This is a genomic window from uncultured Sphingomonas sp. (assembly GCF_913776855.1).
GTDB lineage: Bacteria > Pseudomonadota > Alphaproteobacteria > Sphingomonadales > Sphingomonadaceae > Sphingomonas.
Genome location: NZ_CAJYQD010000033.1, coordinates 1 through 115,343 on the forward strand (window position 1 = coordinate 1; position 115,343 = coordinate 115,343).

General features: G+C 66.2%; 100 protein-coding genes, 1 tRNA gene and 1 pseudogene (1 of these 102 running past the window's edge). 49 read left to right on the forward strand and 53 right to left on the reverse strand.

Annotated features, from left to right (window positions below; genetic code table 11):
- The coding region (gene purN, locus QZ755_RS09230) for a phosphoribosylglycinamide formyltransferase (RefSeq protein ID WP_294322316.1) at positions 1-497 on the reverse strand (497 nt) is incomplete at its 3' end.
- A gap of 40 nt (positions 498-537) precedes the next feature.
- Positions 538-1,644: a phosphoribosylformylglycinamidine cyclo-ligase gene (gene purM / locus QZ755_RS09235; RefSeq protein ID WP_294322133.1), complete on the reverse strand. Its 1,107-nt coding sequence runs from the start codon at positions 1,642-1,644 to the stop codon at positions 538-540.
- Positions 1,645-1,703: 59 nt separating this feature from the next.
- Between purM and QZ755_RS09240 the strand changes: the two genes are divergently transcribed.
- Genes QZ755_RS09240 through QZ755_RS09255 form a run of 4 tightly spaced genes read left to right on the forward strand, consistent with a single transcriptional unit; the run spans position 1,704 to position 7,241 of the window.
- Positions 1,704-2,942, forward strand: a complete 1,239-nt coding sequence (locus QZ755_RS09240; RefSeq protein WP_294322135.1) for a heavy-metal-associated domain-containing protein — start codon at positions 1,704-1,706, stop codon at positions 2,940-2,942.
- Positions 2,939-3,577: a chromosomal replication initiator DnaA gene (locus QZ755_RS09245; RefSeq protein WP_294322137.1), complete on the forward strand. Its 639-nt coding sequence runs from the start codon at positions 2,939-2,941 to the stop codon at positions 3,575-3,577. Before QZ755_RS09240 ends, QZ755_RS09245 begins: the two co-directional genes overlap by 4 nt.
- Positions 3,574-5,748: an RNA degradosome polyphosphate kinase gene (locus QZ755_RS09250; RefSeq protein WP_294322139.1), complete on the forward strand. Its 2,175-nt coding sequence runs from the start codon at positions 3,574-3,576 to the stop codon at positions 5,746-5,748. The genes QZ755_RS09245 and QZ755_RS09250 overlap by 4 nt, the downstream gene beginning before the upstream one ends.
- The gene (locus tag QZ755_RS09255; protein ID WP_294322318.1) at positions 5,745-7,241 is read left to right on the forward strand and encodes a Ppx/GppA family phosphatase; all 1,497 of its coding nucleotides are present in this window, start codon (positions 5,745-5,747) and stop codon (positions 7,239-7,241) included. Before QZ755_RS09250 ends, QZ755_RS09255 begins: the two co-directional genes overlap by 4 nt.
- Before the next feature lie 192 nt (positions 7,242-7,433).
- Here the strand turns inward: QZ755_RS09255 and QZ755_RS09260 are convergent, their stop codons facing one another.
- Together QZ755_RS09260 and rnd are read right to left on the reverse strand one after the other, a co-directional pair.
- A complete protein-coding gene (locus tag QZ755_RS09260) occupies positions 7,434-7,721 on the reverse strand; it encodes an I78 family peptidase inhibitor (protein ID WP_294322141.1) in 288 nt (95 codons plus the stop codon).
- Positions 7,718-8,893 (reverse strand): ribonuclease D, encoded by a 1,176-nt coding sequence (rnd, locus tag QZ755_RS09265; protein ID WP_294322142.1) that lies wholly within the window; start codon positions 8,891-8,893, stop codon positions 7,718-7,720. The genes QZ755_RS09260 and rnd overlap by 4 nt, the downstream gene beginning before the upstream one ends.
- Before the next feature lie 190 nt (positions 8,894-9,083).
- Between rnd and aspS the strand changes: the two genes are divergently transcribed.
- Positions 9,084-10,880 carry an aspartate--tRNA ligase gene (gene aspS, locus QZ755_RS09270; protein ID WP_294322319.1) on the forward strand — a complete coding sequence of 599 codons (1,797 nt, stop codon included), beginning with the start codon at positions 9,084-9,086 and terminating at the stop codon, positions 10,878-10,880.
- A 41-nt stretch (positions 10,881-10,921) separates the two neighbouring features.
- Here aspS and QZ755_RS09275 read toward each other — a convergent pair whose 3' ends face one another.
- Complete coding sequence (locus QZ755_RS09275; RefSeq protein WP_294322144.1) at positions 10,922-11,548, reverse strand: carbonic anhydrase; 627 nt, start codon at positions 11,546-11,548, stop codon at positions 10,922-10,924.
- Positions 11,549-11,565: 17 nt separating this feature from the next.
- Here QZ755_RS09275 and lipA point away from each other — a divergent pair, with 17 nt between their 5' ends.
- On the forward strand, positions 11,566-12,582 hold the full coding sequence (lipA, locus tag QZ755_RS09280; protein ID WP_366509171.1) for a lipoyl synthase: 1,017 nt from the start codon (positions 11,566-11,568) through the stop codon (positions 12,580-12,582).
- Positions 12,582-13,082 carry a type II toxin-antitoxin system RatA family toxin gene (locus QZ755_RS09285; RefSeq protein WP_294322150.1) on the forward strand — a complete coding sequence of 167 codons (501 nt, stop codon included), beginning with the start codon at positions 12,582-12,584 and terminating at the stop codon, positions 13,080-13,082. Before lipA ends, QZ755_RS09285 begins: the two co-directional genes overlap by 1 nt.
- Here QZ755_RS09285 and QZ755_RS09290 read toward each other — a convergent pair.
- The 3 genes from QZ755_RS09290 to QZ755_RS09300 are packed head-to-tail and all read right to left on the reverse strand — an operon-like array spanning position 13,004 to position 15,202.
- Positions 13,004-13,543, reverse strand: coding sequence for a CinA family protein (locus tag QZ755_RS09290; RefSeq protein ID WP_294322152.1), 540 nt, complete (start codon positions 13,541-13,543; stop codon positions 13,004-13,006). The genes QZ755_RS09285 and QZ755_RS09290 overlap by 79 nt on opposite strands.
- 4 nt (positions 13,544-13,547) lie before the next feature.
- Entirely contained in the window at positions 13,548-14,063 is a 516-nt protein-coding gene (locus tag QZ755_RS09295; protein ID WP_294322154.1) for a hypothetical protein, read from the reverse strand.
- The gene (locus tag QZ755_RS09300) at positions 14,060-15,202 is read right to left on the reverse strand and encodes a bifunctional 2-C-methyl-D-erythritol 4-phosphate cytidylyltransferase/2-C-methyl-D-erythritol 2,4-cyclodiphosphate synthase (protein ID WP_294322157.1); all 1,143 of its coding nucleotides are present in this window, start codon (positions 15,200-15,202) and stop codon (positions 14,060-14,062) included. Before QZ755_RS09300 ends, QZ755_RS09295 begins: the two co-directional genes overlap by 4 nt.
- Positions 15,203-15,293: 91 nt before the next feature.
- Between QZ755_RS09300 and dusB the strand changes: the two genes are divergently transcribed.
- The 7 genes and pseudogenes from dusB (at position 15,294) to hflX (ending at position 24,408) form a co-directional block, all read left to right on the forward strand.
- Positions 15,294-16,289 (forward strand): tRNA dihydrouridine synthase DusB, encoded by a 996-nt coding sequence (dusB, locus tag QZ755_RS09305; protein ID WP_294322159.1) that lies wholly within the window; start codon positions 15,294-15,296, stop codon positions 16,287-16,289.
- Positions 16,265-17,335: an ATP-binding protein gene (locus tag QZ755_RS09310; protein WP_294322161.1), complete on the forward strand. Its 1,071-nt coding sequence runs from the start codon at positions 16,265-16,267 to the stop codon at positions 17,333-17,335. Before dusB ends, QZ755_RS09310 begins: the two co-directional genes overlap by 25 nt.
- Entirely contained in the window at positions 17,332-18,786 is a 1,455-nt protein-coding gene (gene ntrC / locus QZ755_RS09315) for a nitrogen regulation protein NR(I) (protein ID WP_294322163.1), read from the forward strand. Before QZ755_RS09310 ends, ntrC begins: the two co-directional genes overlap by 4 nt.
- Before the next feature lie 68 nt (positions 18,787-18,854).
- Positions 18,855-21,122, forward strand: a complete 2,268-nt coding sequence (locus QZ755_RS09320; protein WP_294322164.1) for an ATP-binding protein — start codon at positions 18,855-18,857, stop codon at positions 21,120-21,122.
- Entirely contained in the window at positions 21,119-22,501 is a 1,383-nt protein-coding gene (locus tag QZ755_RS09325) for a sigma-54 dependent transcriptional regulator (RefSeq protein ID WP_294322165.1), read from the forward strand. The genes QZ755_RS09320 and QZ755_RS09325 overlap by 4 nt, the downstream gene beginning before the upstream one ends.
- Positions 22,502-22,618: 117 nt before the next feature.
- A pseudogene (gene hfq, locus QZ755_RS09330) lies at positions 22,619-23,125 on the forward strand (RNA chaperone Hfq); the annotation flags it as partial.
- On the forward strand, positions 23,122-24,408 hold the full coding sequence (gene hflX / locus QZ755_RS09335) for a GTPase HflX (protein WP_294322167.1): 1,287 nt from the start codon (positions 23,122-23,124) through the stop codon (positions 24,406-24,408). The pseudogene hfq and the gene hflX, both read left to right, overlap by 4 nt.
- Before the next feature lie 182 nt (positions 24,409-24,590).
- Here hflX and mazG read toward each other — a convergent pair whose 3' ends face one another.
- Genes mazG through QZ755_RS09385 form a run of 10 tightly spaced genes read right to left on the reverse strand, consistent with a single transcriptional unit; the run spans position 24,591 to position 33,798 of the window.
- A complete protein-coding gene (gene mazG, locus QZ755_RS09340) occupies positions 24,591-25,514 on the reverse strand; it encodes a nucleoside triphosphate pyrophosphohydrolase (RefSeq protein ID WP_366509172.1) in 924 nt (307 codons plus the stop codon).
- Positions 25,515-25,523: 9 nt separating this feature from the next.
- Complete coding sequence (locus QZ755_RS09345) at positions 25,524-26,129, reverse strand: TIGR02281 family clan AA aspartic protease (RefSeq protein ID WP_294322168.1); 606 nt, start codon at positions 26,127-26,129, stop codon at positions 25,524-25,526.
- Positions 26,126-26,890: an MBL fold metallo-hydrolase gene (locus QZ755_RS09350; RefSeq protein WP_294322170.1), complete on the reverse strand. Its 765-nt coding sequence runs from the start codon at positions 26,888-26,890 to the stop codon at positions 26,126-26,128. The genes QZ755_RS09345 and QZ755_RS09350 overlap by 4 nt, the downstream gene beginning before the upstream one ends.
- Positions 26,887-27,666, reverse strand: a complete 780-nt coding sequence (locus QZ755_RS09355; RefSeq protein WP_294322172.1) for a TatD family hydrolase — start codon at positions 27,664-27,666, stop codon at positions 26,887-26,889. Before QZ755_RS09355 ends, QZ755_RS09350 begins: the two co-directional genes overlap by 4 nt.
- Positions 27,663-29,210, reverse strand: a complete 1,548-nt coding sequence (gene metG, locus QZ755_RS09360; RefSeq protein ID WP_294322173.1) for a methionine--tRNA ligase — start codon at positions 29,208-29,210, stop codon at positions 27,663-27,665. Before metG ends, QZ755_RS09355 begins: the two co-directional genes overlap by 4 nt.
- A gap of 11 nt (positions 29,211-29,221) precedes the next feature.
- Positions 29,222-30,208, reverse strand: coding sequence for a DNA polymerase III subunit delta' (locus QZ755_RS09365; protein ID WP_294322175.1), 987 nt, complete (start codon positions 30,206-30,208; stop codon positions 29,222-29,224).
- On the reverse strand, positions 30,205-30,831 hold the full coding sequence (gene tmk, locus QZ755_RS09370) for a dTMP kinase (protein ID WP_294322177.1): 627 nt from the start codon (positions 30,829-30,831) through the stop codon (positions 30,205-30,207). The genes QZ755_RS09365 and tmk overlap by 4 nt, the downstream gene beginning before the upstream one ends.
- Positions 30,828-31,994: a D-alanyl-D-alanine carboxypeptidase family protein gene (locus QZ755_RS09375; protein WP_294322179.1), complete on the reverse strand. Its 1,167-nt coding sequence runs from the start codon at positions 31,992-31,994 to the stop codon at positions 30,828-30,830. The genes tmk and QZ755_RS09375 overlap by 4 nt, the downstream gene beginning before the upstream one ends.
- Positions 31,995-32,011: 17 nt before the next feature.
- Positions 32,012-32,779 (reverse strand): SPOR domain-containing protein, encoded by a 768-nt coding sequence (locus tag QZ755_RS09380; protein ID WP_294322181.1) that lies wholly within the window; start codon positions 32,777-32,779, stop codon positions 32,012-32,014.
- On the reverse strand, positions 32,776-33,798 hold the full coding sequence (locus tag QZ755_RS09385) for a lytic transglycosylase domain-containing protein (protein ID WP_294322183.1): 1,023 nt from the start codon (positions 33,796-33,798) through the stop codon (positions 32,776-32,778). The genes QZ755_RS09380 and QZ755_RS09385 overlap by 4 nt, the downstream gene beginning before the upstream one ends.
- Positions 33,799-33,913: 115 nt before the next feature.
- Between QZ755_RS09385 and QZ755_RS09390 the strand changes: the two genes are divergently transcribed.
- Positions 33,914-34,003, forward strand: a tRNA-Ser gene (locus QZ755_RS09390).
- Between the two features lie 221 nt (positions 34,004-34,224).
- Here the strand turns inward: QZ755_RS09390 and QZ755_RS09395 are convergent.
- Positions 34,225-35,112, reverse strand: a complete 888-nt coding sequence (locus QZ755_RS09395) for a LysR family transcriptional regulator (RefSeq protein WP_294322185.1) — start codon at positions 35,110-35,112, stop codon at positions 34,225-34,227.
- Positions 35,113-35,207: 95 nt separating this feature from the next.
- On the opposite strand from QZ755_RS09395, the gene QZ755_RS09400 reads away from it, so the two are divergent.
- Positions 35,208-36,311, forward strand: coding sequence for an aldo/keto reductase (locus QZ755_RS09400; RefSeq protein ID WP_294322187.1), 1,104 nt, complete (start codon positions 35,208-35,210; stop codon positions 36,309-36,311).
- Positions 36,312-36,439: 128 nt separating this feature from the next.
- Entirely contained in the window at positions 36,440-37,360 is a 921-nt protein-coding gene (locus QZ755_RS09405; RefSeq protein ID WP_294322189.1) for an FAD-dependent oxidoreductase, read from the forward strand.
- 175 nt (positions 37,361-37,535) lie between these two features.
- Here QZ755_RS09405 and QZ755_RS09410 read toward each other — a convergent pair whose 3' ends face one another.
- The 3 genes from QZ755_RS09410 to QZ755_RS09420 form a co-directional block, all read right to left on the reverse strand.
- Positions 37,536-39,029 carry a serine hydrolase domain-containing protein gene (locus QZ755_RS09410; protein WP_294322190.1) on the reverse strand — a complete coding sequence of 498 codons (1,494 nt, stop codon included), beginning with the start codon at positions 39,027-39,029 and terminating at the stop codon, positions 37,536-37,538.
- 81 nt (positions 39,030-39,110) lie between these two features.
- A complete protein-coding gene (locus tag QZ755_RS09415) occupies positions 39,111-39,746 on the reverse strand; it encodes a hypothetical protein (RefSeq protein ID WP_294322192.1) in 636 nt (211 codons plus the stop codon).
- Complete coding sequence (locus QZ755_RS09420) at positions 39,743-40,015, reverse strand: PadR family transcriptional regulator (protein WP_294322194.1); 273 nt, start codon at positions 40,013-40,015, stop codon at positions 39,743-39,745. The genes QZ755_RS09415 and QZ755_RS09420 overlap by 4 nt, the downstream gene beginning before the upstream one ends.
- A 314-nt stretch (positions 40,016-40,329) precedes the next feature.
- On the opposite strand from QZ755_RS09420, the gene QZ755_RS09425 reads away from it, so the two are divergent.
- From QZ755_RS09425 to QZ755_RS09435, 3 genes are read left to right on the forward strand one after another with little or no spacing between them, the layout of a single operon-like run.
- On the forward strand, positions 40,330-41,079 hold the full coding sequence (locus tag QZ755_RS09425) for a DUF1080 domain-containing protein (protein ID WP_294322196.1): 750 nt from the start codon (positions 40,330-40,332) through the stop codon (positions 41,077-41,079).
- Positions 41,076-42,782 (forward strand): GMC family oxidoreductase, encoded by a 1,707-nt coding sequence (locus QZ755_RS09430; protein WP_294322197.1) that lies wholly within the window; start codon positions 41,076-41,078, stop codon positions 42,780-42,782. Before QZ755_RS09425 ends, QZ755_RS09430 begins: the two co-directional genes overlap by 4 nt.
- Entirely contained in the window at positions 42,779-43,489 is a 711-nt protein-coding gene (locus tag QZ755_RS09435; RefSeq protein WP_294322199.1) for a gluconate 2-dehydrogenase subunit 3 family protein, read from the forward strand. The genes QZ755_RS09430 and QZ755_RS09435 overlap by 4 nt, the downstream gene beginning before the upstream one ends.
- Positions 43,490-43,565: 76 nt before the next feature.
- Here the strand turns inward: QZ755_RS09435 and QZ755_RS09440 are convergent, their stop codons facing one another.
- The 4 genes from QZ755_RS09440 to lldP are packed head-to-tail and all read right to left on the reverse strand — an operon-like array spanning position 43,566 to position 48,664.
- Positions 43,566-45,014, reverse strand: coding sequence for a DcaP family trimeric outer membrane transporter (locus tag QZ755_RS09440; protein WP_294322200.1), 1,449 nt, complete (start codon positions 45,012-45,014; stop codon positions 43,566-43,568).
- Between the two features lie 50 nt (positions 45,015-45,064).
- A complete protein-coding gene (gene lldD / locus QZ755_RS09445; protein WP_294322202.1) occupies positions 45,065-46,198 on the reverse strand; it encodes an FMN-dependent L-lactate dehydrogenase LldD in 1,134 nt (377 codons plus the stop codon).
- A 16-nt stretch (positions 46,199-46,214) separates the two neighbouring features.
- The gene (locus QZ755_RS09450) at positions 46,215-46,994 is read right to left on the reverse strand and encodes an FCD domain-containing protein (protein ID WP_294322204.1); all 780 of its coding nucleotides are present in this window, start codon (positions 46,992-46,994) and stop codon (positions 46,215-46,217) included.
- Entirely contained in the window at positions 46,991-48,664 is a 1,674-nt protein-coding gene (gene lldP, locus QZ755_RS09455; protein WP_294322206.1) for an L-lactate permease, read from the reverse strand. Before lldP ends, QZ755_RS09450 begins: the two co-directional genes overlap by 4 nt.
- A 704-nt stretch (positions 48,665-49,368) precedes the next feature.
- Between lldP and QZ755_RS09460 the strand changes: the two genes are divergently transcribed.
- From QZ755_RS09460 to QZ755_RS09480, 5 genes are all read left to right on the forward strand, one after another.
- Positions 49,369-50,721, forward strand: a complete 1,353-nt coding sequence (locus QZ755_RS09460; RefSeq protein ID WP_294322208.1) for an alpha/beta hydrolase — start codon at positions 49,369-49,371, stop codon at positions 50,719-50,721.
- Positions 50,718-52,259, forward strand: a complete 1,542-nt coding sequence (locus QZ755_RS09465) for a GMC family oxidoreductase (protein WP_294322209.1) — start codon at positions 50,718-50,720, stop codon at positions 52,257-52,259. Before QZ755_RS09460 ends, QZ755_RS09465 begins: the two co-directional genes overlap by 4 nt.
- Before the next feature lie 164 nt (positions 52,260-52,423).
- Positions 52,424-52,969: a hydroxyisourate hydrolase gene (gene uraH, locus QZ755_RS09470; protein ID WP_366509173.1), complete on the forward strand. Its 546-nt coding sequence runs from the start codon at positions 52,424-52,426 to the stop codon at positions 52,967-52,969.
- 2 nt (positions 52,970-52,971) lie between these two features.
- Positions 52,972-53,562 (forward strand): polysaccharide deacetylase family protein, encoded by a 591-nt coding sequence (locus tag QZ755_RS09475; protein WP_294322210.1) that lies wholly within the window; start codon positions 52,972-52,974, stop codon positions 53,560-53,562.
- Between the two features lie 3 nt (positions 53,563-53,565).
- On the forward strand, positions 53,566-53,865 hold the full coding sequence (locus tag QZ755_RS09480) for a hypothetical protein (protein ID WP_294322211.1): 300 nt from the start codon (positions 53,566-53,568) through the stop codon (positions 53,863-53,865).
- Between the two features lie 58 nt (positions 53,866-53,923).
- Here QZ755_RS09480 and QZ755_RS09485 read toward each other — a convergent pair whose 3' ends face one another.
- The 9 genes from QZ755_RS09485 to QZ755_RS09525 form a co-directional block, all read right to left on the reverse strand.
- Positions 53,924-54,580, reverse strand: coding sequence for a response regulator (locus tag QZ755_RS09485; protein ID WP_294322212.1), 657 nt, complete (start codon positions 54,578-54,580; stop codon positions 53,924-53,926).
- Positions 54,577-56,130 (reverse strand): PAS domain S-box protein, encoded by a 1,554-nt coding sequence (locus QZ755_RS09490; protein WP_294322214.1) that lies wholly within the window; start codon positions 56,128-56,130, stop codon positions 54,577-54,579. Before QZ755_RS09490 ends, QZ755_RS09485 begins: the two co-directional genes overlap by 4 nt.
- Positions 56,131-56,341: 211 nt before the next feature.
- On the reverse strand, positions 56,342-56,626 hold the full coding sequence (locus QZ755_RS09495) for a hypothetical protein (RefSeq protein WP_294322216.1): 285 nt from the start codon (positions 56,624-56,626) through the stop codon (positions 56,342-56,344).
- Between the two features lie 59 nt (positions 56,627-56,685).
- Positions 56,686-57,225, reverse strand: coding sequence for a hypothetical protein (locus QZ755_RS09500; protein ID WP_294322218.1), 540 nt, complete (start codon positions 57,223-57,225; stop codon positions 56,686-56,688).
- On the reverse strand, positions 57,222-57,788 hold the full coding sequence (locus QZ755_RS09505; protein ID WP_294322221.1) for a hypothetical protein: 567 nt from the start codon (positions 57,786-57,788) through the stop codon (positions 57,222-57,224). Before QZ755_RS09505 ends, QZ755_RS09500 begins: the two co-directional genes overlap by 4 nt.
- Before the next feature lie 68 nt (positions 57,789-57,856).
- A complete protein-coding gene (locus QZ755_RS09510; protein ID WP_294322223.1) occupies positions 57,857-59,287 on the reverse strand; it encodes a hypothetical protein in 1,431 nt (476 codons plus the stop codon).
- Between the two features lie 294 nt (positions 59,288-59,581).
- A complete protein-coding gene (locus QZ755_RS09515) occupies positions 59,582-60,646 on the reverse strand; it encodes a CsgG/HfaB family protein (protein ID WP_294322225.1) in 1,065 nt (354 codons plus the stop codon).
- 14 nt (positions 60,647-60,660) lie between these two features.
- Positions 60,661-61,086, reverse strand: a complete 426-nt coding sequence (locus tag QZ755_RS09520; RefSeq protein ID WP_294322227.1) for a curli assembly protein CsgF — start codon at positions 61,084-61,086, stop codon at positions 60,661-60,663.
- 283 nt (positions 61,087-61,369) lie between these two features.
- Entirely contained in the window at positions 61,370-62,704 is a 1,335-nt protein-coding gene (locus QZ755_RS09525; protein ID WP_294322229.1) for a chloride channel protein, read from the reverse strand.
- Positions 62,705-62,801: 97 nt separating this feature from the next.
- On the opposite strand from QZ755_RS09525, the gene QZ755_RS09530 reads away from it, so the two are divergent.
- The 9 genes from QZ755_RS09530 (at position 62,802) to QZ755_RS09570 (ending at position 75,615) form a co-directional block, all read left to right on the forward strand.
- Positions 62,802-63,122, forward strand: coding sequence for a hypothetical protein (locus QZ755_RS09530; RefSeq protein WP_294322324.1), 321 nt, complete (start codon positions 62,802-62,804; stop codon positions 63,120-63,122).
- Between the two features lie 57 nt (positions 63,123-63,179).
- The gene (locus QZ755_RS09535) at positions 63,180-64,493 is read left to right on the forward strand and encodes a TolC family protein (protein ID WP_294322231.1); all 1,314 of its coding nucleotides are present in this window, start codon (positions 63,180-63,182) and stop codon (positions 64,491-64,493) included.
- Positions 64,490-65,647: an efflux RND transporter periplasmic adaptor subunit gene (locus QZ755_RS09540; protein WP_294322235.1), complete on the forward strand. Its 1,158-nt coding sequence runs from the start codon at positions 64,490-64,492 to the stop codon at positions 65,645-65,647. Before QZ755_RS09535 ends, QZ755_RS09540 begins: the two co-directional genes overlap by 4 nt.
- A 4-nt stretch (positions 65,648-65,651) precedes the next feature.
- The gene (locus tag QZ755_RS09545; protein WP_294322237.1) at positions 65,652-68,873 is read left to right on the forward strand and encodes a CusA/CzcA family heavy metal efflux RND transporter; all 3,222 of its coding nucleotides are present in this window, start codon (positions 65,652-65,654) and stop codon (positions 68,871-68,873) included.
- Between the two features lie 317 nt (positions 68,874-69,190).
- Entirely contained in the window at positions 69,191-70,219 is a 1,029-nt protein-coding gene (locus tag QZ755_RS09550) for a glycoside hydrolase family 5 protein (RefSeq protein WP_294322240.1), read from the forward strand.
- Between the two features lie 528 nt (positions 70,220-70,747).
- On the forward strand, positions 70,748-71,998 hold the full coding sequence (locus QZ755_RS09555) for an MFS transporter (protein ID WP_294322242.1): 1,251 nt from the start codon (positions 70,748-70,750) through the stop codon (positions 71,996-71,998).
- Entirely contained in the window at positions 71,995-73,122 is a 1,128-nt protein-coding gene (locus tag QZ755_RS09560; protein WP_294322245.1) for a metallophosphoesterase, read from the forward strand. The genes QZ755_RS09555 and QZ755_RS09560 overlap by 4 nt, the downstream gene beginning before the upstream one ends.
- On the forward strand, positions 73,119-74,369 hold the full coding sequence (locus QZ755_RS09565; RefSeq protein ID WP_294322246.1) for an arsenic transporter: 1,251 nt from the start codon (positions 73,119-73,121) through the stop codon (positions 74,367-74,369). Before QZ755_RS09560 ends, QZ755_RS09565 begins: the two co-directional genes overlap by 4 nt.
- A gap of 136 nt (positions 74,370-74,505) precedes the next feature.
- Complete coding sequence (locus tag QZ755_RS09570; protein WP_294322248.1) at positions 74,506-75,615, forward strand: ABC transporter ATP-binding protein; 1,110 nt, start codon at positions 74,506-74,508, stop codon at positions 75,613-75,615.
- Here the strand turns inward: QZ755_RS09570 and QZ755_RS09575 are convergent.
- The 3 genes from QZ755_RS09575 to QZ755_RS09585 are packed head-to-tail and all read right to left on the reverse strand — an operon-like array spanning position 75,576 to position 78,561.
- Complete coding sequence (locus tag QZ755_RS09575; RefSeq protein ID WP_294322250.1) at positions 75,576-76,421, reverse strand: carbohydrate ABC transporter permease; 846 nt, start codon at positions 76,419-76,421, stop codon at positions 75,576-75,578. The two genes, QZ755_RS09570 and QZ755_RS09575, sit on opposite strands and share 40 nt — an antisense overlap.
- Entirely contained in the window at positions 76,418-77,299 is an 882-nt protein-coding gene (locus tag QZ755_RS09580; protein ID WP_294322253.1) for a sugar ABC transporter permease, read from the reverse strand. Before QZ755_RS09580 ends, QZ755_RS09575 begins: the two co-directional genes overlap by 4 nt.
- Complete coding sequence (locus QZ755_RS09585) at positions 77,296-78,561, reverse strand: extracellular solute-binding protein (RefSeq protein WP_294322255.1); 1,266 nt, start codon at positions 78,559-78,561, stop codon at positions 77,296-77,298. Before QZ755_RS09585 ends, QZ755_RS09580 begins: the two co-directional genes overlap by 4 nt.
- A 172-nt stretch (positions 78,562-78,733) precedes the next feature.
- Here QZ755_RS09585 and QZ755_RS09590 point away from each other — a divergent pair, with 172 nt between their 5' ends.
- Both QZ755_RS09590 and QZ755_RS09595 read left to right on the forward strand, forming a co-directional pair.
- Positions 78,734-81,637 carry a TonB-dependent receptor gene (locus QZ755_RS09590; protein WP_294322257.1) on the forward strand — a complete coding sequence of 968 codons (2,904 nt, stop codon included), beginning with the start codon at positions 78,734-78,736 and terminating at the stop codon, positions 81,635-81,637.
- A 38-nt stretch (positions 81,638-81,675) separates the two neighbouring features.
- Positions 81,676-82,419, forward strand: coding sequence for a glycosyltransferase family A protein (locus tag QZ755_RS09595; RefSeq protein WP_294322258.1), 744 nt, complete (start codon positions 81,676-81,678; stop codon positions 82,417-82,419).
- Between the two features lie 63 nt (positions 82,420-82,482).
- Here QZ755_RS09595 and QZ755_RS09600 read toward each other — a convergent pair whose 3' ends face one another.
- The 3 genes from QZ755_RS09600 to QZ755_RS09610 form a co-directional block, all read right to left on the reverse strand.
- Positions 82,483-84,009 carry a DHA2 family efflux MFS transporter permease subunit gene (locus QZ755_RS09600; RefSeq protein WP_294322260.1) on the reverse strand — a complete coding sequence of 509 codons (1,527 nt, stop codon included), beginning with the start codon at positions 84,007-84,009 and terminating at the stop codon, positions 82,483-82,485.
- 147 nt (positions 84,010-84,156) lie between these two features.
- Complete coding sequence (locus tag QZ755_RS09605; protein ID WP_294322261.1) at positions 84,157-85,311, reverse strand: HlyD family efflux transporter periplasmic adaptor subunit; 1,155 nt, start codon at positions 85,309-85,311, stop codon at positions 84,157-84,159.
- A complete protein-coding gene (locus QZ755_RS09610) occupies positions 85,304-86,773 on the reverse strand; it encodes an efflux transporter outer membrane subunit (RefSeq protein WP_294322263.1) in 1,470 nt (489 codons plus the stop codon). Before QZ755_RS09610 ends, QZ755_RS09605 begins: the two co-directional genes overlap by 8 nt.
- 88 nt (positions 86,774-86,861) lie before the next feature.
- On the opposite strand from QZ755_RS09610, the gene QZ755_RS09615 reads away from it, so the two are divergent.
- Complete coding sequence (locus QZ755_RS09615) at positions 86,862-87,554, forward strand: TetR/AcrR family transcriptional regulator (protein ID WP_294322264.1); 693 nt, start codon at positions 86,862-86,864, stop codon at positions 87,552-87,554.
- 156 nt (positions 87,555-87,710) lie between these two features.
- Positions 87,711-88,733 carry a glycoside hydrolase family 5 protein gene (locus QZ755_RS09620; RefSeq protein WP_294322266.1) on the forward strand — a complete coding sequence of 341 codons (1,023 nt, stop codon included), beginning with the start codon at positions 87,711-87,713 and terminating at the stop codon, positions 88,731-88,733.
- A 68-nt stretch (positions 88,734-88,801) separates the two neighbouring features.
- Here the strand turns inward: QZ755_RS09620 and QZ755_RS09625 are convergent, their stop codons facing one another.
- Positions 88,802-89,539: a transporter gene (locus QZ755_RS09625; protein WP_294322325.1), complete on the reverse strand. Its 738-nt coding sequence runs from the start codon at positions 89,537-89,539 to the stop codon at positions 88,802-88,804.
- Positions 89,540-89,894: 355 nt separating this feature from the next.
- Between QZ755_RS09625 and QZ755_RS09630 the strand changes: the two genes are divergently transcribed.
- On the forward strand, positions 89,895-90,542 hold the full coding sequence (locus QZ755_RS09630) for a DUF1826 domain-containing protein (protein ID WP_294322268.1): 648 nt from the start codon (positions 89,895-89,897) through the stop codon (positions 90,540-90,542).
- Between the two features lie 13 nt (positions 90,543-90,555).
- Here the strand turns inward: QZ755_RS09630 and QZ755_RS09635 are convergent, their stop codons facing one another.
- On the reverse strand, positions 90,556-90,999 hold the full coding sequence (locus QZ755_RS09635; protein WP_294322270.1) for a hypothetical protein: 444 nt from the start codon (positions 90,997-90,999) through the stop codon (positions 90,556-90,558).
- Positions 91,000-91,184: 185 nt separating this feature from the next.
- On the opposite strand from QZ755_RS09635, the gene QZ755_RS09640 reads away from it, so the two are divergent.
- On the forward strand, positions 91,185-92,690 hold the full coding sequence (locus tag QZ755_RS09640) for a tryptophan halogenase family protein (RefSeq protein ID WP_294322272.1): 1,506 nt from the start codon (positions 91,185-91,187) through the stop codon (positions 92,688-92,690).
- Complete coding sequence (locus tag QZ755_RS09645; RefSeq protein ID WP_294322273.1) at positions 92,687-93,361, forward strand: DUF6445 family protein; 675 nt, start codon at positions 92,687-92,689, stop codon at positions 93,359-93,361. The genes QZ755_RS09640 and QZ755_RS09645 overlap by 4 nt, the downstream gene beginning before the upstream one ends.
- On the opposite strand, the gene QZ755_RS09650 is transcribed toward QZ755_RS09645, so the two are convergent.
- Both QZ755_RS09650 and QZ755_RS09655 read right to left on the reverse strand, forming a co-directional pair.
- A complete protein-coding gene (locus QZ755_RS09650; RefSeq protein WP_294322275.1) occupies positions 93,336-95,399 on the reverse strand; it encodes a hypothetical protein in 2,064 nt (687 codons plus the stop codon). The two genes, QZ755_RS09645 and QZ755_RS09650, sit on opposite strands and share 26 nt — an antisense overlap.
- 60 nt (positions 95,400-95,459) lie before the next feature.
- Positions 95,460-97,997 (reverse strand): TonB-dependent receptor, encoded by a 2,538-nt coding sequence (locus QZ755_RS09655; RefSeq protein ID WP_294322277.1) that lies wholly within the window; start codon positions 97,995-97,997, stop codon positions 95,460-95,462.
- Between the two features lie 251 nt (positions 97,998-98,248).
- Here QZ755_RS09655 and QZ755_RS09660 point away from each other — a divergent pair, with 251 nt between their 5' ends.
- Positions 98,249-100,408: a glycoside hydrolase family 3 N-terminal domain-containing protein gene (locus QZ755_RS09660; RefSeq protein ID WP_294322279.1), complete on the forward strand. Its 2,160-nt coding sequence runs from the start codon at positions 98,249-98,251 to the stop codon at positions 100,406-100,408.
- 78 nt (positions 100,409-100,486) lie between these two features.
- Here QZ755_RS09660 and uxuA read toward each other — a convergent pair whose 3' ends face one another.
- Positions 100,487-101,695: a mannonate dehydratase gene (uxuA, locus tag QZ755_RS09665; RefSeq protein ID WP_294322281.1), complete on the reverse strand. Its 1,209-nt coding sequence runs from the start codon at positions 101,693-101,695 to the stop codon at positions 100,487-100,489.
- A gap of 202 nt (positions 101,696-101,897) precedes the next feature.
- Here uxuA and QZ755_RS09670 point away from each other — a divergent pair, with 202 nt between their 5' ends.
- From QZ755_RS09670 to QZ755_RS09685, 4 genes are all read left to right on the forward strand, one after another.
- The gene (locus QZ755_RS09670) at positions 101,898-102,404 is read left to right on the forward strand and encodes a 2Fe-2S iron-sulfur cluster-binding protein (RefSeq protein ID WP_294322283.1); all 507 of its coding nucleotides are present in this window, start codon (positions 101,898-101,900) and stop codon (positions 102,402-102,404) included.
- Positions 102,401-103,390 carry a xanthine dehydrogenase family protein subunit M gene (locus tag QZ755_RS09675; protein WP_294322285.1) on the forward strand — a complete coding sequence of 330 codons (990 nt, stop codon included), beginning with the start codon at positions 102,401-102,403 and terminating at the stop codon, positions 103,388-103,390. Before QZ755_RS09670 ends, QZ755_RS09675 begins: the two co-directional genes overlap by 4 nt.
- A complete protein-coding gene (locus tag QZ755_RS09680) occupies positions 103,387-105,729 on the forward strand; it encodes a xanthine dehydrogenase family protein molybdopterin-binding subunit (protein WP_294322286.1) in 2,343 nt (780 codons plus the stop codon). Before QZ755_RS09675 ends, QZ755_RS09680 begins: the two co-directional genes overlap by 4 nt.
- Before the next feature lie 188 nt (positions 105,730-105,917).
- A complete protein-coding gene (locus tag QZ755_RS09685) occupies positions 105,918-107,105 on the forward strand; it encodes a DUF2252 family protein (RefSeq protein WP_294322288.1) in 1,188 nt (395 codons plus the stop codon).
- On the opposite strand, the gene QZ755_RS09690 is transcribed toward QZ755_RS09685, so the two are convergent.
- Positions 107,087-108,547, reverse strand: a complete 1,461-nt coding sequence (locus QZ755_RS09690) for a deoxyribodipyrimidine photo-lyase (RefSeq protein ID WP_294322291.1) — start codon at positions 108,545-108,547, stop codon at positions 107,087-107,089. The genes QZ755_RS09685 and QZ755_RS09690 overlap by 19 nt on opposite strands.
- Positions 108,548-108,731: 184 nt before the next feature.
- On the opposite strand from QZ755_RS09690, the gene QZ755_RS09695 reads away from it, so the two are divergent.
- Complete coding sequence (locus tag QZ755_RS09695) at positions 108,732-109,094, forward strand: hypothetical protein (protein ID WP_294322293.1); 363 nt, start codon at positions 108,732-108,734, stop codon at positions 109,092-109,094.
- Between the two features lie 35 nt (positions 109,095-109,129).
- Positions 109,130-109,468: a hypothetical protein gene (locus tag QZ755_RS09700; RefSeq protein WP_294322294.1), complete on the forward strand. Its 339-nt coding sequence runs from the start codon at positions 109,130-109,132 to the stop codon at positions 109,466-109,468.
- Positions 109,469-109,487: 19 nt separating this feature from the next.
- Here QZ755_RS09700 and QZ755_RS09705 read toward each other — a convergent pair whose 3' ends face one another.
- The 3 genes from QZ755_RS09705 to QZ755_RS09715 form a co-directional block, all read right to left on the reverse strand.
- Complete coding sequence (locus tag QZ755_RS09705) at positions 109,488-109,808, reverse strand: hypothetical protein (RefSeq protein WP_294322297.1); 321 nt, start codon at positions 109,806-109,808, stop codon at positions 109,488-109,490.
- A 58-nt stretch (positions 109,809-109,866) separates the two neighbouring features.
- Complete coding sequence (locus tag QZ755_RS09710; RefSeq protein WP_294322298.1) at positions 109,867-112,563, reverse strand: TonB-dependent receptor; 2,697 nt, start codon at positions 112,561-112,563, stop codon at positions 109,867-109,869.
- A gap of 219 nt (positions 112,564-112,782) precedes the next feature.
- Complete coding sequence (locus tag QZ755_RS09715; RefSeq protein WP_294322300.1) at positions 112,783-113,235, reverse strand: ASCH domain-containing protein; 453 nt, start codon at positions 113,233-113,235, stop codon at positions 112,783-112,785.
- 119 nt (positions 113,236-113,354) lie between these two features.
- On the opposite strand from QZ755_RS09715, the gene QZ755_RS09720 reads away from it, so the two are divergent.
- Positions 113,355-113,693 carry a putative quinol monooxygenase gene (locus tag QZ755_RS09720; RefSeq protein ID WP_294322302.1) on the forward strand — a complete coding sequence of 113 codons (339 nt, stop codon included), beginning with the start codon at positions 113,355-113,357 and terminating at the stop codon, positions 113,691-113,693.
- A 43-nt stretch (positions 113,694-113,736) separates the two neighbouring features.
- Here the strand turns inward: QZ755_RS09720 and QZ755_RS09725 are convergent, their stop codons facing one another.
- The 3 genes from QZ755_RS09725 to QZ755_RS09735 all read right to left on the reverse strand — a co-directional run.
- Complete coding sequence (locus QZ755_RS09725) at positions 113,737-113,922, reverse strand: hypothetical protein (RefSeq protein WP_294322304.1); 186 nt, start codon at positions 113,920-113,922, stop codon at positions 113,737-113,739.
- A gap of 152 nt (positions 113,923-114,074) precedes the next feature.
- Positions 114,075-115,151 carry a sn-glycerol-3-phosphate ABC transporter ATP-binding protein UgpC gene (ugpC, locus tag QZ755_RS09730; RefSeq protein ID WP_294322306.1) on the reverse strand — a complete coding sequence of 359 codons (1,077 nt, stop codon included), beginning with the start codon at positions 115,149-115,151 and terminating at the stop codon, positions 114,075-114,077.
- Positions 115,148-115,343 carry the final stretch of a LacI family DNA-binding transcriptional regulator gene (locus QZ755_RS09735; protein ID WP_294322308.1) on the reverse strand. 881 nt of this gene lie beyond the right edge of the window, so the window shows 196 of its 1,077 coding nt (coding positions 882-1,077); its start codon lies off the right edge, out of view; the stop codon is at positions 115,148-115,150. The genes ugpC and QZ755_RS09735 overlap by 4 nt, the downstream gene beginning before the upstream one ends.

The window sequence follows — 115,343 nt, forward strand, 5'->3', positions numbered from 1 at the left end:
GTTTGCGGGTAGAGGCGATGTTCCTCCACCAGCACCCGCGCCGCCAGGGTATCGGCGGTATCGTCGGGCAGGATCGGAACGCGCGCCTGGGCCAATACGCTCCCGGCATCCAGTTCCTCGGTGACGACATGCACCGAACAGCCGGCCTCCCGGTCGCCCGCCGCAATCGCGCGCGCATGGGTGTCGAGGCCCTTGTACGCCGGCAGCAGCGACGGGTGGATGTTGATGATCCGGTCGCGCCACTTCGCCACGAAGTCGCCCGACAGCAACCGCATATAGCCCGCCAGCGCGATCGTCTCGACGCCCGCCTCGCGCAGGGCGGCGTCGATCGCCGCCTCATATTCCGCCTTCGCTATGCCCTTGGGCGAATGCGCGAAGGTCGCGATACCCTGCCCGGCCGCGTGGGTCAGGCCGGCGGCGTCGGGTTTGTCCGACGCCACCAGAACGACCTCATAGGGACAGTCGGGCGCTTGTGCCGCCGCGACCAGCGCCGCCATGTTCGATCCCCGCCCCGAAATCAGGACGCCGACACGGTGCCTAGCCAAGATGCGTCGCGCTCCAGTCGGCCCGCGCGCTCCACGTGCCGGCGCTGCCCTTGACGGTGCAGCCCTTGTCGCCCGCTTCGACAGTACCGATCCGCACCACCGTTTCGCCGGCTTCCGTCAAGGCGGCGGTGACCGCCTCCGCATCGTCCGCGGCAACCAGCACCGCCATGCCGATGCCGCAGTTGAAGGTCCGCGCCATCTCTTCCGGTTCGATATTGCCCTGCGCCTGTAGGAACGCCATCAATCGCGGCTGTTCCCACGCATCGGCATCGACCTGTGCATGGGCGCCCTCGGGCAGGATACGCGGGATGTTCTCCAGCAGCCCGCCGCCGGTAATATGCGCCAGTCCGTGGATACGGCCTTCACGCAACAGCGGCAGCAACGACTTCACGTAAATCCTGGTCGGCGCCATCAGCGCATCGATCAGCAGCACGTCCTGATCGAACAGCGCAGGGCGGTCGAGCTTCCAGCCCTTGTCCGCTGCCAGGCGCCGGACCAGCGAGAAGCCGTTCGAATGCACCCCCGACGACGCAAGGCCGAGGATCACGTCGCCGACCGCAACCTTGTCACCGGTCAGCAGCTGCTCACGCTCCACCGCGCCGACACAGAAGCCGGCGAGATCGTAATCCTCACCCTCATACATGCCCGGCATTTCGGCGGTTTCGCCACCGATCAGCGCGCAGCCGGCCTGGCGGCACCCCTCCGCGATCGATCCCACGACCCGCTCGGCGGTCTCGGCGACCAGCTTGCCCGTGGCATAGTAGTCGAGGAAGAACAGCGGCTCGGCACCCTGCACGATCAGGTCGTTGGCGCACATCGCCACCAGGTCGATGCCCACGCCGTCGTGGGCGTTGTGTTCGATCGCCAGTTTCAGCTTGGTGCCCACGCCATCGTTCGCCGCGACCAGCAACGGGTCCTTGAACCCCGCCGCCTTGGGATCGAACACCCCGCCGAACCCGCCAAGTTCCGCGTCGGCGCCGGAACGCCGCGTCGATTTCGCCAAAGGCCCGATGGCACGGACCAGGGCATTGCCCGCCGCGATCGATACGCCTGCCTGTGCGTAGGTATAGCCGCCGCCGCGGTCCGCTTCGTTGCTCATGTCGCCCGGTTAGCTACATCGCGCTTGGATTTCCACGCCTGCTTCGTCAAAAGGCAGCCATGACTTCGTATCAGCCCCGCCGCATCCTTGCCGCCGTCGCCCTGGGCGTCGTCGCCACCGGCGCGGTCGTGGCGCAACAGGGCGGTGTCGCCGCCGTCGACAGTTCGGGCAGTTTCGAGGTGAACGGGGTGCGCGTCGACGTCGCCGGCCCCTCCGCCGACGCTGCGCGCACGGCGGGCTGGCGCATTGCCCAGCGTAAGGGGTGGCAGATGCTGTCGCAGCGGCTGACGGGTCAGGCACGCACGCTGCCCGACGGCACGCTCGATTCGCTGGTCAGCGGGATCGTCGTGGAAAGCGAACAGATCGGCCCGAAACGCTACATCGCGCGACTGGGCGTCCTGTTCAATCGCGGGCGCGCCGCCTCGATCCTCGGCATTGCCGGCGTATCGGAACGTAGTCCGGCGATGCTGGTCGTGCCGCTGATCTGGGATGGTGGCACCGGCACGGTGTTCGAACGCGCAACTCCGTGGCAGGCGGCATGGGCACGCTTTCGCACCGGGGGCAGCGTCATGGACTATGTTCGTCCCAGCGGCACCGGTGCCGACGGCTTGCTGCTGAACGCCGGCCAGGTGACCCGGCGCGGGCGCGGTTGGTGGCGTACCGTCCTCAACCAATATGGTGCGTCCGACGTACTGATCCCGCAGATCCGCCTGTATCGCCAATGGCCCGGCGGCCCGGTGATCGGTACCTTCACCGCCGGCTACGGCCCCGACAATCGCCTGCTCGGCAGCTTTTCGTTGCGGGTCGAACAGGGCGACGCGATCCCTGCGCTCCTCGACGAAGGGGTCCGCCGGATCGATGCGATGTATCAGCAGGCGTTGCAGGCCGGGACCTTACGCCCCGATGTCGTCCTCGCCGCACCGCCGCCCGGCACGCCGGTCGCCCCGGTCGAGGAAGAGGCGGTCGACCCAACCCTGACCGGCCCGGATGCCACCCCGACACCGGCGCCCGCCGCCGAAGCGATCACCCTGTCGATCCAGGTCGACACCCCCAATGCCGCCGCCGTCGAATCGACCGAAGCGGCATTGCGCGCGGTTCCCGGCGTCCGCTCGGCCGCGACGTCCAGCCTGGCGCTGGGTGGCGTATCGGTGCTGCGTGTCACGTTCGACGGCGACGCCGCGATCCTGACCGCCGCCCTTGAGGCGCGCGGATGGCAGGTGCAGCCGGGCGAGGGTGCGTTGCGCATCCGCCGCCGCGCCGCAGCCGCTCCCCCCGCGCCGAGTACGCCGCAGGGATGACTCAGTCGCGTACCGGATCGGCACAGCTTTCCTTCTCTCTCGAACTGCCCGCCGGCGCCCGGCAGGACCTGTTCCTGATCGGGCCTTCGAACGAAGCTGCCGTCAACCATCTCGACCATTGGCAAACGTGGCCGGTCAAGGCAGCGCTGCTGGTCGGCCCGCGCAAATCGGGGCGGACGCTGCTCGCCCGATCGTTCGTCGCGCGCAGCGGCGGCAACATCGCCGACGATGCGGAACGCTGGAACGAGACCGAACTGTTCCATGCGTGGAACCGGGCACAAAGCGAAGGCCAGCCGCTGCTGATCGTCGCCGACGCCCCGCCGCCGATCTGGCGGATCGGCCTGCCCGACCTGCGGTCGCGCATGGGGGCGACGCCGGTGCTGCGGCTGGAGGCGCCGGACGAACTGCTGATCGAAACACTGCTGCAATATCTGTTCGACAGGAAGGAGCTTGTCGCCGCGCCGGATGTCGTGCGCTGGCTTGCCCGCCGCGTCGAACGGAGCCACCTTGCGGTGCTTCGGATCGTCGAGGCTTTGGAGGAAGATGCGATGTTGCGCTCCACGCGCCGTTTGACGATCCCGACCGCGCGTGCCGCGCTGTCCGACAGCCCCCTGTTGCTCGACCGCCTGCTGTGAACGATCCGGTCCCCTCCGCCCGCACCACGGTCGCCGCCGCGCCGGAAGCCCGCTATTTCAACCGCGAACTGTCGTGGCTGGCGTTCAACCGCCGTGTGCTGGACGAGGCCTGCAACCCCGACCACCCGTTGCTCGAACGGCTGCGGTTCCTGTCGATCTCCGCGACCAACATCGACGAATTCTTCATGGTCCGCGTGGCGGGGCTGAAGGGGCAGCAGAACCAGGGCGTCGGGCATGAATCGGTTGATGGCCTCACGCCCTCGCAGCAACTCGCCGCGATCACCGTCGATGCCGCCGGGCTGGTCGACAGCCAGCAGCGCATCTGGCGCGACATTGCCGCCGCGCTGGCGGAGGCCGATATCCATGTGCTGGGTGCCGATGCGATCCACGGCGACACCGAAGTCTGGCTCGAACGCCATTTCCGCGAACAGGTCTTTCCCGTCCTGACCCCGCAGGCGCTGGACCCGGCGCATCCGTTCCCGTTCATCCCGAACCTCGGCTCGGCGATGCTGTTCGATTTAATCCGCCGATCGGATGATGTGGAGGTGCGCGAAGTCGTCCTCTTGCCGCCGGCCATGCCACGCTTCGTGCGCCTGCCCGGAAAGGCAGCGCGCTATGTCGCGATCGAAACGATCCTGCGCCATTTCTCCGGCCTGTTCTTCCCCGGCTACACCGTGCGCGCCTCGGCCGCCTTCCGCGTGATCCGCGACAGCGACATCGAACTGGAGGAAGAGGCGGAGGACCTCGTTCTCTACTTCCGCACCGCCATCAAGCGCCGCCGCCGTGGCCGGATCATCCGCCTCGAAATTGAATCGGGCATTTCGGACGAACTGGTCCAGCTGCTGCGCGACGAAATGGGCGGCAGCGACGCGCTCATCACCGAAACCGGCGGGTTCCTCGGCATCGGCGACCTGTCGATGCTGGTGGCGGAGGACCGCCCCGACCTGAAATTCCCGCCCTTCAGCCCACGCTTCCCCGAACGCATCCGCGAATATGGCGGTGACTGTTTCGCGGCGATCCGGGCGAAGGATATCGTCGTCCACCATCCGTACGAAACCTTCGACGTGGTGCTGGCCTTTCTCAAGCAGGCCGCCGCCGACCCCGATGTCGTCGCCATCAAGCAGACGCTGTACCGCGCCGGCAAGCAGTCCGCCGTTGTCGCCGCGCTGGTCGCCGCCGCCGAAGCCGGTAAGTCGGTGACCGCAGTGGTCGAGTTGAAGGCCCGCTTCGACGAAGAGCAGAACCTGAATCTCGCCTCGGTCCTCGAACGTGCCGGGGTGCAGGTGGTCTATGGCTTTATCGAGTGGAAGACCCACGCGAAGATTTCGATGGTCGTCCGGCGTGAGGAGCAGGGCTATCGCACCTATTGCCACTTCGGTACCGGCAATTATCACCCGATCACCGCGCGCATCTATACCGACCTCAGCTTCTTCACCGCCGATCCGGTGATCGGGCGCGATGCGGCGCAGGTGTTCAACTACATCACCGGCTATGTCGAACCACAGGCGCTGCAACAGCTCGCCATTTCGCCACGCGACCTGCGCAATCGGCTGGAGGCGCTGATCGAGGGCGAAATCCAGACCGCACGCTCGGGCGGCGAAGGCTCGATCTGGCTGAAGATGAACTCGCTGGTCGACCCCGCGCTGATCGACAAGCTCTATGAAGCCTCGGCGGCGGGTGTGCAGATCGACCTGATCGTGCGCGGCATCTGCTGCCTGCGGCCGGGGGTGCCGGGCATGTCCGACAATATCCGTGTCAAGTCGGTCGTCGGCCGCTTCCTCGAACACAGCCGTATCTACTGCTTCGGCAACGGGCAGGCGCTGCCCAACGACGATGCGCTGGTCTATGTGTCCTCGGCCGACTGGATGCCGCGCAACTTCGACCGGCGCGTCGAATATCTGCTGCCGATCAACAACCCGACCGTCCATGACCAGGTGCTGGATCAGGTGATGGTCGCCAACCTGCTCGACACCGAACAGACCTGGGAACTGGGTCCCGATGGCAGTTATCGACGCGTGGCGAAGGGCGATCGTCCGTTCAACCTCCACCGCTATTTCATGACCAACCCGTCGCTCTCCGGCCGCGGTGCCGCGATCGAGGGCGGGTCGGCGACCGTGCCGCAGAAATTATCGCTGCGCGCGTGGCGGGCGGCACGGGACGGCGCGGCTTGATCCGCCTGCCGTGGATCAGCCGCCCGGTCAGCGCGGCACATAGTGCGATCATCGACATCGGATCGAACTCGATCCGGCTGGTCGTCTATGGCGGGCCGGATCGCATTCCGGCCACGTTGTTCAATGAAAAGGTGCTGGCCGGGCTGGGGCGATCGCTTGCCGAAACCGGCCGGATCGAACCGGAAGCAATGGCGCTGGCCGGCACCGCGCTGCGCCGTTTTGCCTGGCTGACCCGCGAAATGCAGGTTGAGGTCGTCCGCACCGTCGCCACCGCAGCCGTCCGCGACGCGGCTAACGGGCACGAGCTGGTGGCACTGGCCGATTCGCTTGGTCTCTCGGTCGAGACGCTGACCGGGGAGGAAGAGGCGCAGGCCGCGGGCAACGGCGTGCTGTCCGCAATCCCCGACGCCGACGGGATCGTCGGCGACCTGGGCGGGGGCAGCCTCGAACTGGTCCGGATCAGGAACGGCAAGATCGGCGACCGCGTATCCTTCCCGCTCGGCGTCCTGCGGATTGGGGCGATCCGGGAACGGCGGGCGGGCGAACTCGATCGCGTGGTGCAACGGCTGGTCGCTGATGCCGGCTGGACCGGGCGGGGGAAGGGGCTGCCCTTCTATCTGGTCGGCGGATCGTGGCGTGCGCTGGCGCGCTTCGACATGCACCTTACCGATTATCCGCTGCCGATCGCACACGGTTACACCATGACGCTCGCTCGCGTGGCTCAGCTGGAGCGGATCATCGCCGAAACCCCGCGCGCCGACCTGAAGGCCGTGCCAAACCTGTCGGGCGGGCGCGTGCCGACGCTGGACAACGCCACCGCCGTGCTGGCGGCGATGGCACGACAGCTGGGCAGTACGACGACGATGATCTCCGCCTATGGCTTGCGCGAAGGGCTGCTCTACGCCGCGCTGCCCCCGGCGGTCCGCAAGCAGGACCCGCTGATCGTCGCCGCCCATGACGAAGGCGCCCGGCAGGGCCGCTTCGTCGAACATGGCGACCTGCTTCATAAATGGATCGCGCCGCTGTTTCCCGACGACGCGCCCGCTGCCGTCCGCCTGCGCCACGCCGCCTGCCTGTTGGCGGATGTGGGCTGGCACGCGAACCCGGAGTTTCGCGCTGAACGCGGCGTGGAGATCGCGCTGCATGGCAATTGGGTGGCGATCGATGCCGCCGGCCGGGCGATCGTCGCACAGGCGCTGCACAGTTGCCTGGGCGGGGGCAGTGCCGATGGCCCACCCCAACCACTCGGCCGGCTTGCCCCCATCGCCGCGCTGGAAGCGGCGCATCGCTGGGGCCTCGCCATGCGGCTGGGCCAACGGTTGAGCGGCGGCGTCGCGACGCCGCTCCAGCGCACCGATGTCCGCCGCAAGCGCGGGCAGGTGGAATTGATCGTGCCGACCGCCGATGCGCCGCTCTATGGGGAAGCGGTCCAGAAGCGCCACCGTGCGCTGGCGGCGGCGCTCGGCATGGATGCGGCACTGGTCACGCGCTGATGCTTTCCTACGCCATCGAACGCCGATAGGCTCCGCGACACAACCATCATCCCGGCGAAGGCCGGGATCGCCTGGTTGCGGGCCACAGCAGGAGCCGCATGAGGCCCCAACCTTCGGTGGAGCGTCAAATGCGGGAAGGAAACGACGAAACGCGAAACGGCGCGCAAGTGTGAACTTTGTGAACTTTGGACGTCAGCCGCAGCGAAATCCGGTCACGACGCCCTTTTCATCAAGGTCGATGTTCAGCCGACCGGGCTGGAAATCCATCGTCACTGCCATGCCCGGCCGGATCACACGGACGTTAGTCAGCCCCGACTGCTTCTTCGCCTCGGCCTCGACCGCGGCCGAAAACGGCTTGCCGACCATCCCGGCCAGGATGCTGGTATCGCACGAATCGGCCAGCGCCGGAGGGCTGTCGCTCGGTTTCGTCGTCATGCAGGCGCCCAGCGCCAATGCTGCGATCAGGATGGCCGGCTTCATTCCACTACCTCCGCTCTGGTCATCTTCAGCTTTCCACCCAGCACGGTGAACCCAAGCTGACCTTCGACCAGCGCCAGCGCATCGCGGCCAAATTGTTCGAACCGCCAGCCGTTCAGGATCGACAGCCCCTCGCGCTGTCCGGCGGCCAGCGCCTCCAGGTCGTCCGACCGTGCCAACAGCCGCGACGCGACCTTGATCTCGTTCGCGCGGATCTTCAGCAGCAGCTTCAGCAGGTCGGCGACCAGCGCGCCCTCCTTACCCAGCGCAGGCTTGCGTTCGTCGCGACCGGGCATCTGGTCGGCCGGTAGCGGCCCGGCATTCGCCAGAGCCTCCATCATCCGCCCGCCAATGTCGTTATGCGCCCACGCCGCTGACAGCCCGCGCACCTTGGCAAGATCGCTTTGCCGGCGCGGCGGGTTACCCGCCAGGTCGGCGATCGTCTCGTCCTTGACGATGCGGCCGCGCGGCAGGTTCTTGCCCTGCGCCTCCAGCTCGCGCCACTTGCCCAGCGCCTTCAGCCGGCCCAGCACCTCGGGCTTGCGGCTGTTGACGCGGATGCGCTGCCACACCTGTTCCGGGTCGTTGAAATAGTTGGAGGGATCGGCGATCCGCTCCATCTCTTCATCCAGCCACAACCCGCGCCCGGTCTTGCGCAGCTTGTTCAGCATCTTGGGGAAGATCACCGACAGATGCGTCACGTCGGCGATGGCATAGTCGATTTGCCGGTCGTCCAGCGGCCGGCGCGACCAGTCGGTGAACCGCGCCCCCTTGTCGACCGTGATGCCCAGATAGGCATCGACCAGGTTCGAATAGCCGACCTGTTCGCCCTGGCCGAGCGCCATCGCCGCCACCTGCGTATCAAACAGCGGGAAGGGGGTCTTGCCGGTCAGGTTATAGACGATCTCGATATCCTGCCCACCGGCATGGAAGACCTTCAGCACGTCCTCGTTGTCGGTCAGCAGGTTGAGGAGCGGGGTCAGGTCGATCCCCGGCGCCATCGGGTCGATCGCGGCGGCTTCCTCGGTATTGGCGATCTGGATCAGGCAGAGTTCGGGCCAATAGCTGTTCTCACGCATGAACTCGGTGTCGACGGCAACGAAGTCGGACTGGGCGAGGCGGGTACAGAGGGCGGCGAGGGTCGCGCTGTCCTCGATCAACGGATGGATGTGCATCGGCTCCGCATAGCAAGGGTTCCGCGCCTTGACAAAAGGGGGTGGGGGAGGGAAGCGGCCAACCAGCAATTCCACCGTCATCCCCGCGGAGGCGGGGATCCATACGCGCAGGTCCGCGTGAAAGCCGGTACGCCGGCGTCTATGGATTCCCGCCTTCGCGGGAATGACGACCAAGCAGGGTTATTTCTCAATGCACGCCTATCGCACTCACAACTGCGGCCAACTGACCGACGCGAACGACGGCGAAACCGTCCGCCTGTCGGGCTGGGTGCATCGCAAGCGCGACCATGGCGGCGTGCTGTTCATCGACCTGCGCGACCATTACGGCATTACCCAGATCGTCGCGGACAGCGACTCGCCCGCGCTCGCGCTGCTCGAATCGGCGCGGACCGAATCGGTGCTGACCATCGACGGCAATGTGAAGCTGCGCAGCGAGGCGACCAAGAACCCCAACCTCGCCACCGGCGCGATCGAAATCTACGCACGCTCGGCAATGCTCCAGTCGGCCGCGCAGGAACTGCCGATGCCGGTCGCCGGTGAGGCGGAATATCCCGAAGACATTCGCCTGCGCTATCGCTTCCTCGACCTGCGTCGCGAGCGCCTGCACGCGAACATCCTGCTGCGCTCGAACGTCATCGCGTCGCTGCGCCGCCGGATGATCGATCAGGGCTTTACCGAATTCCAGACGCCGATCCTGACCGCATCGTCGCCCGAGGGCGCGCGCGACTATCTGGTCCCCAGCCGCGTCCATCCGGGTAAATTCTATGCGCTGCCGCAGGCACCGCAGATGTTCAAGCAGCTGCTGATGGTCGCCGGCTTCGATCGCTATTTCCAGATCGCGCCCTGCTTCCGTGACGAAGACGCCCGCGCCGATCGCTCGCCGGGTGAATTCTACCAGCTCGATTTCGAAATGAGCTTCGTGACGCAGGAAGACGTGTTCGCCGCGATCGAGCCCGTCCTGCACGGCGTGTTCGAGGAATATGCCAACTGGCAGGGCAAGGGCCGCACTGTCTCGCCGCTGCCGTTCCAGCGCATTCCCTACCGCGAGTCGATGCTGAAATACGGCAACGACAAGCCCGACCTGCGCAACCCGCTCATCATCACCGACGTGTCCGATCTGTTCATCGGATCGGGCTTCGGCCGGTTCGCCTCGATCGTGGAGGCTGGTGATGTCGTCCGCGCGGTGCCGGCGCCCAAGACCGCCGACAAGAGCCGCAAGTTCTTCGACGACATGAACGCGTGGGCACAGTCCGAAGGGTTCGCGGGCCTCGGCTATGCCACCCGCAAGGGCGGCGAGTGGGGCGGCCCGATCGCCAAGAACCATGGTGAAGAGGGCATGGCGAAGATCGCCGAAGCGCTCGACCTCGGCCCCGACGACGGCGTGTTCTTCGCGGCGGGCAAGGAAGCACAGGCGGCCAAGCTCGCCGGCCTGGCGCGCACCCGCGTTGCCGAGACGCTGGGCCTGATCGACGACAAGCGCTTCGAATTCTGCTGGATCGTCGACTTTCCGATGTTCGAATATGACGAGGATGCGAAGAAGGTCGACTTCAGCCACAACCCGTTCTCGATGCCGCAGGGCGAGATGGAAGCGCTGGAGACGATGAACCCGCTCGACATCCTGGCGTATCAGTACGACATCGTGTGCAACGGCGTGGAGCTGTCGTCGGGCGCAATCCGGAACCACCGTCCGGAGATCATGTACAAGGCGTTCGAAATCGCCGGCTATACCCAGGAAGATGTCGACACGAACTTCGCCGGCATGATCAACGCCTTCAAGTTCGGCGCCCCGCCGCACGGTGGCTCGGCGCCGGGCGTCGATCGCATCGTCATGCTGCTGGCCGACGAGCCTAACATCCGGGAAGTCATCACCTTCCCGATGACACAGAAGGCAGAAGACCTGATGATGGGTGCGCCGAACTATGCGACGCCGAAACAGCTGCGGGAACTGAATATCCGGGTGACAGCGGACGGTCCGAAGGAAGGATAAGCGTTTCGCGGGGCGGGGATCAAACCCCGCCCCGCATTGCATCAGGCGTTCTCGAACGTATCGCCTTCCAGCACGCGCAACCGCCCATCGTCGATTGCAAACACCGCGCCGTGTAGCTTAAGCGTGCCGGCCTCGACCCGTTGCTTGACGAACGGAAAGGTCATCAGGTTCTTGAGCGAGACCTTCACGCCTTCCTGCTCCAGCGCCTTCTGCCCTTCGGGACCGGTGCCGTGTTCCGCCACGACCTTCTCGCGCGCCTCGTCGAGCAGGTCGATCCAGTGCGCGACGAAGCCGCCTTCGCCCGGCTTGGTATTGGCGAGCGCCTGCGTCAGGCACGCATTCACGCCGCCGCACGCACCATGGCCGAGGACGAGGACCTCTTCTACTTCCAGCTTGGTGACGGCAAATTCCAGCGCCGCCGACACGCCGTGGCGACCGCCATCATCTTCGAACGGCGGGACCAGGTTGGCGACATTGCGCACCACGAAAATCTCGCCCGGCCGCGTGCCGAAGATCGTCGCCGGATCGACGCGGCTGTCGGAACAGGCAATGACCATCACCTTGGGGCTCTGCCCGGTGGCGAGTTCGCTCCAGCGTTCGCGCTCCTGCTGCCATTCGGTGCCGCGGAAACGGTAATACCCTTCCTTGAGGTCGCTGAAGTGCATCAAAGAATCTCCATCATAAGTTGTGCTCTTCCCTCGCGCGCTACGACGCACGGGGGCCGGGAATGTTGCAGGCGGTTGTCCGTTTGCCCGCGCATCGCTATCTGACGCACATGAACGAGATGACGCCGCTTCCCCGCCCGCAGCGCGAACGCAAGCCCGACTGGATTCGCGTAAAGGCACCGACCGGAAAAGTCGTGGCCGAAACCCGTGCGCTGATGCGGTCGAAGAGCCTGACGACCGTGTGCGAGGAAGCCGCCTGTCCCAATATCGGCGAATGCTGGTCGAAGAAGCACGCGACCGTCATGATCCTGGGCGACACCTGCACCCGCGCCTGCGCCTTCTGCAACGTGAAGACCGGGATGCCGCGCGCCGTCGACCCGATGGAGCCGCAGCATGTCGCCGAAGCGGCAGCGGCGATGGGCCTCAACCACATCGTCATCACCTCGGTCGACCGCGACGACCTGCCCGATGGCGGTGCCAAGCAGTTCGTGAAGGTGATCGAGGCGATCCGCGCCGCAAACCCGACGACGACGATCGAGATCCTGACCCCGGATTTCCGCAACAAGCACGAAGCGGCGGTCGAGATGATCGTGGCGGCACGCCCAGACGTCTACAACCACAATCTCGAAACCGTGCCGCGGCTCTATCCGACGATCCGTCCGGGCGCGCGCTATTATGCCTCGCTGCGTCTGTTGGAGAGCGTCAAGAAGCTCGACCCGTCGATCTTCACCAAATCGGGCATCATGCTGGGCTTGGGCGAAGAGCGGCTGGAGGTGCATCAGGTGATGGACGACATGCGGTCGGCCGACATCGATTTCCTGACCATGGGTCAGTATCTGCAGCCGACGCCCCGCCACGCCAAGGTCATCGACTTCGTGACCCCCAAGGCATTCGATGGGTTCGCCGCGATCGCCCGCGCCAAGGGATTCCTGCTGGTCGCATCGTCGCCGCTTACCCGGTCGAGCTACCATGCCGGCGACGATTTCGAACGGATGCGCGCCAATCGCGATGCCAAGCTGGGCGTTATCCGCGCGTAATGCCCAAGCATAGCGAAACCCGGCATCTGCCCTATACGCCGGAGCAGATGTTCGACCTGGTCGCTGATGTCGGCCGCTATGGCGAGTTCCTGCCGTGGGTCAGCGCGATCCGGGTACGGTCAGACAGCGCGACGGAAATGGTCGCCGACATGATTGTCGGTTTCAAGGGCCTGCGGGAGAGCTTCACGTCGAAGGTGCAGAAGGAACGGCCCGGCCATCTGCGGGTCGATTATCTCGACGGGCCGCTTAAATATCTGAAAAACGACTGGCGGTTCAAACCGGACGGGCAGGGCGGCACGATCGTCGAGTTCTGCGTCGACTTCCAGTTCAAGAACCGCGTGTTCGAGATGCTGGCGGGGCAGGTGTTCGATCGGGCGCTGCGCAAGATGATCGGCGCGTTCGAAGATCGCGCAGCCGCGCTTTACGGCGATTCGGCGACGGGTTCCTCGGGCGCCACCTCTGGCGGCAGCAACAGTTCGAGCGCACACAACGCCGCCTGAAGCCGGATCGCTCCCCGGCCCTGGTCGCCGAATTGACGCAGGTCGGCGACGACCTTAGCCGGATCGCCGCCCTTTTCCGCGCGCGCGAAGACGACGGTGCCGACCGGCTTCTTCTCGCTGCCCCCGCCTGGGCCTGCGACCCCGGTGATCGCCACCGCGACATCGGCCTGCGTCACTTCCAGTGCGCCCTGCGCCATGCTCCATGCCGTCGCGATCGACACCGCGCCGAATGTCTCGATCACGTCGGAGCTGACCTTGACCAGCTCGATCTTCGCCTCGTTCGAATAGGTCACGAACCCCGCCTCGAACACTTCCGAACAGCCGGGAATTTCGGTGATAGCCGCGGCAACCAGCCCGCCGGTGCAGCTTTCCGCCAGTGCGACGCGGCGACCGGCCGCGCGGTTTTCCTCGACCACGCGGCGGGCGGCCTCGACCAGTTGGGGTGGGAGTATGCTATCCATCACATCAATTCCGGGCGGCCGACCGACATAGCGGCAGGCGCATTTGGGGGTTGGGGCGGTCGGCGTCGACCTGTGCGAACAGGACGATCAGCCCGGCGACGTTGCGCGGCGGCAGCGCCTGCACCAGATTGGCGGCACGTTCAATGCGGGGACAGTCGGCCGCGTCGATATTGCCGACGACCATTGGCGCGATCAGCGACGCGACGATCGGCGCGGCGAAGGCTGAATCGAGCAACTGGATCGCCTGTGGTGCGGTCAGGCGAGACAGCGCCGCCTTCGCCTGCGGCCATGCGGCGTCGGTTTCGGCTTCATAGCGCGACAGGAACGGCCCACCGCTCCGCCGCAACAGCGCGTTCGGCGGCAGGGCGTTGGCACAGCGTGCGCCAGCCTGTCGGATCAGTTCGGGCGCGACGAACAGGACGAGCGCTTCGGCCTCTGCCGGGGTAACGCACGCTGGCGTGCCCTGCGCCGGTGCATTGGCACAAGCGGCCAGCGCCAGCAGCGCGGCGAGCCGCTTCATGCCGGCACCCGCACGGTGCAGATCGCCTGCGCAGCAATCCCTTCCTGCCGACCGGTAAAGCCCAGCCGTTCGCTGGTCGTTGCCTTGATGCTGACCTGCCGCTCGGTCAGGTCGAGCAGCGCGGCGACCCGCGCCCGCATCGCCGTGCGATGCGGCCCGATCTTGGGTGCCTCGCAGATCAGTGTCAGGTCGACGAAATCGATGATCCCGCCTTCTGCTCGGACCAGCGACGCGGCGTGCTGCAGGAACTGGCCCGATTCCGCGCCACGCCACTGCGGATCGCTCGGAGGAAAGTGCGTCCCAATGTCGCCCGCGCCGATCGTGCCGAGCAGCGCATCGGTGACGGCATGGAGCGCGACATCGGCGTCGCTATGCCCCGACAGACCGCGATCGTGCGGGATCAGCACCCCGCCCAGCCACAACTCCTCACCTGCCTCCAGCCGGTGGACATCGTAGCCGGAGGCGCTGCGCGATACGAGCGTGGACGGGGCGCGGGCTTCGGCGGCGGCGAAATCGGCCGGATAGGTAATCTTGTCGAGCATGATGTCCCCTTCGACCATCGCCACGTTCATGCCGATAGCGCGCAGTATCTGCGCGTCGTCGGTCGCTTCGGCGCTAACATTCCATGCCGCATGGGCGTCACGGATGGCAGTAATCGCAAAGGCCTGCGGCGTCTGCACGCGGACCAGCTGATCGCGCGGTACGACGTCGCCAAGCCCCTCGCCACCTAGTGCCAGCGTATCAGCAACCGGCAGCACGGGCACCGCGCCCGGTGCGTGGTCCAGCGCCGCAAGCAGGCGATCGACGACCACCGCCGGCACGAACGGCCGTGCTGCGTCATGGATCAGCACCCTGCCGGCATCACCGATCACGGCCAGCCCAGCGGCGACACTCTCACGCCGCGTGGCCCCGCCGATGACGAAATCGACCTCGCCGATTGCCGCGTGCAGCAACGCTTCCTGGCCTGCGCCGATCACGACCAGCACCCGGTCGATACCGGGATGACCCACCAACGCGGCATAAGCATGGGCGATCAGCGCTCGCCCCGCGACAGGGGCAAATTGCTTGGGCAGGCTGCTGCCCGATCGGACGCCGGTTCCGGCGGCGACGATCAGGGCGACTGTGGGACCGGTCTGCATGGCGCTCGACTAGCGCAAGCCGCACGCGCCCGCCAGCCTTGCCCTCGAAGCGCGGATCGGGTAGGGCGTGCCCAATTTTCAGGCATAATCCATGACCCTAGCACCCATCCGCATCGGCGATGTCGTCATCGATACGCCGGTGATCCTTGCGCCGATGACCGGTGTCACCGACCTGCCGTTCCGTAAGATGGTGCGGCGGCACGGGTCGGGGCTGAACGTCACCGAGATGATCGCCAGTCAGGCGGCGATCCGTGAGACGCGCCAGTCGATCCAGAAGGCGATGTGGGACCCGGCCGAGGAGCCGGTGTCGCTGCAGCTAGTCGGCTGCACGCCCCTCGAAATGGGGGAGGCTGCCAAGCTCGCCGAGGACAAGGGCGCCGCGATCATCGACATCAACATGGGCTGCCCGGTGCGCAAGGTGACGAACGGCGATGCCGGTTCGGCGCTGATGCGCGACCTGCCGCTCGCCGCCGACCTGATCGCCGCGGTGGTCAAGGCGGTCGACGTGCCGGTTACCGTCAAGATGCGGATGGGCTGGGACCATAGCAGCCTCAATGCGCCCGAACTGGCGCATATCGCCGAGGATCTGGGCGCGCGGATGGTGACGGTCCATGGGCGTACCCGCAACCAGATGTATCGCGACCATGCCGACTGGGCATTCGTCCGCCAGGTGAAGGATGCGGTGAAGGTGCCGGTGATCGTCAACGGCGACATCTGCTCGGTCGACGATGCGCGCACCGCGCTCGACCAGTCGGGTGCAGACGGCGTGATGATCGGGCGTGGCGCCTATGGCCGCCCCTGGCTGCTGGCGCAGGTTATGGCCGCGCTGTCGGGCGGCACGGCGCCTGCCGACCCGTCGGTCGAGGAACAATATCGCCTGATCGTCGAGCATTATCAGATGATGCTCGACCATTATGGCGAGGAAACCGGCGTCAACATGATGCGCAAGCATATCGGTTGGTACACCAAGGGGCTGCACGGATCGGCCGAGTTCCGCAACAAGGTGAACCAGCAGCCCGATTCCCGCACCGTGCTGGGGATGCTCGCCGATTTCTATGCGCCATGGTGTACGCGCGCGGCGGCATGAGCGCGGTCGAGGGGATGCCCTCGTTCGCCGAACTGTTTGCCGGCCTGCCGGCGGCGGCGCTGGTGCTGGACGATGCGGGGTGTATCGCCCATGCCAATGGCGCGGCGGAAATGCTGCTCAACCAGTCCGACCGGGCGATGCGCGGCCTGTCGCTCGAACAGGTCGTGTCGGTCCCGCCCGGCTATGGCGACCCGCGCGATGGACGTGCCTTTGTCAGCTACGACTGCGAATTGCAGCTGCGGCGCGGCGGGCGGCTTCGGGTCGACTTTCACGACACGCCCGCCACCCATGGATCGGCGTGGCGGGTCGTTATGCTCTACGGTATCCGCGACGGGCATAGCGGGTCGCGCGCTGCTGGCTCCCGTGCCGCGATCGGTGCCGCGGCGATGCTGGGGCATGAGATCAAGAACCCCCTGTCGGGTATTCGCGGCGCGGCGCAATTGTTGGCGAGTGAGGTGGATGACCGCAGCGTGCTGACGGACCTGATCATCGCGGAGGTCGATCGCATCGCCGCGCTGATCGACCGGATGCAGGACTTCACCGATGATCGCCCGCGCGAGCTGCACGCGCAGAACATCTATCCGGTCCTTGCCCACGCGGTGCAACTGGCCTCTGCCGGCTTCGCGCGCGGGGTCGTGATCGAGGAGCGCTTCGATCCCTCGCTGCCGCCCGTACGGATCGATCGCGATGCCTTTGTCCAGGTGCTGGTCAACCTGTTGAAGAATGCTGCCGAGGCGCTGGAACAGGTCGAGCAGCCGCGCATCATCCTCGGCACCGCCTATCGCCACGGCATGTCACACGGCATTGGTGGCGGCGCGCGTCGGGCCGTGCCCATCGAACTGACCGTGACCGACAACGGCCCCGGCGCACCGGCCGATATCGCCGGCCACCTGTTCGAACCGTTCGTGTCGGGCAAGCGGGAGGGGCGGGGTTTCGGCCTGCCGATGGTCGAGAAACTGGTCGGGGAAATGAATGGCTTCGTCCGCTATGCCCGTGAAGGATACCCGCCGATGACCGTGTTCCGCATCCACCTGCCGCGCGCATGACCGCTTCGTCACGCATCCTGCTGGTCGATGACGACGCCGCGATCCGGACGGTCGTGGCGCAGGCGTTGCGGCGCGAAGGCCATGAGGTGCAGAGCGTCGGGACCCTTGGGCAGTTGCGGGCGGAACTGCGGGCCGGGCTGCCGGGGGTGCTGGTCACCGACGTCGTGCTGCCAGATGGCGACGGGCTGGAAATGGCAGCGAAACTGACCGCCGAATTTCCCGACCTGCCGATCATCGTGCTGTCGGCCCGCAACACGCTGACCACCGCCGTGCGTGCGACGGAGGCGGGCGCGTTCGACTATCTGCCCAAGCCGTTCGACCTCGATACGCTGGCGCTGGCCGTGCGCGGGGCATTGGCCCGCCGGTCCCGTGGTGCCGAGGAACAGCCGGTCGAGGCGATCGATTCCTCGCTGCCGCTGATCGGGCGATCGCCGGCGATGCAGGACGTGTACCGGGTAATCGCACGGGTCGTCGCGACCGACCTGACCGTGCTGGTGACGGGCGAATCCGGTACCGGCAAGGAACTGGTCGCTCGCGCGATCCATGATCTGGGCCGACGCAGCCGTGCGCCGTTCATCGCGCTCAACATGGCGGCGATCCCGCGCGAGCTGATCGAGGCGGAGCTGTTCGGCCATGAACGCGGCGCCTTCACCGGCGCGGCGCAGCGCTCGGCCGGCAAGTTCGAACAGGCTGCGGGCGGCACGCTGTTCCTCGACGAGATCGGCGACATGCCGATGGAGGCGCAGACCCGGCTGCTGCGCGTCCTGCAATCCGGCGAGTTCACCAGCGTCGGCGGCGCGCGCGTCATCCGCGCCGACGTACGCATCGTCGCCGCCACCAACAAGACGCTGGCGGCACAGGTCCAATCCGGCCAGTTTCGCGAAGACCTGTTCTACCGGCTGAACGTCGTGCCGATCGCCCTGCCTCCCTTGCGTGAACGGCGGCAGGATGTGGCGCTGCTCGCCCGACATTTCCTCGACCAGGCGGCACGCGACGGACTGCCGCGCAAGACGCTGACGATCGATGCGCAGGAACTGCTGGAGGCGCACGACTGGCCGGGCAACGTCCGCGAACTCGAAAACCTGATGCGCCGTGTCGCCGTCCTCGGCCGCGACACCGCGATCGAGGCGAGCGAGCTGCGCAGTGCGCTGGGGGATAGCGGCGGTCGGCCTGCGGCCCAGCCCGATGCCGATCTGGACGATGCCGTCCGCGCCTGGATCCGCCGCATCGCGCGCGAAGAACCGGCGACGCTGGAGAACGGGACGCTCTACGACCGGCTCATTTCCGATGTCGAACGACCGCTGATCGAAGCGATGCTCGATCGCCACGGTAACAACCAGCTGCGTGCTGCAAAGGCGATGGGACTGAACCGCAACACGCTGCGCAAACGGCTCGACGACCTTGGCATCGATCCGGCAGTCCGCGCCTATCATGCGGAGAAGGAACGCTAATCTCGCCAAGTTGCGATAATGTTGCGATTTGACGTGCGTTGGGCTGCGAATGTTGTAAAACGGCAACTATGGTTGCAGCGTTAACGGAACCGAGGCGCGCCACATCGATCCCGGCGCGGTGGTTCCCGGCGATCGAGGTCGCCGTATTGCTGGCGGTGATCGCCGTCGGCGTCGGCAGCTACCTGCTGTTCGACGGGTCGCAAAGCGCGCGGGGGCGGCTGCCGACCCCGTCGCTGATGGCGCTGGTGCTCATCGCCAACCTGATCCCGGCCATGGCACTGCTCGTACTGGTCGGGCGGCGGATCGCGATGCGCCGCGCCGCGCGGTCGCAGATCGGGGGGACGGGCACGCTGCACGTCCGCCTGGTCGCGCTGTTTTCGATCCTGGCCAGCGTGCCGATGCTGCTGGTCACGATCGTCGCGTCGTTCCTGTTCCAATACGGCGTCGAGTTCTGGTCCTCGCAGCGCGCGCGCGGCATCTTCGAAAATGCGCAGGTGCTGGCGCAGTCGTCCTACAACGAGTTCCTTGATGCGGTCGACGGGCAGAATGTCGCCGTCGCGTCCGACATCCGCCGGATGCTGCTCAACAATCGCTATTCGATCGACAGCGACGAATTCCGGTTGCTGTACCAGAACAGCATCGTGTTCCGGTCGCTTAGCGATTCGGTGGTGTTCGAAATTCCCGCCGATGGCCGTCCGCGCTCGCTTGCCTCGGCATCGATCTACGAAGGACCGCTGCGCTGGAGCATCGACCCCAAATCGATCGCGGCGCTTCGTTCGGGCAAGCCAAGTTATGTCAGCGTCCGCAACCGGCAGGTCCAGTCGGTGACGCGGGTAATGGACACGCCTTACTTCGTCTATTCCGCGCGCGACATTGATCTTGCGACCTATACCGAACGCCTCAGCCGCACCCGCGCGATCCTGTCCGATTACGATGCGCTGCTTGCGCGCTCCCGCAGCGTACAGCTCCAGCTGAACATCGCGCTGTTCATCGTGTCGCTCATCATCGTCGGCCTGGCGGTGTTCGTCGCGCTGGCGGTGGCCGATCGCCTCGTCCGCCCGGTCGGGGCGCTGGTGGGCGCCGCGCGCCGTGTGGCGGGGGGCGACCTGTCGGCCCGCGTGCCCGAACCGAACGGAACGCGGACGAAGGACGAGATCGGTACGCTGGCCAGCGCGTTCAACAGCATGACCGAACGGTTGCAGGAACAGACCGGCGAGCTGGTCGCGGCCAATGCCCAGATCGACAGCCGCCGTGCCCTGATCGAGGCGGTGATGTCGGGCGTCAGTGCCGGCGTCCTCTCGGTCGGTCGCGACCGGACCATCCGCCTGGCCAACAGTTCGGCGACCGCTCTGCTGAAGACCGGCCCAAGCTCGCTCGTCGGCCGCCCGTTGGCGGAAGTCGCTCCCGAACTCGACGATCTGCTGGGCGGCGAGACGCAGGACGCGATCATTCAGCTCGCCGCCGGGGGCGAGGCCAAGACGCTGGCGGTGCGTATTACCCGCGACGATGGGCAGCATATCCTGACCTTCGACGACATCACCCAGCAGCTGCTCGATCAGCGCCGTGCCGCATGGTCCGACGTCGCCCGCCGGATCGCGCATGAGATCAAGAACCCGCTGACCCCGATCCAGCTGGCCGCCGAACGGCTTCAGCGCCGCTACGGCACGAAATTGGTCGAGGACGACGGCACCTTCGCCCGCCTGACTGAAACGATCGTCCGGCAGGTCGGCGACCTGCGCCGCATGGTCGACGAGTTTTCGTCGTTCGCGCGGATGCCCAAGCCGGTATTCCGCCACGAATCGCTGGCCGAACTGGCACGCCAGAGCCTGTTCCTGCACGAGGTCGCACACCCCGACATCGACTTTACGCTCGATTCAGCCGGTGCCGCACCGCTGGTCTGCGACCGCCGCCAACTGGGCCAGGCGCTTACCAACATCGTCAAGAACGCGACCGAAGCCGTCGCCGCCCGACCCGAAGGTACCCCGCGTGGGCGGATCGAGATCGACGTCCGCTATGACGCGCAGGGGCGGATGCATATCGATACCAGCGACAACGGCATCGGCCTGCCGATCGAACGCGACCGCATCGCCGAGCCCTATATGACGACGCGCAAGGGCGGCACCGGCCTCGGCCTCGCGATCGTTCGCAAGATCGTCGAGGAACATTTCGGAACCATATCGTTCGCCGACCGTCCCGGTGGAGGAACGATCGTATCGATCATCTTCGATCCCGCGATCCTGGCCGCGCTGGCGGGAACGGGCACGTCCGAAGATGACGATTCACAGGAGGTTACAACGCGCCACCCCATGCTTACCCGGACCGGAACGCCCGTATGAAGCTCGACATCCTCGTCGTCGACGATGAAACCGACATCCGTGAACTTGTCGCCGGCGTGCTGGAGGACGAAGGCTATGAAACGCGCGGTGCCGCCGACAGCGATGCCGCGCTGGAGGCGGTGGCGACGCGCCGGCCGTCGCTGGTGCTGCTCGACGTCTGGCTGCAGGGATCGCGGCTCGACGGGCTGGAACTGCTCGACGAGCTGAAGGCACGCGATCCTTCGCTGCCGGTGCTGGTCATTTCTGGGCACGGCAATATCGATACCGCCGTCGCCGCGATCCGGCGCGGTGCGGTCGACTTCATCGAAAAGCCGTTCGAGGCGGAACGGCTGCTGTTCCTGGTCCAGCGCGCGACCGAAACCGAACGCCTGCGACAGGAAGTGGCGTCGCTGCGCGCCTCTGCCGGACGTGAAGACGACCTGACGGGCAGTTCCACCGCGATCAACAGCGTTCGCGCGACGCTGAAGCGAGTTGCCGGTACCGGCAGCCGTGTTCTCATCACCGGCGGGGCAGGGGTCGGCAAGGAGGTCGCGGCCCGCCTGCTCCATGGCTGGAGCCAGCGGGCGCAGGCACCCTTCGTCATCGTCAGCGCCGCGCGGATGACCCCGGAACGGGTCGATGAAGAGCTGTTCGGCGTGGAGGAAGGGGGCAACCTCGTCCGCCCCGGCCTGCTCGAACAGGCGCATGGCGGCACGCTGTTCCTCGACGAGATCGCCGATATGCCGATCGCGACGCAGGCGCGTATCCTGCGGGTGCTGACCGATCAGAGCTTCACCCGCGTTGGTGGCACGCGGGTGGTGAAGGTCGATGTCCGCGTCGTCTCTGCGACCGGGCGCGATCTTCAGCAGGAAATCATCGACGGCAATTTTCGCGAAGACCTGTATTACCGGCTGAACGTAGTGCCGGTGCAGATTCCGTCGCTTGCCGAACGGCGCGAGGATATTCCGCCGCTGGTCGAGCATTTCGTGGCGCATTACGCCAACGAACGCCGGGTGCAGACGCCGGAGGTCGCCCCCGATGCGATGATCGCACTGCAAAGCTACGAGTGGCCGGGCAATGTCCGCCAGTTGCGCAACGTCGTTGAGCGTACCGTCATCCTGGCGCCGGGCAACCGGATCGCGCGGATCGACATCGACCTGCTTCCTCCTGAAGTATTGGGATCGGGAGGTGACGGAGGAGGAGGCGCAACCGCCAGCGCGATCATGGGGTCGCCGCTGCGCGAGGCGCGCGAGTCGTTCGAGCGCGAGTATCTGCGCGTGCAGATCCGACGTTTCTCCGGCAATATCTCGCGCACCGCGACGTTCATCGGCATGGAACGCTCCGCGTTGCACCGCAAACTAAAGCTGCTTGGCATCACCGAGACGCGCGGCGACGAATAGCCGCGTTCGAACCATTGCGGCAGCGCGGCGTCCGACCTAGATTGACGGCTCCGCACCACAGGGGCGCGGCAACCGGGTGACGGTTAAAGACACTCAGCGGGAAATTCCCGCCAAGAACAAGGGCAAGCCATGGCCGAACGGCAGGGGTCGCTTCAGGACCTGTTTCTCAACTCGCTACGCCGGTCGAAGACGCCGGTCACGATGTTCCTGGTAAAGGGCGTGAAGCTCCAGGGGATCGTGACGTGGTTCGACAATTTTTCGGTGTTGCTGCGCCGCGACGGTCAGTCGCAGCTGATCTACAAGCACGCGATCTCGACAATCATGCCCGCCGGTCCCACCGACCTCTCGTCGGTCATCGAGGCTGCGTCGGAAAACACATCGAAGCACGCGCCGCTGCAGGAAATCTTCCTGAACGCCGTACGCAAGGCGCAGGAAAACGTCACCATGTTCCTGGTCAACGGCGTCATGCTGCAGGGTCAGATCGCCGCGTTCGACCTGTTCTGCATGTTGCTCCAGCGCGAAGGCATGTCCCAATTGGTGTACAAGCACGCCGTGTCGACCATTCAGCCGGCCAACCCGCTAAACCTTGCCGAGGAACAGGCGTCGGGAGCGGACGAGGCTTGAGTACCGGTTTCGACCGCGACGCGCAGGAATTCACGCGTGGCGCATCGGCGATCGTCGTCCTGCCCGACATGGGCGGGTCGGCCCGCGATGCGGAGTCCCGGCTCGAGGAAACCGCCGGTCTCGCGCTCGCGATCGGTGTCGATGTGCGGCATCGGGTGCCATTCCGCGTGCGGGCGCCAAAGCCCGCGACGCTGATTGGCAGCGGGCAGGTGGACCAGCTTGCGCAGATGGTGCGTGACGGGGACGTGCAACTGGCAGTCTTCGACGCGGCACTGACGCCGGTCCAGCAGCGTAACCTGGAAACCGGGCTAGGGTGCAAGGTTATCGACCGCACCGGGCTGATCCTCGAAATCTTCGGCGAGCGCGCCCGTACCGCCGAAGGTCGACTGCAGGTCGAACTGGCCCACCTCGATTATCAGGCCGGTCGCTTGGTCCGTAGCTGGACCCATCTTGAGCGGCAACGCGGCGGCTTCGGCTTTCTCGGTGGTCCGGGTGAAACCCAGATCGAGGCGGATCGCCGCCTGATCCGGGACCGCATGGCGCGGTTGCGGCGGGAACTCGACGGCGTATCGCGCACCCGCACGCTGCATCGCGACCGGCGCCAGCGTGCGCCCTGGCCGGTGGTAGCACTGGTCGGCTATACCAACGCCGGCAAGTCGACGTTGTTCAACCGCCTGACCGGCGCGGATGTCATGGCAGAAAACCTGTTGTTCGCGACGCTCGACCCGACGCTGCGCCAAGTGTCGTTGCCCGGCATCGACAAGGCGATCCTGTCGGACACGGTGGGTTTCGTGTCCGACCTGCCGACGCAACTGGTCGCGGCGTTCAAGGCGACGCTGGAAGAGGTGGTGTCCGCCGACCTGCTGATCCATGTCCGCGACGTGGCGCATCCCGATACCGCGGCGCAGGCGGCGGATGTGGAAGCGGTGCTGAAGGAGATCGGTGTCGACGAAACGACTCCGCGGATCGAAGCGTGGAACAAGCTCGACCTGTTGAGCGAAGACGATCGGATCGAGATGCTGGGGGAGGCGGCACACCGTGAAGACATCGTCGCCTTGTCCGCGCTGACCGGGGAGGGGGTGGATCGCCTCGTCCGCACCGTTGGCGATCGGCTGACCGAAGGACATCGGCGCTACCGCATCGCACTGGCACCTGAGGACGGTGCAAGTGCGGCGTGGCTGTACGCGCATGGTGAGGTCACCGACCACTGGATCGACGAGGATCGCGCGCTGTACGACGTGCGCATGGCGCCGGCCGATTACGAGCGGTTCCTGACCCGATAATCCGTCGACCCGCCGGGCAGGGGGCGCGTTTCGCGCGTCCCGATCTGACGGGCGGGAAGGGCAGGAGTCTGCCAGCGTCCCAAAAACGCCGCCCAGGACTCGTCGGGCCGACGCTCTATGCTAGCTACCTGTGCGACTCCCGACGACTCTACGGCCTGTTTTACGAAAACTATCGAAAATCGTCAGGGAAGGGGGCCGATCTTCGCCCGAACCCATGCGATTTCCTTTTCGGCCAGCGATCGCTCGGCAAACTGGGCATCTTCGGCTTCCATCACGGCGAAGCGATGCTCGAACTTGGCATTGGCGGCGCGCAACGCCGCTTCGGGATCGACGCCCAGATGCCTTGCCCAGTTGACGACCGAAAATAGCAGGTCGCCGACCTCCTCCTCACGTTCCGCTGCGCTTGCCGCCTCGACCTCGGCCAGTTCCTCGTCGATCTTGGCCCTCGGCCCTGTCGCATCCGGCCAGTCAAAGCCGACCCGCGCCGCCCGCTTCTGCAATTTTTCCGCTCGCGCCAGTGCCGGCAGACCCAAAGCCACGCCGGCCAGTGCCCCGTTTTGGCCGGCTTTTTCAAAGCGTTCAGCCGCCTTGACCTGTTCCCACAGGTAATGACCACCGACTTCAGCGTCGCCAAAAATGTGCGGATGGCGCCGCTCCATCTTGTCGCTGATCGCATTCACAACGTCGCGCAGGTCGAACAACGCAGCTTCCTCGGCGATCCGGCTGTGGAACACGACCTGCAGCAACAGGTCGCCCAGTTCGTCCTTCAGGTCCGCCATGTCGCCACGCGCAATAGCGTCCGCGACCTCGTACGCTTCCTCGATCGTGTAGGGGGCGATCGTGGCGAAGGTCTGCACGCGGTCCCATTCGCAGCCACGTTCCGGATCACGCAGTCGCGCCATTATGGCAACGATACGGCCGACAACATCGTCCGAGGAAGCGACGGCGCCGGACGAGCCGTCCAGCACCGACTGCTCGCTAACGGCCATACTGGATGTCATTCGATCATGCGTTGCCAAATCACTCGACCCGTCGGTAGAGCCTAACGATCGGCCGACATTCCCAGCATCCTCCGCGACCATATTTTCAATTCCGATAATAAACATTATGTAAAATTAAGCTGGTTTGTCCGCTTCCAGGATCAACGTTCCGCGGGCCACCCGCCAACTTCCCAACCGTGACAGGAAGTTCATTCCCACTACGTCCATTTCGCCGAACGCTGGCGAAATCACCACTGGCAGGTCCCGTGTTTCCAGCGAGCCAATCCGTACCGTTTCAATCCGTCCTCGGGCTGCCTCGATCGTGCCGTTCGCGGTCGTCAGCAGCACCGGCGGCAGCCGGCGCGGCGTGACGCCGATCGCCTTGGCGGTCGCTTCGGAAATGGCGGTCGACGTAGCACCGCTGTCGATCAGCATCCGACGTTCGATGCCGTTCAACCGCGCGACCGCCCAGAAATGGCCATCGACCGACTGCCGGATGTGAACCGTGTCGCCATCGACGCTCTGCTCCGCAACGCCCAGTCGTTCCCCGATTGTTCCCGTGAGTTCTAGAATCCTATCGCGGTAGCTGAATATCGCATAGAGTACGGCGACGACGACTGCCCAGCCAATCAAAGCCCGGACGACACTGCCAACCGATGGCCTTCGTGCCAGAAGCGCTGATAGCGGCAGAATGAGCATCATCAGACCGAGCAGGACATAGACGGTCCGGTCATCGCTCACAGCGTCAGTTCCATCCCGTCATAGCCGGGTTCGATACCGGCCGGCAGCCGTTCGCGCAAAGATGCATAGTCCATCGAATGATCCATATGGATCAGGACGGTTCGCCCCGCCCCGCAGTTCCGCGAAAACGCGATCGCTTCGGCCAGCGACGGATGGGTCGGATGTGGCGCGACCCGCAGCGCATCGACGATGAGAATGTCGACGTCGCGATACAGATCCAACATCGCCGGCGTCACCGCACTGAAATCAGTGGCATAGCCGATCGACCCGCGATCGGTATCGAACCGCAGCCCGGCGGACTCGATCGATCCATGCGGCTGATCGGTGCAGCGGATCGATATGTCGCCGATCGCCATCCGGTCTGGCAGGAGCGCGCCGGTCACCGTCGCCCGATACCCTGCCCGCCCGGCAAAAACATAGTCGAACCGTGCCTGCAGGCTGTGTAACGTGGCCGCCCGCGCATAGCCGGCGACCGGCTTGCGGGCGTTATGGAACAGCTGACGCAGGTCATCGATACCGTGGCAGTGGTCGGCATGATCGTGTGTCCACAACACGGTGTCGACCGTCGCGACATCGGCGGCCAGCAACTGCTCGCGCATGTCCGGACCGGTGTCGATCAAAATTCGCGTGTCGGCATAGTCGACCAGCGCCGATACCCGCGTGCGGCGGTTGCGCGGCTCCAGCGGATCGCACGCGCCCCAGTCGTTACCGATTCGCGGTACCCCGGACGATGTGCCCGATCCGAGGATGCGGATTTTCATGCCAGTGTCTTGGCGAACAGGCGATGGAAGTTCAACCGCGTCGCATCCGCCATCGCGTCAGCATCCTCCCCCCGGAGGTGCGCGAGGAAGCGGCAGGTGTCGGCGACGAACGCCGGTTCGCCCTGCTTGCCCCGATGCGGTACGGGTGCCAGGAACGGTGCGTCGGTTTCAATCAGCAAGCGGTCGAGCGGCAAGTCGCGTGCCACCGCCTGCAGGTCCTGCGCGCTCTTGAAGGTCACGATCCCCGATATCGAGATGTAGAAGCCCAGGTCGATCGCGGTCCGCGCCAATTCGGCCGATCCGGTGAAGCAGTGCAGGACGCCTGGGAAAGCCCCCTTCCCCAGTTCGTCCCGCAGGATCGCGGCGGTGTCGCCCTCTGCGTCGCGGGTATGGACCACGATCGGCAGCCCGGTTTCGCGACAGGCGGCCAGATGCGCCCGGAAGCTCCGTTGCTGGGCAGCACGGTCACTATGGTCGTAATAATAGTCGAGGCCGCTCTCTCCGATCCCGACCACCCGCGGATGCGCGGCGGCCGCCACGAGGCGGGCGGTATCGATATGCGGATGCTCGTCCGCCTCATGCGGGTGGATGCCGACCGTCGCCCAGACATCGCGCTCGCGCTCAGCCGTACCGACGACCGCATCCCATTCGCTTTCGCGGGTAGAGATGTTGAGCATCGCCACGACCCCCGTGGCGCGGGCGCGGGCCAGAACCTCACCCGACGCCTCGGCCACGCCCTTGTAGTTCAGGTGGCAGTGACTGTCGGCCAGCTTCATGCGGGTTCGACCTCCGCCAGCGCCAGTCGCGGGAAGATCGGCACCGGCGGCGTCATGCGGAACCCGGCGGCGCGCTGTTCGCCATACCAGCCATGGTCGCCCAGCGCATCATGGCCCCTGCCCGACTGTCCCAGTTGTCCCAGCAACGTGGCAGCAGACGCCGGCACGACCGGTTCGATCGCGATGGCAAGGTCGCGAATGGCGCGGACCAGCGTGCCCAGGACGGCGTGCATCCGGTCCGGATCGGTCTTGCGCAGCGCCCACGGAGCCTGAACATCGATATACTGGTTGCAGGCAAAGACGCCGCGCATCCACGCCTCCAGCGCTTGCCCGAGCGCCAGGTCGGCGAAGGCGCTGCGATAGCCATCGATCGCTTCGCCGACCGACGCGAGCAACGCATCGTCCGCCGGATCGCCGCACCCATCATCGGGAAGCGCGCCCTCCAAATTCTTGGCGATGAACGACAGCGTCCGCTGCGCCAGGTTGCCGAAACTGTTGGCAAGGTCGCTATTGGCGCGCGTCACGATCGCTTCGTCGGAGAACGTCCCGTCCTGTCCGAAGCTGATGTCGCGCAGCAGGAAATAGCGCAGCGCGTCGACGCCGTAGAGTTCGGCCAGCTTGATCGGATCGACCACGTTACCGGTCGATTTCGACATCTTCTCCCCGCGGTTCAGCAGAAAACCGTGGCCAAACACCTTGTGCGGCAGCGACAGATTGGCCGACATCAGGAAGGCGGGCCAATAGACCGCGTGGAACCGCACGATATCCTTGCCGATCAGATGCAATGCCGCCGGCCAATAACGGTTCGGCGCGTCGGGATAGCCGGCGCCGGTGAGATAGTTGGTCAGCGCATCGACCCAGACATACATGACATGGCCGGGGCTGTCGGGCACCGGCACACCCCAATCGAAGCTGGTCCGCGATACCGACAGGTCGGTCAGCCCGCCCTCAACGAAGCGCAGCACTTCGTTACGGCGGCTTTCGGGCTGAATGAAATCCGGGTTGGCGGCGTAAAAATCGAGCAGCGGCTGCTGATATTTCGAGAGGCGGAAGAACCAGGTTTCCTCCGCCGTCCATTCGACCGGCGTGCCCTGCGGCGACAGACGTACCCCGCCCTCGCCCTCGGTCAGTTCCTTTTCCTCATAGAACGCTTCATCGCGGACCGAATACCAGCCTTCGTAGCGGTCGAGATACAGGTCGCCTGCGTCGCGCATCGCGGTCCAGATCGCCTGCGACGCGGCATAATGCTGCGGTTCGACGGTGCGAATGAACCGGTCGCACGAGATGTTGAGAATTCCGGCCATCTCACGGAAATATCCGGACATTTCGTCGGCCAGGTTGCGGACTTCGACGCCCCGGTCGCGCGCGGTCTTGACCATTTTCAGGCCGTGTTCGTCGGTGCCGGTCTGAAAGAAGACGTCGCGTCCGGCCTGCCGATGAAAGCGGGCGATCGCGTCGGCGGCAATCATTTCATAGGCATGGCCGATATGCGGCCGACCGTTGGGATAATGGATCGCGGTGGTGATGTAGAATGGATCGGACATGGCCCGAGCCTCTAGGCGATCCCGCGCGCGGGCGCCAGTCGCGCGACGAGGCCGGCCATCTCGAAAACCGTCGTGTCCGCGACCAGCGACAGCGCCGGCGCCATCGCGGCAAGCGCCCGTGCCTTGTCATAGGCGTCCAGCGCGTCGCGCAGCGCCGGTCCGCTGCGCGAACGGGCGGCGGCGGCGATCAGCGCGGGCGCGCGATCGAGGAACACCGCGTAGCGCGGCTGTGCGGTCTTGCCCGCCAACGCCTTGGCAAGGCGCGACCGGATACGGTTGTCGCCGTCGCCCGTCTCCGCAATGGCCGCCAGATCGCGATCGAGCGCGGCGACCGACAGGCCGGCATAGGCAAGCGCGCGCCCCGGCGAACCATCGGCCGCTGCGACCAGCGCGTCGACCTCCGCTCCTTCGATCTCCGGTACCGTTTCCCGCAATACCCGCGCGACTTCCGCATCCCGCAGCGGATCGAAACGAAGCTGACGGCACCGCGATCGGATGGTCGGCAGCAATCGGCCGGGCGAATGGCTGACCAGCAGGAAGATCGTTCCGACAGGCGGCTCCTCGAGGTTCTTCAGCAGGGCGTTCGCGCCCGGCCGCTCGAGATCGTCGATGGCATCGATCACCACGACCCGCCGCGACGACAATGCGGGCTTGGTCGCGAACATGGGTTGCAACGTACGAACCTGATCGATCTTGATGCTGCGGGCGATGTCCTGATCGGGCTTGTCCGGGTCCTTGGGCAGGCGGACAAGAGCGCGATAGTCGGGATGGGCACCGGCCGCCATCAACTGGGCCACGCGGTGGTCGTCGGCGATGTCCCCGCGCATCCGGCTACGACCGTCGAGCGCGCTCGCCAGCAGGCGCAGTGCCATCTCGCGAGCGAACGCCGCCTTGCCGATCCCCTCCGGTCCGGTCAGGAGCCACGCATGGTGCAACGCCGTGCCGTCCGCCGCCGCGATGAAAGCCTCCCGCGCAACGTCGTTGCCGATCATGGTCACGGGAGCAGGTCGGCGATCGCGTCGATCAGCCGTGCCGTCACCTGTTCCACGGCGCCCGTGGCATCGATGCGCCGCACCCGATCGGGTTCCGCCGCAGCAATCCGGTGAAAGGTCGCGGTGACCGAGCGGTGGAAGTCGTCGTCGCGCGCAGCGAACCGGTCGGCGGCCGCACCGTCGCGTGCCCGCGCCCGCGCGTCCCCCACGCCATCGGGCAGGCTCAGGAGCAACGTCCGATCCGGGAGCAAGCCGCGCGATCCGAAGCCGTGCAGCGCGAGGATCGCGGCATCGTCGATCCCCTGTGCCCCCTGATAAGCGCGGGTGCTATCGATGAAGCGGTCGCAGATCACCCAGCTGCCGGCGTCCACCATCGGCCGGATCAGCTTTTCGACATGGTCCGCGCGGGCGGCGGCGAACAGCAATGCCTCGGCATGGGCGCTCCACCGGCGAACATCTCCCTGCATCAACAGGGCACGGATCGCCTCCGCACCCTCGCTCCCCCCCGGCTCGCGCGTCAGCACCGCGTGGATGCCGCGTGACTCGAGCGCGGCGACGAGGGCGCGGGCCTGGGTCGACTTGCCGACCCCCTCCCCGCCCTCGAGCGTCAGGAATCGGCCGGCGCTCAAGCGAACAGCGACGTCAGGCTTGCCCAGACGCGGCCAAAGAAGCCGGCCTCCGCCACGTCCTTTTCGGCGACCAGCGGCATCCGCTGTTCCCCGGTGTCGGGCGATGCGATCACCAGGTCGGCGATATGCTGGCCCTTGGCGATCGGTGCCTTGATCGGGCCGGTATAGACGACTTTCGCGGTGATCGGGCTGCTGGTGCCAGCTGGCATGGTGACGGTCAGCGCGCGCGGCGCGACCAGTCCGACGGTCGCCGAATCGCCCAGCTGCACCTCAGCGGTTTCAACCCGCTTGCCAGCCGCGACAATCGGGCGCGCGCGCCATGCGCCGAATCCCCAGTTCATGAACTTGACCGATTCGGCGATCCGCTGGTTCGCGCTGGTCAGCCCGGCGACGACCATCACCAGACGGCGACCATCCTGTTCGGCCGACCCGGTGAAGCCATAGCCCGCTTCCTCGGTATGGCCGGTCTTCAGCCCATCGGCACCGCGGACCCGGCCGAGCAACGGGTCGCGGTTCGCCTGCGTGATCGCGGCCCCTTCGCCCAACGTCTTGCCCCAGGTAAAATCGGTCTTTGAATAGAATTTCTTGTACAGCTGGGGATGGTTCTGGATCGTGGCCGTTGCCAGCTTTGCCAGGTCGCGCGCCGTCACATAGGTGCGCCCTTCATCCGGCCAGCCGTTCGACGTGCCGAAATGGCTGTTGGTCAGGCCCAGTTCCTTGGCCCGCTGGTTCATCAGGTTGGTGAACGCTTCCTCCGAACCGGCGATCTTCTCGGCCAGTACGACACAGGCGTCGTTCCCCGACAGGACGATGATCCCGTACAACAGGTTCTCGACGCTGACATTCTCGTTCACCGACAGGAACATGGTCGAACCGGCCTGCGGGCCGTGCCACTTCTTCCATGTTTCCGGCGCGACGATCGCCGTGTCGCTGAGCTTCAGCTCGCCCTTCTTGATCAGGTCGAATGCGACGTAGGCCGTCATCATCTTTGCCATCGAAGCCGGCGGCATCCGGCGATCGGCATCCTTGGCATAGAGCGTCGCGCCCGAAGACAGGTCGGTCATGAAGGCGACCGGTGCCGGCGTATCGAACGGCGGCGCGGCGGAGATGCCGGGGGTGGCAATGGCGATGGCGGCGATGCTCGAAAGGGCGATCTTACGCATGGGGCACGAGTTTCCGTTCAGTCCTGGGCGATGATCCGGGCGTCGCCGAACCCGCGACGGGCGATCGACGCACGGGCGGTTTCGGCAGCGGCTCGGGTGGCGAATGGGCCTGCCTGCACCCGGTACAGCCTGCCCGCCGAACGCACAACGCCATCGACCGATTTTGCGAGCGCGGCGGCGCGGGCAGCGTCGGACAGGGTGGCGACCTGTACGAACCAGCGTCCACGCGCGGCGACCGGTGTGGGCTTGGCGGGAACGGGCTTCGGAGTTGGCGATGGTCTGGCGGGGGCGGTCGGCACCGGCTTCGCCGTCGGGGCAGGTATCGGTGTCGGTTGCGAAACAGGTGCGGGCGTAGGCAGCCTGCGCCGCAGCGCCGCCAGCAACCGCGCCGGCGCATCGAGGCGAGCGACCGTGGTGCCGCTACGGACTGCGGCCTGCTCCGCCGGCGACGGGACGGCAGGGCGGATACGCACATTCGCAGTGCCACCCTGGCCCAATCCCAGCGCGCGAGCGGCACCTGCCGACAGCCGGCCGACGTCGTTACCGCCCGGCGACGCATCGGCTTCGACCAGGGCGATGATCGTGCGCCCACTGGCCAGATCGGTGACCTCCGCAAAGCTGCCGGTGGGCAGGCCGCGATGCGACACGGTCAGCTTCGAGGGTTCGGGACCGATCGATACCGCGCCGACATCATCCAGCCGCTGCTCATGGATGACGGGCGGCGGTGCCTCTGCTCCGACCTGTCCGATCCCCATCAGCAACAGGGCGACCGCGCCGACGCTCATTGGGCCACGGCATCCGCCAGCAGGCCGACCGACAGCGCGTAATAGTTGGAACAATTATAATCGAGGATCACCCGGTAGTTGCCGGTGAGCAGATAGGCCGTCTGCCCCGGACCATCGGGTTCGATCAGCGTGGCCTGGATGGTCGGGTCCAGCCGTCGGCCATCGCTGGCTATGACGCCCAGCGCCTGCCATTCGGACAGCGACCGCCACTGGCTGTGCCGCTCGAACACGCGCGGACAACGCGGCGACAGCGACTTGGGCGTCAGGATCGACCGGTCGAACCCGGCCGGCAACTGGACGGCGAAACCCCAGGGCTGTCCCGGCCGCCAGCCGGCATCGACAAAATAATTGGCGATCGATGCCAGCGTATCCGCCTCGTTCGACCAGATGTTCGCCACCCCGTCGCCGTCGCCGTCGCGCGCCAGTCGCAGATAGATGGACGGCAGGAACTGCGGGTATCCGAACGCGCCGGCCCAGCTCCCCTTCAACCGATCCCGTGGGACGCCGCGGTCGATCATCTTCAACGTGGCGATGAACTCTGGCTCGAACAGCGCCCGGCGGCGCCCTTCATAGGCCAGCGTCGCCAGGCTGCGCGGCAGGTCGAAATCGCCGGTATAGCTGCCATAGTTGGTTTCATGGCCCCAGATGGCGATCATGATCTCTTCGGGAACGCCGGTCGTCCGCTCGATCGACGCCAGCCGCGAACGCTGCGCGGCATAGGCGGTGCGGCCACGATTGATCCGCGCGGCATCGACATGCCGCATCCGATAGGGGGCGAAGCGCGAGACGGTGGTCGTATTGGACGATCCGGGCTGCTGCTGGTCCAGTTCGACGACGCGCGGATTGTAGGTCAGCGTCGGCAGCACAGCATCGATCGTCGATTGCCGTACCCCCTGCGCCCGCGCCCGAACCGCGACCTCGCGCAGATAGGACTGGAACCCTTCCGCATCCTGGGCCGACGCCGACGTTCCTGCCATCAGGCTCAGAACGACCGCCAACCCCGCCTTTGCCAAACGCATATACCGGCCTCCCGCTAGTCCGTTCTATTGGCACAGCGGGCCTTGCGGATGAACCCCCCGCGCGACAAAGGCTTGCACAAAGCGGCCCACCCGCTCTAGGCGACGGAACGGCCGAGGAAGAGTGTCCGAGTGGTTTAAGGAACCGGTCTTGAAAACCGGCGAGCGGGCAACCGTTCCGTGGGTTCGAATCCCACCTCTTCCGCCAACAATGCCGGCGTCTCTCGTCTCGAGAGCCAACCTATGGTACAATCCGAAAAGGATAGGGTTGACCCACGTCCAGACGTTCGGGCCGGCCTTCCCGTTACACAACTCCAGATGCTCATTCATGCCCTTGAACTTGTGAAGGCTGACGGCGACCTTACCGAACGAAGCGTCCCGTGATCCTGATCGTCGAATGCCCCTGATCCTAACAACGCCCGCTTGCGATCAGACGCGCATCGCCGCCACGAAGGCCTGGAAAGCGGCAGTCGGTTGGCGGCGGCTGGGATAGTAGAGGTGGTTCGGCGCGAGTACGGGCGCCCAGCCGGCGAGCACTTCGACCAGCGTACCGTCGGCCAGTGCCTGCGCAGCGTGCGGCAGCGGCAGGCAAGCTACTCCCAGCCCTGCCACCGCGGCGTCGCGCATCACGTCGATATCGTTGGTGATGAAGTCGCCACGGACCGACCGTTCCACCGTGCGGCCATCCCGCTCGAATTCCCATCGGTGTACGACGCCGGAGGACGTGTACCGGTAACACAGGCAGCGATGCGCAACGAGATCGTCGGGATCGGCGGGTGCAGGATAGTCGGCGAGGTAGGCCGGGGCGGCAACGAAGACGAGTGGCACCGTCGCGCTGATCGGCACCGATATCATGTCGGCCTGCAGCGTCTGCGCGTGCCGGACCCCGCAGTCGAAACGGTCCGCGACGATGTCGACGAACCCGTCGTCGACCACCAGTTCAACGGCGATGTCGGGATAAGCGCGCGCAAAGTCGGGCAATCGCGGCAGGATGGCGTAGAGCGCCGCGACCCGGTGTGCGCTGACGCGAATCCGCCCCGCCGGTCGTTCGCAGGCGTTATCCAGGTCGGCCAGCGCGCCCGCGACCGAAGCGATCGCCGGCCTCAACCGCGCCAGCAGTTCCTCACCCGCATCCGTCAGCGCCAGCGACCGGGTGGTACGGTCGAGCAGTCGGACGCCCAGTTTCGTTTCGAGCGACCGCATCGCATGGCTCAAGGCCGATGCGGACAATCCAAGCCGCGTCGCCGCTCGCGCAAAGCTGCCGGCGTCGACGATCGTCTCGAACACCGCGAGACCGGACCAGAGATCGCGATCCATTCCTGAACATCCTTCAGCAACCCATGCGCTGCGGATGATCTAATCCTCGCGCCGTCCTGCGTCCATCTGGAGCCGACACACTGGAGGATGCGATCATGAAACTCGACAGCTATCGCCCGCTCGGCCGGTCCGGCCTTCTCGTCAGCCCACTGGCACTCGGTACGATGACCTTCGGCACGCCGCGATGGGGGCTGGACGAGAGTGGAAGTCGCGCGGTGTTCGATCGCTACACCGATCTTGGCGGCAATTTCATCGATACCGCCGACGTCTATGCGGGCGGACGATCGGAAGAGATGGTCGGTAGTTTTGTCGGCGTGCAATCGTCGCGCGACCGGCTGGTGATCGCGACGAAATCGGGGTTTGCGACCGGCCGCGGCTGTTATGCAGGTGGCAATGGCACGCGCCACATTCTGGCGTCGGTAGAAGGATCGCTACGCCGACTCCGGACGGACTTCATCGACCTGTACTGGGTACATGTCTGGGACGGTATCACGCCGCCCGAGGAACTGCTGCGGACGATGACCGCGCTCGTCGCAGCGGGCAAGATTCGCTACTGGGGCATATCCAACACGCCGGCGTGGTATGTCGCCGAGCTCGCGACACTAGCACGGGTCCAGGGCGATCCGGCGCCGATCGGCCTGCAATATTTCTATTCGCTGGTCGAACGCGGGGTCGAAGCCGAACACCTGCCGCTCGCGCGATCGGCGGGCATGGGTCTCGTTCCCTGGAGCCCCCTCGCCTATGGCCTGCTCACCGGCAAATACGACCGCGCGACCGTCGAGGCGGGGCCCAGGCGCGCGGGCGGCGTCCCCAACCAATCCGGGCAGGACAGCGCGGCGCGGCCCACCGACGACAAGCGGCTCGATGGCGACAATCCGTTCGGCGACACGCTGTTCACCGAGCGCAACTGGCAGATCCTCGACGAACTGAAACGCGTCGCCGCGGAGATTGACGAGAAGCCAGCGCGCGTCGCGCTGTCCTGGGTGGTCGGACAGCCTGGCGTCACATCGACACTGATGGGCGTGAGCCGGGCGGAGCAGGTAACCGACAATGTCGCCGCACTTGGCCTTACCCTTTCCCCCGATCACCGTGCTACGCTCGATACGGTGAGCGGCGGCAACCTGCCGTTTCTCTACAGCCTGTTCGCCCCCGCCCTGCGCAACCAGGTGGTCTTCGGCGGCGGAGACGTTCGAAGCTGAACCGTCATCCTGAAGCCGCTCGCCCGAGACGAAATCTCCGCGCTACCGGCTCCAATCGACAAACTCCGCGTTTGACGCTGTACGGTCGGCAGCGCGTTCGTTTGCTGAATGCCGGCACGGGGATAGTCATGCAGATCGGAATCATCGGGGCGGGAATGGCGGGCCTGTCCTGCGCGCAGGCGCTTCGTCATCAGGGGCACGATGTCATCGTGTTCGACAAGGGGCGTGGGCCGGGTGGCCGGATGTCGACCCGCCGCATCGACACCCCGCTGGGTGAAGCCGCGTTCGATCACGGCGCGCAATATCTGACGGCACGCGACCCCGCGTTCGTCGCGCAGGTCGAACGCTGGGCGCAAGACGGCCACGTCGCGCGCTGGTCGCCCGCCGGCGCGGAGGCATGGGTCGGGACGCCCGCGATGAACGCGCCGATCCAAGCGATGGCGCGCGACGGCGACGTCCGCTGGAACACGGTCATCGACACCCTGACCTATGACGGCGAATGGCGGATCGGTAACGAGCGGTTCGACGCAGCGATCGTCGCGGTGCCCGCCGAACAGGTCGCGCCCTTGGTCGCCGCCCACGATGTCGCGATGGCCGATGCGGCCCGTTGCGCGGTGTCCGACCCGTGCTGGACCGTCATGGCAGCATATGACGGCCCCGTGCCGATCGATCGCGATCGGCTTACAGACCTTGGCATCATCGGATCCGCCGTCCGCAACTCGGCCAAGCCAGATCGGACTGGACCGGAGGCCTGGGTCCTTCAGGCCAATGCCGATTGGTCGCGCGCGCATCTAGAGGACGATCCCGACCCGGTGCAACGCGCGCTTCTTGAGGTGTTCGCGGACCATATCGGCGCCGGCACGCCTGCCGTCATCGCGACCAGCGTCCATCGCTGGCGGTATGCGAAGGTCGACGCGTTGAACCGCAGCGCGATCTGGAACGTTGATATCCGGCTAGGCGCCTGCGGCGACTGGCTTCTCGGACCGCGGATCGAAGCTGCCTGGCTGTCGGGACAGCATCTCGCAGAAATCGTCGGATCGACAGATTAAACCGGTTCGCAACGGAATGTCTGATACTGAGAAGTGGGCATGAAGGTCGGGAAATCTATCGACCTGTTGAACTTGCCCAAGTTTTTACGGACACCTCTTCCGCCGGAGTGTCGTACCATCAGCACTGATACGGTCCGCGTTTCGACCGGATACGATCGTACATGCCAATCCGAGATCAGCCCGGCTTCGGTCCTTCCGTATTTTCAGATGTCGGCTGACGCTCGAACCTGATCGGTGGCCCGCCTTCGATGATGTCGAAGTGGTCGGCATCCGGGGCGAACCGAATGACGATGCCCATGCCGGCTGTGAAGAACCGATCGCCGGGCAGGGCGATCAGCCGTTCGGGAGCAGGCCCGCCGGTATGCGCGTACAGCCCGTCCTTGCGCGCTTCGAAGGTGACCGACAGGTCGCCGCCATCGAACCGCCCCGCCCGTTTGGACAATGCGGCCGCGGACAGTTGCTGTTCCGTGGCGGCGGGCGCCGCGATTTCGCTCCAGCCATATTCGGTCGCTACCGCGCGGACGATCTCGTCCATCAGACGTCGCCCCTGCCCGCCATTGGTCAGGATCGCGATCCCATCGCCCCTGTCGGCATAGGCCACCATCGACGACTGGTAGCCCTCGTTCACCCCGTCATGCCCGAAGCGCCTTGCCCCATCGGTGTAGAGCATCGGGCCAAGCCCCCAATTGCCGCGAACCGGGGTCAGCATCGTCGCGGTCATCGCCGGTGACAATCGGTGGCCCGGCCGACCCTGCGCAGACGCCTGCACGTCGATCAGCAATCGCGCCAGGTCGCGGGCAGTGGTCCATAGCCCGGCGGGGCCGAGTTCGGGATAGACGTGGTAATTACCCGCAATCGGCTGGCCGTTCGCGTGTCCGAAGGCGAGATCGCTGTGGATCGTCGGGGCGGATGTCAGCGAGAATGTGCTGTGCGCCATGCGAAGCGGGCGTAGAATGTCACGGTCGGCCAACCGAGCGAACGACAGGCCGCTCACATCCGACAAGGCGAGTTGGGTCACGACATACCCCCCACCCGAATAGCGCCATTGCCCGCCCGCTGGCAGGGTGCTGCGGACCGCTTCGCTATTCGCCGGCGAACTGCCCTCCAGGATCTGTACCGTGCTTGGGAGCGGCGCCCCGGTCGCGTAGCCCGCAAACCCGTGTACCCCCAGACCGGCGGTATGGCTGAGCAATTGCCGCAGCGTCACGCCCCGCGGTGCGAGTTTCGCATCGGGCGGCAAATGCCAACTGCGCAATGCAGTGTTGATGTCGTTGTCGAGGGCGATCTTGCCCTGCTCTACCAGCCGCAGCGCCAGCATCGCGGTCACCACCTTGCTGATCGATGCGGCCTGAAACATGGTATCCGGGGTTACCGGCGCGCAGGTCGCGGCGTCCCGAACACCCCAGCCTCGCGCCCAGGCGATCCTGCCGCGATGAATGACCGCGACGCTGACACCCGGCACGCCATAGGCCCGCATCCGTTCGCCCAGCGTGGACGCGCGCTCGCCCGGCACCTGTACCGGAAGACGCAGGTTGGCCATGATGCGACGGACGCGAGCATCGACCGGTCCGCCTGACGCCTCGTCGCGTATCGGACAATCTCGCGCCTGGGCCGTCGCGGGACCCGCGACCAGCGCGCCGAGGAACAGCAATGTCGGGATCATACGCATGATCGGCCTCCTCTCGTGAAACGGGCAAGCGGCTCCGATGCGCAGCGCGGCGACGCAGCGGCGTTCACAATTCTCAGGACGTCAGTCGGCCACGTTGCGCGGCACGCCGCGTTCGGACAATTCACCATGCCAGCGCGCCATTGCGCTCAGCATGAACAGTTCGACGATCAGGATCGCCGTCTGTAACAACAGCTGCGTCAGATCGAGGTATAGCAACGCCATGACCGGAAGAACGGTGACGGTCGCCGCCAGCGTCAGCGACGCCGTCTTTACGACCCGTGGCCAGTCCCTTTCGAGGATGAGCCACGCCATGCGCAGATGTCCGACGCCGAGAACCAGCAACAGGCCGATGACCGATGGCACCACCATTCGATAGGCGCTGACGGTCAGCGGATTCTGTCGTGCGATCAGGTCGATGACCCCGGCATCCGGGACGAAGAACGGGAAATCGAACAACGCGCAACCAAGCTGCAACCCCGCCAGCGGGACCATCAGGCCAAGCGCGAGGAAATGCGCGGTCAGGGTGAAGCGACCTTCCGCATGGACCGGCAGGCGAACCACGGCGGCAAGCAGGCAACCCGATGCGAAGCGAAGCGCACCGCCCACCTCGATCGCAACCTCCAGCTCTGCCTGCATGGCAAGACCCCAGGGACGACGACGTTCCTCCATGCAGGCGATGGCCAATGCCATCAGGGCGCGTGCCAGCGATGCCTTCATGCCTGCACCACTCCCCTGCCCGGAAAGCCTGCCGGATCGATCGATTCATGTGCCAAGGCAACCCCCGTCGCAGTCAGGCGATAGGCGTGGCGCGCCGGACGGCCCAGCCGCTCGGGAGGATGCCATTCCGCCTCGACTAGCCCCTGATCGGTCATCCGCATCAGCAGCGGGTACAACGTACCCGATTGCAGCCCGGTCTCCTTCATCAGGTCATAGCCATAGCGCCACTGCTGCGTACGCGCGGACAGCGCAGCGAGCAGCGCAAGCATCTGTCTGGAAGGGCGGCGGACTCGGGCCATGCGCAAAAGTCACATATGTAGATTTATTCGTCAAGCAGGCTCGTGCAGGTCATCGCCCGTTGGATTTGCTGCCACCGCAAGGCGGCGTTGCGCGACGGTCGGTTAGATCGGTGTGCCTTCGCGCTTGCAACGTTCGGTGCGGCCACACCCATCGATGCACGTGCCGCCGTGGACGTCATAGCACCACGCGCAGCTTCGGTTGGCTCCCTTGTAAACGAGCGTGGAGTCGGTAAGCCTTTGACAACGGCGGCGTATATGCACGGCGATAACTTAGGAGAACCACCATGCGCATCGCATTCGGCATCGGCGCGTCCCTCGTGCTGATGGCATCGGCCGTCCAACCGCAGCCCGCCCAGGAACGTGCCAACGTCCTGACGGCGCAGGAACGCGCGCAGGGGTGGCAGTTGCTGTTCAACGGACGCGACCTGTCGGGATGGCGATCGTTCGACGGTTCAGCCCCGGCGTCGACCTGGACGGTGCGCGACGGCACGCTCGCGCTGACCAAGGCCGACGGGCAGATGAGCGGAACCGATCTGGTGACCGCCGATACCTTTGGTGCGTTCGAGCTGACGCTGGACTGGAAGGTCGAACGCGGCGGCAACAGCGGCATCCTCTATCTGGCGCGCAGGATGCCGGACGCACCACTGTTGTACCAGACCGGGTTGGAGATGCAGGTCCTCGACGATCAGGGGCATTCGGATGGCAGGATCCCGACCCATCGGGCCGGTTCGCTCTACGACATCACGGTGCCCCCGGCCGACGCATCGCGTCCTGCGGGAAGCTGGAACCGGGCGCGGCTGCTGGTCGAAGGCGGACGCATCCGGCAATGGCTGAACGGGACGTTGACCGCAGACGTTTCCTATGGCGACGATGCATGGCGCAAACGGGTCGCCGGATCGAAATTCGCAAAGATGCCGTTGTTCGGCACGTTTCCCAGCGGTGTGATCGGCTTGCAGGACCACGGCGAGCCGGTCGCGTTCCGCAACATCAAGCTGCGCCGGATCGGCGCGTCGGCGTTGGGAGCGGCAAAGTGACGCAGGCGGCAAGGGCTGCCGCCGACGCCACGGTCGACATCATCATCGTCGGATCGGGCGCGGCCGGCGGGATGGCGGCCTACAGCCTGACCAAGGCGGGCCTTAGCTGCCTGATGCTGGAGGCCGGACGCAATTACGACCCGCAGGCCGAGGTCAATATGTTCGCACCCGAAAGCGATGCCCCGCTGCGCGGGACCGGCACGCCCGACAAGCCGTTCGGCTATTTCGACGCGACGGTCGATGGTGGCTGGCAGGTCGATGGCGAGCCATATACGATCCGCGAGGGCACCGACTTTCGCTGGTATCGCCCGCGGATGCTGGGCGGACGCACCAACCATTGGGGGCGCCACGTTCCGCGCTTCGGCGCCTACGACTTCAAGCCCTTTTCGCGCGACGGACTGGGCGTCGACTGGCCGATCGGCTATGACGACGTGGCGCCATTCTATGACCGGGTCGAGCGCCTAATCGGGGTCAATGGCGGCCCGATCGGGTTGGAGAACCACCCGGATTCGCCCGCCGACTGCCTGATGCCCCCGCCAAAGCCGCGAGTGCCCGAAATGCTGATTACCGCGGCGGCGGAAAGCCTGGGCATTCCCGTCCGCGCCGCGCACACCGCGGTGCTGACCCGCGACATGCCCGACAAGGTCGCCCCGCGCAACGCGTGCTTCAACGCCACGCCCTGCACGCGTGGCTGCACGATCGGCGCAATGTTCCAGACCACGACCTCGCTGCTGCCGATGGCCAGGGCGACGGGCAAGCTGCGCGTGGTGACCGATGCGATGGTGTCGCGCGTGGTGATGGCGTCGGGCAGGCGTGCGGCGGGCGTCGAATATGTCGATCGCAAGACCGGTCGGCGCCATCAGGTAACGGCACGCGCGGTCGTGCTGGCCGCCGGTACCGGTGAGACGACCCGCCTGCTGCTCAATTCGGGTCAGGAGGGGCGCGGCCTTGCCAATTCGTCGGGCGAACTCGGCCGCAACCTGACCGATTCCACCGGCGCATCGTTTCGCGCCTATATCCCCGGCCTCGCCAACCGACCCCGCTATAATGAGGACGGGATCGGCGGCCAGCATATCTACATTCCGTTCTGGCTGTACGAACAGCAGAAGCGCGGCGAGCTGGACTTTCCGCGCGGCTATCATTTTGAGATTGGCGGCCGCTTCGGCATCCCGCCCGACAACGTTCTGCCACGGCTGTGGGGTTCGGCGCTGAAACAGGTGGTGCGCGAACGCTCCGGCGCGACGATCGCGCTCGTGCTGCGCGGCGAGATGATCCCCAACAAGGACAGTTTCTGCGAGATCGATCCCCAGGTGAAGGACCGCTTCGGCATCCCCGTGCTGCGCTTCGCGTTCAAATGGTCGCGACATGAAGTCAATCAGGTCGCGCATGGCCGCCGCGCCGCCCATTCGGTGTTCCGGCGGCTGAACGGCACGATCCTCGATCCCGACCTGCCGCCCGAAAAAATCATGACCGCCGGCGGAGAGATCATCCATGAACTCGGCACCGCGCGAATGGGTGTCGACCGGCGAAGCTCGGTCGTCGACAGTTTCGGTCAGACATGGGACGTCGACAATATCGTGCTGATGGACGGCGCGACCTTTGCATCGGGACCGCACAAGAACCCTACGCTGACCATCCTCGCGCTCGCGTTGCGGGCATCGGAACGACTGGCCGCACGCCTGACCTCGGGAGCCTTGGCATGACGATCACCCGCCGTACGACGCTGCAATGGTTCGCTACCGCCACCACGCTGTCGATTGCGCCATGGACGCCAGCATTCGGCGCGGTCGCGACAGGGGCCGGAACGCCACCCCCGTTCGCCGTGGCCGACTGGCCGGCAACGGTTGCCCCCTTGCCGCCGACCAGGGGCTATGGGCGCGATCCCGACCTTGCCGATCCCAAGGTGCCGTGGCCGCTGACCTTTACCAAGGCGCAGCGTGCCGCCATCGACATGCTCGGCGACATGATCCTGCCGGCCGATGCGGCGTCGCCGGGTGCCGGCAAGCTCGGCGTCGGTGCCTTTGTCGACGAATGGATCAGCGCGCCCTATCCGCGCCAACAGGACGACCGGACCACGATCGTCGCCGGGCTGGCATGGCTCGACGCGCAGAGCCAATCGCTCCACCAGGCATCCTTCATCGCGCTGACCGCTGCGCAACGCGCCATGCTACTCGACGCGTTGACCGCCGCCTCCCCCGCCGCCGCCATGGTTAAGCCGGTCGCGTTCATGGACAGGCTACGCAACCTGTTCGTGCTGGGCTTCTACAGCCTGCCCGAAGGCAAGGCCGATATGGGCTATATCGGCGATCAACCGATCGAAGGTGCATATCCCGGCCCGACCGAAGCGGCGCTGGCCCATCTCGCCACCGTGATGAGGGAACTGAAACTGGAAGCCAGTACGCGAGCATAGCCTCGCCAGGGTCAGTGTCCGTCGGCCTAGGCCAGACAAGGACGGCAGCGGCCCGCGCTCCTGTGTTCGATCCGGCTCAGAAGCCCTGCTTCACGGTAAAATGCAGCCGGTCGAGCGTCCCGCTCACGCCGTTGGCGAGTTCGCGGTGCGACACACGCAACTCGACGCCAAGGTCGAGGCGCGGCAGCGGCGAGACGAAGAGGTTGACCGCGGTGTCCCACACCTGTCGGGTCGATAGCGGCGATGCCGATGCCGGGTTCCAGATCCGCTGGAACGAACCCATCCAGGTGCTGCGCAGCCCCGGCGTCCAGAAATGGCGAACGCCGACAAACCCGGCGAGCAGCGGTACCGGCTCCAGCCTGTCGTCCGCGGCATCATAGATCGCATCGGCGGCAACGTTCGCACCGACATACCGACCCAGCCCGCGCCCGCCCGTCATCATGAAGCGGATATCATCCCCCGTTCCGGTCGGCAGGGGCGCGATCCCGGCCAGCGACATGCCATAGCCCCGTGCGGTGGCCGCCGGGCGACCATTCGCCGGATCGACCCGCATCGAACGCAACAATCCGGTCAGGGACAGGCTGGCCCCCTTCGCCGACCAGAGCAGCTGCCCGGTCAGGTCGGGGATGCTGTCGTCGTCATTGTCCGACAAGGCGGGCGCACCCGCCATCGCCGACACCGTTTCCGGGTTCTCGATCGAGGCCGAGATGCTCCACCCCCTGCCAACCGGCCGACTGTAGCGCAACTGCATCTGGCGGACCAACACGGTGCCATCGGTCACCCCGACGAAATCGGCGGTTTCGGGCAGTGCTGCGACATATTGGAAGTTGCTCCAATCCTGTCCGACCGCAAAGCCACCATAGCCCGCGACCGCGCGGCGCAGGCCGAAGGCATAGGGATTGAGCGCGCGCTCTCCGCCCGAAACCGTCGGGGCTACCTGGAAATCCGCCTCGATCAGTGTCGTCACGGTGCTGGCGCCGACCGGTGTCGCGGTCTGGAACGCGATGCGCGACTGTTTCGCCGACGCATCAGCGAGGATGCCCGATCGCCGCCCGCCGACCGGGATCGACTGGGGCAGCGACAGCTCGCGTCCCAGCGGATTGGTCGCGGTGTCGCCATTGCCATAGCGGCTGAAGATCAGGTCGCCCTTGATAAAGCCGTTGATGCGAAAGCTGGTTTCGCCGATCCGAAAGCCATAGCCCGCCGGCAGCGTCGAAGGTCCGCCCTGCGCCGTAATCGACGGCGCACCCGCCGGCCGGGGCAGCGGGTCGCGGACGCCCTGCGGCTGTGACGTGGCGGCCGTGGCCGTGGGCGATGCGGCGGCCACCACGGCCGGTAACGTCTGGCTCGGCTGGGTCGCGGCCAGCGCGCGCTGCACCGTGTCGAGCTGTCGCTGCAACGCGTCCACCTTGTTGCGCAATGCCTGATAGTCCGCGGCGGTCTGCGCAGCGGCGGGCGTCGTGCCCGCCAGCATCAGTCCCGAAAGCAAGACGGCACGGGTCGTCCGCTGCCTGGAGTGCGGCATCCTGTATCCCCTATCCTGATGGTCCGGCGTCCGCGCCGGTGCGGTCGGCGTCAGCGCGCGATGATGGTCGGATCGATGTCCGCGATCGTCCGCACGCCGGTCAGCGCCATCGCCACCCGCATCTCGCGGTCGAACAGTTCGAGGAGGTTGGCGACCCCCGCCTGCCCATCGGCGGCCAACGCATAAATGAACGCACGGCCGAGCATTGCTGCATCGGCGCCGAGCGCCAGCATCCGCACGACGTCCAGACCCGAGCGTATCCCGGAGTCGGCGAGGATCGACACCTGCCCCTTCACCGCATCGGCGATTGCCGGCAACGCACGCGCCGACGACAACACGCCGTCGAGCTGCCGTCCGCCATGGTTCGACACGACGATGCCCTGCGCACCGAAACGCACCGCTTCGCGCGCATCCTCGACATCGAGAATGCCCTTGATGACGATCGACCCCTTCCAGATGTCCCGGATCCATTGCAGGTCGCGCCAGCTGATCGACGGATCGAAATTGGCGCCAAGCCAGCCGATATAGTCCGCAAGGCCGGTCGCGGCGCCGCGATAGGCCGAGATGTTGCCCAGATCGTGCGGCCGGCCGTGGATACCGACGTCCCATGCCCAGCGCGGATGCGTAACCGCCTGCAGCATCCGCCGCCACGCGGCGTTCGGCCCCGACATCCCCGAATGCGCGTCGCGGTAGCGTGCGCCCGGCACCGGCATGTCCACGGTAAAGACCAGCGTTTCGACCCCGGCCGCCTGCGCGCGCTCCAGCGCGTCGCGCATGAAGCCGCGATCCTTCAGGACATAGAGCTGGAACCAGATCGGTGCGCTCAACTGGCGCTGCACCTCGTCGATCGCGCAGACCGAGACGGTCGACAGCGTGAAGGGTATCCTCTTAGTCGCCGCCGCTCGTGCCGCCTGCACCTCACCCCGCCGCGCGTACATGCCGGTCAGCCCGACGGGCGCCAGCACCACCGGCATCGCGAGAGACCGGCCGAACAAGGTGGTGGACAGGTCGATATCGGCGACATCGCGCAGCACGCGCTGGCGCAACGCGACCTCGGACAGGTCGGAGACATTATGGCGCAGCGTATGTTCGGCATAGGCCCCGCCGTCGATATAGTGGAACAGGAACGGCGGCAGGCGTCGCCGCGCCGCTTCGCGATAGTCGGTGGTTGCAGAGATGATCATCGGCTCGTTCCTGAGATTAAAGCACGGTGCCGGCGCTGCGCGCGGCAGCGGCGCGTTCGGTTCGGGCGATGTCGTCCTCTACCCGCCGGACGGTGGTACGCACGAATTCGAGATGGACGTCGGCCGCATCGCGTGCGCCGTCGGCATCGCCCGCGACGATCCGATCCATGATCGCGCGGTGCTGCGCCGACAGTTCCTCGAAGGTGTGCGGCACCGCGTAAATCTTTTCGCGGGTTTGCGAAATGCTGGTGTGGAGCAACCCGAACAGGCTGGACATCACGTGCGTCAGTACCGCGTTGCGCGACGCATGGGCAATGGCGAGGTGGAAGGCAGCATCGGCATGTGCCTCGGCCGCGACGTCGCCGATCACGTGGAGCTTCTCCATCGCGTCGAAGCGGCGGCGAATGCGGTCCTTGTCGACCGCGTCGGCACGTCGCGCCGCGTGATAGGCCGCGGTCCCGTCGAGCGACTCGCGGACCTCGAAGATGTCGTGGCCATAGCCGGGATTACCCTCGACAAGCGGCGCGAGCGGTTCGGCGATCATCTGCTCGGTCCACTGCGCCGACGGCTCGGCAAGGATCGCGCCGGCGCGCGGGCGGACGATGATCCGCCCCTGCGCCACCAATCGCGTCATCGCCTCGCGCAGGATGTTGCGCGATACACCCAGCGTCTCGGCCAATGCGCGTTCGGACGGAAGGCGCGCGCCGGGCAGCAGCTTGCGTTCGGCGATCAGAGCCTCGATCGCGGCCTCCGCCCGGCCCGACACGCTGGGCACCGCGGTTCCGGCGGCGCTCACGGGATCATCCACGGAACGAGATACGCCTGGATCGTGGTGATGATCCCGACCAGCGCACATAATGGCAGGCTGTGGCGCACGGTGAAGCGGAACAGGTCCGATTCCTTGCCGACCAACCCGACCGCGGCGCAGGCGATCGCGATCGACTGCGGCGAGATCATCTTGCCGGTGACGCCGCCGGTGGTGTTGACCGCGACCAGCAGCACGTCGCTGACCCCGATCTGATGCGCGGTATTGGCCTGGAGGGCGGCGAACAGCGCGTTTGCCGAAGTGTCCGATCCGGTCAGGAACACGCCCAGCCACCCCAGGAACGGTGAAAAGAAGGTGAATGCCGAGCCGGTATGGGCCAGCGCCAGTGCCAGCGTCGCCGACAATCCCGAATAATTGGCAAGGAACGCGAAGGCGAGGACCATGCCGATCGAATAGATCGGGATCGCCAGGCTCTTGAGCGTTTCGGCAAAGGTGCGCGCCGCAGCGGCAGGCTTCATCCGCAGGAAGGCGATGGTGACGATCGCGGCCAGCATGATCGCGGTGCCGGTCGCCGACAGCCAGTCGAACTTGTAGACCGCTTCATAGGGCGTGACCTGCTTCACGATCGGCGGCACCTTCGCGACCAGCTTGTCGAGGAACGGCACATGCAGTTTCAGGACCAGATGGGCAAGCGGCCCGTCGGCCGCGAACAGCGCCTTGACCGGGGCGAGGCTCCACAGCGTGACGAACACGGTCAGGATCAGGAACGGCGACCAGGCCCAGGCGATCTTCGCCGGGGTATGGCGCACCGTCTGCGTCGTGATCGGCGCAACCGGGACCGCACCATCGGCGGCGACCTCCGCCGCATCGAAGCGGAAGATGCGCTCGGGCTGCCAGAAGCGGAGGAACACCGGCAGCGCGACCAGCGCGGCGAGCGCGGCGGTGATGTCGGGCAGCTCGGGACCGATGAACTGCGCGGTCAGGAACTGGACGATCGCGAACGAACCGCCGGCGACCAGGATCGCGGGCCATGTCTCCCGCACGCCGCGCGGACCGTCCATGATCAGGATCAGCCAGAACGGAATAATGACCGACAGCAGCGGCAGCTGCCGCCCCGCCATCTGCCCGATCAGGAATGGATCGATGCCCGTCACCTGGCCCGCGACGACGATCGGGATGCCCATCGCGCCGAAGGCGACCGGCGCGGTATTGGCGATCAGGCATAGCCCGGCAGCATAGAGCGGACGAAACCCCAGCCCGACCAGCAAAGCCGAGGTGATCGCGACCGGCGCGCCGAACCCCGCCGCCCCTTCCAGAAACGCGCCGAACGCGAACCCGACGAGCAGCAGTTGCAACCGTTGATCCTCAGTAACAGTCAGGATCGACTGGCGGATGATGTCGAATGCTCCGGTAGCGACCGCGATCCGGTACAGGAACACCGCGCCGAGGATGATCCACGCGATCGGCCACAATCCGTAGAAAAAGCCGAACACGCCGGCGGCCAGTGCGCTGTTGACCGGCATACCATAGAGAACGATCGCGACCGCCAGCGTCAGCGCGACCGTGATGGTACCTGCTACATAGCCCTTCAGTCGAAAGACGGTCAGCGCGAGGAAGAAGAAGATGATCGGGACGGCCGCAACCAGGCTGGATAGCCAGATATTGCCCAACGGATCGTAATTCTGCGCCCAGACTTCCACGGCACCTCTCCTGATATTCTGGTAGTACCAGAGATGCATTCTTATGTTTTTAATCTGCCGGTTTTGGCATTAGGTCAATTAAGCGTAACGCAACATGGTCGTTTCTGGTAGGACCAGTAAGACATGTTAAGGAATTGGCCTCAAGAAGGAATCCGGAGGTTGGAGGCTGGTGGATCGACGTCGGTAAACGCCCATTAATCGCCGTGGTGGGAGCGGCATCGCCGTGTGTCGCCAGCGATGACCGGATTCCGCCGTGTGCGGGTAGGGCGCGATGGTCGGGCCGTCCGGCTGGCGGCAAAGGGCGTCAGCAGCGCCCGCATGACGCCAGCGATCGTGCGGTCGTCGATGGAGCCGACGTGCCGGACATGGCGCAGATGGAGATCGTCCTGCCCTGACCAGCAGAACGCTACGCCGATATGGTCGCCAAGCTCCTGTCCCGGCAGACAGCCTGCCAGCCAACGACCCATCCGCTGGACCACAACCCAACGCCCGGCGGTCCGGGCCAGATCGGGGCATGGCGACAAAGGGCTTGATCGCGGGGGAGCGTTCATCGCTATCGCCGGTCCTGCAGATGGAGCGCCATGAAAGGCGGGAACCGATCGCCTGCAGGATATTGATCCGAATTAATTTTTGTTGGACGTGAACATTCGGGAACGCGGACGTCGCTGCGTCGTCCAGCAGGGGACTTCGCTGGATGAGGCCGCATGACGCAACCGACCTTGGTATTTCTGCACGCACTCGGCGCAAGCGGCGGGGAATGGGACCTTGTACGCAGGCACCTGTCCGACCATCCGTCCCTCTCGCTCGACTTGTCTGGGTTCGGCGAGCGTGCCGATCGCGGCTATGCCGATGTCGCGGCGATGGCCGATGCCCTTGCCGATACCATTCGTGCGCATCGCCTGACTGCCTGTGTGCTGGTGGGACACAGCATGGGGGGCAAGATCGTCTCGCTGGTGGCCGCACGGGCTGGCGCTGGGGAGGAAGGGTTGGCCGGCATCCTCGGCGTGGTGCTGGTCGCCGCGTCCCCGCCCGCACCCGAACCGATGGAGGACGATCGCAGGGCGCAGATGATAGCCTGGGTCGCCGATGGTTCGATTGCGCGGGCCGATGCCGAAACCTTCGTCGATGCCAACTGCGCCGCCCCGCTGCCCGATCCGCTGCGCGAACAGGCGATCGGCGATGTCCTACGCTCGAGCCGCGAGGCATGGCTGGGCTGGCTGGAGCGCGGCAGTCGAGAGGACTGGTCGTCGCGGGTCGGAACCGTCGCCATCCCCGCACTGATCCTTGCAGGGGCCGAGGACGGCGATCTGGGCGAGGTGGCACAACGAGCGCTGAACCTACCACATTATCCGCATGGCAAGGTCGCGACGATCGACGGCGCGGCGCATCTGATCCCTTATGAACAGCCCGAAGCACTGGCAGACGCGATCGCGGGGCATATCGCCGCCGTTGCAGGTGCCACGCTTCCGGCGGGGTTCGTGCGGCTGCTTGGATCGGATCGGGTCAGCCGCCGGACCCGCGCCGCGATGCTGGCGCGGACCCGACCGGTGTCGCGCGAGGCGTCAGGCTGGTCCGCCGCGGAGCTGCAACTGGTCGCCGCACTGGTCGCGCAGATATTGCCCGACTGCGGCGCCGATCACGATCTGGCGCGGCGGGTCGGCGTAGCCGTGCAGGGGCCGGGCGATGGCTGGCGCTTTGCCGACCTGCCGCCCGATCCGGTGGCGTGGCAAAGGGGCCTCGCGACATTGGACCGGATCACCGGCGGCTTCGCAGGCCAGCCCGACGACGCGCAGCGCGACTGGTTACAGCGGATCGATGCCGCAGAAGCAGGCATCGCGGATGATCCCGATCATCTGTCACCGGCGCAGATGGCGCTGTGGTTCGCCGATGTCCGGGCCGAGATCGTACGCCAATGGATGGCGACCCCCGCCGCGATGGCCGCGATCGGCTATGACGGCTTTGCAGTGGGCGGCGATGGTCCGCGCAGGCAGGGCTACACCCGCACCGCCGCCGACGACATCGAACGATGGCAGCAGGCCGCGGAGACGTCCGCATGAGCCGCGCCCCCTTCTCCACCGGCGAAGTCGTCGATGCCGTTGTTATCGGCACCGGTGCCGGCGGCGCGCCGCTCCTGTCGCGACTTGCGAAGGCGGGGTTGTCGGTCGTCGCACTGGAGGCCGGCCGTGCCTTTCAACCGCACGAGCATGTCGCGGACGAGCTGGCCGCCGACATCTATTGGATGGAGGAGCGGTTGAGCGGCGGCACGGACCCGACCGCATTCGGTCCGAACAATTCCGGCATGGGCGTCGGCGGATCGACGCTGCACTGGGGTGCATTCTGCCCCCGCCCCGATCCGCGTGACCTGCAGTTGCGGACACTGACCGGACAGGGGGCCGACTGGCCGATCGATCATGCTGAACTGACCGGCTATATCGAACAGGTGGAGGATTTCACCGGCGTGTCGGGGCCAGCGCAGTATCCATGGGATGATGGTCGCCGCTATGCCTATCCCCCCGTGCCGCGCAACGCCCCGGCGGATGCGATGGCGCGCGGATGTGCCGCGGTCGGCATCACCGTCACCGATGCGCCCGCCGCGCTGGTCTCGCGCGACCGCGATCAGCCCGATTGGGGCCAGCGGCAGGCGTGCGTCAATTGCGGCACCTGTCACCAGGGTTGTCGCAACGCCGCCAAGACCAGCATGGACACCACCTACCTGCCCCATGCGATCGCCCATGGCGCAGAAGTGCGGGCCGAGGCGCGGGTCCTCTCGTTCGAATTCGACAGTGACGGGCGGATCAGCGGGGTCGTCTATCGCCGGCAAGGGGTCGACCACCGCCAGCGCTGTCGCGCGGTCTTTCTGTGCGCGGGCGGCGTGGAGACGCCACGCCTGCTGCTCAACCTTGGCATCGCCAATTCCAGCGGGCAGGTTGGCCGTAACTTCATGGCGCATGTCGCGACGCAGGTCTGGGGCAGCTTCGACGCCGAAATGCGGATGAATCGCGGCTATCCCTCGTCGCTCATCACCGAAGACAGATTGCGGCCGGACGACGCCGATTTCGTCGGCGGCTATCTGATCCAGAGCCTGGGCGTCCTGCCGGTCAACCTGGCCAGCGGCCTTGCGCGGGGCGCCGGGCTATGGGGCGAACCGCTTTGCGCGCTGCTGCGCAACTACAACCGCATGGCGGGGATCGGGATCAACGGCGACTGCCTGCCGCATCCCGACAACCGTCTGACGCTCTCGGACGAAACCGATGCGTTCGGCCAACGCAAGGCGCGGATCGATTTCAGCTATCATCACAACGAACACGCGATCGACCGCCATGCCCGCCGCACGATGACCGCGATCTGGGAAGCGGCGGGGGCGAGCGACATTTTTGCGGTCGATCGGTCGGCGCATACCATCGGCACCTGCCGGATGGGGACAAACGGCGATGACGCGGTGGTCGACGCCGACGGACGCAGCTTCGACATTCCCAACCTGCTGATCTGCGACAATTCGGTCTTCCCGAGCGCACTTGCCGCCAATCCGGCACTGACGATCATGGCATTGTCGCTGCGGACGGCGGATCGCTTCCTCGCGGTGCGGCCTGCATGATCGAAACCACGGGGCGGGCATCAGCCGCAATCGGGTTGCCGGTCCGCTACGCCAGCGATCAGTGATCCCTACTGTTCGCCGGCCCGCCGCTTACGCGCTTATCCATAGACAACCAGCGACAGCGGCGCTTCGGCGGAGAAAGTATCCCTCATGCGCACGGCAAGATGCCCGATCGTACCAGGCCGCAGGACCGATACGGCCTCAATCGGCAACTGGACCCTATCGAGGCCGTCGACCGTGAACGCGATGTACCATCGGCGCCCTTCGCAACTCGCTACCCGCTTTGCCCGCTCCACCACTGCACGAGGATATGGATGATGAAAACGATCGCACTAGCCCTGCTGGGCGCAGCATTCGCTACGCCCGCCGCCGCGGCGGACATTTCGACCCACGTCCTCGATCTCGCGCGCGGGGTCGGCGGCACGGGCATTCCTGTCGTTCTGCTGAGGCGCGTCGGAAACGGCGGATGGCAGCAGGTGGGAACCGCCACGACCGATGCCAACGGCCGTGTCCGCACGTTCGGGGACGCAAAGTCGTTCGGACCGGGCAGCTACCAGCTGCGCTTCGACATGTCCCGCTATTCCGATGCGGCGGCATCGCCGTTCTTTCCGGAAATCACGCTGACGTTCCGCGTTACCGACAACGAGGGCCATTACCACGTTCCGGTGGTCGTCAGTCCCTATGGTTACTCCACCTATCGAGGAAATTGAACATGGCTGCCCTGCCCCACCATGGCCGCTATCCCTATCGTCCGATCGTCAGACGCCCGGACTATAGCTGGCCGGAGGGGCGGCGGCTGGCGCTCTATCTCGGCGTCAACCATGAGGTCTTCGCGTTCGGCGACGGCCTTGGTGCCGAACTTGCGCCGGCAAAGACCGATCCCGACGTCATGAACTTCGCCTGGCGCGACTATGGCAACCGGGTCGGCGCATGGCGCTTCATGGAAATGTTCGATCGCCTGGAGCTGAAGACGACCGCGCTGTTGAACAGCGCGATCATCGACCATTGTCCGGGCCTGGCCGAAGCCTGTCGCGACCGGGGCGATGAGATCGCTGCCCATGGCCGCACCAATGCCAAGGCCGAAGGCGAGCAAAGCGAGCAGGGGGAGCGCGACCTGATCGCACGGACGTTGGAGGATTTCGCTTCAATCGGCGTGCGTCCCAGCGGATGGCTGGGGCCGTGGATTTCCGAAAGCCGTCGCACGCCCGATCTGCTGGAGGAAGCCGGGTTCGACTATGTTCTCGACTGGGCGCATGACGATCAACCGACGCGGCTGCGCACGCGCAGCGGCAAGGGGATCTAGTCAGTGCCCTATTCGCAGGAGATCAACGACATCCCCTCGATCATCGCCCGTCACCAAGAAGCATCGACCTTTGCCGACATGATCGCCGACAGTGTCGAACAACTGCTTCGCGAATGCGACCGCCGCCCGCTGGTTTTGGGCATCGCGCTGCACCCCTATATCATGGGGCAACCGCACCGGGCGCTGCATCTCGATCGGGTCCTGACCCGGCTGCGCGAAGCCGATGATTCCCGCATCTGGTGGACGACGGCAGGTGCCATTGCGCAGCATGTGACCGACCTGGCGTCCGACGCGCCGGATTGATGCTTCTGTCCGGCTTCGGCGGTCGGGCCGATCGAATTGGGTCGGATAATGTTCGATATTATCGCGGAACGGACACGCCCTGCTGCTGCGTCCGGCCATGGTCCATGGCCGGCGCCGGTCCCTTGTCGGCAGTCAGCGCGATCCGCAGGACGTCGGCAAAGCTGTCAGCGTGAAGCTTGCTCATGATATGGGCCCGATGCGCCTCGACCGTGCGGGCCGATATGCCGAGCGACCGGGCGATCGCCTTGTTCGACAAGCCATCGGCCAGCGCGACCAACACCTGCCGCTCCCGCTCGCTCAGGGTGCTGAGCAGTTGCGTCGCCCTTCGGGCGGCGTTGGTCCTGTCGAACTGGCGAAAGGCACATTCGACCGCTTCGATCAGGCGGGCCCCGTAAAAGGGTTTTTCGACGAAATCGACTGCGCCGTTCTGCATCGCCTCGACGGCGATCCGGACATCACCATGACCGGTAAGGAAGATGACCGGCCAGTCAAAGGCTTCATCGGCCAGTCGGCGCTGCATTTCCAGCCCGTCGAGTTCGGGCATCCGGATGTCGAGCATCAGGCAGCCCGGAGTCGCATCCGCCCTGCCCGCCAGAAACATCTCGCCAGAGGAATAGGTGACGACATCGACATCATAGGTCGACAGGAGAAAGGCCACCGACTGGCGAACCGCTTCGTCGTCGTCGACCAGGTGGATGGTGCGCCGCCCTGTCACGACAGGCTCCCCGATCGGGCTGCGGGCAAGGTGAAATGGAAGATGCTGCCCGACACTACACCCGCCTCTGCCCAGATCCGCCCGCCATGCGCCTCCACGATCGTGCGGGAGATCGACAGCCCCAGGCCCAGCCCATCGGGCTTGGTCGTCGCGAATGCTTCGAACAGGCGCGGTATCCGGTCCGACGACAGGCCCGAACCGGTATCGATCACCGAGATGCGGATGCTGTCCCCATCCCGCCGGGTCGTGATGGTCAGGTCGGTGACTTCGGCGCCGTTCATCGCATCCAGCGCATTGCGGATCAGGTTGACCAGGACCTGCTGCACCTGAACACGATCGGCAAAGACCTCATCGGCGGCCGGGTCGAGCCTGATAAAGGCTCGGACACCCAGTTCGCGCGCGCCGGTCAGCGCAAGGCGGCTCGCATCCTCGATCAGCGGCGCCAACGGCTCGACCCGGCGTTCGTTCTCGCCACGGGCGACGAACGTGCGCAACCGCCGCACGATCTGCCCCGCGCGCAACGCTTCCCGCCCGGCGGCGTCCATCGCCTCCCCTACCCGCGTACCGTCGTGCGCCGATTGAGAGACAAGACGACGTGCCGCCTCGAGATAGGCGGCGATAGCGGTCAGCGGCTGGTTCAGTTCGTGGGCGAGCGTCGATGCCATGGTACCCATCGCGCTCAACCGCGAAACGTGGATCAATTCGTCCTGCAGTTCACGGACGCGCATCTCCGCGCGTTGCTGGTCGGACAGGTCGCGAATGAAGCCGGTGAAGATTCGTCCGCTGCCGCTCCTCGCCTCGCCGACGGACAACTCCATCGGAAATTCGCTGCCGTCCTTGCGCCGCGCCACGACGATCCGACCGCTGCCGATGATCCGCTGTTCTCCGGTCCGGAGATAGCGGCTGATATAGGCGTTGTGGCGGGCGCGATGGTCCAGCGGCATCAGGACGGCGACGTTGCTGCCGACGACTTCCGCCTCGCGATAGCCGAAGAGGCGTTCCGCTGCGGCGCTGAACGATTGTATCCGGCCGCGGTCGTCGATGACCACCATCGCATCCGGCACCGTGGCCAAGACGGAGCGCATATGCGCCTCGCTCTCCGCAAGCCTGCGTTCCGCCGCCTTGCGGTCGCTGATGTCGAAGATGCTGTAGCCAAAGGCCCGCAGCCGACCGTCATTCCCCGGAATCGGGGTGATCGTCACATCGGCGTCGAACGGCCCGCGCCCGACGTGCAGACAGCGGGTTTCGAAACGGACCGTCGCAGCCTCGATCGCCTGATGCCGGTCGCGGCGGGCCTGTCGGGCATTGCCCGGCATCAGGTCCGCTATATCGCAACCGACCAGTTGCTGCGGATCATAGCCGAACAGGCGTTCGGTACCGTCGTTGCAGAACAGGATCGCGCCATCAGGATCGGTCAGCAACACGGCGCGATCCGCGACATGGGTCGCGAACAGCCCCAGCGCCTCCCGCGTATCGGGATCGGCCGGCGCGGTGCCGATCGGCGGCATGAGCCGGGCGAACATCGCGTTGGGCGGAGCGAACGACGCCATCAGCAATCCGCCCCGGCGCCTGGACTATGCCGCACAACCGGCACGATGCCGTGGCCGCCCGATGGCATCGATACCGTGTTCCCCTCGCCCATAACGGTCGTGCTTGCCACGATCCCTCCCCCGTATAACAATCGTTATCATTCTCACGATGCCGGCGCTATTCGTATAATCCCCAGTGCTTATCCGAAATTGTCTTCCGCCTGCTTAACGGTCACTGCGCACTAGTTCGTACCAGCCGGTAGGGCGGATTGCCTTCGCTCTCGACGGTCAGCGTGGCCGTCCATCGCTCCCCGTTATGCAGCCGGACGCGCGAGACGACCTGGCGGTCGACACACAGCGTCGCGGTGCCGGCGTGCCGGGTATAGGACTGCCCCTCGACGATCAGCGAATAGCGGACCCGCTGAAGATCGGGCGCGCTGCCTGCGACGATCAATGTCGTCGTCGGCCCATCGGCGATAACGTCCAGAACCAGGGGACGCGCCGTCCTGTGCATCATGCCCTCCTCCCCGGTCGGGCCCGTGCAGGCCAGCGCGACCATCAGAATGAAACCGCCGTTTATGGCCGCCCCCTATCCCCGTCGGTATCCCCCGGAACCTGCGCTGCAGGCGGGGGAACCGGCGGCGCGGTATGCCCGTCGAACAGCCGTTCCGCGCCGGGCGCGGTCGCCAGGAACCGCGCGAGCGCCTCCGGCCCGATTTCCTTTGCCACCAGTTCGGGCGTCGGTTGCTGTCCCCGCTGGCGCAGCGACTGCCATGCGCGCAGCACCTCTGCCTGCAAGGCGCGGTCGGGATCGACCGGTGCCGTCTCCAGTTCGGCTTCGGGAGCGGCGTCGTTCGATTTGATGTCGAGCAGCGGTGGCAGCTGGCTGACCGTCGTCGACCTGCGCTCACTTCCGATGGCGCCGATGCGCGTATCGGCGGTGGGCCGCGCGATCTGCGCCATGCCCGTCCGATCGGTGCCGCCGGGCTGATGAGCGATTTGACCTGTCGCCTCCGTCCGCCGCTGTGCCGCGCGATGGACCGCCTGCGCACAGGCGGTGGCCGCGATCGCGGTTGAGAGCAGCACCATCGGCATGATCCTGGCACGCGCGTTCATTGCGTCTGCTTCACGCTGATCTGCGCACCGCCCATCTGATCGATCGCAATTCCTAGCGCATTGCCGATCTGCGTGACGATCGCATCGTTGCCCGCGCCCAGTTGCGATACGCTCGCCTGGTTCGTGTCGCCGATCTGGGTCAGGCTGACGCTGCTGGCGCTGCCGTCCTGCCACAGGAGTGCGACATTCGCGGCACCCTGCTGCTGAATCGTCGCGTGATGCCCGATGCCGTCGGCCATCTGGTGCAGGGTCGCCTGGTTGTCGCTGCCCTGCATCGTCACCAGCGCGGTATTGGTATCAGTCGCCGCGCCGCCCTGATCGACCTCCAGCCGGTTGCCGCCCCCGCCCAGCCGGGCATCGAGCGAGGCCAGGTCCCTTTGCCGCGCCATCAGTCGCTGCTCTGCCCCGTCCATCACGATATCGATCGCGCCATCGGCCCCGACCTGATCGACGCGGGCTTCGTTGTTCTGGCCGCCCTGTCGAATGGTCGTGGTCGATTGCGCACCGGCGGTCGCGGGCAGCAACAGGATGGCGGCCAGGCCGACGCAGAGGTGGTTCCGCATGACTTTCCTTCCAAAAAGAGAAACCCGGCCCGGACGACAGGGGGATGGCATTCCGGGCCGGGCCCCGCTCACTGCACCACGGTCGCCAGGTTCGACGATCCGCTCTGCAGGACGGTGGAGATGTCGTTGTTCGACGTCTGGGTCACGAAGGCGGCGTTGCCGGTGCCGCTCTGGTTGACGCTCGACGCGTTGCCCGAACCCGACTGGATCACCAGCGCATACTGGCCGGTGCCCGCCTGGGTCACGACGGAATCATTGTCGTCGCCATATTGGCCGACGCCGGCATAGCTGCCCGATCCAGTCTGCAGGATCGACGAGTCGTTGTCGTCGCCGGTCTGGACGTTGACCGCGACATGGTTGTCGCCGTCCTGGTCGATCGACGACATGCCGTCGTCGCCGCTCTGATAGATGGCGGCCGAGTAATTCTCGGTCGGCGGGCTGTCTTCGCGCTGGATGATGCGCGCGGTGTTGCGATTACCGGTCTGCCGGGCAAGGGCGTCGCTATCCTCGCCGCGCTGTTCGATCGTCGCATCGTTGTTGTTGCCCGACAGCTGCCAGACATAGGCGACCGAGCGGTTGCCATAGTTGCGGATCAGCGCGTCACCGTTGTTGCCGTTCTGCAGCACTTCGGCATAGCCCGAATTGGCGCGCTGATAGACGTCGGAGTTGTTGTCGTCGCCCGCCTGACTGACATAAGCCGCGGAGTTGACGGGACGAACCCCGCCGGGAGCGGTCTGGTTGACCAGCGACGTATTGTCGTCACCCGACTGGCGCACGGTGGCCAGCACGTTGGTGCCGCCCTGGATCACGTCCGACATGTTGCCGTCGCCCGACTGGCCGACATCGGCCATGTCCGCCACGCCGCTCTGCATCACGGTCGAACCGTTCTGCACGCCCGACTGTGCCACGGTGGCGGTGTCGGTATCGCCCAGCTGCGCGACGGTGCTGTCATTCTGCCGGCCGGGCTGGGTCACAATCGCACTGTGATGGCCGGCGCCGGCCTGGGTGATGCTGCTCGAATTGCCCCAGCTCGAATCGCTGAGTGCCGCGGTGGCATCGCCCTGCGACACGCTCGCGCTGTTGTTGCTGCTGAACTGGTCGATCGACGAGCTGTTCTCGTCATCGACCTGCGTCACATAGGCGGCGTTGGCGTTGCCCGCCTGGTTGATGGTCGACGCGTTCGGATTGAAGCTGAGCGTCGTGGTCTGCGACACGCGGGCGAGGTTGTCGCTGCCGGTCTGGTCGATGGTCGAATCGCTTGCCGGGGGGATCGACCCGCCCGAGAAGTTGGAGCCGTCGTCCTGTTGGCGGACATCGGCGTTGTTGCGTGCGCCCGACTGGTTGACGACCGATGCGGCACCGGCACCCGACCCCAGCTGGTTGACGTTCGCGGTGTTGCTGGTGTTCGATTGCGTCACGCTGCTGGTCGATTGGGCCATGGCGCCCGACGAGATGGTGAGAGCGAGCGCCGAGGCGGCGCCGAGCAGGATGGTTTTCACGTCTTCTCTCCCGTTTTTTGCGGGCGTCGATGATCGCCGCCCTGTTCTGTGCCGGATCGACGAACCGTCGCGCCTCCGGCGTTGCGCGACCGACGGGACATCGCGGGAGCAAGGCGTGGCGAACCGCATGACGGGGCTTGCAGCCGAAGCGGCAAGCGCGCATGTTGTCCGGGTGAGCCTGGTCTCACGCCAGCTCGGTTCCCGTAACCGAACTGATCCGGACCCGCCGGTGTCGAGACGCCAATCCTTAGCGCCGACGGGTCCGTCGATTTCTCCGGCATCTTGGCCGGTCAGCTACATGTTCTTCCTGGTCTCCGCCGCCGGCTCGGCGTTGCCACTGGGAATAGAAGGTGCCGGCGGCGAAGATCTCTGTATGGGCAACAGCATGGGCCGGGGTGCCGCGTTGGCGGCGACGCGCGCGGCCCCGGTGCGCTGCGCGACTATTTGCGCGCTGGTGCAGGACCCGTCGACCGGCCGCCCTCCTGGCCCGTTGGGCAGTAGGACCTTGTCGGCGGCGATATTGTCGCGCCCGGCATAATAACGCCGCAGCACCCCCTGGGCATAGTCGGGCGTCGTGTTCAGGCACCACAGGTTCATCGTCGCGCCTTCGACGATCAGCCCATAGACCGCCGTCTCGATCGCCGATTGCAGCGCCAGCGCATCGGGTTCGTTATAGGCGATCCCCGCCTCCAGCTCGAGCAGGTCCTTGAACGCGACATAGCGAAAGGCGTTGGCATTGATGCCGACCGACGCGATCGACTTACGCACGCTGATGTTGGTCAGCACTTCCCCGGTCCGAACGCTGATCGCGCGCAGGTAGATGGTGACGGTATCCTCGCGATACTGCGTGCTGCCGCCAATGCCTAGGAACCGTGCGCCCGAACCGCCCGACTTGGTGTTGCTGTCATAACCGATAATCCCCCCTTCCAGCAGCACGCCCGCGAACAACAGCGGCGGCAGCGCCTGGGGATTGACCTTCTTCTCGCCCAGATAGGCCGCGCGCATCTCGCGGATCACCGCCCGTTCGCGCAGCAGGTTGTCGAGCTTCTCGCGCTCGATCACCGTGAACCAACGATTGTTGCCGGCTTCCTGCAACGCCTTGATAAGGATCGAGGTCGACCCCTGCGTCACCGCGCGCGACAGCGTCTGGACATTGTCGCTCGTCTTGAACTGCCCCGTCTGGTCGACGAAGTTATAGACCGCGACCGACACCCGCTCGCCCGCCGGGGGGAGGAGGCCCAGCTGCTTCGTCGCGGGCGTCGGCCGGGTCGCCTGGGCCGGCTCCCACACCGCCTGGTTATGCACGGCGCAACCGCCGGTCGACCAGGCCAGCGCCGCCAGCGCCAGACCCCGCGTCATCCTGCCCCGGCGCATCAGAAGTCACCCCCGGTCAGCAGCGGCACGACGATCTCGGTCACGCTGCCATCCGACAGGTTGGTGATCGTCAGCGTCACCGAATCCAGTCCGCGAACGAACGAAATCTCCTGATCGCCGAACTTGATGAGGCCGCTGTCTTTCGCGTTTTCACCAAATATCAAATTGGTAATTTGGGTCGACAGCGACGACAGCAACCGACTTTGCAGCGTCCGGACGAACTGGTCTGCCGGACTATTTTTGGAATCGCTTGCCGGGTCCTTGTACTTGTTCTGGGCAGAGGCGATCCCGAGGAGGTGTGCCGAGTTGAACGGGCTTCCTCCGAAAGACGGGTTGATCGGCGTGTAAACGATATCAGAGGCGCGGGCAGGCGGAATTGCAAAAAAAGCGCCAGCCACAGCTGCCGATATGATCAGCCTAGTCATACAGCCTCCCCATGTCGGTGGAGGTCGTCGAGGGACGAACACCACCCCAGTAGATCCGTTTTTTATAAGCAGGACATCCTGCGGATCGTTGGGAAGTATTTACCGCGAATTAACGATTCGTCATATGCGTAGGATTACCTAGCTATTGATTAGTGTCCCATCTTGACGCTGTTACCGACAAATCGCGCATATTGCTGAAGAGGGGGCAGCGACACCGGACCGGGGACGACAAAAAGCCGTCCACGCCAGGGATAGCGGGGTGACGGCGGGCCGCCCAGGACCGTCAGTTCGCCTTTGGTCCGCCCGGATTCGCGAATGTCTGCGCCAGCCCGTGGTACAGCTTGTCGCGACAGATCCATTGGCTGGCGAAGTCGGCGATGAACGCGGTCGCGAACATCGGCAGCATCAGCCCGCGACTCGCCGTCGTTTCAGACAGGATGATGACGGCGGTCAGCGGCGCACGCACGACGCCCGCGAAATAGGCGACCATGCCCAGGATGACGACGGCGCTGGCCGGTTCATCCGGAAAGACCTCGCGCAACAGGTTGCCGACCCCTGCCCCGACTGCCAGCGATGGTGCGAAGATGCCGCCGGGCAACCCTGCGATCGCCGTGGCAGCGGTCGCGACAAGCTTTGCCGGTCCGAACCAGAGCGGCGCATCGACACCGACGATCATCGCCCGCGCCGCCGAATAGCCCGTCCCCCAGGTCAGCCCGGTCGAAACCCCCAGCACCGCGACAATGCCACCACAGATGCCCGCGAACCACACCGGCCGCGCGCGTGCCCATGACGTCACGCGGTTGCGCCCGGTCGCCATCGCCAGCAGCAGGCGGGAAAACAGCCCCCCCGACATCCCGCCCAGGATACCGGCGACGGGCACGACGATCAGCGCCGACGACAGCGGCATATGCGCGCCGATTGCTCCAAAATAGATATAATCGCCCTGCACCGACTGGGCGACCATGCCGGCGATGACGATCGCCGCCAGCACGAGCAACGTGACACGTTGTTCATAGGCGGACGCAAGTTCCTCGATCGCGAACAACAGGCCTGCCAGCGGCGTATTGAACGCCGCGGCCACGCCGGCCGCCCCACCCGCGATCAGGACCCCGCCGCGCAATGGCACCCGCATGACCCGGTGGGTGGCACCCATGATTGCGGCGGCAAGCTGTACCGTCGGCCCCTCGCGGCCGACCGAGGCACCGCCCAGCACGGCACCGACCGTCAGCGCCGCCTTGGCCGCAACGGTCCGGATGGAGATCAGCGTTGCGGTTGCCGCGTTCGGATCGGCCTGTGCGGCAATGACCTGCGGAATGCCCGATCCACGCGACAGGGGGGCGTAGCGACGGGTCAACCACACCAACAGCATGAACGTTAGCGGTGTCGTCAGGAGCGCCCACCAGCGAGCGGCACGGGCATAACGGCTGAAGACATCGCCTGCCCAATCCGACGCCTCGGCGAACAGCGTCGCGACGATGCCCACCACGATCGCACCGGCCAGGATCGCGGTACGGGTGCGGAACTGCACCGACTGCGGTCCACTGGTCCGGAGCAGCGCACGGAAGCGCGACGGGGTCCAGCGTCTCGTAACCCTGAACCTTTCGAAAAAAGGTGCCATGGACAGCCCTTACGTCCATTGGCCGGTAGCGTCACCCTGGACGAGCGACCCGATGACAGATCGTCAGCCATGCGCTAGACACCGCGTCGTGAGCCGAATGCTGCGCCTGTTCCTGATGCTGATGGTGTCATCGCTGGTGATGACAGCGGCGATCCATGCGCGTGAGATTCCGGGACCGGTTACGATCGAATGCAGCGGTGCGGTGCATAACGAGGGTGACGCCGACCAGTCGCAGGGCGATATGGATCAGGCGCTTCCGCACCATCACGGCACCTGCCACGGATCATCGCTGGATCTGCCGGCGAGTGGCACGCTGACCTCGATCGCCGGCACGGACGGTCTGCAGCCCTTTCCTGCCCCTGCCAGCGCGTTCGCATCGCGACTGGTCGACCCTGCGCTGAGGCCCCCGGCCGCCTGACGACACCCGCTGGCCGGCAATCGCCGGCCCGACATGTTCTGTCAGGATCGATATCCCATGAAAAATATGCTCGCGGCCATGCTGGTCGTGGCGTCGTGCGCATCGATGGCGCAGGCGCAGCAGGGGGCGTTGCCGAAGGCGGCCAACCCGTCCGAAACTCCATCTACGCCATGGCCGCATCCCGGTTTCTCGCTCGATCAGGCGGTAGCTGCCGCCGGCGGTTCCGCGCCCGCGATCGATGCCGCCGCGGCGTCGACCGAAGCAGCACAGGCAGCCCGGACCGTAGCCGGACTCCGGCCGAATCCCGTCGTCCAGGGGCAGGTCGAGAATATCGTCGGTTCCGGTCCGTATCAGGGCCTACGAAGTGCCGAGACGACGATCGGAGTCGCGATCCCGATCGAGCTTGGCGGCAAGCGCGGTGCGCGCATCGGTGTTGCCGATGCGCAGATAGCGCGCGCCCAGCTTCAGAGCGCGATCGTCGCCGCCAATATCCGCGCGCAGGTCACGCAACTGTACATCGCGGCGGTCGCCGCCGAACGACGCCTGCTGGCGGCGCAGGACCAGGCGCGGATCGCGGCTGAGGTACTGCGCGCGGCGGGCGTCCGGGTACAGGCAGGACGGGCATCGCCGCTCGAACAGCAACGCGCGGATGTCGCCCGCGTCAACGCCGACGCCATGGTCGAACGCCTTACCCGGCTCGCCGGAGCCGCACGCGAGAACCTCGCACGGCGCATCGGCTCCCCGATCAAGGGCAGGTTGGATACCGGCTTGCTCGACCGGCTGCCACCGGCGACCTTCGGTCCGGCAGTACCAGCACGGGCCGCCGGGACGCTTGCGCTTGCAGCGGCCGATGCCGATCTTGCCATCGCGGACGCCGGCATCCGGCTCGCGCGCGCCAACCGCATACCCGACCTCAATGTCGGACCGGCGCTCCGGCGACTGGAGGCGACCAACGACACCGCCGCAGTCTTTGCGATCTCGGTCCCGATCCCGCTCTTCGACAACGGCCGTGCCGCCATCGCGGCGGCAGGTGCCGAGCGGATGCGGGCCGACGCGGTACGCCGCGCGACCACACTCGATGTCGAACAGTCGATTACCGATGCACAGGCCGAGGCGGACAATGCGGCGACTTCCGCGCGCGCAGCCGCCGGGCCGGCGCTGGCGGCGGCTACCGAAACCGTACGGATCGCCCGGATCGGCTACCGCGAAGGCAAGTTCGGGCAGCTCGACCTGCTCGATGCCGAACGCACGCTTGCCGAAACCCGCGTCGCCGCGATCGACGCGCTTGCCAGCTATCACGATGCCCGTGCGCGACTGGAGCGGCTGACCGCGCCCGCGCCGACCACCATTATCCGGGGAACCGATCGATGAAGACCATCCTGACGGGCGGCCTCCTGCCGTTCGCCCTCGCATTCGGACTGGCGGCCTGCGGCAGCGATCCGGACGGCCGGAACGAAGCCGCCGCCGAAGCGAAACCCGATAGCCACGGGACCGCCCATGCCGATGAGGGGGCGGTGACGCTCTCGGCGGAGCAGATCGCTGCCGCCGGCGTACAGATCGGGCGCCCGCTGACCGGCAGCGCGGGGACGATCGAGCTGCCGGCGACCATCGAAGGCGACCCGCAGGGGATGCAGGTCGTGTCGGCCGCGATCGGCGGGCGGATCGTCGCGCTGACGCGCAACCTCGGCCAGTCGGTCGGGCGCGGGCAGATGATCGCCGTCATCGAAAGCCGCGAAGCGGCGCAATTGAAGGGTGAGGTAGAGGCATCGCGTGCCCGCCTGTCGCTGGCCAACGCCAATCTCGCGCGCGAGCAGCGGCTGTTCGCGCAGCGCGTATCGCCCGAACAGGATCTGGTCGCTGCGCGTACCGCCGCGACCGAAGCGCGCATCGCCTACCGACTGGCGCAGAGTCAGGTGTCGGCTGCGGGTGGTGGCGGCGGCGGGCTGAACCGGATCGGTATCGCCGCGCCGATCGCCGGACAGGTCATCGCCCGGCCGGTCGTGCTGGGACAGACGGTCGCGGCGGACAGCGAGCTGTACCGCATCGCCGACCTGCGCCGGGTATCGCTGGCGCTCAACCTGAAGCCCGAGGATGCCGGTCGGGTAGCGCCCGGCACTGTCGTCCGCGTGACCGCACCGGGGCGTCAGGCGAGCGCACGGATCAACTTCGTATCGCCCGCACTCGATCCGCAGACACGACAGGTACCGGTCATCGCGACGCTGGACAATGGCGGCGGCCAGTGGCGCGTTGGGGAGCCGGTCATCGCATCGGTCCAGCTGCGCACCAGCGGCGGCGGCAACGCGGTCCGCGTGCCGACGACGGCCGTACAGACGGTCGAGGGGAAATCAGTGGTGTTCGTCCGGACGCCGAAGGGGTTCCAGGCGACCCCGGTCACCCTGGGCGATGCCGCGGGCGATACCGTCGTCCTCCGCTCCGGCCTCACGGGTCAGGAACGGATCGCCACCACCGGCAGCTTCACGCTCAAGGCCGAACTCGGCAAGGGCGAAGCAGCGCACGAGGATTGATGCCATGATCGCCCGTATCGTCACCTGGGCGGTGGAGAAGCGCTGGCTCGTCCTCCTCCTCACTGCCATCGTCGCCGTGATCGGCGGCTATTCGCTCTACCGGCTGCCGATCGACGCGGTGCCGGACATCACCAACAATCAGGTGCAGATCAACGTCCGTGCGCCCGCGCTGTCCCCCGAACTGGTCGAGAAGCAGGTATCGTTCCCGATCGAAACCGCGCTGGCCGGTATTCCGGGGCTGGAGAACACGCGCTCGCTCAGTCGCAACGGCTTCGCACAGATCACTGCGGTCTTCGATGAATCCACCGACATCTATTTCGCCCGCCAGCAGGTCGGTGAGCGGTTGCAGGGCGTCACGGGGAACCTGCCAGCCGGCGTGAACCCCGAAATGGGTCCGATCGCAACCGGGCTGGGTGAGGTCTATATGTGGACCGTCCGGCTCGAACACCGCGACGACGACAAGCATCGCCCCGGCGAACCGGGGCAGCAGCCGGACGGAAGCTACATCACGCCCGAAGGCGAACGCCTGACGAGCGAGGAGGACAAGGCGACCTATCTGCGTACTGCGCAGGATTGGATCGTCACGCCGCTGTTGAAGAACGTACCCGGCGTGGCGGGGATCGATTCGATCGGTGGCTATGCCAAGCAATATCTGGTCGTTCCCGACATACCGAAGCTGGCGTCGCTCGGCATCACGCTGACCGACCTTGGCACCGCGCTGGAAAAGAACAACACCAGCGTCGGCGGCGGCTTCGTCGACCGCAATGGCGAGGGGCTGGCGGTCCGGTCGGATGCGCTGGTGCGCAATGCCGGCGAACTGGCGCGCACCGTCGTCGCCACCCGCGAAGGTGTGCCGATCACGCTGGATCAGGTCGCCACAGTCCGCACGGGCCAGGCGATCCGGATGGGTTCGGCGTCGGAAAACGGTACGGAGGTCGTCGTCGGTACCGCCGTCATGCGGATCGGCCAAAACAGCCGAAACGTCGCGACCGCCGTGTCCGAACGGCTGAAGGCGATCAATGCGTCCCTGCCACCCGACGTGGTGGTACAACCGGTCCTCGATCGCACCGCGCTGGTCAATTCGACCATCCGGACGGTGGCGCAGAACCTGTCGGAGGGCGCGTTGCTGGTCGTCGTCGTCCTGTTCCTGCTGCTCGGCAATTTTCGCGCCGCGCTGATCGCTGCGGCGGTCATCCCGGTCACGATGCTGCTGACCGGGTTCGGGATGCTCCGGCTGGGCGTTTCGGCGAACCTGATGTCGCTGGGCGCGCTCGACTTCGGGCTGATCGTCGACGGCGCCGTCATCATCGTCGAAAATGCGCTGCGGCGCTTGGCCGAGAAGCAGCACCATGAGGGCCGGCTGCTGAGCGTGGCGGAACGGACGGAGGTCGTGGCGAAAGCGGCGCGTGAAATGATCCGGCCGTCGGTATATGGACAGGCCATCATCATCCTGGTGTACGTCCCGCTGCTCACGCTGACCGGCGTGGAGGGCAAGACGTTCGTGCCGATGGCGTTGACCGTCATCATCGCATTGCTGTTCGCCTTCGTCCTGTCGCTGACCTTCGTCCCCGCGGCGATCGCCCTGTGGTTGTCGCGGAAGGTGATCGAGGAGGACGGGCGCATCATCGCTTGGCTCAAACGGCGCTACGAACCGGGTCTGGCCAGCGCGATGCGGCGTCCGTCGATCACGATCGGCGCCGGCGTGGTCAGCCTTGTGCTGGCGGCGCTCGCCTTCACCAGCCTCGGCCAGGTCTTCCTGCCGCAGCTCGACGAAGGCGACCTGCTCATCCAGTCGCTGCGCATCCCGGCAACGTCGGTCCAGCAGAGCCAGGCGATGCAGGTGCCGATCGAACGCATGATCGCACGGCAGCCGGAGGTGCGGTTCGTCTTTTCGAAGACGGGTACCGCGGAGCTGGCGTCGGACCCGATGCCGCCCAACGCGACCGACATGTTCGTCATTCTGAAGCCGCGTGCCGAATGGCCCGATCCCAAACTGGAAAAGGCGGCATTGGTCGAACGGCTGGAAAGCAGATTGGCGCGGTTCCCCGGCAACGCATATGAGATCACGCAGCCGATCCAGATGCGGTTCAACGAACTGATCGCCGGCGTGCGCGGCGATATCGCGGTAATGATTTTCGGCGACGACTTCACTGCCATGAACCGCACCGCCGAACAGATCGCCGGGGTCCTGCGCGATACGCCGGGGGCGGTCGATGTGAAGGTCGAACAGACGACGGGGCTTCCGATGCTCGACATCCGGGTGAACCGCGATGCGATGGCGCGGGTCGGCGTCACCGCGCAGGATGTGCAGGACATAGTTACCGCGACGATCGGCGGACGGGAGGCCGGCATGATCTTCGAAGGTGACCGGCGGTTTCCCGTCGTCATCCGCCTGGCGGATGCCGAACGCGCGGATCTGGGCCGGATGGAACAGGTGCAGGTACCGGTTGCCGGCGGGGGGTATGTACCGCTGTCGAGCGTTGCCGACATCGGCGTCGTCGACGGGCCGAACCAGATCAGCCGCGAGAACGGCAAGCGCCGCGTGGTCGTCCAGGCCAATATGCGCGGGCGCGACGTCGGCAGCGTCGTGGCGGATGCGCAGGCAGCCGTGGAGCGCGGGGTGCGCCTGCCGGCCGGCACCTACCTAGAATGGGGTGGGCAGTTCGAGAATCTCCAGTCCGCGAGCCAGCGGCTGAAGCTGGTGGTGCCGGCCTGTTTCGTGTTGATCCTGCTACTGCTCTATGGGGCGTTGGGGTCGGTGCGGGACGCGGCGATCGTGTTCACCGGCGTGCCGTTCGCGCTGGTCGGCGGCGTCCTGTTGCTGTTCGTTCGCGGCATGGACTTTTCGATCTCCGCCGCCGTCGGGTTCATCGCGCTGTCGGGCATCGCCGTCCTCAACGGTCTCGTGATGGTCAGTTCCGTCCAGGACCTGATCCGGTCCGGCATGGACCGGGCAGAGGCGGCGCGGACCGGCGCGATCCAGCGCTTGCGTCCCGTCGTCATGACCGCGCTGGTCGCAAGCCTCGGCTTCGTGCCGATGGCCTTCGCCACCGGCGCCGGCGCGGAGGTACAGAAGCCTTTGGCGACCGTCGTCATCGGCGGGCTACTCTCGGCGACGCTGCTGACGCTGTTCGTCCTGCCGACGCTCTATGCGCGGTTCGGGCAGCGGGTGCGGGCGGATGCGGAGAAGAAGACGCAATCCTTCGCCCAGTGCAGCGATGGCTGACGGCGAAGCGGCATGGTGGACTTTTCCCGGAAAGCACGCATCATGGCCGGGATCGCTGCCGCGGCCTTTCCGCGTCATGTACCGCAGGGGCGACGTCAATATCCAGGGACAACAGGATGACCCGACAGCTAGACTATCTGGCAAAACCCCTGCGCATGGGAAGCAATGCTGCTCTGGCTGCCATGGCGATCGGTCTGATCGCCGGCTGTTCCGGTGCCGGCAGCGCCTCCGGAACCGTATCCGCGGCACCCGCACCGACGCCTACGCCTACGCCGTCAGCCCCACCGACGACGACTGCGGCGCAGTTCGCCGCACAAATGGCACCGGGCTGGAACCTCGGCAATTTGCTGGAAGCGATCGGCAATGCCCCTGCCCCGGCAACCGCGTCGCAGGAAACGGCATGGGGTAATCCGGTCGTATCGCAGGCCTTGCTGAAATCGGTCGCGGCGGCAGGCTTCAAGAGCATCCGCATTCCGGTATCGTGGAAACAATATGCCGACGCCGACGACCGGATCGCATCCGCCTGGTTCGATCGCGTCGCGCAGGTGGTCGATCAGGCACGGCAGGCCGGGTTGATCGTCATCATCAATGTTCATTGGGACGGCGGCTGGCTGCAACCGACCTATGCCGATCAGGCGGCGGCCAACGCGCGGCTCAAGAGCTTCTGGACCCAGATCGCGACACGGTTCCGCGACTATGACGATCGACTGCTGTTCGCCGGCACGAACGAAGTGATGGTGAAGGACAATTACAACGCACCGACTGCCGAGAATTGCGCCGTGCAGAACGGCTTCAACAAGGTGTTCGTCGATGCGGTACGCGCCACCGGCGGCGGCAATGCGAACCGCTACCTCGTCGTGCAGGGCTATAACACCAACATCGATCACACCATCGCGTGCAATGCCTCGCTCCCGTCCGACAACGTTGTCGGACGCATGATGATGGAGGTCCATTACTACGACCCCTATGATTTCGCGCTGAATGAAAAGAGCGCGATCTGGCAATGGGGCGCGGCCGCGACGGACCAGAAGGCGGTGCAGGCCTGGGCAAACGAACAATATGTCGATGCGACGTTTCAGAAGATGAAGGTGACCTTCGCCGATCGGGGCATACCGGTCATCCTCGGTGAATATGGTGCGATCGCCAAGACCGAGTATGATCCGACCCAGAAATACCGGACCGAATGGGATCGATACGTTACCCGGTCGGCAGTGCAGCACGGGATGGTACCGATCTATTGGGACAATGGTCCGACCGGCAATCACACCCTGGGGCTGTTCGACCGCACCACCGGTCAGACCGTACATACGACTATCGTCAAAACGATTGTGGAGGCCGCGAAATAGGGGCGTTGCCGATACCGGATTGCCTGCAACGTGCGGCGTCCGGTTCGGCGTTTTCCATCTGATGGCTGGGCGTGTTTTGCGGATAGGTCGGGCGCTTTTTGGCGGCAGTACTCTTCGCCCGTTTGCATCCGTTGACACGCCCGCCAGCGTTGGCTGGGCGGGGCGAACTGGCCCACGCGCAATCCTAAGGCGGCGAAATTAAGTATATCCTACAGCAACATAAGGGGCATCCCGATTATCGCGGCTCGGTTTTCATACCGCGTCTTATCGATTGCCCACTCGCCACGAACATCACCCATGTAACAATAATTCTATATTGTATCGGAACAGATTCATCACGTTGCTCGATTAGCCGCGAACCATGCCAGCGTCGGTCGGCGTTCCTGTTCACCCTGCCGCCAGAGGTTCGTTTCGACTTCTCGGCCGGGCGCTTCCGAACAGATTGACCGGGCCTGGAGGAGTATGAGCGACGCGCCGCGAAGCGCGTCGTTCGCCTGTTTGCGCGTATGAACGACGGGAAAACACGTAATGGCAACCGTGATCGCTCCTTCCAGTCCGGCGCGTACGCCGTCCGGAAAACCGCCATCGGGAACGCTTGATGCGCTGAATTTCTTTCTCGCCGACGTACGAGATGGCCTCGGGCCCTATCTCGCCATCTACCTGCTTGTCGTGCGCGGTCCGTCGCATGGCTGGAACGAGGCGACGGTCGGTCTCGTCCTGACGATCGCCGGCATCGTCGGCCTGTTGTCGCAGACGCCGGCCGGCGGCTTGATCGACCGGGCAAGGAACAAGCCGCGTATCGTCATCATCGCTGCGTTGCTGGTGACCGCCAGTAGCCTGTCGTTGCCGATCGTATCGGGCTTTACCATGGTGACGATCACCCAGTCGATTGCGGCGGCGGCGGGTGCGATCTTCGCTCCGGCCATCTCGGCGATCACGCTGGGGCTGGTCGGTCCCAAGCTGTTCGCGAAGCGCGTGGGTCGAAACGAAGCGTTCAACCATGCCGGCAACGCGGTGTCGGCCGGGCTGGCGGGGGTACTGGCGTGGTCGTTCGGGCCGGTGGTCGTCTTCTGGCTGATGGCGGCGCTGACCGTCGCCAGCGTCGTGGTGTCGGCCCGGATCAACAACGACGACATCGACAACGCCGTCGCTCGCGGTCTGGACTGCGAGGCGGAAGACGGCTGTGAAGAGCCGAGCGGGTGGAAGACGCTGGTCGAAAATCGACCGCTGATGATCTTCGCACTCGCCGCCTTCACCTTTCACCTGGCCAATGCCGCGATGCTGACATCGGTCAGCCAGCTATTGGGCCGCACCGTGGGTACGGACAAGGCGACGTCACTGACCGCCGCCTGCATCGTTGCCGCGCAACTGGTGATGGTGCCGGTGGCGATCGTCGTCGGTCGTAATACCGAACGCTGGGGAACCAAGCCCATGTTCCTCGCCGCGTTCGGCTTCCTCGCGGTCCGCGGCGCGCTCTACACCCTGTCGAACGATCCGTGGTGGCTGGTCGGGGTGCAGGCACTCGACGGCATTGGAGCGGGCATCTTCGGGGCGCTGTTCCCGGTGATCGTCGCCGACCTGACCAAGGGATCGGGCCGCTTCAACGTCGCGCAGGGCGTCGTGTCGAGCGTCTTCGGCCTCGGAGCTGCGCTATCGGCCACACTGGCGGGATCGATCATCGTCTGGGCCGGATATAGCGCGGGCTTTTTCACGTTGGCGGCGATCGCCGCGATCGGCTTCGTTCTGTACCTGACCGCCATGCCGGAGACGCACAAGTGACGCGCCCGCCCGTACTCAGCTGGGTCCATGTCGGTGACCTGCACATGGACGAGGCCAATGGCTGGGAAAGCCGCGATCGATTGGCGGCGATCATCGCCGAAATCAACGCCCATATCGGCGACGCCGCCGATTTCGTCTATCTGCCGGGCGACAATGCCAATCACGCGACCGTCGGGCAATATCGCGTCATCACCGATACGCTGGCCCCGCTTCGCCTGCCCTACCGCGTGATTCCCGGCGACCATGACTATGAACTGGGCGACCTGGCGAACTATGACGGCGCCTTCCCCGCCGCAAACCGGCCGGAGGCGGAGGTGATCGGCGGGCATCGCTGCATCTTCCTCGACATCGTATCGGCGGGTGCGGGCGGCCCGGACTTCCGGCTGACCATGCATCACCGCAACCGTCTGCTGGCCGAACTGGCGCGGGCGGAGGCCGAGGGTCAGGTACCGGTCGTGTTCATGCACGCCTATCCCGGCGACCTGGCCGCGGATGGCGAGGATATTGCCCGTATCCTCGCCGACGCCCGCGTGGCGTTCGTCGATACCGGCCACACCCATTATAACGAACTGCTGAACGACGGTCGGGTCATCTATGGCGCGACCCGGTCGACCGGAGAGATCGAGGAGGGCGACGGGCGACCCGGCTTCTCGATCGTTACCCTGCATGGTCGCGTGCCGAGCTGGCGCTTCAAGGAAACCGGCGGTGTCTGGCCGTTCGTCCAGATCGTCGCGCCCGCCGACCTACGTCTGGTGACGCGCCCTGCCGACCCGACCCAGGTACCGCGCCCCGGCTTGGTCGAGATCGTCGCCAAACTGTTCGGTGCCGGCGATGTCCCGGTGCTGCTGTCGGTCGATGACGGCGCCGCCGTACCGATGACGACAACCGACGACGGCGCGCTGTGGTCGGCGATGGTCGACCTGGCGGCAGGCGCGCATCGCATTGCCGTCACGGCCGGGGAGGACCGGGATGTGATCAAGATACTCGTGCGCGGCGAAACGGATATTCCCCGTCGCGGCATGCCGATCGCCCCCGGCCGCGACCTACACCATATCGGTGCATGGCCCGAACACGGCATTTCGGGTACGCAGCTCGGCCCCAACAAGAATGGACGACATTGGTGATCCTTGCGACCGGAGCGACCTGGGGTATCTGCGCAGCGGCGACCGCGGCGGTCATCGCGCGGCCGTTCCGCTGGCCGGAGGCGATCTGGGCGCTGGCCGGGGCGGGACTGCTGCTGATCCTAGGCCTGATGCCGCTATCGGCGGCGCTGGGCGCGGTGGCGAAGGGCGGCGACGTCTATCTGTTCCTGATCGGCATGATGCTGCTGAGCGAGGTCGCACGCGCCGAAGGGTTGTTCGACTGGGTAGCGGCCACCGCCGCGATCCATGCCCGCGGATCGACCTCGCGGCTGTTCGCGCTGGTCTATGTAACCGGCATCGTCACGACGACGTTCCTGTCGAACGATGCGACCGCGGTGGTGCTGACACCGGCGGTCTATGCCGCTGCGAAGAAGGCGAAGGCCGATCCCCTGCCCCTCCTCTTCGCCTGCGCGCTGATCGCCAATGCGGCCAGCTTCGTCCTGCCGATTTCCAATCCCGCCAACCTCGTGCTGTACGGGGGCAGGATGCCGCCGCTGGGCCAGTGGTTCGCCTCGTTCGCCCTCCCCTCCGTCGCGGCGATCGGCATCACCTTCCTCGTCCTGCGCTGGCTGGAACGCGACCGGTTGGCGGGGACCTGCGTCAGCACCGTCGAGCGTACGCCGCTGACGCCGGGTGGCAAGGCGGCGTTCGTCGGCATCGTCGCTACGGCGGCAGTGCTGCTGGTGGTATCGGCGCTCGACATCGAACTCGGGCTGCCGACCGCGATTGCCGGCATCCTAACCACACTGACGGTCTGCGCGATCGCGCGTTCTTCACCCGTCATGCTCCTGCGCGATGTGTCGTGGAGCGTTCTGCCGCTGGTCGCCGGGCTGTTCGTGCTGGTCGAGGCGCTGGACCTGACCGGGGTGATCGGGCAGGTCGCCGCCGCGCTCCGGGCCGCCTCGGCCGATCCGGTGCCGGCAGCCGCGATGTCGGGCACCATCCTGGCCTTTGCGTCGAACCTGATGAACAACCTTCCCGCCGGGCTGGTCGCCAGCACCGCGGTCGCACAGGCGCAGCCGCCGCGACTGGTAGTCGATGCGTTGCTGATCGGCGTCGACCTGGGTCCCAACCTGTCGATCACCGGCAGTCTGGCGACGATCCTGTGGTTGCAGGCAATCCGGCGTGAGGGGCAGGATGTCGGCTTCTGGCGGTTCCTGAAGATCGGTGCGGTCGCGATGCCCCTGGCGCTGCTCGGGGCGCTCGGAACGCGGATCGCGCTGGGATAGCGTCCGATCCTGCCAACCGCCTGCTCGCAAGCGATGCCGTACCAAAGCTGGACCGGGCGCGTTAATGCGCTAACGCTGGCGCAAGGATAGGCGAACGATGCGCCGTCCGGTCGTGGAGACGGACGGAGTACGCCCGATGGCAAATGTCGAACTGACGAACCTGACCAAGCGGTTCGGCGATACGACCGTGGTGCAGCCCGCGACGCTTAGCATCGCAGCGGGCGAATTCGTGGTGCTGGTGGGGCCATCGGGCTGCGGCAAATCCACGCTGCTGCGGATGACTGCCGGGCTGGAGACCCCAAGCGCCGGCACCGTCGCCATCGGCGGCCGCGATGTGACCGATGCCCCGCCCGCCACTCGCGGCGTGGCGATGGTGTTCCAATCCTACGCCCTGTATCCCCACCTCAGCGTCGCCGACAACATCGCCTTCCCCCTGAAGATCGCACGCCTGCCCAAGGCGGAGATCGCCCAGCGGGTGCGCGAAGCGGCCGCCATGCTCGACCTGACCGATTTGCTGTCGCGCAAGCCCCGCGCGCTGTCGGGCGGGCAGCGTCAGCGCGTGTCGATCGCCCGCGCCATCGTCCGCCAGCCGCAGGTGCTGTTGCTCGACGAACCGCTTTCGAACCTCGACACGGGCCTGCGCGCGCGGATGCGGCATGAATTCGCGCGTCTGCACCAGCAGCTGGGCATGACGATGATCTATGTCACCCACGACCAGCTGGAGGCGATGACGCTCGCCAATCGCATCGTCGTGATGCACCGCGGGCGGATCGAACAGGTCGGCGCGCCGCTCGACGTCTATCGCCGCCCGGCCAGCCTCGCGGTGGCCGAAGCGATCGGTTCTCCCGGCATGAACCTGCTCCCCGCCACTATCGTCGAACGACATGCGGATGGCGCGAGCGTCCGGACCGGCGACGGCGCAGTCGTACGGACGTTGGCGCAGGTACCCGTCCATGCGGCCGGGACCGTGGTGACGCTGGGCGTGCGCCCCGAACATCTCCTGCCCGACCGGGACGGGCCGTTCGTCGGCGCGGTCGAGCTGTTCGAGCGCCTGGGGCCGCTATCATTCGCGCATCTCGGGCGGCGGAGCGACGCCGGCGCGATCGTCGCGCAGCTGCCCGGCGACCGCGCGGTGCATCTGGGCGAGGTGCTGCGCTTCGCCGTGCCGCCCGCCGACACGCACCTCTTTGCGCCCGATGGCAGCGCCTATCCCTTGACCCCGCCGCCGAGCAACCCGGTCAGATAGAAGCGCTGTAGCGCGAGCAACAGCAGCAATACCGGCATCGTCGTCACCACCGATGCCGCCATCATCAATTCGCCATCGGCGGCATGTTCGCGCGCGATCGCGGCGACCGCGACCGGCAGCGTGTAGCGATGCTGGTCGGCCAGCACGATCAGCGGCCACAGGAAATCGTTCCAGCTGCCAAGGAACAGGAACAGCGCCAGCGTGATGACGACCGGGGTCAAGAGCGGCAGTACGATGCCGATGAAGATGCGCCCCTCCCCCGCCCCGTCCATCCGCGCCGCATCGATCAGGTCGTCGGGGATCGCCAGCATCGCTTGTCGCACGAACAGCACGCCGAAAATCGCGGCGAGGCCCGGCAGGATGACGCCAGCATAGCTGTTGACCAGCCCCAGCTGCCGAAAGATCAGGAACAGCGGCAGCATCGCGACCTGTCCCGGCACCACCAGCGCGGCGATCAGCAGTTTCAGCACCCGTTCGCGTCCGCGAAAGCGCAGCTTCGCCATCGCATAGCCCGCCGGCACGGTCAGCAGGAGGCCCAGCAGCGTCGACAGCGCAGCGACCCCGATACTGTTCCGCAGGGCCGGCAGGATGCGGTAATCGAACCACGCCCCGTCGATCTGCCGCCGCACCAGCAGCTCGTGATAGTTCTCCAGCGTCCAGCGCGACGGCCACAACGGAATCGGCAACATGGTCGATTCCCCGCGCGGCATGAACGACACGACGACCATATAGGCCAGCGGCGCGAGCGTCAGCACGCCGAGTGCGACGACCGCTACGTTGGCGACGATCGCTCGCCTTCGCTTCACAGCCATTCGCGCCGCCGGGCGTAACGCGTCTGTACCAGCGTGACGGCAAGGATCATCAGGAACAGGATGAAGGCCACCGCGCTCGCCTGTCCCAGGTTCCACCATTTGAAGCCTTCGTCGAACATGAAATACAGGATCGTCGTCGTACTTTGCGCCGGCCCGCCCAGCGTCATCACATAGGGTTCGGCAAAGATCTGCAGGAACCCCGCGACGCTCATCACCCCGGCCAGCACCAATGTCGGCCCGATCGCGGGCAGCGTGACATGGCGGAACCGCGTCCACCGCCCCGCCCCGTCGAGGCGCGCCGCCTCCATCAGGTCGGTCGGCACGGCGGCCAGCGCAGCAGTGAACACGATCATGTTGTAGCCGAAAATCTTCCACGTCACGAAGATCAGGATCGCTGGGATCGACGTCGCGGGATCACCCAGCCAGTCGATCGCCGGTACGCCGACCACGCCCAGCGCCTGATTGACGAGGCCGAACCGGGTATTGAACAGGAACCGCCACACGACGGCGGTCGCGACGATGCTGGTGACATAGGGCGCGAACAGCGCCACCCGCCACAATGGTTTCCACCTGACCGTCGCATCGTTCAGCAACAGCGCGGCGAACAGCGACGCACCGATCGCCATCGGCACGCCCAGCAGCGCAAAGAGCAGCGTATTGCCGATCGCGCGCCAGAACAGCGGCGTCGCGAACAGCGTCGCGAAATTGGCGAACCCGACGACGTGCAAATTGCCCGGATCGGCCAGCGCATAGATCGAATAATCGGTGAAGGCGATGCCCATCGCCAGCAGCGTCGGCAGCACGAACACCGCGACGATGATCGTCAGCACCGGCAGGGTGAACAGCCATCCGGCGCGGTGTTCGCGCGTCATGCGATCTTTCCCGCATCGACCAGCGCGCGGCGCTGCGCCAGCAACCGGTCGACCCGCGCGTCCAGCGCGCCCAGCGCTTCCTCGATCGTCTGAAGCCCCCGCACCACCCGCTCGGCGGCCAATTGCACCTCGACTTGGATGCGTTCCCATTCGACCGCGGGCGGGATCGGGGCGGGATCGGTCATCTGTTCGCGAAACGCCGCCAGCACCGGTTGTGCCAGTTGCGGCGAATCCCATGCATCGATCCGGGCAGGCAGATTGCCGATCATCCGCTGGAACTTCAGTTCGCTGGCCCGCGACGTCATATGCCGGACCAACGCCCAGGCGGCGGCCGGACGGGTCGTAGTCGCCGCAACACACAGGCTGGCGCTGTCGCCCGATACCGGGCCGGGACCCTTCGGCCCGGCAAGCCGCGCGGTGCCCCAGTGCGTCGCGGGGATTTCTGCCGCCCGGCGGCTCAGGTCGAGCAGCGTCGTCGGGCTGCTGGGCCAGATCGCGAAATAGCCTTGCGCGAACGCCGCCAGCGGGTCCTGCACCTCGGTCGACGATGCCCGCGGGGCCAACCCCTCGGCAAAGAGCTGCGCATAGAAGGCAAAGGCCTCGCGCACCGGATCGGAGCGGAAATTGCCGCGCGTCGCCCGGTCACGCAGCATCGTGGCGCCGGCCTGCGTCATCATCGTCAGCAGCGCGGTCGGCCAGTTGAGCAGCATCAGGAAGACATAGTCGTCGGGCCGACGCCGCTTGATCGCGCGCCCCATCCGCAACCACCCTGCCCAGTCGAGCGGCGGCGTGGCATAGCCCGCCGCCTCGACGATATCGCGGCGGAAATATTGTACCTGCGGCGCCACCGACCACGGCACCGCATAGTCGATTCCGTCGATGCGCAGCGATTCGCGAATACCGGGAATCAGCCCAGCGGTAAGCGCGGGTGACGGCACCGGTCCCACGGCGCCGATCATCGCGAACTCGCGAATCCACCCGTTGAACAGCATCAGCACATCGGGCAGCGCATTCCCCGCATGTGCCGTAAGCAGCTTTTCATGGGAAGCGGTGGTCGGCAGCGACTGGACATCGACCGGGATGCCGGTAGCGGCGGTGAAATCGGGCATCAGGTGCGGGGAATAATCGCCCTCGTAACTCATCGCCCATACGCGCAGCGGCGGCACCCCCGCCGCCGTGCCGCACCCGCCGACGGCCAGCGCGGGCAGCAACCCCAGCACTGTCCTGCGGGTCGGCCCGCTGCGATCGTCGGAACCCGTCACACACCGACCGTGCCGGATCGCGGGCGTCCACGCCAGCGGCGATGTCGCTGAAACCGCATCATTATCGCCAAATCATGGTCCGTTGGCGTACGGTGCCGATCGTCCGTATGGTGCGTTGTGCCCTTGAAGATCGTTCGACGCAGATCGAACGGTCCAGGGGGATATCTCGACCATGCCGACCATTGCGCGCCGCCACCTCCTGTCCGGGGTGGCATTCCTTGCCGCCGCCAGCGCACAGGCCCAGACCACCGCCACGCCCGACGCACCGACTGTCCAGCAGGACGCACCGGCGACCGACACCGGCGAGGACATCGTCGTCACCGGATCGCGCATTACCCGCCCCGATTATGCTGCGCCCAACCCGGTGGTATCGTTCGGGGCAGCGGATTTGCGCCAGTCGGGGACGACCAACGTCACGACATTCCTGCAACGCGTGCCCGCGCTCACCAATTCGCTCGACAGCACGCGCACCGCCGGGCGCAGCCAGGCCGATGGAGCCTTGGGACAAGTCGGCTTGAACCTGCTCGACCTGCGCGGGCTGGGCGCCAACCGCACGTTGGTGCTGGTGAACGGGCGACGGCATGTCGCGGGACAGCCCGATACGGCGGCGGTCGATATCAATGCGATCCCGACCGACCTGATCGAGCGCGTCGACGTGCTGACCGGTGCGGCTTCCGCAATCTATGGCGCGGACGGGGTGTCGGGCGTCGTCAACTTCGTGCTGCGCCGCGATTTCGACGGCGTGGCGGCGCGGGTGCAGGCGGGCATTTCGGAACGCGGCGATGCCGGCAACCGCTTTGCCTCGATCATCGCCGGGCGCAATTTCGCCGATGGGCGCGGCAACCTGACGCTCGCCTATGAATATAACGCCGACGATCCGCTGGCGAATGACGACCGCGACTATCTGACGCTCGCCCAGCGGCAATATTTCGTGAACGTCGATGATTACGACCCGACGCGCTCGGGCAGTTACAAGGTCGCCCCGATCCGCGACCTGCGCTACCCCTACGGCTCGAATCAGGGCTATGTCGTGATCGGCGACCAGGTGTTTCGCGGGGACGGCGCAGTCTATACGCCGGGCCGGTTCCTGCTGAACGACGGCTATTCGATCGGCGGCGACGATACGCCGGTTGCAGGGTATATCGGCGACATCCTGCCGCGCTCCGAACGGCACGCGGTCAACGCGCTCGCTCGGTTCGATGTCTCCGACGCGTTCAAACTGTCGGCCGAGGGCAAGTTCGTCCAGAGCGAGGTGACGAGCTTCAGCGGCTATGGCGGCAATTATCCCGCGACCATCGCGCTCGACAATCCGTACATTCCGCTGTCGATCCTGACCGCCGCGCGTGCCGCCGGCCTGACCTCGGTCGATATCAGCCGCAACAATTTCGACATTCCAAGGCGGGGTGAGACCGACCGCCGCCGGACCTGGCGCGGGGTGCTGGACGTCAGTGGCAGGGTGTCGGACCACGCGGCCTATGACGTGTCCTACACCTATGGCCGGACCGACGTCCGCGCGACCAAGCTGAACGACCGGCTGAACGACCGCTTTCTGGAGGCGGTCGACGCGGTACGAGACGTCAGCGGACAGATCGTGTGTCGATCGGCCAGTGCGCGGGCGGCTGGCTGCGTACCGGTCAACACCTTTGGCGGGCGGACCGTCGACGGGCGCTCGTTCGGCTATTATCTCAGCAATCCGGTCAGCAACGCGCGGATCGAACAGCATGTCGTCAACGCCGCGCTGACCGGCGATTTCGGCCAGTTCTTCGCGCTGCCCGGCGGCCCGGTCGCCTTTGCCGCCGGCGGCGAATATCGCAGGGAATCGAGCCGGTTCGATCCGGCACAGGCGCTGCTCGACAACGCCTTCTACCAATATGACGAATATATCATCCCCACCCCGTCGCGCGGCAGCTTCGACGTGTGGGAGGCATTCGGCGAGCTGAACGCGCCGCTGCTGAAGGACGTACCATTCGCCCATCTGCTGTCGGTCGGCGCGGCGGGGCGGCTGTCGGACTATTCGACGATCGGCACGACCCGGACGTGGCAGGTGAACGGCATCTATGCGCCCATCCCCGCGATCAGCGTGCGCGGGTCGTACGGCCGCTCGGTGCGCGCGCCCAATATCGGCGAGCTGTTCCGCGCGGCAACCGGCACCAGCAACTTCTTCTCCGACCCCTGCTACCTCGCCAACCGCACCCTCGGCACGCAGTTCCGCGCCGCCAACTGCCAGTCGCTCATCACCGCTGCGGGCGGCATTCCGGCGACCTTCACCGCCGCGAACAATCCCAACGCGACGATCTTCATTCCAGGTACGCAGTCGGGCAATCGCAGCCTGCGGCCCGAAGTCGCGCGAACCTGGACCGCCGGGGTCGTGCTGCGTCCCGATTTCGTCCCCGGCCTGTCGGTCGCGCTCGACTGGTACGACATCGACCTGACCGATGCGATCGCGACACCCGATGCCAACAAGATCGCGGAGCTGTGCGTCGATCAGCCCAGCCTCGACAATGCCTATTGCGGCGCGATCAGTCGCGCGACCGGCAGTGGGTTCATCGACGGCTTCATCGTGCAACCACAGAACGTCGCCGCATTCCGCACCGCCGGTGCCGAACTGAACATCGCCTATCGCTTCACAACGGCGCGCATGGGCAGCTTCGACCTGCGGCTGGTGGGGGGCTATCTCGACCGGCTGGAACAGGTCGCGACACCGGGTGCGGTGGCGGAAAACAATGTCGATCAGCCGTTCCGCCCGCGCTACACACTCGCCTTCTCGCCGACCTGGGACAACGGCGCGTTGACGCTCAGCTATAACCTGCGCTGGCAGAACGGTGTCCGCCGCTTTGCCCGGATCGATACCGACAGCAACCCGACCCTCGTCGATCCGCGCTACTTCCGTTACAAGGAATTGTGGAGCCACGACGTCCAGGCACACGTGCGCGTCAACGAGCGCTTCGCCTTTTACGGCGGGGTCAACAACCTGATCGACCAGCGGCCCGACATCGGGTTTGAGACCAATCTGCCGATCTCACCGGTCGGACGGTATTTCTATGCCGGCGCGCGCGTCGGGATCGGTCCGCGCTGACCCTTGATCGCGGGAGCGCGTGGCGGCAAGGGGCGGACATGCAGCATATTCCGCCCCGCTTCGCGTCGTACGACGTCGTGATCCCCTGTCATAACCGCGCGCATGTCGTTGCCGACGCGGTCGAAAGCGTCCTCGCGCAGGACCATTCGCCCTGCCGGGTGATTGTCGTCGACGACGGGTCCAGCGACGCAAGTGCGACGGTGATCCGCGCACTGGCCGCAACCCATGACAAGGTTCAGGCCGCCATCTTGCCGCGTAATGTCGGTGCATCGCAGGCGCGCAACAGCGGCGTCGCGCTTGCCACCGCCGAGTGGGTCGCGTTCCTCGACAGCGACGACGTCTGGCTGCCGGGTGCCGCGCAAACCATGCTGACGTCGGCGGTCACGGCAGGACACGACATCATCGTGGGCCATTTCGCACGAATTGAGGGCGACGCCCCGCCGACGGGACCCGAATGCGGGTGGGATGGCGGCTGCATCGGTGCCGGGCTGATGAGCGGCGGCGTGATCGGACCCAGCTGGTCGGTGGTCCGCCGCAGCCTGGTGGAACGGGTCCAGGGCTTCGACCCCAGCTTCCACAATTGCAACGACTGGGACTTCTACACCCGTGCCGCCGCCGCCGGGGGGCGCTTCGTGCGGCTGAACGGATGCGTCGCCCATTACCGCACCGTTGCCGGCAGCCGACTGGTCAACGACACCGCGATCGGCGAGCGCAACGCCCGCCGCGTGCTGGCGCATCCCTATTTCGACCCTTGGCGCGTGCCGGAGGCGATCAGCGCCTGATCGGCGTACCGTCGATCCAGCTCTAATATAAGACTGCCTTGCAACGGCAAGGCCTGCCCCCCCTTAGTGCGCCGCCCCCGGTGCGGGCGCGCGCCGCGGGCGCGGGGCCAACCAGATGATCAGCGCCGCGCCGGCAAAGATGATCGCCGAGAGCAGGAACATGTGGTTGATCGCCAGCGTGCTGCTTTCCTGCGTCACCGTCCGCTCGATCACGCCGCGCGCCTGTTCGGTCGAAAAACCCTGCGCCTGCAACGCCTGCGCCGTCGGATCGGCGTTCAGCCGCGACACCATCTCGCTGCGCGCGACGGTCATGTTGTCACCGTACAGCGTCATCGAAACCGACGTCCCGATCGCGCCGGCCATGGTGCGCAGGAAACTCATGACGCCCGCTGCCGATGCCGTTTCCCTCGGCTCGACCGCGCCGAGCGCGATGGTGGTCAGCGGGATGAAGAAGAACGGCATCCCGAACCCCTGCACGATCTGGGGAAAGGCGAGCGTCCAGAAATCCGCACCCGTCGTCCATTGCACCCGCAACAGATTGACCGCCGCGATCCAGAGAATGCCGAAACAGACCAGCGCACGCGGATCATGCTTCTTCAGCATCCTGGCGACGAAGGGCGACATGATAACCGCGCCCATCCCGTTGAACGCCGTGGCATAGCCGGCATAGGTTGACGTGTAGCCAAGGCTGGCCTGCAACCATTGCGGGATCAGCACGACCGAGGCGAAGAAGGTCCCGAACGCGAACGACAGCGCCGCGACCGCGACCGTGAACCCTCGGTGGCGGAACACGCGCAGGTCGACGATCGGCTGCCGCTCGGTCAGTTCCCATACCACGAACACCGCCGCGCCGACCGCCGCGATCAGCGCGAGGATGACGATCGTCGGGTCCTCGAACCAGTCATGCTCGCGCCCGATGTCGAGCATGATCTGCAGCGCGCCGATCCACAGGATCAGCAGGGCAAGGCCGATCTTGTCGACCTTCAGCTTCTCGCGCTTCGTCTCGGCGGGTTTCAGCAGGCGGAGCGCACCGAACACGCAGAAGATCGCGACCGGGATATTGATGAAGAAGATCCAGTGCCACGACCAGCTGTCGGAAATGGTCCCGCCCAGGATCGGGCCCAGGATCGGCGCAGTGACGGTGGTCATCGCCCACATGCCCATCGCCTGACCGTGTTTTTCCTTTGGAAAGATGCGCAGCAGCATTGTCTGGGTCAGCGGCATCAGCGGGCCACCACACAGCCCCTGCCCGATCCGCGCGACGACGATCATCGCGAGGCTGGTCGACAGCCCGCACAGGATCGAGAAGACGCCGAAACCGATCATCCCGAACACGAACGTCCGGACCGTCCCGAACCGCCCGGCCAGCCACCCGGTCAGCGGTACGCAGATCGCCTCCGCCACGGCGTAGGAGGTGATGATCCACGTCCCCTGGCTGGTCGAGATGCCGAGCGACCCGGCGATATGCCCGACCGAGACGTTGGCGATGGTCGTGTCCAGCACCACCATGAAGTTGGTCAGCGCCAGCACCAGCCCGGCCAGCAACAGCTTCGTGCCGGTAAAGGGTTTGAAATCATCCTGGCCGGTCATGCCGACTGCTCCTTCTTGAAGGTTTCCCTCCAACCCGGCTTTCCCCGCACCCCCGCGCAGGCGGGTGTCCAGGGCCAAGCACGAACCGTATCCTGTCGGACTCTGCCCCCCCCGCCTGCACGGGGGTACGGTCCGGCGCAGGGCCACTTACCGCCCCGAAACGTCCACCTCGGCGGTCATCGACAGTCCGACGCGCAGCGGATGTGCCGCAAGTTCCCTAGGGTCCAGCGCGACGCGGACCGGCAGGCGCTGCACGACCTTGATCCAGTTGCCGGTCGCATTCTGCGCCGGGATCAGCGCAAAGGCAGATCCGGTGCCGCCGGAAAAGCCGACGACCCGCCCGTGATATTCGACATCGTCGCCGTAAAGGTCGGAAGTAAGCTTCACCGGTTGGCCAGGCTTTACCTTGGTCAGCTGCCCTTCCTTGAAATTGGCATCGACATAGGCGCTGTTGACCGGGACGATCCGCATCACCGTGGTGCCGGCGGCGACGCGCTGGCCCACCTGGATGGTCCGGTTGGCGACAACGCCATCGATCGGCGCGCGGATGACGGTGCGGTCGATGTCGAGCTGCGCTTGGCGCACCCGTGCCTCCGCCGCCAGCACGTCCGGCGCGCTGTTCGACGTAGCGCCCTGGATCAGCGCCTGGTTCGCCGCAAGATTGCCCGCCGCCGCGCTACGCTGCGACGCGGCCTCCGCCACCGCCGCGCGGGCCTGCGCCAGCGCGGCGCGGGCCGATGCCAGCGCATTCGTCGCGGCGGTCAGTTCGTCGCCCGACACCGCGCCATTGGGGGCAAGCTTCTGCCTGCGGTTGTAATCGACCTGTGCCTTGTCATACGCCGCCTGCGCCGATGCCGCCTGCGCGCGGGCACTGACGATTTCCGCACCCTTTGCCTCGACCTGCGCCGACAGCGCGCCGCTGGTCGCGGCGGTCTGGCCGAACTGGCGGCGGGCCTTGGCCAGATCGGCCTGTGCCGTCGCCAACGCGATGCGTGCGTCGCTGTCGTCCAGCCGGACCAGCACGTCGCCGCGCTTCACCATCTGGGTTTCCGACGCGCCGATCGCCACGACCTGTCCGGCGACCATCGGCGTGACCTGGGCAGTTTCGGCACCGACATAGGCATTGTCGGTTTCGACATAATGGCTGCCGACCAGCGTGTACCAGCCGCCATAGCCTGCCCCGGCGATCAGCACGACGGCCGCGATGCCGGCCAGCCATTTCTTGCGCTTGGTCGGGGCGGCGGTGTCCGATGTGGCCTTGGCATCGGCGAAGCTGCGGTCGGCGGGATCGGCATCAGCCATGGGTCGAATCCTTCTCATTGCGCTGCGCGGTCGCCGGTGCGGAGAAACCGCCACCCAGCGCGCGAACCAGTGCGACATCAAGCGTAAAGGCGCGTGCCTGCAATTCGGTGACGGCCCGGCGTGCCTGCAACACGCGGTCCTGTGCGACCAGCACGTCGGTGAAGCGCGACAGTCCGCCTTCGAAACGCAGCCGTGCCACATCGTACCCGGCCTGCGCATCGGCCAGCGACTGTTGCGATTCCCCCAGCCGCGTGGTCAGCGCGCGCTGGCTCACCACCGCATCGGCGACCGCGCGATAGGCGTCGGTGACGGTGCGGTCGTAATCGGCGACCGCCGCGTCATAGCTGCCCCGTGCCACGCGGTAGCGCCCCTGCAGCTGACCGCCGCGAAAGATCGGCAGGTTGATCGCCGGACCGACGCTGCCCGTAGTCGATCCACCGTTGATGAGGTTGCCAAGGCCCAGCGACTGCAGGCCGAACACCGCCGAGAGGCTGATCGAGGGATAGAAGTCGGCGCGCGCGACCTTGATCCGGCTTGCCTCCGCCTCGACCCGCGTGCGGGCCGCCACGATATCGGGACGACGGGCGATCAGGTCGGTGGCGGCGCCCGCCGGCACGCCGCGCGGGGTGATCGTCGCGGCGGGCGGGGTGATCGACAGGCCGCGATCCGGCCCCTTGCCCAGCAGGGCGGCGATCCGGTTGCGGGTCAGCGCGATCGCCTCGTCGGTCGCGGCCAGATCGGCGCGTGCGGCCGGCACCGCCGACTGCGCCTGTTTCAGCTCGGCACGAGTGTCCAGCCCACCGGTCACGCGGTCGGCGGTCAGCGTCGCAGTCTGTTGCCGCACCCCCAATGCCGCCTGCGCCACTGCGCGTTCGGCGAACAGGCGGGCAAGGTCGGCATAGGCGTCGGCCACACTGGTCGACAGGGTCAGCGCGACCTGCGCCCGGTCGAGTTCCGCCGCCGCCCGGTCCGACCGCGCCGCCGCATAGGCCGCCCGGTTGCGGCCCCACAGGTCGAGGTCGAAGCCCAGTTCGCCCTGCACGCGCCCGGTATCGTTCCACCCCTTCGGCACGAACGCGGCGGGGATGCCGTTATTATAGCTCTGCTTGGTCGCCGCGACATTGCCGGTGACGTCCAGCGACGGCAGACTTGCGGCACCGGCCTGCTGTGCATAACCCTCCGCATGCGCCACGCGCGCCGTCGCCGCGGCCAGATCGGGCGATCCGGCCAGCGCCTCGGCGATCAGCGTGTTCAGCTGCGCATCGCCATAGCCCTGCCACCAATCCTGGGCAGGCCACGAAGCGTCCCCGGTTCCGGCAAGGCTGCGCCCGGTTGCGAACGACGCGGGGGTCGCCACCTCGGGCGTGGGGCCGAGCTGCGGCACGCTCGCGCAGGCGGACAGGAGCAGGATCGACAGCGGTGCCATGCGGCGCGCTGCATCCCGGAAGGTCGATCGGGTCATGGCGAAAACCGTACTAGGGGGTACGCTTCGCCCCATGATCCTGCACCTTGCACCTGTCAAGATTTTTCTGTACCCGGCGGTACAGTTTATGACCGATACCGACTGCCGACCGCTGGGCAAACGGGAAGCCCGCAAACAGGATCGCCGCGACGCGATCGTCGCCGCCGCGCGCCGGTCCTTCCTCGAAGACGGCTATGCCGCCACGTCGATGTCGGGCCTGCTCAAGACGCTGGGCGGATCGAAGGCGACGTTGTGGAGCTATTTCCGCTCGAAAGAGGAATTGTTCGGCGCCGTCATTTCCGACGTGACCGCCGCGTTCCGGCAACAGGTGCAGGGCGAACTGCTGACGCCGGGCGAGATGGAGGGAACGCTCGTCAATTTCTGCCGCAGTTTCATGAACAAGACCGCCCATCCCGATGCGGTTGCGGCATGGCGCCTTGTGGTCGCGGAAAGCGGCCGTTTTCCCGAAGTGGGCCAGATCTTCTACCAGCAGGCGGCGGGCCATATCGAAAGCGCCCTGGCCGCCTATCTTGCCGAAGGGATCAATGCCGGACGGCTGCGTGACGAAGGCGCAACCGACATGGCGCGCGTGCTGATCGGCATGACCGCTGCACAACAGAACCGCCGGCTCTGGGGCGTTGCGGCGGCCGGATCGGAGGAGATGGACGTACTGGCCCGCCGGTTCGTCGGCTATTTCCTCCGCCTCTTCGCGTTGCCACCGATGACACCGTCCCTAACCCCGGACCGCACCCAAGTTGAAGGTAGTTGCGCTGCGAACTGACGCTGGTCGCGCCGATGGGTGCCGGTGCCCCGCACGGCAGCCTTGTATCGGACGGCAGGACAGGACCGGACAGATCGGCTACCGATCGGTTCGAACCTCGCCCTTCTTCTAAGGATTCGCACCGTGCGGCATCACCATTTGCTGTTGGCATTGACCATGACCCTGGCCGCCCCCGCGGTCGCCCAGCCGATCGCGACGGGTCAGGCGTCGACGCAGGCGAAAGCCTCCCCTGCCTCTGGGGCAACCTCGGCATGGCGCACGGCGTCACGGCTGCGGCGCGGAGTCAATATCCTCGGCTACGATCCGCTCTGGCGCGACCCGGCCAAGGCCCGGTTCCAGACCCGCCACTTCCAGATCATCAAGCAGGGCGGGTTCGACTTCGTTCGGGTCGTGCTGCAGTCGTTCGACCATATGGACGCGCAGAACCGGCTCGATCCGCAATGGCTTGCGACCCTCGACCGGGTGGTGCGCGAAGCGACCGCCGCGGGGCTGGGGGTTATCATCGACGAACATGATTTCAACATCTGTTCCGACGCCCCGGACGCCTGCGAACCCAGGCTGATCGCCTTCTGGACCCAGATCGGGGAACGGTACCGGAATGCCCCCGACACGGTGCTGTTCGAGCTGCTGAACGAACCGCACGCGCCCTTGGACAAGGCACGCTGGAACGCGATGCTGCGCACGTTGATCCCGCTGGTCCGGGCAACCAACCCGACACGCACGCTGGTGATCGGACCGACGCGGTGGAACAACCTGGAGGAACTGTCCGGCCTCGAACTGCCGAAGGCGGACCGCAATATCCTGGTGACCTTCCATTCGTACGAACCGTTTCGCTTCACCCATCAGGGCGCGCCATGGGCAAAGGATATGGTCGGCGTAAAGGACGTGCCGTTCACGGCCGCCGACGAAGCGCGGATCAAGGCCGATTATGACAAGGTGGCTTTATGGTCGAAGGCCAATGATCGCCCGGTGTTGATGGGCGAGTTCGGCGCGTACGAAAAGAGCGGCACGCCAATGGCGGCGCGAGCCCGCTATACCGCGACCGTTCGACGCGAGGCGGAGGCGCATGGCTTTCCCTGGGCATATTGGCAGTTCGACAGCGACTTCATCGTGTACGACATCGATCGCGACCGGTGGGTGGAGCCGATCCGGCAGGCCCTTGTGCCGGTTCGGCAATAAGTGGTTCCTGCCGCCAAGGGACCTGCGCTTGGCGGGCGGCCGGGCGCGCAGCTTGCGCCCGCTCGCCGTTACAACCTGATCCCCAGCTGCAATCCTGCGCTCGCGTCGGGCGCTCCGCGGCTAAGCCCGGCGCTACCCTGAACGCCCAGCGACAGGCGGTGCGAAAGGTTCGTCTCCAGTCCGGCAGCTACCTGTTCCCGATCGGCGGCAGCGGCACTGATGCGCGATGCGTGGTTGTAGGACAGGCTGACCTCCGCCTCGCGCCCGACCCGTAACGCGACACCACCCCGCGCGGTCGTGACATTTTCCAGTCGATAGGCCGCGGGTTGGCCCACGACGGTGTAGCCCAGCGCCGCGAACGGCGTCAGCTTGCCGGGACGCGCGACCTCCGCACCGACGGAGAAATCGGCCCTGCCGGTCCCCAGCCCGCGCGCCGCCGACGCGGTCGGCAACTTGGCGGCGGTGGTGACCGCCAGCGCGACATGGTGCTGGCGTGGCTCGACCAGTTGCACCGACGCACCGATCGTCGCATCGCCCAGCCCGCTGCGCTGCTTGCGGGTGGCGGGGCGTGTCGGGTCGATCAGGATAGGCAGGCCGAGCGGACCGCCGGCCACCACGATATTCTCGGGCGCATCGACACGGACGACCGGCAGGTTGGCAACCACGCCAACCCGCTTGCGCTTCATCCGTACGCCGATCGACGCGCTCGACGTATCGATCCGCTGGCCGGTACCGAACCTGCCGCTGCTATGATCGAGGCCGGTCGATACCGTCGTCTGCGCGGCGGCCGGCGTCGTACAGAGCACTAGCAAGCCCATGACCGCTCGGCGCAGCATCGTTCTCGACATCGTTTCATTCCCCCTTCGCGATCATGTTCGTGACGGGAACGAGCGGTGAGCCGGGTTTAATCCCGGAAGGTTCGTGCGACCGGGCGCGGCATCGCCAAGGGGCGGACGCCAGGTAGCGACCGTTACTACCGTTTTCCAATCAAATGTTATGTGATACCATTTCATCTCTCTAAAACTGTGATGGTGTGCCGATGAAAGACCCTTTGCGTGCAATCGAACCATCGGGCGAGGCAGCCATGGCGTCGGACGCTCCCCGCGCGCCAGACGATGTAAGCCCGCCATCGCCGCTTGGTCTGCGTGGGACGAAAGCGGCATGACCCTCGCCGAACGAATTCGTGCCGATAGCAACCACGTCGCTTCGTGCGACGATGCCGACATCCTCGATATGATCCGCGAGGAGGGCACCAATCTCGCGATCTGGGAGCGACGGATCGGCCCTTCCCTGCCCGACTCCCGCCGCTGGCCCGCGATCGACGACATCGGATTGACGACACCGGTGTGCGATGTCGATGCCGCCCTACGGACCGCGCTGGCCGCGGCCGACTATCCATCGGCATGTGTCGCTGCGCTCGCCGACGATATCGGCCTGCTTGCGACCAGCGTCGCGCGGATCGCCGGTTGCGATGCCGTGTCGATCCGGCTGGAGATCGTCGAAACCGATGCCTGCCGGCGCTTCCACGCCGATCATGTCACGGTGCGCCTCATCACCACCTATGCCGGTCGGGGGACACAGTGGCTGTCGGATGCCGATGCCGCGGCGCTTCGACGCGGTGTCGACCTTGCCGATCTCCACATCCGGTCGCTCGCGCCGGGCGATGTGGCGCTGTTCAAGGGGCTGGGCTGGGCGCCTGACGGGGCGATCGTCCATCGATCCCCTCCGATCACCGCCAGTGGCGAACAGCGGCTGGTTCTGGTGATCGACCCAGCTCCGTCGGGCAAGCAACCGATGGCATCGCCCTGATCGCATCGCCCCGCTAGCTGCCGTCGGCGGGGTCCTCGTCCAGTGTCGCGACACCCATCAGGGGGTGCATGACGAAGGTCCATCCGTCCCCGCCGACGAGCATCAGCCGCAACGACTGCCGATCCGCCGTGCCGAGCAGCGCGGCCGCGCCTGCGGAAGCGGGCAAGCTGACCGTCGTTCCGTCCTGACGAATGCCGGTCGCCCAGCCCCGGCGCCCCTCGCGGATTTCGGTGGCAAGCCGCGTGAGCGACGTTTCCAGGGCGGTGCGCGCACGGGCGCCATCGACCCAGGCATGACCGACCGGCGCCGATGGCGACAGCGATGGCGATGGCGATGGCGGCACGGCACTTTGCCGGGCGGGTGTCGGTCGTTTCTCGGGACCGCGACGCGGCTTGTCACCTGTCTGGCCGAGCGGCCGCACCCCCTCCATGCTCATTATTCGTGCAAATTCGTCCATCGCCGTTTCCCTACCTCACGCGCCGCAGCGTGGAATGCGGACGACCCGCTGTCGCGGATACGAAGGTCGAAGGCAAATCTTGCCCGTCCTTTCCCGAACGATGGTGTCGCCGGCGTCGTGCAGCCCACCCAATATCGTACCATAGCCGGTTCTCAACCATCCCCCGGCACTCTACCAAGGATCGTATGGAAGCAACGGATCGCATTCGCCATGTCGTCATTCTGGGGGGTGGAACCGCCGGCTGGATGACGGCAGCGGCGTTGTCGCGCAGCTTCGGACAGAGCGTCGCGATCACCCTGCTCGAATCCGATGCGATCGGCACGGTCGGTGTCGGGGAAGCGACCATCCCGACGATCCACTGGTTCAACGACCTGATCGGCATCGACGAGGCCGAGTTCCTGCGTGCGACGAAGGCCACGTTCAAGCTGGGCATCGAATTCGTGGACTGGACCGCGCCGGGCCATCGCTATTTTCACCCCTTCGGCCAGTTCGGCGCGACCCTGCCTGGCGTCGCGTTCCATCACCGCTGGTTGAAGGCGCGGGCGGAGGGGATGGACCTGCCGCTGCCCGCGCTGTCGCTCGCTGCACAGCTGGCGGCACAGGGACGGTTCGCAAAGCCGGCGGGGGATGCGCGGTCGATCCTGTCGACGCTGGGGTACGCCTATCATTTCGATGCGGGGCTGTACGCCGCCTTCCTGCGACGGATGAGCGAAGCGGCCGGCGTCGTCCGCGTGGAAGGGACGTTGCGCAGGGTCGAACGCGATGGCGAAACCGGCTTCGTCACCGCGTTGACGACCGATCGCGGCGATCGGATCGCTGGGGACCTGTTCATCGACTGCTCGGGTTTTTGCGCCCTCCTGATCGAGGGTGAAATGGGGGAAGGCTATGAGGACTGGTCGCACTGGTTGCCGTGCGACAGGGCTGTCGCCGTACCGTGCGCCCGCGTCGCGGCGACCACGCCCTATACCCGCTCGACGGCGCGGGCGGCGGGGTGGCAATGGCGCATTCCGCTGCAGCATCGTACCGGCAACGGCTATGTCTATGCCGGGTGCTATCTGTCGGATGATGAAGCGGCCGCGACGCTGCTTGCGAATCTCGACGGCGAAGCGCTGGCCGATCCGCGCTTCCTCCGCTTCACCGCCGGCACCAGGCGGCGTCCGTGGCGGGGCAATGTGGTCGCGATCGGGCTGTCGTCGGGGTTCCTCGAACCGCTGGAATCGACCAGCATCCACCTGATCCAGAGCGGTATCACCAAGCTGCTGACACTGTTCCCCACCCGCGATTGCGATCCGGCGCTGGCCGACCGGTTCAACCACGTGTTCGCCCGCGACATGGACGGGATCAAGGACTTCCTGATCCTGCACTATCACGCGACCAGCGGCCGGGACGATCCGCTGTGGCGGCATTGCCGGACGATGGCGCTGCCCGAAACCCTGCGCGCGCGAAAGGACCAGTATCGCCGCTCGGGTCGGATCATCCTCGATCCCGACGAGCTGTTCCGGGAAGCGAGCTGGCTGGCAGTGCTGAACGGTCAGGGGATCGTCGCGCGCGGCCATAATCCGTTGGCGGACGCGATCGACGGTGTGACCAACCGCGCGCAGGTTCGCCAGATTGCCGACGTCATCGCCCGTGCCGCACCGACCCTGCCAATGCATGACGCCGCGCTGGCGGCGATGATCGGTACGGCGTGACCGCGCCCGACGTCGTTGCCCGGCGGATCGGGACGGAGCGACAGCCGATCGCAATCGTCGACCATTTCCATCCCGACGCCGATGGCTTGCGCGCCTTTGCCGCCGACGCCTGCTTCGAACCGGCGCGGCGACAATATCCGGGCGTGCGGGGCGCATTGCCGGACGATTATTTCCAGGCGGTCCGACCGGCGCTGTCGCAGGTGGTGGCACATGTGTTCGGTCATCGCGGCGGGATCGCGCTGCTCGATGCCAGTTTCTCGCTGGTGACCACCCCGCCCGCGCGCCTGTCGATCGAGCAGCGATTGCCGCATTTCGATGCCGTCGACCCGAACCGGATCGCGCTCGTCCATTATCTGGGCACGGACGATAGCGGTGGCACCGCCTTCTACCGCCACCGCGCAACGGGGTTCGAGACGATCGACGCGCTGCGGGCGCCAGCCTATCTCGGCGCTCTTAGCGCCGAGGTCCGCACCGCGCCCCCGCCCGCCGCCTATATCGCCGGATCGAGCGCTCAGTTCGAACAGGTCTCTGCGGTCGACGCCCGCCGCAACCGCGCTGTGATCTATCGCAGCGCGCTGCTGCACAGCGGCGTCATCCCGGCCCGTGCAACGCTCAGCGACGATCCGGCGCGGGGACGGCTGACGGTTACCGCCTTCCTGTCGCTGACCTGAGACGGCGCGGCGGCTGGACCGCCAGGTACACCGTACTCCACAGTTGCGCGGCATTGGATTCGTCGACGTCCTGCTTGCCTGCGCCGAACGCGACGACCCGGTAGCGGCCACCGCTATAGGCCCATGACCATAGTTCCGAACTCTGCGTCGCGCGGGTGGCGTCGATCGCCCGCCACAGCGTCGTCTGTGCCCCGGTCAGCACTGCCCGTGTCGTGGGGGGCAGGTCGCGGCGAGCGAGTTGACGTTCAAGGCCGGCGGCGAACAGCGCCTGCTGCCACGACCACACGACTGCGCCGTGATAGGCGGCGGGGGTGAAGCGGGCCTGCACCACGGCATCGGTCTGCGCGGCGTTGGCGACCAGCATCCCGATATCGGTCATCAACCCCGCCGGAAACGGCCGCATCGCGGCAGTGACATAGGTTTCGAGGTCGGCCGGCGACGGGTCGGCAAACATCAGCGCAAAGCCTTCGTCGGAATGGACGATCGGGATCGGGCGTCCTTCGTCATCGAGGGCGATCGCATGGAACACGAGGGGATCGCCACCTATCGCGGCCAACGCCGGCGCGGCGGGAATGCCCAGGCTGCGCGCATAGCCTTCGATCCGGGGTTTCGCCTGCGCTGCGGGCAGCGACACCCTGAACATCTGCGGCGCGCGCTGGCGCCAAATGGCCGCCATCGCCTCCGCCCGTGCCAGTGCCGCACGATCCTCTGCCGTCATATACCGGTCGAGCAGCCCGGCGCGCAGCATCCGTGCGGCCGACTCCAGCGCCGCGGGTACGAATACCGCATTGACGTCATAGGCATAGCGCCCGCGACCCAGCCCTTCCTCGCTATCCCGCCACTGCCCGGTCAGCCGCCCCTTCCCGATCGCGACCAGCCGGGCATAGCCGGGATCGTCGGCAAAGGGCCGCGCGGTGTCGAGGACGAAGCGCAGGTTGCGCACCAGCCCCTTGCCCGCCGGCGCCGTGGTGCCGGGCACACCCTCGCTGACCAGCGGCCGGTCGAGGAACGCGCGCGCTGCGGCCGCATTGCCATGGTCGAGCAGATAGGCGGCGGCGACGGGAGCCAGCATATAGTCGTCATCGACCATCGCATAATCCAGCACCGCGGCGTCGCCGCTACCGCCATGCCGCCGCCGGTCGAGGACGGCGAATTCGCCGATGCCTTCTTCATGCGCGACATCGCCGCGCGCATCCAGCCGCGCCAGCACCGATCCCAGCCCGGCCTCGATCGCCTGCGGCTGCAACACCGGCATCAGCAGGCGCACCGACATCAGCGTGTCGCGCCCGAAATAGGTCTGGAACCGCCACGATCCGGCAAGGAACTTCTCGCGATAGCTGAGGAACCGCAACGCGTTACGCGCGCCGGGATCATCGGCGGCGCGGGCGTTCAGCAACTCGTTCGGGGCAAGGCCGGTCAGCGGCGCCTCTCCGCTCGACGCGGTGATCTCCATGCGGATCGGCCGCCCGATGTCGGCGACCAGCGCCCCGCCCCGGATGCTGCCCGACAACAGCCGCACCTGCAGGAGATAGCCGGGCTTGCCATCGAGGCGCGGACGGCTCCAGCGAATGGTGTTGTCCGTGACGACCGGATCGACCGCGACCTCGGACGGGAAACGACCGACCGACTGATAGTCGCGGAGGAAGCGGATGCTCGACAACACCGCCTGCCTGATACGGAGCTGCGGCGCTTCGATACTGGCTATGATGACGATCGCGGGCTGCGGTCCGACAACGCCGGGTGCGGTGGTCGGGTGCGGTGGCTGTTCCAACCGCCACGTCGCCGCACGCGCCAGCGGTTCGAACCACAACCCTACGCCGCTGTTACCTGCCGGAAAGGCGACGAGGATGCGCGGATCGGTGCCGTTGCGCAGCAGCAGATGCGCCGCGACCGGCCCCTCGCGGACAAAGGCGTTGAGGTTCTGTCCCTCGTTCAGCTGATACGCCAGCTCAGGCACCTTGGCCGGACGCTGCGCCACCGCCAGTCCCGTTCCCGCCAGCATCGCGCCAGCCAGCATCCACCGCGCTACAGTCTTCATCCGCCACCTCTTCCGTAAAGATAGGGGGTGCCGTATCGCAAGACACGGCACCCCGGACGTTCAGAACCGGAACGTCAGCGACCCGCCATAGGTCGGGCCGACGATACCGCGGGCATAGAAATATCCATCGGTAATCGCCTGCGTCTGCCCCTGGCGCGGATTGCCTTCGGTTAGGCCCACGACGTCGAACACATTGTCGGCGTTCAGGTTCAGCTGCACCCGCTGGCTGAGGTTCAGGTTCACGCCGATCCCGGTAACGCCATAGCTGGGCAGCGCGATACCGTTGCCGTTGTCCGCAAAGATCTTGCCGACATACTTGTAGCGGGCATAGACCTCACCCCGCCCGTCGGGGAGCGTAAGCGTCGGCATGATGGTAAACAGCCGTGCTGGCGTCCGCTCCGGCCGGTTGCCTTCGAATGCCGCCCCCTGGTCGACACCGTCCAGTTCGAGGTTGAGCAGCTGCGGGTCCTGGAACACCCCCTGGAAATCGACCGAGAACCAGTTCGTCGGGCGTACCACGAAATCGATCTCGACGCCCTTGGTCCGCAGGTCGGCGTTCAGGTTCTGTTGCTGAGAGGGGTTGTTGGGGTTGGCGAAATTATAATTCTGGTTGTCGAAATTGGTCCGGAACACCGTCGCCGAACCGGAAAAGACCCTCCCATATTCATACCGGACGCCGGCTTCGTACAGCTCGATGGTGGTGATCGGGTCGACATTGTTCGTCTGGAACCCGTTGGCATAGCGGGCATAGACCGAGAAGTTCGGGGTAATCAGATAGTTTGCACCGACGGTGTACGATGCCTTGCGCCGCGTACGCTGCCGGGTCGCAAAGGTACCGTCGAAGCTGGACCCGACATTGCGGACCACGCCGCCGACGCCCGGCTGCACCGCCTGGTTCACCGCCAGCTGATTGCCGTCGAGCGCGGTCGCATCGTCGCTTTCCCAGCGCACGCCACCGTCGACGCGCAGGTCGCCGAACGCCACTTCGTCGTTCACATACAGCGAAACGGCCGAATCCCGGCGCTCTCGAATGCCGGCGCCCCAGTCGCCATAGGAAACGAGGCCGTTGTCGGACAGCGTGCCGATGACCTGGTTGTTACCGTCCAGCGCCACGATGTCGTATACGTCGCTGTTGGTCTTCACGTCGTTGACCATGCTGCCGGTCGCCGACTGATCCTGCTTGCGGATCACGTTGTAGTACATGACGCCGGCGGTCAGCGAGTTCTTGAACCGGTCGTTTTCATATTCCCAGCGACCGCCGACATTCGCACCGAAATCGCGGCCGTCGATATAGTCGTGGTTGAGCGTCGTCCGCTGGAGAAAACCGTTGCCGGCCAAGGCGGCCAGCTGCGCGGTCTGATTCGACCCCAGCACCACGCCGGTCCGCAGGTTCTTGATCCCGAAGCGAGTCGCGGCCGGATAGGCCGCCCGGCCGAGCGTCAGCAGGTCGTTGATCGGCGAGGCCGCACCGGGCGTCAGGTAGTTCTGCGCGCTGGTCAGGCCCGCATTGCCCGTCCCCGAACCGGGGAACAGCCCGTTGAAGTCGTACGAATATTTCAGGTAGCGGACATGGGCGAACAGGTCGACCGTATCCCCCACCGGCTTTTCGATGTCGAAGCGGACCTGTGCGGTCTTCGCCTTGATCCCGTCGCGATAGCGGAATTCGCGGAAGCCGCTGGGATGAGCGAAGGTCGATACCGGCACCGCAATATTGGCAAAGGAATCGCCGCCGACATTGCCGTCCTGCGTGTCCAACCCCGGAATACCGCGCACCTTGCCGCCGTCGAGCCGGTACGGCATCGTGGCATAATAAGCGTTTTCGACATCGCCGCCCTTCGCCGACAGTCGCGCATAGCCGCCGCCATCGAAGCGATATTCCAGCATCCCCTTCAACCGCCAGCCGGCATAGTCGAACGGGTTCTCACGCACGCCGGGGCTGGACTGGATATAGCCGCCGACATTGAAGGCGAGCTTGTCGCTCAGCGGTTGCGAATAATAGAAATCGCCACGCTTCATGCCGTAGTTATAGGCGGTGACGCGCGCCGCCCCCTCGGCTTCCCTGAAGTTCGGCCGCTTCGAGATGAAGTTGATCGTCGCACCCGCGCCGTTGACGGTCAGCACGCCCGAAGAACCGCCCTTCACCGCTTCCAGCCGGTCGATGGTCAGGTCCTGATCAAAGAAGAAGTCGGCCCCGCCGCCGCCATAGAGGATCGGCATCCCGTCCTCTTCGAGCTGGACGAACCGCTGGCCGCCACCCTGCAGGCCGCGCACCGAATAGTTGTTCGACACCTGTCCCGCCGTCGCCTCGACGAAGATGCCTGGCACGAGTTCGAGCATATCGGCGGTCGACCGCGGCGCGCGCCGATCGATGTCGGCACGGTCGGCCAGCGTGATGTCTGCCGAAGCGGTGATGAGCGGACGATCGCGCGAGGTCGTTCCGGTGACGACGATGACGTCCTGTTCGTCATCGGTTGTCGCGGTCCCGGCCTGCGCCGAACCCGCATCCGCCGGCGGGGTCTGTCCCCAGGCGGCGGCCGGCAGCAGCGCCGCACTTGCCAGCAGCGCCGCACGCGCAGCGTTGCGATTGAATGACAGCATGATCCTCTCCCACCTCTGGAATTCGTTGGCCCCGACATCGTTGGGACCGGTTACATCTAGACCCCAGCCCGAAACGCGGCAATCATGGTATAACGAACACGATGTAATAGGATCGCGCTGTGGCGGTTGCGCAACAATGGTCGGGGCGGGCGCTGCTTCGCCGCCGGGATGGTCTGCGAACGTCCCTGCTGACCGCTACGGCGATGCTTGTGGCGCGTCCGGTCCGTGCGGCTTCGTCACGGATAGAGGCGTTGATCGCGCGGATGACACTGGCCGAAAAGGCCGGACAGCTCAGCTGCTTCAACGATGAAATCCGCCCGGTCGGCGCCGTCTTCAATCCCGTTGTCGATCCGCGTGGCGCGGCGGCGATGCTGGCGGACATCCGCGCCGGGCGGATCGGTATGATGTTCAACGGCTATGGCACCGCCGGCGCCAGGCGTGCGCAGGAAGCGGCACCGGCCAGCCGGCTGGGCATTCCGCTCGCCTTTGCCGCCGACGTCCTGCACGGTTGCCGCACGATCTTCCCGATCCCATTGGCAGAGGCGGCGGCGTTCGATCCTGACCTGTCGCAACGCGCGGCGCGGGCGATCGCGCGCGAAACGACGGCCGGTGGCATCCACTGGACCTTTGCTCCGATGGTCGATGTCGCCCGCGACCAGCGCTGGGGCAGGGTGGCGGAGGGCGCGGGGGAGGATGTGCTGCTCAACTGCCTCCTCGCCAAGGCTCGGGTCGAGGGGTTCCAGGGGCCCGACCTGACGCGACCCGACGCGCTGCTGGCGACGCCGAAGCATTTCGTCGGCTATGGCGCGGTGCGGGGCGGCATGGAATATGCAGCGGTCGACATGAGCATGGCCGAACTGCGCGAGACGTTCGTACCGCCGTTCGTCGCCGCCTTTGCCGCCGGGGCCGGCGCGACGATGGCGTCTTTCACAGATTTCGTCGGGGTACCGGTCACCGCCAACCGGGGGCTGCTTACCGATCTGCTACGCGGCGACCTGCGCTTCGACGGGGTATGCGTGTCGGATTACGACGCTGACCGCGAATTGATCGCCCATGGCATCGCCGCCGACGAAGCGGATGCGGCGCGGCTCGCCATCCTCGCCGGGATCGACATGTCGATGCAGAGCGGGCTGTATGTCCGCCACTTGCCGGCGCTGGTCGAAACGGGACAGGTGCCGGTGGCGGCGGTCGATCAGGCGGTGCGACGGGTGCTGACGCTGAAAGAGCGGCTGGGATTGTTCGACAATCCGTTCCGATCAATCGATGCGCGGGTCGAACGGCGCGAAACCGGGAGGAAGGCGATCCGCGCGATCGCACGTGAGGTCGCGATGAAATCGATCGTGTTGCTGCGCAACGATGGGAACCTGCTGCCACTGGCGCGGCATGGCAAGCGACTGGCACTGATCGGTCCGTTCGGGGCGGATCGTGCCAACCTGAACGGCCCATGGTCGTTCGCGGAGACGGCCGGGAACGGTATGGACCTGGCAACCGGGCTGCGGGCACGGATGGCCGATCCGGCGCTGCTGGTTGTCGAACCGGGCAGCGGGATCAGCGAACCGCTGCCGGGCGGGATTGCCCGCGCGGTTGCCGCCGCGCAGGCCGCCGACATCGCCCTGCTCGCGATCGGCGAAGGTGCCGACATGTCGGGCGAAGGCAATAGCCGTGTCGATATCACCGTCCCGGCGGCGCAACAGGCTTTGGCAGAAGCGATTGCGGCAACCGGCACGCCGATCGTCGTATTGCTGCGCCACGGTCGGGCGCTGGCGTTGAACGGGGCGGTCCGCGATGCGCCGGCCCTGCTGGCGACATGGTTCCTGGGCGAACAGACCGGGGCGGCGGTCGCCGACATCCTGTTCGGTGTGGTCGAACCGACCGGGCGGTTGCCGGTCAGCTTCCCCATGGCAACCGGCCAGCAACCCTGGTCCTATGACCGGCGCAGTACCGGGCGGCCGGCACCGGACGGCGATCCGATGGCGGCGGGGCGCAGCCATTGGCGCGACGCCCCGGACCGGGCGCTGTATCCCTTCGGCGCGGGCATGGGCTATACGCGCTTCGCGCTATCGGCGTTGCACATGCCGGCGACGGTCGCGGCGGGTGCGGATGTCGATATGTCGGTGCTGGTCCGCAACGTCGGCGCACGGACCGGATCGGCACTGGTCCGCGTCGATGTCCTCGACCAGGTGGCGAGCCGCACCCGCCCCGCCCGACAGATGAAGGCATTCGCGCGGGTGACGCTGGCGGCCGGGGCCGAAGCGCGGGTGGCGCTCCGCATCGCGGGCGACGCATTGGCATTGGTGGGAAGCGATGGGCTGTGGCGGGTCGAGCCGGGCGCGTTCGATTACTGGGTCAACGCGGGTTACGGCGTCGAGATCGCCGGGACGTTCGATGTACGACCGGTCACTGCCCCGTGACCCTTCGCCGGTAACCACGCGCACCCGGCCCCCGCGGGCATCATGGGGTTCCGGCACGGGACGGCTCCCGCAACCGGATTATCCTGCCGCTGCGCCGGGCACTCCGGACGGCGGGACCGCAAGCGTCGCCATATGGGCGATGCCCTGTTCAAGGCCGCGCAGCTCCGCCAGTCCGCGCATCCGCCCCAGCAGCGAATAGCCCGGATTGGCCGACCGGTGCAGGTCATCGAGCATCTGATGCCCGTGATCGGGCCGCATCGGGATGCTGCGGCCTTCGCGCAGCGACAGGCGATGGACCGCCGCCACTACCGCCGCCATGCCGGCGTTGCCGCGCAGATGCTCCGCTTCGTGAAAGGCCCCCTCCGCCTCGCGCTGGACCGAGCGGAGGTGGAGGAAACCGATCCGGCTGCCCAACCGGTCGACCATGCCCGGCAGGTCGTTGTCGGCGCGAACCCCGAACGATCCCGTGCAGAAGCACAGGCCGTTCGATACGTTCGGCACAAGCGCGAACAGGTCGGTGACGTCCGCCTCGGTACTGACCACGCGCGGCAGGCCGAAGATCGGGAACGGCGGGTCGTCCGGATGGACGACCAGCCGGATGCCGAGTTCGTCAGCCAGCGGGCACACCGCCTGCAGGAATGCGACATGATTGTCGCGCAACCGCGCCGCATCCGTCCCGGCATAGCTTTCGATCGCGGACAGGAATTGCGGCGAGGTAAAGCCCTCCTCGCTGCCCGGCAGCCCGGCGATGATCGTGCGTTCCAGCGCGGTGCGCGCATCGGCGTCCATCGCAGCATGGCGGGCCTCCGCGGCCGCATATATCGCGTCGCTATAGTCGGCCGCTGCGCCGGAGCGCTGGAGGATGAACAGGTCATAGGCCGCGACTGCCACCGCCTCGAACCGCAGGGCGCGGGCGCCATCGGGCAGTTCCCAGCCGAGATCGGTCCGGGTCCAGTCGAGCAGCGGCATGAAGTTGTAGGTCACGACATCGATGCCGCAGGCGGCAAGGTTGGTCAGGCTCTGTCGATAATGATCGATCAGCTGGTCCCAGTCGGCCGAGCGGGTCTTGATTCCTTCTGCGACCGGCAGGCTTTCGACCACGCGCCAGTCGAGACCGGCCTGCGCTATCATCGCCTTTCGCGCGGCGATGGTATCGCGTTCCCACACCGCACCGTTCGGCACCTCGTGCAGCGCGGTGACGATGCCGGTCGCCCCGGCCTGTCGTATATCGCGCAGGCGAACCGGGTCCTTCAGCCCGAACCAGCGCATCGTCTGGGTCATCAACATGCCTTTTGCCCCTTTCGAATGATCGGCACGTGCGCCGCTGTGCCTGCGATCGTCTTCTCAACACCGCCAGCGCGACCGGATCAAGCGTGGGCGGGGCGACTGCGACCACAACAGGGTATTCGGGTATGTGCGAAATCCGCTGGACGGCGCTGCGGATAGCTGATCTGTTCCACGATGTGCCACGGACGGATCGAGGGGTACCATGTCGCTGATCGTCAATGAAACGGAAGTGGCGCTGCCGGTCGATCCGCGCGTCTCGCTGCTCGATCATCTGCGCGAAGGGTTGCAGCTGACCGGTACGAAGAAGGGTTGCAATCAGGGAGCGTGCGGCGCCTGTACCGTGCTGGTCGATGGCGAGCGTATTCTGTCGTGCCTGGCGCTGGCGGTGCAATATGCCGGACGGCGGGTCACGACGATCGAGGGGCTGGCCACGGGTGATGCGCTCCACCCGCTGCAACAGGCGTTCATCGACCATGACGGGTTCCAGTGCGGGTACTGTACGCCGGGGAAGATATGTTCGGCGATCGGCATGGCCGCCGAAGTGCGGCGTGCCGTGCCGAGCGTTCTGAGCGACGATCTGTCGTCCGGCATCGAACTGACACGCGAAGAGGTGCAGGAGCGGATGAGCGGCAATCTCTGCCGCTGCGGTGCGCATAATGGGATCATCGATGCGATCCGGGCGACGATCGGCAGCGGAGGCGACGCATGACCCCGTTCGCCTATACCCGCGCCGCGACCCAGGACGATGCACTTGCGATGGGGTCCGGGGACGGCGTGATGTTCCTGGGCGGTGGGACCAACCTGATCGACCTGATGCGTGAACGGCTGGCGCTGCCGGACCGGCTGGTCGATGTCAGCGCCCTGCCCGCATCGATTGTCGAAACCGGGACCGGTGCGCTGGTGATCGGTGCCGCCGTGCGCAACACCGCGCTTGCCGAACATCCACTGGTGCGAACCCGCTATCCGATGCTGACCCGAGCGATCCTGGCCGGGGCATCGGCGCAGATCCGCAACATGGCGACGGTCGGCGGCAATCTGCTCCAGCGGACGCGCTGCACCTATTTCTACGATGTCGAAGGGTCGCGCTGCAACAAGCGTACGCCCGGCACCGGGTGCGACGCGCGTGACGGCTTCAACCGCATCCATGCGGTGCTGGGAGCATCCGACGCCTGCGTCGCGACCCACCCCTCTGATATGTGCGTCGCGCTGGCCGCGCTGGAGGCGGTCGTCCATGTCGCGGGGCCGCTGGGGCATCGGACGCTACCCTTTTCCGAGCTGCATCGCCTGCCCGGCGACCGGCCGGACCACGACACCGTGCTGACGCCGGGGGAATTGATTACGGCGGTCGAACTGCCGCCGCTGCGCCTTGCCGCCAATTCGACCTATCGCAAGGTACGCGATCGATCGAGCTACGCCTTCGCATTGGTCAGCGTCGCCGCCGCGATCGAGATGGCGGGCGACCGGATCGCCGATGTCCGCATCGCGTTCGGCGGCGTCGCGCACAAGCCGTGGCGGGCGCTAACGGCGGAGGCCATGCTGCGCGGCGGTCCGGCGACGGCGCAGGCATTCCTTGCCGCGGGACAGGCCGAGTTCGCCTATGCGCGGCCCCTGCGCGACAATGGTTTCAAGCCGATATTGGCCACCCGCACGCTGGCCGCCGTGCTGGGCGCCCTCACAACCGGAGACGCGGCATGAGCATCGGAAAGTCCGCGAAGCTGGCGATGCAGGGGCTGGTGATGGGCGCGTTGCAGAAGGTCGTCCCGCTCGCCCCCGACAGCTGGATGCAGGGCGGCACCCCCGATCCGCTGATCGCGCGCAAACACGGCCTGATCGGCACCCCGGTCTCACGGCTCGACGGCCGGTTGAAGGTGACCGGCGCCGCCCCCTTTGCCGGCGAGTTCCGCTTCGACGACATGGTGTACGCCGCCCTAGCCTTCTCGACGATCGCGCGCGGGCGGATCACCGCGATCGACACGCAGGCGGCGGAAGCCGCGCCGGGGGTCGTGCTGGTGATGACCCACCGCAACGCGCCGCGCCTGAAGACCCCGCCGATGATCGGCACGTCGGGCAATGCGGTCGGCCCGGACGAGCTGCCGATCCTGCAGGACGATCGCATCCATTGGAATGGCCAGCCGATCGCCTGCATCCTGGCCGAAACGCAGGAACAGGCCGATCACGCCGCCGCGTTGCTCGCAGTGACCTATGCCCCGGAACCGGCGATCACCGATCTGGCTGCGGCGAAGGCGGCCGGGGTGGAGCAGGGTCTGTTCATGGGACAGCCGCTACGCAACGCGATCGGCGACGCGGAGGGCGCGCTGAACAAGGCAGCACACCGCGTCGACCGGCGCTATCGCACCCCACGCCACAACCATAACCCGATCGAACCGCACGCCGCGACGATCGCGTGGCGCGGCGACGAATTGTATCTGCACGACGCCAGCCAGATGGTGTCGCAACAGGCGCAGGCGATGGCCGATGCGTTCGGGTTGAAGGCCGAACAGGTTCACCTGACCTCTCCCTATGTCGGCGGCGGGTTCGGCAGCAAGGGGCTGTGGAACCATCAGATCATCGGCGCGGCCGCCGCCCGCATGGCCGGGCGCCCGGTTCGCATCGCCCTGTCGCGCGAAGGCGTGTACCGCACGGTCGGCGGACGGACGCTGACCGAACAGCGCGTGGCGATCGGTGCCAGTGCCGATGGCCTGTTCGAAGCGCTGATCCATACCGGGCTGTCGGTGATGACCCCGCACAACAACATGCCCGAACCGTTCATCCTCGGCACCCGCAGCGCCTATGCCGTGCCCAATATCCTGTTGCAGGTCGATGTGGCGCGGATGGACATGCTCGCCAACACCTTCATGCGCGCGCCCGGAGAGGCGGTCGGCACCTTTGCGCTGGAATCGGCGATCGACGAACTGGCGGTCGATCTGGGCATCGATCCGCTCGAGTTGCGCATTCGCAACGAACCGACCAGGGACCCGACCAGCGGCCTGCCCTTCTCCTCACGCCATGTCGTGCAGGCTTGGCGCGACGGCGCCGAACGCTTCGGCTGGAACGCGCGGAATGCGGCGCCCGGTTCGCGGAGCGATGGGGAATGGCGCATCGGCATGGGTTGCGCGACCGGGACCTATCCCTATTACCGGATGCCCGGTGCCAAGGCGCGGATCACGCTGCGGCGCGACGGCGATCAGGTCGACGCGCGGGTCGAGGTGGCGGCCGCCGAGATGGGCATGGGTACGTCGACCACCACAGCGATCGTCGCCGCCGAACGCCTCGGCCTGCCGATCGACCGGATCGAGGTCGGCTATGGCGACAGCGACATTCCCGGCGCGATCATGGCGGGCGGATCGCAACAGACCGCCGCGATCGGCGCGTCGGTGATGGCCGCCCATGCCGAACTGGTCGCCACCCTGCTGAAGCTCGCGGGCAACGACTCCCCCCTGGCCGGGCTGTCGGCGAACGAGGTCGGCAGCATCGACGGCTGTCTGGCGAAGCTCGACGACCCGGCCCGCCGCGAAAGCTATGCCTCGATCCTGGCACGGGCGCAGCGGGACGCCATATCGGTGACCAAGGCCGGATCGATGCCGTTCGAATTCCTGCACTGGTCGATGCATTCGCACAGCGCGCTGTTCTGCGAAGTGCGGGTCAATGCGGTGACCGGCGAGGTACGGGTCAGCCGCTTCCTCGGATCGTTCGACTGCGGCCGCATCCTCAACCCCAAGACCGCGACCAGCCAGTTTCGCGGCGGCATCATCATGGGGCTGGGCATGGCGCTGATGGAGGAAACCCAGTTCGACGACCGTAACGGCCGGATCATGAACCCCAGCCTGGCGGAATATCACGTACCCGTGCATCTCGACGTGCCGGAGATCGACGTGATCTGGACCGACATCCCCGATCCGCACGCGCCGATGGGCGCGCGTGGCATTGGGGAGATCGGGATTACCGGCGTTGCTGCGGCGGTGGCGAACGCGATCTATAACGCCACCGGCACGCGCGTCCGCGACCTGCCCATCACGCTCGACCGGTTGCTGTAGCGCGGCATCGCTCCGCACCCCGGTTATCCGGCACATGGTCATCGGCGGTCACGACATGGCGGGATGGCAGGAATATTCTGTCCGTCGACGGGGCGCCGTCATAATTCGACGCCATCTGGCAATGTTTCGTTACCTTCCCCGGCGAGCGGCGTTGTGACCGGACAAACCGTATCGAGGTCTGCCCATCAATGCCCCTGCCCAATGAGCGTGCCCCCATTCTCGAAGCCAAGCGCAGGTTGAAGATGGCGCGATCGGCCCATGCCTATGTCCGTGGCAATACCGCGAAATTCTATGACTGGCTGGCCGCGTCGCCCATCGCGCGACGGGAGCCGGAGGGGCCGGCCATCTGGATTTGCGGCGATTGCCACCTCGGCAATCTGGGGCCGATCGCGAATGGCAAGGGTGCCGTCGAAATCCAGATCCGCGACCACGACCAGGCGGTGATCGGCAACCCGGCGCACGACCTGATCCGGCTGGGCCTGTCGCTGGCGACGGCAGCGCGCGGGTCCGACCTGCCCGGCGTGGTGACGATGCGGATTATGGAAGAGATGGTCGATGGCTATGCCGCCGCCATTGCCGACCCCACCGGCGCGGATTTGAGCGTGGAATCCGAAGTGGTTCGCAGCATCCGGCGCGAGGCGCTGGGCCGCCGTTGGCGTCATTTGGCTAAGGAGCGGCTGGATGCGGTCGCGCCGCGCATCCCGCTGGGCAAGAAATTCTGGGAGCTGTCGGGCGAAGAGCGCGATGCGCTCCGCGCGCTGTTCCATGACGAACGGGTCGCGGCGATGATCCTGTCGCTGAAGGGGAAGCCGAACGATCGCGACGTCCGGCTGGTCGATGCGGCCTATTGGATGAAGGGGTGCAGTTCGCTTGGCCTGCTGCGCTATGCCGCGATCGTTGCGTTGAAGACCGGCAAGGGCAATTGGTCCTATGCGCTGATCGACCTGAAGGAAGCGACCGATCCGGTCGCCCCCGCCCTGCCCCATGCGGTGATGCCGCACGACAATGCGGAGCGTGTTGTTGCGGCGGCACGCGCGATGTCGCCCCATCTCGGCAAGCGGATGCTGCCGGTACGGATGCTGGGGCGGTCGCTCTTCATCCGCGAATTGACCCCACATGACCTGAAACTGGAAGTGGACCAGTTCAGCCATGGCGAAGCGATGCGCGCCGCCCGGCACCTCGCTTTCGTCGTCGGCAAGGCCCATGCCCGCCAGATGGACGATCGAGCGCGGTCGGGGTGGCTACAGGCGCTCGACGCCGACCGGTCGCGCGGACTGGATACCCCGTCGTGGCTATGGGAAAGCGTCGTCTCGCTCGCGGGCAGCCATGAGGTCGGCTATCTCGACCATTGCCGGCGCTATGCCCTGGCGGCGTAGGGCACGATCGGCAGCTCGTCCGGGATCGACACCTGCGGCACCGGGCGAGCCGCCGCCCGTGCGATCCACGCATCGCCGCCCTCGCGCCTGCGGGTCGACCCGTCGCCGCGCGTCGCTACCCGACCGAACACCGGCCGTTCGACGTCGGACGGTGCGCCGCCGAACGTCGCCGCGATATTGCCATAGGTGGACGGATCGCGCCCATCGAGGCTCAGCCGGTCGTTGAGGTAGCAGGCGGTCGCCCACGCGGTTTCGGGATCGGGCGTCATCGCGATGATCCGCTTCGCCCAATACATGCGCAGGTTGTTGTGCATCCAGCCGAAACGCAGGAACTGCCGCTGGCAGGCATTCCAGCTTTCGTCCTTCGTCTCGCCGCGCAGCATCGCGGCCGGCGGTTCGAGGTCCGGGCGGGGATCGTTCGCATGATCGGCCAGCGTCGCCCGCGCCCAGGGGGCCACCCGGTCATATCGTTCGGGTGCGACAAGGCCGCGCGCCTGATAGTGAAACCATTCGCGCCATCCGAGCAGCTCGTCGGCGAACTTCGCCTTGTGCTGCGCCCCCGCCGGGGCCTGCGCGACCGCCCGCATTACCTCCCGCGGACCCAGCACGCCAAAATGGAGATAGGGCGACAGCCCGCTGGCACCGGTGCGCAGGGTCGCATCGTTGCGGGCGGCGGCATAGACGGGCAGTACCTCGCGCAGCAATCGCTGCAACCGTTCCTCTGCCGCCGCACGACCGGCCGGAAAGGCGGCGCTGGGCGGCAGGCTGTGATCGATGTCGAGGTCAGCGATCAATGCGTCGAGGTCACCGTCCGGCGTGTCCGGAACAAAGGGGAGCGGCCCGGCATAGGGCGCAACGTCCGCCGGTTCGTCCGACGCCTCCAGCCAGGGGGCCCGTTCGGGTTCATGGCGACGCAGGAAGCCCGACCGACCGCCGATCCCCTCGCCCAGCACCAGCGGCGGCACCAGACAGGCGGCATTGACCGCGTACGCCGGGATGGCCATCCGCACGGCGACCCGTTCGACCTGCCAGCGCGCGACGAAGCTCGGTTGATCCTCCGCCACCAGCGCCGCCGCATCGGCGGCCAGGCGATATACCAGCCCCTTTCCCCGGTGCCCCGCCCGGTCGACATGTAGCGCACAGGCCAGCCCCCGCTCGCGGCACCCAGTGGAAAGGTCACGGCTGGCCCCCAGGATGAACCGATGCAACCGATCCGATGCATAAGGATAATCCTCGCGCAGGCCATGATAGACCAGCACCGGCAGGGACAGGGCGTTGCCCAGTCGGACGGCGGCATCGATCACCGGATTGTCGGTGGCGCGCAACGCCTGTTGCAGCCAGCACAACACATAGCGCCCGGCGGCGATCGACCGGGCGTTCATCGCCCGGACGCGCGGTGCCTCGCGCCATTCGAGCAGCGAAGGGGGCAACGGCGCGTTCATCGCCCGACGCGTGGCTCGGCTGACGGGCTGACAGCGGCGTTCGAGACATTCGGCCCGGACGGTCGGGACATGGCGACATTCTCCTCTGGCTCGCACAACGACCGAAACGGCATTCCGGCGCGACGCGACACTGTTTTGCAGCCGGCTTTCGCGTAAGAGGCGCGCCGATAGGATGAGACAGCAGATGACCGACGCACTGAAACCCTGGGATGCCAGCCTTGTCCGAACCTGGCTGGAACGCCGGACAGACGCCGCACGGCTGGATCAGGCGGCAGCGGATCGGCGCGGCTACACCGCGCAGGACGATTACGACAAGGCCGCGGCCGAGGAATGGGCCTGCCGCGCTCTGCAGACCGGAACCCATGCCGACGATCAGGCGGCGTTCGCCGCGCGGATAAAGACGCTGCTGACGCAGGACGACTATCGTACGACCGGCGTCTATGACGATCGCCGGTTCGAACGAAATGTCCGTGCGACATTGCGCAATATCGCAAAGATGACGAAGGCGAACGACGGGTTCGGCAATGTGCTGCGCTATCAGGACTGACCCCGGCCGATCAATCGAAACGAGTAGTTGACGACATGGCGCGTAAACACCCCAGGCACGGCCCCTATCCCGACGCGGAACCGGACGAAGTGACCGCGCCGCCGCCGGTCCTGTGCTGGCTGTGCGGTCGCCCCACCGGCAAGACGATCGTCTGGCACCATCCGGTTCCCAAGAGCCGGGGCGGGCGCGATGTCGTGCCGATGCATCCGATCTGTCAGCAGACGCTGATGGCCAATTTCACCAATTCGGAATTGCAGCGGCACGGCACCGACGTCGACGCGCTGCTGGCGCATCCCGATGTACGGAAATTCGTCGACTGGGTCGCGAACAAGGACCCGGACTTCACCGCGACGACCGCCAAAAAGCGGCGCTAGGTCGTCGCCGGCGGACGGCTCAATTCCCTTCGGAATCGACCATGATGACCACCGGCCGCCCCCGCGACATCGGGTCCCAGCCAGCCGACAGGGCGGCCCGCACGCAGCGGACGATCGTCGCATCGTCCAGCTGCAACCGTCCGCGCGGCAGGCCCTTCAGCAACCGCTTCGGGGCGGGAAACTCCACCAGCGCCTCGCGCTTGGCGCCCTGCGCCAGCAATGCGATCGTCATCCCCTTCCAGCCCTCGTCATCCGACAGGTGTGGCTCGCTGCGGAGATGCCATTCGTAGCTTGTACCGTCCACATCGACCGTGCCGGCATTGGTTCTGGATTTCGACATGTGGGCCGCGTTAGCATGACCGGGCGGGATCGGTCACCCGACCGACCCCGCCCCGGCTTCAGAAGTTCAGCCGCACCCCCATCGCATAGCGCGGACCATAGGTTTCGAACGAAATCACGCGTTCCTTGTACACCGAATAAAGAAAGGTCTTTTCATTGAACAGGTTGAGCCCCTGCGCGAACAACGTAACCTTGTCGTTCAGCGCATAGTTGATGCTCGCATCCCAGATACCATAGGCGTCGACGTTGACCGGCTGACCACGATTGCCCTGTTCCGTCTGTTGATACGCATTGCGGTAATTATACGCGATACGTGCCTGCAACGGCCCCTTTTCGTAAAACGCGACGGCATTGTACGTCGTCGCGTCCGGATCGACGAAGCTCAGGTTCGCCTGTACCCCCAACCCGTCCAGCGGCGCGGGTAGGCCGGTAAAGGTGTACTGCCCCGATAGCTCGATCCCGCGATAGCTGCGGCTGCCGATATTCTCGGGCCGGGTCCGCCGGAAATCGAGGCCGAGGATCTGCACCGTGGTCGTCGCGGACTCGGATATGTTGTTCAGATCCTTCGCGAACAGCGCCACGCTCAGGAAGCTGGACCGGTCCAGATACCAGGTCAGCGCCGCATCGTAATTCCACCCGATCATCGGTTCGAGGCCGGGATTGCCGTCGGTGATCGCCCGTTCGCGCGGACGCGGATTGATGTTGCGGATCAGCAGGAGGTCGCTGAGCGTCGCCCGCGTCAGCGTCTTGGCGACCGCCGCCTGGAACACGACGTCCTGGAACACGTCGAGCTTGAAATTGGCACTAGGCAGCAGCTGGCTGTACGATCCCGTCTCGGTGATCGGCTGCGGGTTTGACAGGTTGACGGTTGGATCACCGCCGCCCGCCGGCGTGGTGAAGCCCAGTATCTCCTGCCCGAACCCGCGCGAAATGACGTTGGTGCGGGTATAGCGCAGGCCGATATTCCCGCTCCACGGCCGCGATCCGAAATCGCCGCCGAACGACGCCTCGACATAGCCGCCGATGGTCCGCTCCTGCGCCGACCCGCTATTGCCCGGCACCGGGATGACGCCGAAGCCCCCGCCATTGGCTGTCAGTGCAGCGCGCGCCGCCGCCGGGTTCGCCAGCTGGTTGATCGCCGCATCGGAGAGCAGATACTTGGCGAGGTCGGCGGCGGAATAGGTCGGATAGGCGCTGGCGAACATGCCGGTGCCGAGGAAGTCGGTCGCATCCGCCGTACCGGTGAACACGCTCGACGGGATCGACACGCCGGCCCCGCAATAGAGGCATTGCAACGCATCGGGCGTCTTGAACGAAAAGCGCGACTTCTTGCGGTCGGAGAAATTCACGCCCCCCGAAATTCGCCGGAGGATGCCGGTGTCGACATTCCACTTCAGGTTCGTATTGCCCTGATAGATTTCGTCCTCGACACTGACGCCTTCATAGGTGAGGAACCCGGCCTTCGCATTTGACGTGTCAAGAATATTGCCGAGGCCGGTATAGACCGGCATCCCCGTCGGCCCGATGGCGAACTTCACGCCCGCCGGAGAATAGCTGGGCGTGGCGAGGTTGCTTTCGAACCATGCCTGGTTGCCGCCGGTATCGTCCTTCGCCTTCGACCACGAGAAATCGGCCGTGCCGCTCAGCCGGTCGGACGGGGTCCAGGCAAGGTTCGCGCCGGCCTGATAGGTGGTGGCAAGGCGCGGGCGGATCTGGTTGGTGAACATCGGCCCCGACGCGATGCCGGTATAGCTGGTGACGGTGTTATTCTGGTCCACGGTCGCGGCGGTCACGTCGCCCGGACCGCCATAGACGAAAAACACCTTGTTATCGTCGTTCACGTCCAGCTTCGAATACAGCCCGTCGAGCGTGAACAAAAGCGCGTCGCTCGCCCGCCACTGCGCGGTGAGCAACCCTGACATCCGCTTGCGATTGGTGCTGTTGGTCCCCCATTCGACATAGGTCGGGATCGACACGCCGCGAAATTCCGGCGTGCCGTCCTTGTTTAGGTCGAGCGACTGGTTCGCCTCCCACCCGTCGGTGAAGATGCGCTTCCCCTCGATCTTGCGGTCGATATAGGAAAAGGCACCGAGGATGCCGAAATCGCCATCGCCGAACGTCTTGCTGAGCAGGCCCGAAAACTGCGGCGAGAATTGGCCGCGCAGCTTGTCGTAATTTGCCTGTCCGGACAGCGCGATCTTGCCCTCTTTGAAATCGAACGGGCGCGCGGTGTACATGTCGACCGTTGCGGCGATCCCGCCTTCGATCTGCGACGCGGTCGGCGTCTTCGACACATCGACCCGGTTGATCAGTTCGGCGGGCAGGATATCGAAGCTGAACTCGCGCCCCTGGTTCTCGGTCGCGAGGATGCGGCCGTTATACAGCGCGCTGCTGAATGCCGGCCCCAGCCCGCGGACGGTGATGAACTGCCCTTCGCCATTGTCGCGCGAAATGGTGATGCCGGGAATACGCTGGATCGCCTCGGCAATATTCTGGTCGGGCAGCTTGCCGATATCGTCGGCGACGATCGAATCGACGATGTTGTCGGCATTGCGTTTGATGTCGACGGCGCGGCGCAGGCTTTCGCGCAGGCCCGTCACGATGATCTCGCCATCGTCCGTAGCGGTCGCCGCATCCTGCACCGCGCCATCGGGGGCGGTCGGGGGCGGGGTCTGCGCCAGCGCAGGCGTGGTGGCGATCAATAACGTGGCCGAGCCGGCCAGGCTGAGCAAGCGGAACCGCTTCACGGGTGACATGCCGTATCCTCTCCCTATCGCTTCCGATCGGTCGTGGCCGTTCATGCGACCATCGCTTCCGGAAGTTGCCGCTAGGTTTAACGATCAACCTCCGGCGCGGCAAGCCATGTTGTGCGCGAACGTACCGTCTAGATCGGAGATTCTGGCAACATTGTCGAACAGGCTTCACGGCCTGCGGCAACCGGCGCTTTCCCGGCACGGTTCAGACGAAAGGCGCCGTTACGACGAACGTCCGGCGCCTGTCGGAAGCACCTCGACGACTTTGAACTCTTCGCACCAAAGGTCCATCGTCTCGGAATAGTGGCCAAGCCCTTCGAAAAAGCGTCGATGCTCCTGTCGCCAGTAGGCGAGACTGAGATCCCCCTCCCCCTCCTTTCGAGCGAACTCTGCCGGAACCCGGTCGAACGACAGGATGCGTAGGCTGACAGTCTCGACGACCGCGCGCGGCCGGCCGCTTCCGTCGCACAGCACCGAACGCCGTCCGGGCCGGGTCTGCTGCCCATCCTCGACCGACCAGCAGGTCGCCGTCTTTTGTCCGGACAGGACCAGATCGAGCAGCGCATCGGCAAGCGCAGGGCTGTCCCCGAACGAAACGCGTTCGAGATCCTGCCAATCGGCGGGCGAGGTATCAGGCAGCATCGCCTGCACCCTTTCCACCGCTGCGCGCACCATGGCAACACCAATTGCGGCGTCCGGCCAGCAACCGCACGGAGTGCCGGGGCCAAATACAGGCGCCCGTCGATCATGCTTCGCCGCCTTCCCGTGGCGGCTTCGTCACGCTACGGTAACGCGTGTTGTTGATCGTAGGCACCGTCCGCTTGCCGGCGTCCAATATGGACGCAGCCCGCCCCGCCAGGCAGCGCATGGTCGACGCCAGCCGCCGTGAGGAAGGCTGCGTCGAATATGGGTACGCGCAGGACGTGTTCGACCCCGGCCTCATTCACGTCAAGGAATTGTGGACCGATCAGGCGGCGCTCGACCGCCATTTCGCTTCGCTCCATATCGCCGAATGGCGGGCGGCGTGGCCGGCACTCGGGATCGGCGATCGCGACCTGCGACTCTATGACGTGGCGGAACCGCGCGGCACGTCACCGTCGCTTTCGCAATCCTGCGGGAATTCTGTACGCTGACCCCGGATCGGCCGGCAGTTGCAGTCGGCGCTTCGCTTCCGTCTCAGATCAACTGCCATAGCGCATAGCCGGTCAGCAGCACCGTCGCTGCAATCGACATGCCCAGCAGGATATAGCCGATATAGTTCATGATCGGCGGGTTCGGTCGCTGTGCCCGCTGATTATGCGATGCCGCAGACAGCACGAAGCTCGCCAACAACCCATAGGTGAACACCGCCGTCTCGACCATCGCGCGCCAAATCCTTTGCCGGTTTCCGCAGGCTGCCCCCCCCGGCGCCTGCCAGCGTCGCTAAATCATAGCTGGGCGGGACTATCAATTGGTTAAGCTGGAACCGATCGTCCCGTCGGGGCGTTTCATCGGGTTGTTTCAAATCCAGCAGCTCAATCGACTGCCTGTCCGTCACCGTCGAACACCAGCATCCGCGCTGTATCAGCATGGAGCGTGATCGCTCCCTCTACGGCGTGATGGCCGTCCAGCTTCGCCCGGAACGCGTCGCCCGACGGCAACTGGCCATAGAGATAGGTCGAATGGCCCAATGCCTCCACCGCCTCGACCGTCATCGGCAACGCGATGGCATCGCCACCGCCGTCCAGTCGGACATGTTCCGGCCGCAGCCCCAGCGTGGCCTCAGCCCCCACCGCCAGCCCCGCGCCCCGTGCGGACGCGATCCGAACGCCGCCCGCCATCTCGAACAGGGTCATACCATGATCGCGCCCGACGACCGTCGCCGCGAACAGATTGATGCGCGGGCTGCCGATGAAGCCGGCGGTGAAGATATTGGCGGGCCGGTCATAGACTTCCAGCGGGGTACCCACCTGCGCGATCCGGCCCTTGTCCAAGATGACCAGACGATCGGCCAGCGTCATCGCCTCGACCTGATCGTGCGTCACATAGATCATCGTCGCGCCCAGCCGGCGGTGCAGCGCGGCCAGTTCGTGCCGCATCCGCACGCGCAGGTCGGCGTCGAGGTTCGACAGCGGCTCGTCGAACAGGAACAGCTCCGGGTTGCGCACGATCGCCCGCCCGATGGCCACCCGCTGCCGCTGCCCGCCCGACAATTGATGCGGCATCCGGTCGAGCAGCGCATCCAGTTCCAGCACCTGTGCAGCATGGGCGACCTGTTCGGCGATCGTCACCTTCGCCACGCGCATGTTCTTCAGGCCGAAGCTCAGATTTTCCCGCACGGTCATGTGCGGATAGAGCGCGTAGGACTGAAACACCATTGCCACGCCCCGGTCGGACGCCGGCACGCGGGTTACGTCACGTCCGCCGATACGGATCTGGCCGCTGCCGACCCTCTCCAGCCCGGCGATCATCCGCAGCACGGTCGACTTGCCGCAGCCCGACGACCCGACCAGCACGACGAATTCCCCCGCCCGAACGTCCAGGTCGATGCCCCGGATGGTTTCGACCCCGTCATAGGACTTGGCCAGCCCCGCCAGCTGCAATGCACTCATTCGGTTTCCAGCTCCCATGCAGCGGCGCTGCTGTCGCCCGCCACGAATTCGGCGGCGATGCGGATCGGCGATCCCGCCTTGCCCGGCGACCGCAACAATGCCTCGGCCGCGCGGCGGCCCTTCTCCACGGCGTTCTGCCGCACCGTCGTCAGCCGCAGCCCCTCGCGCGGGCGGCCAGGCGGGTCGATCCCG

Excerpts from the sequence above, each read along its gene's own strand:
- purM (WP_294322133.1), bottom strand. The coding sequence starts at position 1,644 with ATGAGCAACGAAGCGGACCGCGGCGGCGGCTATACCTACGCACAGGCA.
- QZ755_RS09240 (WP_294322135.1), top strand. The coding sequence starts at position 1,704 with ATGACTTCGTATCAGCCCCGCCGCATCCTTGCCGCCGTCGCCCTGGGC.
- QZ755_RS09245 (WP_294322137.1), top strand. The coding sequence starts at position 2,939 with ATGACTCAGTCGCGTACCGGATCGGCACAGCTTTCCTTCTCTCTCGAA.
- QZ755_RS09260 (WP_294322141.1), bottom strand. The coding sequence starts at position 7,721 with ATGAAGCCGGCCATCCTGATCGCAGCATTGGCGCTGGGCGCCTGCATG.
- rnd (WP_294322142.1), bottom strand. The coding sequence starts at position 8,893 with ATGCACATCCATCCGTTGATCGAGGACAGCGCGACCCTCGCCGCCCTC.
- aspS (WP_294322319.1), top strand. The coding sequence starts at position 9,084 with ATGCACGCCTATCGCACTCACAACTGCGGCCAACTGACCGACGCGAAC.
- QZ755_RS09285 (WP_294322150.1), top strand. The coding sequence starts at position 12,582 with ATGCCCAAGCATAGCGAAACCCGGCATCTGCCCTATACGCCGGAGCAG.
- QZ755_RS09290 (WP_294322152.1), bottom strand. The coding sequence starts at position 13,543 with ATGGATAGCATACTCCCACCCCAACTGGTCGAGGCCGCCCGCCGCGTG.
- QZ755_RS09295 (WP_294322154.1), bottom strand. The coding sequence starts at position 14,063 with ATGAAGCGGCTCGCCGCGCTGCTGGCGCTGGCCGCTTGTGCCAATGCA.
- QZ755_RS09300 (WP_294322157.1), bottom strand. The coding sequence starts at position 15,202 with ATGCAGACCGGTCCCACAGTCGCCCTGATCGTCGCCGCCGGAACCGGC.
- dusB (WP_294322159.1), top strand. The coding sequence starts at position 15,294 with ATGACCCTAGCACCCATCCGCATCGGCGATGTCGTCATCGATACGCCG.
- QZ755_RS09310 (WP_294322161.1), top strand. The coding sequence starts at position 16,265 with ATGGTGTACGCGCGCGGCGGCATGAGCGCGGTCGAGGGGATGCCCTCG.
- ntrC (WP_294322163.1), top strand. The coding sequence starts at position 17,332 with ATGACCGCTTCGTCACGCATCCTGCTGGTCGATGACGACGCCGCGATC.
- QZ755_RS09320 (WP_294322164.1), top strand. The coding sequence starts at position 18,855 with ATGGTTGCAGCGTTAACGGAACCGAGGCGCGCCACATCGATCCCGGCG.
- QZ755_RS09325 (WP_294322165.1), top strand. The coding sequence starts at position 21,119 with ATGAAGCTCGACATCCTCGTCGTCGACGATGAAACCGACATCCGTGAA.
- mazG (WP_366509172.1), bottom strand. The coding sequence starts at position 25,514 with ATGTTTATTATCGGAATTGAAAATATGGTCGCGGAGGATGCTGGGAAT.
- QZ755_RS09350 (WP_294322170.1), bottom strand. The coding sequence starts at position 26,890 with ATGAAAATCCGCATCCTCGGATCGGGCACATCGTCCGGGGTACCGCGA.
- QZ755_RS09355 (WP_294322172.1), bottom strand. The coding sequence starts at position 27,666 with ATGAAGCTGGCCGACAGTCACTGCCACCTGAACTACAAGGGCGTGGCC.
- metG (WP_294322173.1), bottom strand. The coding sequence starts at position 29,210 with ATGTCCGATCCATTCTACATCACCACCGCGATCCATTATCCCAACGGT.
- QZ755_RS09375 (WP_294322179.1), bottom strand. The coding sequence starts at position 31,994 with ATGCGTAAGATCGCCCTTTCGAGCATCGCCGCCATCGCCATTGCCACC.
- QZ755_RS09380 (WP_294322181.1), bottom strand. The coding sequence starts at position 32,779 with ATGAGCGTCGGCGCGGTCGCCCTGTTGCTGATGGGGATCGGACAGGTC.
- QZ755_RS09385 (WP_294322183.1), bottom strand. The coding sequence starts at position 33,798 with ATGCGTTTGGCAAAGGCGGGGTTGGCGGTCGTTCTGAGCCTGATGGCA.
- QZ755_RS09395 (WP_294322185.1), bottom strand. The coding sequence starts at position 35,112 with ATGGATCGCGATCTCTGGTCCGGTCTCGCGGTGTTCGAGACGATCGTC.
- QZ755_RS09400 (WP_294322187.1), top strand. The coding sequence starts at position 35,208 with ATGAAACTCGACAGCTATCGCCCGCTCGGCCGGTCCGGCCTTCTCGTC.
- QZ755_RS09405 (WP_294322189.1), top strand. The coding sequence starts at position 36,440 with ATGCAGATCGGAATCATCGGGGCGGGAATGGCGGGCCTGTCCTGCGCG.
- QZ755_RS09410 (WP_294322190.1), bottom strand. The coding sequence starts at position 39,029 with ATGCGTATGATCCCGACATTGCTGTTCCTCGGCGCGCTGGTCGCGGGT.
- QZ755_RS09415 (WP_294322192.1), bottom strand. The coding sequence starts at position 39,746 with ATGAAGGCATCGCTGGCACGCGCCCTGATGGCATTGGCCATCGCCTGC.
- QZ755_RS09420 (WP_294322194.1), bottom strand. The coding sequence starts at position 40,015 with ATGCTTGCGCTGCTCGCTGCGCTGTCCGCGCGTACGCAGCAGTGGCGC.
- QZ755_RS09425 (WP_294322196.1), top strand. The coding sequence starts at position 40,330 with ATGCGCATCGCATTCGGCATCGGCGCGTCCCTCGTGCTGATGGCATCG.
- QZ755_RS09435 (WP_294322199.1), top strand. The coding sequence starts at position 42,779 with ATGACGATCACCCGCCGTACGACGCTGCAATGGTTCGCTACCGCCACC.
- QZ755_RS09440 (WP_294322200.1), bottom strand. The coding sequence starts at position 45,014 with ATGCCGCACTCCAGGCAGCGGACGACCCGTGCCGTCTTGCTTTCGGGA.
- lldD (WP_294322202.1), bottom strand. The coding sequence starts at position 46,198 with ATGATCATCTCTGCAACCACCGACTATCGCGAAGCGGCGCGGCGACGC.
- QZ755_RS09460 (WP_294322208.1), top strand. The coding sequence starts at position 49,369 with ATGACGCAACCGACCTTGGTATTTCTGCACGCACTCGGCGCAAGCGGC.
- QZ755_RS09465 (WP_294322209.1), top strand. The coding sequence starts at position 50,718 with ATGAGCCGCGCCCCCTTCTCCACCGGCGAAGTCGTCGATGCCGTTGTT.
- uraH (WP_366509173.1), top strand. The coding sequence starts at position 52,424 with ATGCCCGATCGTACCAGGCCGCAGGACCGATACGGCCTCAATCGGCAA.
- QZ755_RS09475 (WP_294322210.1), top strand. The coding sequence starts at position 52,972 with ATGGCTGCCCTGCCCCACCATGGCCGCTATCCCTATCGTCCGATCGTC.
- QZ755_RS09490 (WP_294322214.1), bottom strand. The coding sequence starts at position 56,130 with ATGGCGTCGTTCGCTCCGCCCAACGCGATGTTCGCCCGGCTCATGCCG.
- QZ755_RS09495 (WP_294322216.1), bottom strand. The coding sequence starts at position 56,626 with ATGATGCACAGGACGGCGCGTCCCCTGGTTCTGGACGTTATCGCCGAT.
- QZ755_RS09500 (WP_294322218.1), bottom strand. The coding sequence starts at position 57,225 with ATGAACGCGCGTGCCAGGATCATGCCGATGGTGCTGCTCTCAACCGCG.
- QZ755_RS09505 (WP_294322221.1), bottom strand. The coding sequence starts at position 57,788 with ATGCGGAACCACCTCTGCGTCGGCCTGGCCGCCATCCTGTTGCTGCCC.
- QZ755_RS09515 (WP_294322225.1), bottom strand. The coding sequence starts at position 60,646 with ATGACGCGGGGTCTGGCGCTGGCGGCGCTGGCCTGGTCGACCGGCGGT.
- QZ755_RS09520 (WP_294322227.1), bottom strand. The coding sequence starts at position 61,086 with ATGACTAGGCTGATCATATCGGCAGCTGTGGCTGGCGCTTTTTTTGCA.
- QZ755_RS09525 (WP_294322229.1), bottom strand. The coding sequence starts at position 62,704 with ATGGCACCTTTTTTCGAAAGGTTCAGGGTTACGAGACGCTGGACCCCG.
- QZ755_RS09530 (WP_294322324.1), top strand. The coding sequence starts at position 62,802 with ATGCTGCGCCTGTTCCTGATGCTGATGGTGTCATCGCTGGTGATGACA.
- QZ755_RS09535 (WP_294322231.1), top strand. The coding sequence starts at position 63,180 with ATGAAAAATATGCTCGCGGCCATGCTGGTCGTGGCGTCGTGCGCATCG.
- QZ755_RS09540 (WP_294322235.1), top strand. The coding sequence starts at position 64,490 with ATGAAGACCATCCTGACGGGCGGCCTCCTGCCGTTCGCCCTCGCATTC.
- QZ755_RS09545 (WP_294322237.1), top strand. The coding sequence starts at position 65,652 with ATGATCGCCCGTATCGTCACCTGGGCGGTGGAGAAGCGCTGGCTCGTC.
- QZ755_RS09550 (WP_294322240.1), top strand. The coding sequence starts at position 69,191 with ATGGCACCGGGCTGGAACCTCGGCAATTTGCTGGAAGCGATCGGCAAT.
- QZ755_RS09555 (WP_294322242.1), top strand. The coding sequence starts at position 70,748 with ATGGCAACCGTGATCGCTCCTTCCAGTCCGGCGCGTACGCCGTCCGGA.
- QZ755_RS09570 (WP_294322248.1), top strand. The coding sequence starts at position 74,506 with ATGGCAAATGTCGAACTGACGAACCTGACCAAGCGGTTCGGCGATACG.
- QZ755_RS09580 (WP_294322253.1), bottom strand. The coding sequence starts at position 77,299 with ATGACGCGCGAACACCGCGCCGGATGGCTGTTCACCCTGCCGGTGCTG.
- QZ755_RS09590 (WP_294322257.1), top strand. The coding sequence starts at position 78,734 with ATGCCGACCATTGCGCGCCGCCACCTCCTGTCCGGGGTGGCATTCCTT.
- QZ755_RS09595 (WP_294322258.1), top strand. The coding sequence starts at position 81,676 with ATGCAGCATATTCCGCCCCGCTTCGCGTCGTACGACGTCGTGATCCCC.
- QZ755_RS09600 (WP_294322260.1), bottom strand. The coding sequence starts at position 84,009 with ATGACCGGCCAGGATGATTTCAAACCCTTTACCGGCACGAAGCTGTTG.
- QZ755_RS09605 (WP_294322261.1), bottom strand. The coding sequence starts at position 85,311 with ATGGCTGATGCCGATCCCGCCGACCGCAGCTTCGCCGATGCCAAGGCC.
- QZ755_RS09610 (WP_294322263.1), bottom strand. The coding sequence starts at position 86,773 with ATGACCCGATCGACCTTCCGGGATGCAGCGCGCCGCATGGCACCGCTG.
- QZ755_RS09615 (WP_294322264.1), top strand. The coding sequence starts at position 86,862 with ATGACCGATACCGACTGCCGACCGCTGGGCAAACGGGAAGCCCGCAAA.
- QZ755_RS09620 (WP_294322266.1), top strand. The coding sequence starts at position 87,711 with ATGACCCTGGCCGCCCCCGCGGTCGCCCAGCCGATCGCGACGGGTCAG.
- QZ755_RS09630 (WP_294322268.1), top strand. The coding sequence starts at position 89,895 with ATGACCCTCGCCGAACGAATTCGTGCCGATAGCAACCACGTCGCTTCG.
- QZ755_RS09635 (WP_294322270.1), bottom strand. The coding sequence starts at position 90,999 with ATGGACGAATTTGCACGAATAATGAGCATGGAGGGGGTGCGGCCGCTC.
- QZ755_RS09640 (WP_294322272.1), top strand. The coding sequence starts at position 91,185 with ATGGAAGCAACGGATCGCATTCGCCATGTCGTCATTCTGGGGGGTGGA.
- QZ755_RS09650 (WP_294322275.1), bottom strand. The coding sequence starts at position 95,399 with ATGAAGACTGTAGCGCGGTGGATGCTGGCTGGCGCGATGCTGGCGGGA.
- QZ755_RS09655 (WP_294322277.1), bottom strand. The coding sequence starts at position 97,997 with ATGCTGTCATTCAATCGCAACGCTGCGCGTGCGGCGCTGCTGGCAAGT.
- uxuA (WP_294322281.1), bottom strand. The coding sequence starts at position 101,695 with ATGTTGATGACCCAGACGATGCGCTGGTTCGGGCTGAAGGACCCGGTT.
- QZ755_RS09670 (WP_294322283.1), top strand. The coding sequence starts at position 101,898 with ATGTCGCTGATCGTCAATGAAACGGAAGTGGCGCTGCCGGTCGATCCG.
- QZ755_RS09675 (WP_294322285.1), top strand. The coding sequence starts at position 102,401 with ATGACCCCGTTCGCCTATACCCGCGCCGCGACCCAGGACGATGCACTT.
- QZ755_RS09680 (WP_294322286.1), top strand. The coding sequence starts at position 103,387 with ATGAGCATCGGAAAGTCCGCGAAGCTGGCGATGCAGGGGCTGGTGATG.
- QZ755_RS09685 (WP_294322288.1), top strand. The coding sequence starts at position 105,918 with ATGCCCCTGCCCAATGAGCGTGCCCCCATTCTCGAAGCCAAGCGCAGG.
- QZ755_RS09690 (WP_294322291.1), bottom strand. The coding sequence starts at position 108,547 with ATGAACGCGCCGTTGCCCCCTTCGCTGCTCGAATGGCGCGAGGCACCG.
- QZ755_RS09695 (WP_294322293.1), top strand. The coding sequence starts at position 108,732 with ATGACCGACGCACTGAAACCCTGGGATGCCAGCCTTGTCCGAACCTGG.
- QZ755_RS09700 (WP_294322294.1), top strand. The coding sequence starts at position 109,130 with ATGGCGCGTAAACACCCCAGGCACGGCCCCTATCCCGACGCGGAACCG.
- QZ755_RS09705 (WP_294322297.1), bottom strand. The coding sequence starts at position 109,808 with ATGTCGAAATCCAGAACCAATGCCGGCACGGTCGATGTGGACGGTACA.
- QZ755_RS09710 (WP_294322298.1), bottom strand. The coding sequence starts at position 112,563 with ATGTCACCCGTGAAGCGGTTCCGCTTGCTCAGCCTGGCCGGCTCGGCC.
- QZ755_RS09715 (WP_294322300.1), bottom strand. The coding sequence starts at position 113,235 with ATGGTGCGCGCAGCGGTGGAAAGGGTGCAGGCGATGCTGCCTGATACC.
- QZ755_RS09725 (WP_294322304.1), bottom strand. The coding sequence starts at position 113,922 with ATGGTCGAGACGGCGGTGTTCACCTATGGGTTGTTGGCGAGCTTCGTG.
- ugpC (WP_294322306.1), bottom strand. The coding sequence starts at position 115,151 with ATGAGTGCATTGCAGCTGGCGGGGCTGGCCAAGTCCTATGACGGGGTC.